Origin of the sequence: Pseudomonas sp. B21-017 (assembly GCF_024749245.1) — a bacterium.
In the GTDB taxonomy this organism is placed as follows: domain Bacteria; phylum Pseudomonadota; class Gammaproteobacteria; order Pseudomonadales; family Pseudomonadaceae; genus Aquipseudomonas.
Genome location: NZ_CP087194.1, coordinates 765001 through 880343 on the forward strand (window position 1 = coordinate 765001; position 115343 = coordinate 880343).

Below are 115343 nucleotides of genomic sequence, written 5' to 3' on the forward strand. Positions count from 1 at the left end.
CGACAATGGGTGTGAAAAACACCCACGCCGAAAGACCAAGGTTTCCTGCGCAACGTTAATCGACGCAGGGTTAGTCGGTCCCTAAGGCGAGGCTGAAAAGCGTAGTCGATGGAAAACAGGTTAATATTCCTGTACTTCTGGTTATTGCGATGGAGGGACGGAGAAGGCTAGGCCAGCTTGGCGTTGGTTGTCCAAGTTTAAGGTGGTAGGCTGGAATCTTAGGTAAATCCGGGATTCTAAGGCCGAGAGCTGATGACGAGTGTTCTTTTAGAACACGAAGTGGTTGATGCCATGCTTCCAAGAAAAGCTTCTAAGCTTCAGGTAACCAGGAACCGTACCCCAAACCGACACAGGTGGTTGGGTAGAGAATACCAAGGCGCTTGAGAGAACTCGGGTGAAGGAACTAGGCAAAATGGCACCGTAACTTCGGGAGAAGGTGCGCCGGTGAGGGTGAAGCACTTGCTGCGTAAGCCCACGCCGGTCGAAGATACCAGGCCGCTGCGACTGTTTATTAAAAACACAGCACTCTGCAAACACGAAAGTGGACGTATAGGGTGTGACGCCTGCCCGGTGCCGGAAGGTTAATTGATGGGGTTAGCTAACGCGAAGCTCTTGATCGAAGCCCCGGTAAACGGCGGCCGTAACTATAACGGTCCTAAGGTAGCGAAATTCCTTGTCGGGTAAGTTCCGACCTGCACGAATGGCGTAACGATGGCGGCGCTGTCTCCACCCGAGACTCAGTGAAATTGAAATCGCTGTGAAGATGCAGTGTATCCGCGGCTAGACGGAAAGACCCCGTGAACCTTTACTATAGCTTTGCACTGGACTTTGAATTTGCTTGTGTAGGATAGGTGGGAGGCTTTGAAGCGTGGACGCCAGTTCGCGTGGAGCCATCCTTGAAATACCACCCTGGCAACTTTGAGGTTCTAACTCAGGTCCGTTATCCGGATCGAGGACAGTGTATGGTGGGTAGTTTGACTGGGGCGGTCTCCTCCTAAAGAGTAACGGAGGAGTACGAAGGTGCGCTCAGACCGGTCGGAAATCGGTCGTAGAGTATAAAGGCAAAAGCGCGCTTGACTGCGAGACAGACACGTCGAGCAGGTACGAAAGTAGGTCTTAGTGATCCGGTGGTTCTGTATGGAAGGGCCATCGCTCAACGGATAAAAGGTACTCCGGGGATAACAGGCTGATACCGCCCAAGAGTTCATATCGACGGCTGTGTTTGGCACCTCGATGTCGGCTCATCACATCCTGGGGCTGAAGCCGGTCCCAAGGGTATGGCTGTTCGCCATTTAAAGTGGTACGCGAGCTGGGTTTAGAACGTCGTGAGACAGTTCGGTCCCTATCTGCCGTGGACGTTTGAGATTTGAGAGGGGCTGCTCCTAGTACGAGAGGACCGGAGTGGACGAACCTCTGGTGTTCCGGTTGTCACGCCAGTGGCATTGCCGGGTAGCTATGTTCGGAATAGATAACCGCTGAAAGCATCTAAGCGGGAAACTAGCCTCAAGATGAGATCTCACTGGAGCCTTGAGCTCCCTGAAGGGCCGTCGAAGACTACGACGTTGATAGGTTGGGTGTGTAAGCGCTGTGAGGCGTTGAGCTAACCAATACTAATTGCCCGTGAGGCTTGACCATATAACACCCAAGCAATTTGTATGCTTCGAGCTGAAAAGCGAAAGGGCACCAGATTGCGGTGTGTGAAGACGCAATGAACCGAAAGTTCGCAAGCATTCACAAAAACCGCACAAACTATCGCATACCCAATTTGCTGAAGCGTCGAAAGACGGTTCGGTACCCGAATTTCTTGACGACCATAGAGCATTGGAACCACCTGATCCCATCCCGAACTCAGAAGTGAAACGATGCATCGCCGATGGTAGTGTGGGGTTTCCCCATGTGAGAGTAGGTCATCGTCAAGATTAAATTCCGAAACCCCTATCTGCGTATGCAGGTAGGGGTTTTGTTTTGCCCGCAGGAAAGTTCGTACAGCAACATCGGAACGGTCCCGGCTGTCACGGTCTGCCGACAGTGCTAAGGTTCGGCCCTAGCTTTTGTATTTTCCCAAGGAAGCCTTTATGCCGGACGCTACGTCCCTCAGTGCTGGTTTTATGGTGGTTCACGGCAACCGCCTGGACGAGCTGCGCAGCCTGGTGGTCAGTTGGATGCGGCGCTACCCGCTGGCTCCCTTGGAAAATGAAATCGCCCTGGTGCAGAGCAACGGCATCGCCCAATGGCTGAAGCTGGCACTGGCCGAGGACCCAGAAGATGACGACATGGGCGGCTGCGGAATCGCTGCCGCCATCGATGTGCAGTTGCCAGGCAGCTTCATGTGGCAGCTCTATCGCATGGTGCTGGGACGTGACGAAATCCCGGCCAAGTCCCTGCTCGATAAAGCCCCGCTGACCTGGCGCCTGATGCGTCTGCTGCCACAGTTGATCAACCAACCGCACTTCGAACCCCTGCAGCGCTTCCTTACGAATGACACCGACTTACGCAAACGCTATCAATTGGCGGAGCGGCTGGCCGATCTATTCGACCAATATCAGGTGTACAGGGCGGACTGGCTCGAAGACTGGGCAGAAGGCCGTCACCAATTACGAAATGGCAGAGGCGAAGCCAAAGCCCTGACTCCGGCCAACTGCTGGCAAGCAGAGCTGTGGCGTGCGCTGTTGCTGGATGTCGGTGCACAAGGCATGGCGCAAAGCCGCGCGGGTGTCCATCAACGCTTTATCGAGCGTATCAATAGTCTCGACAGCGCGCCCAGTGGATTGCCTTCCAGGGTGATTGTTTTCGGGATTTCTTCACTGCCAGCTCAAGCCTTGGAAGCACTTGCCGGGCTGGCTCGATTCAGTCAGGTCTTGCTGTGCGTACACAACCCATGTCGCCACCATTGGGCGGACATCGTCGCCGATAAAGACCTGTTGCGGCATCAATACAAGCGCCAGGCTCGCAAGCGCGGCATGCCGGTTGTGCTTGATCCGCAAACGCTCCATCAGCATGCCCACCCGCTATTGGCGGCGTGGGGCAAGCAGGGGCGGGACTACATCAATCTGCTCGACAGTTACGACGATCCCAACAGCTATCGCTCGGCATTTCGCGATGGGCGCATCGACCTTTTCAGCGATAACCAGCCTCAGAGCATGCTCAATCAGTTGCAGGACGACATCCTGGAATTGCGCCCCCTGAACGAAACTCGCGAGAGTTGGCCTGCAGTCGATCTGACAAAGGACGAATCGATCCGTTTTCACATCGCCCATAGTGCTCAACGCGAAGTGGAGATTCTCCACGATCAGTTGCTCGCACGATTCAGTGCTGATCCAGACTTAAGGCCTCGCGACGTGATCGTGATGGTTCCAGACATCGACAGTTACGCCCCCCACATCCGCGCTGTCTTTGGTCAGCTTGATCGCCACGATCCACGCTTCATTCCCTTCACGCTCGCGGATCAAGGCCAGCGCGGCAGGGACCCGCTACTGATCGCTGTCGAGCATCTGCTCAAGCTGCCCGACAGTCGTTTCCCCGTCAGCGAAATTCTCGATCTGCTGGACGTTCCGGCATTACGCGCTCGCTTTGGCGTAGAGGAGCGTGACCTGCCGACTTTGCACCGCTGGATCGAAGGCGCAGGTATCCGTTGGGGGATGAATGCCGAGCAGCGTGCGGGTCTGGGCCTGCCGGAAGAACTGGAGCAAAACAGTTGGCGTTTCGGCTTGCGACGGATGTTGCTTGGTTATGCCGTGGGCAGCGCCAGTGCCTGCGAGGGTATTGAACCCTACGACGAGATCGGTGGCCTGGATGCTGCGCTCATAGGTCCTTTGGTCGCACTGCTGGATGCACTGGAGATTGCCCACCAGGAGCTCACCCAACCTGCGTCGCCCAAACTCTGGGGCATCCGCTTGCAAGCACTGGTGCAGTTGTTCTTCCAGGCCAGTAACGAACATGACGACTATTTATTGGCTCAACTCGAAGAGTTGCGCGAGACCTGGCTTGAGACCTGCGAGTCAGTAGGCTTGCAGGACGAGTTACCACTGACCGTAGTCCGTGAAGCCTGGCTGGCTGGCCTCGACCAAGGTCGCTTGTCTCAGCGCTTTCTCGCCGGTGCCGTCAACTTCTGTACCCTGATGCCCATGCGAGCGATCCCGTTCAAACTGGTCTGCCTTTTGGGCATGAATGACGGCGATTACCCTCGCGCGCAGCCGCCACTGGACTTCGACCTGATGGGCAGCGACTACCGGCCCGGCGATCGTTCCCGGCGTGAAGATGACCGCTATCTGTTACTGGAAGCTTTGTTGTCGGCGCGGGACCAACTCTATATCAGCTGGGTCGGCCGCAGTATTCGGGACAACAGTGAGCGCCCGGCTTCGGTATTGATAGGGCAGCTACGTGATCATCTCGCCAGCGGTTGGCGATTGCACGATGACAAGGCTGATCTGCTTGAGTCCATGACTCAGGAACATCCGCTGCAACCCTTCAGTGCACGCTACTTCCATGAAGGCGATGATTTGTTCAGCTACGCCAGCGAGTGGCAGGTACTTCATCAGTCCAGCGGTTTGACGCCTGCCATCGAGGTTCTTGAGCCCTATATTCAGGACGAGCCGCTGAGCCTGGGTCAGTTGCAGGATTTTCTGCGCAATCCGGTACGGCATTTCTTCAGTCAGCGACTCAAAGTGTTCTTCGAGGCTGCCGAAGCGCCTTTGGCGGATGAAGAGCCATTTGTACTCGACGCGCTGCAACGCTATAGCCTCAGCGACAGCTTGCTCGAAGCAGCGCTCGGGCAATTGGACCAAATCGATCAGGTACTGGAAGCACAGGCGAAACGCCTGCAAAACAGCGGGCTCTTGCCCATGGCCGGTTTTGGCGAATGTTTGCAGCGAGAGTTGATCGAGCCGTTGCCGGATCTGTTGCAGCGCTATCAGCAGCTCCTGGCGTTATGGCCGACCCCGCTCACCAGCGCGTTGCCGGTGAGTCTGGAACTGCATGGGCTGCGCCTGGAGGGCTGGCTCAGTGGCCTGCATCAACGTGCGGACGGTGGTTTGCTATCGGTCACCACGATTCCCAACAGCATCGGCTCGCTCAAGACACGCAAATGGCATCGTCTGACACGACCATGGATCAATCACCTGGTTGCCTGTGCCAGCGGGATGTCGATGACCACCGCGTTGGTGGCGAGCGACGACAGTCTGTTACTGGCTCCCTTGGCGAAGGATGCAGCACTTGATGCCTTGGGTAATCTGTTGCTGGCCTGGCAAACGGGCATGCGCCAGCCGTTGCCGATTGCCGTAAAAACAGCCTTCGCCTGGCTGGCTCAAACCGATCCGGTCAAGGCTGACGCCGCCGCCCGCAAGGCCTATGAAGGCGATGGCCAGACCACTGATGGTGAGCGCCGCGAAAGCCCGGCACTCGCTCGGCAATACGCCGACTACGATGTTTTGATTGCCGACGAGACCTTCCCCGATTGGTGCGACGCTTTGTATCGGCCGCTGCTTGAGGCTCCCTGGCGTTCATTGACCAGCGAGGAGGCGCGCTCATGACCACGAAAACACCGCTGGCCCTGGCATTCCCCCTGCGTGGAAGCCAACTGATCGAAGCCAGCGCCGGGACGGGCAAGACCTTCACCATTTCTGCGCTGTACTTGCGTCTGGTCCTTGGTCATGGCGACGAGTCGAGTGGTTTTGGTCGTGAATTGCTGCCGCCGCAAATCCTCGTGGTGACCTTCACCGATGCCGCGACCAAAGAACTGCGCGAACGTATTCGTACGCGACTGGCTGAAGCTGCGCGTTTTTTCCGCGATGAGACACCGGCACCGGATGGCCTGATTGCCGAGTTGCGCCAGCAATACCTCCCTGAGCAGTGGCCCGGCTGTGCAAATCGCCTGGACATCGCCGCCCAGTGGATGGATGAAGCGGCGGTATCGACCATCCACAGTTGGTGCCAGCGCATGCTGCGCGAACATGCATTCGACAGTGGCAGCCTGTTCACCCAGACCCTGGAAACCGATCACAGTGATTTGCTTGGCGAAGTCCTGCGCGACTACTGGCGACTGTTCTGCTATCCGATGCAAGGCGATGCGCTGAATTGGGTTCGCGGCAACTGGGGTGGCCCGGCAGCGTTGTTGCCGCGAGTGCGTGGGTTGTTCGCCAGCGAGCGTGACAGCGTTGAAGGTAAAGAACCTGCCGAGTTGATCGCCGAGTGCCTGGAGGAACGACGGGCCGCGTTGCTCGAGCTCAAGATGCCCTGGCGCCAATGGGCCGATGAGCTGCTTGCCATCTGTCATCAGGGCGTCGCGAGCAAAAGCGTCGATGGTCGCAAGATGCAGGCGCGCTACTTCGAACCCTGGTTCGAAAAGCTCCGGGCCTGGGCCGAAGACGAATCTCTGGAGCAACTGGACATTGGCACCGGCTTCACTCGCCTGACTCCCGATGGCATGGCTGAAGCCTGGAAAGGTGAAGCTCCCCGTCATCCCGGTCTCGATGCGATGCCCGGCCTCAAGGCCAGTCTCGATGGCTTGCCGACCCCCGATGCCGCCGTGCTGCAACATGCCGCCCACTGGGTCGGTGCTCGGTTCGAGGAAGAAAAGCGTCGTCGCGCGGAAATGGGTTTCGATGACATGCTGCTGCGTCTCGATGCAGCGTTGCAGTCCGATGGCGGTGAGCGTCTGGCGACCTTGATCCGCGAACAGTTCCCGGTTGCGCTGATCGACGAGTTTCAGGACACCGACCCGGTGCAGTACCGAATCTTCGAGAGCATTTATCGCATCGAAGACAACAACCCTGAATCCGGCCTGTTCCTGATCGGCGACCCGAAGCAGGCGATCTATGCCTTTCGCGGTGCCGATATCTATACCTATCTGCGCGCCCGGCAAGCCACCACTGGCCGCCTGCATACCCTGGGCACAAATTTCCGTTCCAGTCATGGCATGGTCAACGCGGTGAACCATGTGTTCCAGCGCGCAGAATCTCGCGAGCAGGGGCGCGGCGCGTTCCTGTTCCGGGAGAAGAGTGGCGAGAACCCGGTACCGTTTCTGCCCGTGGAGTCCCAAGGGCGCAAAGAAGTCCTGCACATTGAGGGGCAGGTTGTGCCTGCCCTGAACATCTGGCATTTGTCCTCTGACCAGCCACTGTCTGGCGTGGTGTATCGACAACAATTGGCCGCCGCCTGCGCCAGTGAGATCACTGCGTTGCTCAATGGCGGTCAGCAGGGGCGTGCGGGCTTCATACAGGATGGTAAGGGTCTCAGAGGCCTGCTGCCGGCGGATATCGCGATTCTGGTGCGCGACGGCAAAGAGGCTCAGGCCGTGCGCGGCGAACTTTCCGCTCGCGGTGTGCGCAGTGTTTACCTGTCAGACAAGGACTCGGTATTCGCCGCGCAGGAGGCCCATGATCTGCTGACGTGGCTCAAGGCCTGTGCCGAGCCGGATGTCGAACGTCCCCTGCGTGCCGCGCTGGCCTGCATCACGCTGAACCTTTCACTGGCTGAACTGGAGCGACTGAATCAGGACGAACTGGCCTGGGAAGCACGGGTCATGCAGTTCCGCGGTTATCGCGAGCTCTGGCGCAAACAGGGCGTGCTGCCCATGTTGCGGCGATTGCTACATGATTTTCAGCTGCCCCAGGCGTTGATCGCGCGCAGCGATGGTGAGCGGATATTGACCAACCTGCTGCACTTGTCCGAGTTGCTGCAGCAGGCCGCCGCCGAACTCGATGGCGAGCAAGCACTGATCCGTCATTTGTCCGAGCATCTGGCATTGTCCGGTCAGGCTGGCGAAGAACAGATCCTGCGCCTGGAAAGCGACGAGCAACTGGTCAAGGTCGTGACCATCCACAAATCCAAAGGGCTTGAATATCCGTTGGTGTTTCTGCCGTTCATCTGCTCGGCAAAACCGGTGGATGGCAGTCGTCTGCCGTTGTATTACCACGATGCCGCGGGCAAGGCACAGGTGAGCTTGAAGCCGACGGCCGAGTTGATAGCCCAAGCCGATGATGAACGTTTGGCTGAAGACCTTCGTTTGCTCTATGTGGCCCTGACCCGGGCACAACATGCGTGCTGGCTGGGTGTGACTGATCTCAAACGCGGCAATAACAACGGCTCGGTCCTGCACCTTTCGGCGTTGGGTTATCTGCTGGGCGGTGGCGCGCCATTGGCTGAGTCGGCAGGGCTGCGTCGTTGGCTGGAAGACCTGCAGCAAGACTGTGCGGCGCTGAACTACGGTGAAATGCCTGACGCGACCGCCGAGCATTACCATCCGCCACGCAATGAAGCGACGTTGTTGGCCCCGCTGATACCCCGGCGCAAGGCCAGTGAAAACTGGTGGATCGCTTCTTACAGCGCCCTACGCATTGGTGACAGTCTGAGCGTGGGCAGTGACGAGGCACCGGAGAGCGCGCAAGCACAAAAGCTCTTTGATGACGAATGCCTTGATCCCGAAGCACCACGAGAAGTCGCCGCTGGTGGTGCTGATATTCATCGATTCCCTCGTGGTCCGAACCCCGGCACTTTTCTCCATGGATTGCTCGAATGGGCCGGTGACGAAGGTTTTGCCGCTGCACCACAAACCGTGGAAGACGCCATCGCCCGTCGCTGCAACCGCCGAGGCTGGGAAGGCTGGATCACCACGCTGAGCGGCTGGCTGCAGCACTTGCTCAAATCCCCATTGCACATCGGTGGCGGGCAGGCGCCGGTGGTGTTCGAGCAACTGACTCAATACCGGGTCGAGATGGAGTTCTGGTTCGCCAGTCATAAAGTCGATGTACTCAAACTTGATGAACTGGTGCGTCAATACACCCATCACGGCGTGGCCCGGGTGGCCGCCGAACCGGTGCTGCTCAATGGCATGTTCAAAGGCTTCATCGACCTGACGTTCGAGCATGAAGGCCGTTACTACGTCGCTGACTACAAATCCAACTGGCTGGGCGTCGATGACGCGGCCTATACCGAGCAGGCCATGGAGCAGTCGATTCTCGATAACCGTTACGACCTGCAATACGTACTGTACCTGCTCGCCCTGCATCGCCAGCTTAAGGCTCGGCTGGTCGATTACGATTACGATCGGCATGTCGGTGGAGCGTTGTATCTGTTTCTTCGCGGTACTCGAGCGGCCAGCCAGGGTGTGTATTTTGCCCGTCCGCCACGGGAGCTGATCGAGCGCCTGGACCGGTTGTTCCAGGGCAAGCCAGAGCCCAAGGCCGAACCCGCCTGGGAACAGGGAGTATTGCTATGAGTCGCACTTTTGCCGATTTGCTGCCTACGCCGTTGGCGGCCGAAAGTCTGGCGGACCTGGCCCCGTTGAGCCGCGCAGATGACTTGTTGCTGCTGCTCACGCGCTGGGTCGAACGCGGCTGGCTGCGGGCGCTGGACAAGGCCTTCGTCGCGTTTCTCCACGAGCTCGCTCCCGACGATGATCCGCTGGTGCTGCTGGCCGCCGCGTTGATCAGTCACCAACTGGGCCACGGTCATGTCTGCCTGGATCTGTTCGAGACACTGAAAGAGCCGGATTTTGCCTTGTCGCTGCCGCCGGAAGGTGATGTGCAAAGCGGGGCGATGTTGCTGCCGTCGCAATTGCTTGAGGCGCTGGACGGTGCCCATTGGTGCAAGGTCCTGGCGTCCAGTCGTCTGGTGGCTCTGGCCGTCGATGGGCGTGAGGCTGCGCAACACCGGCCGTTGGTGCTGTCGGGCAAGCGCCTGTACCTGCGCCGCTACTGGGCTTACGAACGGCGCATCGACCACGCGCTGCGCCAGCGTCTGGCGGCACACGAAGCAACGCCGGATGATTTGCCTCAACGCCTGACCGGGCTGTTCGGTCCAGCCAGGCTTGATGACGTGATCGACTGGCAGAAGCTCGCGTGTGCCCTGGCTACCCGAAGTGCATTCAGTATCGTCACCGGTGGCCCGGGAACCGGCAAGACCACCACGGTTGTGCGCTTGCTTGCATTGCTCCAGGCACCCGCAGTGGAGGCCGGTAAACCGTTGCGTATTCGTCTCGCGGCACCCACCGGCAAAGCTGCCGCACGATTGACCGAGTCCATCAGCCAGCAGGTTCAAACCCTGAAAGTGCCTGAAACGGTGCGCGAGAAGATCCCGTCGGATGTGACCACCGTGCACCGTTTGCTCGGCAGTCGTCCCGGTACCCGGCATTTCCGTCACCACGCGGGTAATCGCTTGCCGCTGGATGTATTGGTGGTGGACGAAGCCTCGATGATCGACCTGGAAATGATGGCCAACCTGCTCGATGCGTTGCCGCCCCATGCCCGTCTGGTGCTGCTCGGTGACAAGGACCAACTGGCGTCGGTAGAGGCCGGTGCCGTACTGGGCGATCTGTGTCGTGATGCCGAAGCCGGTTGGTACAGCCCGCAGACCCGCCAGTGGCTGGAGGCGGTCAGCGGTGAGCGCCTCGATGCCAGCGGTTTGCGGGAAGACACCCAAGGCGCGCATCCACTGGCCCAGCAAGTCGTGATGCTGCGCCACTCACGGCGCTTCGGCGAGGGTAGCGGCATTGGTCAGTTGGCCCGTTGGGTCAACCAACAGCATCCCGAGGACGCGCGCAAGTTATTGGCCGCTGCAAGTCATGACGACGTATTTTCCCTGCCCCTCAAGGGTGAGCAGGACCGGGCGCTGGAGCGCTTGTTGCTCGAAGGCCATGGCGGGGGGCCGCAAGGCTATCGGCATTACCTGAGTCTTTTGCGCAGTCAGCGACCACCGCTCGACCGCCCGCTCGACGATCCATGCTGGGCTGATTGGGCTCGCGTGGTGCTACAAGCTTTCGACGCTTTCCAGCTGTTGTGTGCCGTACGCAAAGGGCCTTGGGGCGTGGAAGGTTTGAATCAGCGCGTGACCGACGCACTGCTCAAGGCACGGCTGATCGACAGCGATCATCAGTGGTACGAAGGTCGGCCCGTGCTGATGACCCGCAACGACTATGGCCTCGGTTTGATGAACGGCGACATTGGCATTGCCCTCAAGCTGCCGGAGCGTGAAGGCCCGGAGGCCGGGCGGCACGTGCTGCGTGTGGCCTTCCCGCGTAATGACGGGCAGGGCGGTGTGCGCTTTGTCCTGCCAAGCCGACTCAACGATGTCGACACGGTGTATGCCATGACCGTGCACAAATCCCAAGGCTCGGAATTTGCCCATACGGCGTTGATTCTGCCGGATGCTTTGAATCCTGTGCTTACCAAGGAACTGATCTATACCGGGATAACCCGGGCCAAGGACTGGTTCACCCTGATTGAGCCTCGAGCCGGCGTATTCGAAGAGGCCGTGCGGCGCAAGGTCAAGCGCTTGAGCGGGTTAATGCTGGAGCTGGAAGAGGGTGCCTGGCCGAGCCATTGAGGGGCGGTGCCAGCCGCCGGAATCTGTCCGATGCGCCGTGGTGCGTCGCCTCGCTGGTGTTTCGGTGCTGTGCTATCGTTGCGGCATCATTTTGTTGCGATCGTAGAGAATTCTTGCATGAAGTTGGCTGTCTGGGCGACAGGGCGCGTCGTTGGCTGCAAACAAGTGCTGCTTGCCGGCCTCCTCTGTTTGTTGACGGGCGTTGCCTGTGCTGAGTCGGAAACTATCGTGAGCAAAGCCGACCAACGTGCCAGGTCGGTCACTCAGGTGGTGCTCGGGATCCTCAGTTATGCCCGATGGCCTGTTGAGCCCCAACAACTGCGCCTGTGCGTGGTCGGCCCCACTGAATACACCGACGACCTGGTCAAAGGCACCACACAAGCCACGGGTCGACCGGTTACTGTACGACGGTTGCTGGCCGATAATCCGGTCATCGCCAGTGAATGCGATGCGGTGTACATCGGCAAGCTGACCGGCGATGAACGCAGTCGGCTATTCGCCTCGTTGACGGGACGCCCGGTGGTGAGCATCAGCGAAGGCGGCGATCAATGCACTGTCGGCAGTCTGTTCTGTCTGCGGGTCGGTGATGAGCAGGTGTCCTTCGAGGTCAACCTCGACTCGGTCGCCCGCAGCGGTGTGCGCATTCATCCCAGTGTGCTGCAACTGTCGCGCCGCAAGCCGGCGGCGCCATGAATCTATTCAAACCTCGCATACGTCCGACCCTGGGATCGGTTATCGGCCGTGGGCATTTGATCGTCGCCCTGGTGGGCGTGGCCATGGCCAGTGTTTCATTGACCCTGCTGGGTGTTCTGGCTTTGCGGGTCTATGCCGATCACAACCTGAATCTGATTGCCCGTTCGATCAACTACACCGTGGAAGCCGCGGTGGTGTTCAACGACAAGGCCGCCGCCACCGAAGCGCTGGCATTGATCGCGTCCACTGAAGAAGTGGCTGATGCACAAGTGATGGACGAGCAAGGCGAGTTGCTCGCACGTTGGCAACGACCGGAAACGGGGTGGCTTTCCGATCTTGAAATGCAGATCGCCCGAACGATTCTGGAAAAACCCATCAGCATGCCGATCACTCATCAAGGTCGGGAAATCGGCAGCATCTTGCTCATCGGTCACGGCGGCAGCCTGATGCGCTTTTTGCTCAGCGGTCTGGTGGGAATCGTCTTGTGTACCGCTGTCAGTGCCTGGGTAGCGCTTTATCTGGCGCGTCGGCAATTGCGAGGAATCACCGGCCCGTTGCGCAGCCTGGCTGCCGTGGCTCACGCCGCCCGTAGCGAACGAGCCTTCGACCGGCGCGTACCGCCCGCCGACATTGCCGAACTCGACAACCTGGGCAACGACTTCAATGCTTTGCTCGACGAGCTCGAGTCCTGGCAGACCCATCTGCAAAGTGAAAACGAAACCCTGGCCCACCAGGCCAGCCATGACAGCCTTACCGGGTTGCCGAATCGGGCGTTTTTCGAAGGCCGCCTGATGCGCGCCTTGCGCAATGCGGGCAAGCTGGATGAGGGAGTGGCCGTACTGTTTCTCGACAGCGACCGGTTCAAGGAGATCAACGACAACTTCGGTCACGCTGCCGGTGATGCGGTGCTGATCGCCGTGGCGACCCGGGTTCGTGCGCAGTTGCGTGAAGAGGATCTGGTTGCGCGTCTGGGCGGCGATGAGTTTGCCGTGCTGTTGACGCCGCTGCACAAGATAGAAGACGCCGAACGGATTGCCGACAAAATCATTGCCAGTATGGACGCGCCAATCCTGTTGCCGGGCGGTACCCAGGTGTTGACTTCACTCAGCATCGGCATCGCCATGTACCCGGATCATGGGCTTACGCCCGGTGCGCTGCTCGATGCTGCAGATGCCGCGATGTATCAGGCCAAACGCCTTTCCCGAGGCGCTCACCACACGGCAGAGTCGGAGCACTCTGTCGTCCATCTTCAAACCAGGAGCTAATTTTTGTGTTCACATTCACTCAGCGTTCTCTGCGATTTTTTACGATTAGCTTATTCATGACCTTGCTGGCATTGACCGGTTGCCAGACGACACCGCAGAAAGGACTGACCCCGGCGCAGATCGCTGTACTCAAGCAGCAAGGTTTCGAGATGACGGATGAGGGCTGGGCCTTCGGCCTGTCCGGCAAAGTGCTGTTCGGTAGCGATGTCGAACACCTCAACCCTGCCAGTACCCAGATCGTCGAACGCATTGGCAAGGCGTTGTTGGGCGTGGGAATCGAGCGGGTGAGGATTGACGGCCATACCGATGCCTCGGGCGAGGAATCCTATAACGAACAACTTTCCCTGCGTCGCGCGAAAAGCGTTGAAGCGGTATTGGCCGCTGTCGGCATGAAAGAACAAAACATCCAGCTACGCGGCCTGGGCAGCAGCAAGCCCGTCGCCTCCAACGCCACCGCGGCCGGGCGCACCGAGAACCGCCGGGTGTCGATCGTGGTGAGTGCCGATTAATCGGCGAACACCATCTCCCGACTTTCCCCCATCAACAGCGCATGATTCTGCTCGGTGACGGTACGGATGTAATCCCACAACAAGGTAATCCGCTTGAGCTTGCGCAGGTCCTCCCGGCAGTACATCCAGAACTGCCGGGTGATGGTGATCTCTTGTGGTAACACCGGCAGCAATCGCGGATCCTGAGCCGCTAAAAAGCACGGCAGAATCGCCAGTGACCGTCCTTGCTGCGCCGCCACGAACTGCGCGATCACACTGGTGCTGCGCAGATTGGCACTGGCACCGGGCAGCACATTCGCCAGGTACAGCAGCTCCGAGCTGAACGCCAGATCGTCCACATAACTGATGAATTGATGCTTGCTCAAATCTGCCGGGCGGCGGATCGGTGGGTGCTTGTCCAGATAATCCTGGGTCGCGTACAGCTGCAATCGATAGTCACAGAGTTTGCAGCAGACATAAGGGCCGTGTTCCGGCCGCTCCAGCGCAATGACGATGTCTGCCTCGCGCTTGGACAGGCTGATGAAGTGCGGCAGCGGCAGGATGTCCACCGAGATCGCCGGGTAGGCGTCGACGAAATGGCTCAGCTGCGGGGTGATGAAAAAGCTGCCGAACCCTTCGGTACAGCCCATGCGCACATGCCCGGACAACGCGACGCCTGAGCCCGAGACCTGCTCGCAAGCCATGTGCAGAGTGCTTTCGATCGATTCGGCGTAACCCAGCAGGCGCTGGCCTTCAGTGGTCAGGACGAAGCCGTTGGTGCGGGACTTCTCGAACAACAGCGTACCCAACGAGGCCTCCAGCGAACTGATGCGTCGCGACACGGTGGTGTAGTCCACCGCCAGGCGCTTGGCTGCGGTGCTGGCCTTGCGAGTACGGGCAACTTCAAGGAAAAACTTGAGGTCATCCCAGTTCAACGAGCCTAAAGACGTGATGTTTTTTTGCATGATGGACCGGCTTTTATGTGCGTTCTTATTAGAAGTTTGCACATCTATACTCCAAAAACAGTCCGACAACCAAATCGCGACACACGCCTCATCTCAAGGCGACTTTCTCGCCTTGGCTCCCAAGATAGCTCTCTAAATAAGAACAACGTCCCGGAGACCCGACATGAACGCATCGCTAGAAACCACCGTACAAAAGGTCAAGTTATTGATCGATGGCGAGTGGGTCGAATCCCAGACCACCGAATGGCACGACATCGTCAATCCGGCGACCCAGCAAGTGCTGGCCAAAGTCCCCTTTGCGACCGCTGCTGAAGTCGATGCCGCCATCAGCGCCGCTCATCGCGCCTTTCAGACCTGGAAGCTGACGCCAGTCGGCGCGCGGATGCGCATCATGCTCAAGCTTCAGGCGCTGATTCGCGAGCACTCCAAGCGTATTGCCGTAGTGCTCAGCAATGAGCAGGGTAAAACCATCGCCGACGCTGAGGGCGATATCTTCCGTGGCCTGGAAGTGGTCGAACACGCCTGTTCCATTGGCAGCCTGCAAATGGGCGAGTTCGCCGAGAACGTCGCAGGCGGTGTTGACACCTACACCCTGCGTCAGCCGATCGGCGTCTGCGCCGGCATTACCCCGTTCAACTTCCCGGCGATGATTCCGCTGTGGATGTTCCCGATGGCCATCGCCTGCGGCAACACCTTCGTGCTCAAGCCTTCCGAGCAGGATCCGATGTCGACCATGCTGTTGGTGGAGCTGGCGATTGAAGCCGGCATTCCGCCGGGTGTGCTCAACGTCGTTCATGGTGGCAAGGATGTGGTCGATGCGCTTTGCACCCATAAGGACATCAAGGCTGTTTCGTTCGTCGGTTCGACCGCGGTCGGCACGCATGTCTACGAGCTGGCCGGTAAACACGGCAAGCGCGTGCAATCGATGATGGGGGCCAAGAACCACGCCGTTGTGCTGCCCGATGCCAACCGCGAGCAAGCGCTCAATGCACTGGTCGGCGCCGGTTTCGGTGCGGCCGGGCAACGCTGCATGGCCACCTCGGTGGTGGTGCTGGTGGGCGCGGCCAAACAATGGCTGCCGGATCTCAAGGCGCTGGCGCAGAAACTCAAGGTCAATGCCGGCAGCGAGCCAGGCACCGATGTTGGTCCGGTGATTTCCAAGCGGGCCAAGGCACGGATTCTCGAGCTGATCGAAAGCGGGATCAAGGAAGGCGCCAAGCTGGAACTGGACGGTCGCGACATCACTGTTCCGGGCTACGAACAGGGCAACTTTGTCGGCCCGACCCTGTTCTCTGGCGTAACCCCTGAGATGCAGATCTACACCCAGGAAATCTTTGGCCCGGTGCTGGTGGTGCTGGAAGTCGATACCCTCGATGAGGCCATCGCCTTGGTCAACGCCAACCCGTTCGGCAACGGCACGGGTCTGTTCACCCAGAGCGGTGCGGCGGCGCGTAAATTCCAGTCGGAAATCGACGTTGGCCAGGTCGGCATCAACATCCCGATCCCGGTGCCGGTACCGTTCTTCAGCTTCACCGGTTCCCGTGGTTCGAAGCTCGGCGACCTCGGTCCGTATGGCAAGCAAGTGGTGCAGTTCTACACTCAAACCAAGACCGTCACTGCACGTTGGTTCGATGACGACAGCATCAACCACGGTGTGAACACCACCATCCACTTGCGCTAAGGAGCCGGACATGAAAATCGCTTTTATCGGTCTCGGCAACATGGGCGCGCCGATGGCGCGCAACCTGATCAAGGCCGGCCATTCGCTGAACCTGTTTGACCTCAATCAAACCGTGCTGGCCGAACTGGCTCAACTCGGCGGCACCATCAGCACTTCACCGAAGGAAGCGTCGAAAGACGCGCAACTGGTGATCACCATGTTGCCGGCAGCGGCCCATGTGCGCAGTGTCTGGCTGGGTGAAGACGGTGTGCTGGCGGGAATCGCCAAAGGCGTGCCAGCGGTGGATTGCAGCACCATCGATCCGCAGACGGCGCGAGATGTTGCCGCGGCGGCCGCAAAGCAGGACGTGGCCATGGCCGATGCCCCGGTTTCCGGTGGCACTGGCGGTGCAGCGGCCGGGACGCTGACCTTCATGGTCGGCGCCACGCCTGAACTGTTCGCCACTCTGCAACCGGTGCTGGCGCAGATGGGCCGCAACATCGTCCACTGCGGCGAAGTCGGCACCGGGCAAATCGCCAAGATCTGCAACAACCTGCTGTTGGGGATTTCCATGGTTGGTGTCAGCGAAGCCATGGCGCTGGGCAGCGCCCTGGGTATCGACACAAACGTGCTGGCGGGCGTCATCAACAGTTCAACCGGGCGTTGCTGGAGTTCGGAGATGTACAACCCGTGGCCGGGCATCGTCGAAACGGCGCCGGCCTCGCGCGGTTATACCGGCGGTTTCGGTGCTGAACTGATGCTCAAGGATCTGGGGCTGGCCACTGAGGCGGCACGTCAGGCGCACCAACCGGTTGTGCTCGGCGCGGTGGCCCAGCAGTTGTATCAGGCGATGAGCCTGCGTGGGGAAGGGGGCAAGGACTTCTCGGCGATCATCAACAGCTATCGCAAACCCCAATAAGGGGATTGTGGTGAGGGAGCAAGCTCCCTCGCCACAGGATTCATGCATGCCTTTTTACCGAGAGACCACGTCGGGTGGTCTCTCGGTTTTTTGCATCAGGCAAACACGAAATACTTGCGCACGGTTTCAACCACTTCCCATGTGCCTTTCATCCCCGGTTCGATGACGAAGATATCACCGGCGCGCAGGTGGATCGGCGCCATGCCTTCCGGGGTGATGATGCAGTAGCCTTCCTGGAAGTGGCAGTATTCCCACTTCACATATTCCACATACCACTTGCCCGGCGTGCAGATCCAGGTGCCCATGATCTTGCTGCCATCTTCGCTGGTGTACGCGTTGAGGTTGACGGTGTGCGGATCGCCTTCGAGCTTTTCCCATTTGCAGGCGTCGAGTACGGGCAACGGGTGAGTGTCGCGAAGAACGGTAATCGGTGCGGTCATGTGGACTCCGGGCCTTGGAATATAGAAAGTGGTACTGAAGAACTGAAGTCGCACCCTATAGCGCCCATGCTCCGCTCAGTTGTCTGTATTCGACATCGAGCTGTCCAGAAACGCGCAAACGCTCAAAGATTTTCCGGCGGGCAAAAACCTGCCCCTCAGGGCAGAGTCAAGACGCTCAGCAAGGCCTGGGCATAACGGGGCAACACGGTGAAGTCCCGGGCGCACAGCAACAGTTTGCGGCGAGCCCACGGCTCTTCCAGTGCGACGCTTTTGAACGGCGTTTCAGCCGGCCAGCGTTCGACCGCCGCCAAGGGCACGATCGCCAGCCCGGCTCCCCGGGCGACCATGCGCATCACGCCCTCGAAACCATCGGCGCGGATGCGGACCTGCATCCGCAAGCCGCTGTGCAGGGCCTGTTCTTCCAGGTAAATGGCCAAGGCGCTGTTGGCGTTCAGGCCGACGTAGTCGTGGTGCAAAGTGGCGCTGAAATTTAGCGGTCCGGTGTCGGCCAAGGGGTGATCACGCGGCAGGATCAGCACCAGCGGATCGTCGCGGAAATAGCGGGTTTGCAGGCCGTCGGTATCCACGGCGTCGGACACGATCCCCAGGTCTGCTGCGCCCTGGCGCAAGGCGTGGGTGATGCGTGTGCTGGGCAGCTCCTGCAGGTCGATGTCGAGGTTCGGATGGTCGCGCAGAAAGTCCGCCAGCAATTCCGGCAGGTACTCGGTGATCGCAGTGGTATTGCACAGCAACCGCACCTGGCCTTTGACGCCTTTGGCGTATTCGACCAGCTCCTGCTGCATGCGCTCGGCCTGTTGCAACAGGACTCGGGCGTGCTGCGCCAGTGCCTTGCCGGCCGGAGTGGGGCTGACACCGCGGCGACCTCGCTCCAGAAACTCGATGCCCAGTGACGCTTCCATCGCGCGGATTCGTGCACTCGCCGCCGCCAGTGATAAATGGCTGCGGACGGCACCGGCGGTGATGTTGCCGGTGTCGAGGATGTTCAGGTAGAGGCGCAGGTCGGTGAGGTCGAAGTGCATACAGAATCCCGGATCGTTTTTAGCCTCTACCGATTCAAGAGGCAGCCTCAGTATATGGCAGATTTTCAAGGCACCCTTCAGGGCCCACGATAGCCCCATGAATACACTTGCCGCGTTCTATCAACATCTGGGCTTGGCCCTGTCCTTATTGATTGTCGCCACTTTCCTGCTGGCTGGGATGATCAAAGGTGTGATCGGCCTTGGTCTGCCAACCATTGCCATGGGCCTGCTCGGCCTGGCTATGGCACCGTCGCAGGCTGCGGCGTTGTTGATCATTCCCGCGACGCTGACCAACGTCTGGCAACTGGCCTTCGGCGGTCATTTGCGCGGGTTGCTCAACCGGTTATGGCCGATGCTGCTGGCGATTTTCATCGGCACTGGTGCTGGCACAGTGTGGATCGGCATGGCCGGTGGACATTGGGTGGTACGGGGGCTGGGGGCGGCGCTGTTGATCTACGCCTTGAGCGGGTTGTTCCTGCCGACCTTGCGCGTCGGCGGTCGCACCGAGCGTTGGCTCGGTCCGCTCTGCGGTGTGCTGACGGGCGTCATCACCTCGGCCACCGGTGTCTTCGTGATTCCGGCGGTGCCTTATTTGCAAGCGCTGGGCTTGAACAAGGATGAACTGGTACAGGCGCTAGGCCTGTCGTTCACTGTCTCGACTCTCGCGTTGGCCGCCGGCCTGTTATGGCGCGGCGCCCTCGGCGGTGGCGAGTTGAGCGCGTCGCTGCTGGCGCTGATCCCGGCGGTGCTCGGCATGTTGCTGGGGCAATGGCTGCGCCAGCGGATCAGCGCCGTGTTGTTCAAGCGCGTGTTCTTCATCGGCCTCGGCGTGCTCGGCGGCCACTTGCTGATCAGCGGCTAGCGGACGATGTGCTGAGCATCTCGATCGGTCGGATATCGAAATCCTGCTCCAGATATTCCATGCGCATGTCGAGGAACTGCTTCATATGGGGCAGGTTCGAGTGCACGTCCAGATGGGCCTGGGATTGCCAGATCTCGTAGAAGATAAACAGCGTCGGGTCCTGCTTGTCGCGCAGCATGTGGTACTCGATGCAACCGGGTTCGGCGCGACTCGATTCGACATAGGCACGGAAGAACGCTTCGAAGGCCTCGGCTTTTTCCGGGCGGGTCTTGGCGTGCAGGATGAAGCCTTGCAGTTCGCTCATCAGAATCTCCTAAACAGTCAGAATCGGCGCAAGTTTATGGCAACAATCGCTTGTTGATTCGTGCGTATAGGTCAAATGAATTTTGCGGATGGAGCGCTTATTCCGCGCGAGGCTGATCGTTAGGCTGCCGCCATCGATTCCAACCTTGCGAGATTTCTCATGAAAAGAGTCCTGTTGCTCAATGGCGGCAAAAAATTTGCCCACTCCGATGGTCGCTACAACACGACGCTGCACGAAGCAGCGTTGAGCGTGCTGGATCGCGGTGGTGTGGATGTGAAAACCACGTTCATCGACGAGGGCTACGACGTCGCCGAGGAAGTCGCCAAATTCCTCTGGGCCGATGTGATCATTTATCAGATGCCCGGCTGGTGGATGGGCGCGCCCTGGACGGTCAAGAAGTACGTCGATGAAGTCTTCACTGCAGGCCACGGCAGCCTCTACGCCAGCGACGGTCGCACGCGCTCCGACGCGTCGCAGAAGTACGGCAGCGGCGGCTTGTTGCACGGTAAAAAGTACATGCTGTCGGTGACCTGGAACGCCCCGCAGCAAGCCTTCGACGACTCGACCGACTTCTTCGAAGCCAAGGGCGTGGACGCGGTGTACCTGCCGTTCCACAAGGCCAATACCTTCCTCGGCATGACCGGTCTGCCGACCTTTTTGTGCGTCGATGTGATGAGGCGCCCGAATATCGAAGCGGATGTGGCGCGTTATGAGCAGCACTTGACCGAGGTGTTTGGCCTTAAGGCATGACGCTCGGCTACTATCGATATCTGAAGCAGTACAGGACTATCGATAAGGGACACACGTGAAAGCCAGATCCGATGAGTTGCAGATTTTCGTCTGCGTGATTGAGTGCGGGTCGATTTCGGCTGCGGCTGAGCAAGTCGGGCAAACGCCGTCGGCGGTCAGCCGCACGCTGTCGCGGCTGGAGGCCAAGCTCGATACCACGCTGATCAATCGCACCACGCGGCGCATGGACCTGACCGAGGAGGGCAAATATTTCTTCGAGCACGCCAAGCTGATTCTCGATCAGATGGACGAGCTCGAAGAGCGTCTGTCCTCTCGCCAGCAAACCCCGTCCGGGCGACTGCGGATCAACGCCGCGTCGCCGTTCATGCTGCACGCCATCGTGCCGTACATCGATGAGTTCCGCCGTCTCTACCCGGACATCCAGCTCGAACTCAACAGCAACGATTTGATCATCGACCTGCTCGAACAAAGCACCGACATCGCCATCCGCATCGGCACGCTGGCCGACTCGACCCTGCACGCCCGCTCCCTGGGTTGCAGCCCGCTGCACATCGTCGCAAGCACAGCGTACCTGGAACAACACGGCGTACCGAGCGCTGTCGAGGATTTGAGCGAGCACACGCTGCTGGGTTTTACCCATAACGAAGGTCTCAACCAATGGCCACTGCGCTATGTCCATGGTGACCGCTGGCCGATTCAAGCGTCGATCAGTGCGTCGAGTGGCGAGACGATCAGGCACCTGGCGCTGGCCGGTCAAGGCATTGCCTGCCTGTCGCACTTCATGACCATCGACGACATCCGCGCCGGTCGCTTGCAGGTGCTGCTGGCGGAGTTCAACAGCGGTTATCGCCAACCCATCAACGCGGTGTACTACCGCAACTCGCAACTGGCCCTACGGATCCAGTGCTTTCTGGACTTCATCCAGGGCAAATTGGCGGCTTATGCGATTGCCGATTTCAGGGGCTGATTCGCAGACCGCGTGATCGTTCATTGCGAGCAGGCCACCCATTCACTGGCCCGCCCGCCGTCAATTCCGTAACATCCGCGTCCCTCTTTTCCCGCCTGTATTTTTAGGTAAGCCATGAAGCCCAAACGTCTGCGCGCCGATGTCCTGGCCGGACTCACCACCTCTTTCGCCCTGCTCCCCGAATGTATCGCTTTCGCGCTGGTGGCCCACCTCAATCCATTGATGGGGCTTTACGGCGCTTTCATCATCTGCACCCTGACTGCGCTCTTCGGCGGACGGCCGGGGATGGTGTCTGGTGCCGCTGGCTCGATGGCGGTGGTGATCGTCGCGCTGGTGGTGCAGCACGGTGTCCAGTACTTGCTGGCGACGGTGTTGCTGGGCGGGCTGATCATGTTGGCGTTTGGTCTGTTGAGGCTGGGCAAGCTGGTGCGCATGGTGCCGCATCCGGTGATGCTCGGCTTCGTCAACGGCCTGGCGATTGTCATTGCGCTGGCCCAGTTGGAGCACTTCAAGAGCGGTGAGGCCTGGTTGAGTGGGGCGCCGCTGTACATGATGATCGGGCTGGTGGCGCTGACGATGGCCATCGTTTACCTGATGCCGCGCCTGACGCGTGCCGTGCCGCCGGCGCTGGTGGCGATTCTGGGCGTTGGGCTGGCGGTTTACCTGCTCGGCCTGCCGACCCGTACCCTGGGCGACATGGCGCACATTGCCGGTGGCTTGCCGGGTTTTGCGCTGCCAGACATCCCCTGGAGCCCGGAAACCCTGCGCATCATCGTCCCTTACGCGATATTGATGGCGGTGGTCGGCTTGCTGGAAACCCTGCTGACCCTGAACCTCACCGACGAGATCACCGAGAGCCGCGGCTATCCGGATCGCGAGTGCGTGGCCTTGGGCGCTGCCAACATGGTTTCTGGTGTGTTCGGCGGCATGGGTGGCTGCGCGATGATCGGGCAAACCGTGATCAACCTCAGCTCCGGCGGTCGCGGTCGGCTGTCCGGTGCGGTGGCCGGGGGGATGATCCTGCTGTTTGTGCTGTTCCTTTCGCCGCTGATCGAGCGCATTCCGCTGGCCGCATTGGTTGGGGTGATGTTTGTGGTGTCGCAGCAGACGTTCGCCTGGGCTTCATTGCGGGTACTGAACAAGGTGCCGCTGAACGATGTCTTGGTGATCATCGCGGTCACGGTGATTACCGTGTTCACCGATCTGGCCATCGCTGTGTTGTGCGGGATCATCATTGCGGCGCTCAACTTTGCCTGGCAACACGCTCGCGAGCTGTATGCCGACAGTCACGTTGAAGCCGACGGCAGCAAGCTCTACCTCCTGCACGGCACGTTGTTCTTCGCCTCGACGACGCCTTTTCTCAACCAGTTCGATCCCGCCAATGATCCGTCTGTGGTCACTGTCGACTGTCGCCACTTGAGCTTCGTTGATTACTCGGCCATCGCCGCGTTGAAGACATTGCGCGAGCGCTACACCAAGGCTGGCAAGCAGCTACGCGTGCTGCACTTGTCCGATCGCTGCAAGAAACTGCTCAAACGCGCCAGCGAGCATCACGACTGACATCGATGGGGGTTGTTCCTGTGCTCTGTGTCACGAGTGGTGGCGAATTATGGACAGTGTGATGGCTACTTAGTAGCATCCGCTGCATACGGATCTTTCTCCTGCGCGTCGATCGACGTGGGTCTATCAAGGAATCGAAATGCACAACTTTACCCATGGCGATAAAACCGTTTCTTTCACTGTCTTGAGCGGTGAAGTGGTGAGCAGCGAAAAAATCAGCGAGACCCGTGTGACATCCACGGGCGGCGTTCAGGTGAACGGTAACGACGGTGATGTGACGCCTGTGCGCATCAGTTCTGTTTCAATTATCAATCATGAGATCTGGGTCAAAACCCCGGACGGTATCGAGCACGATGTAAAGCTGCGCGGCATGGACATTCCTTTGCGCACAGGTCAGGAAATCTCTTTGATCAGTGCCTTGAAAAAGGATGGTTCGCCTCTGCACACCATTTTGCAGAACCACACAGCGTCCAAGCGATGGGTGCTGCGTGACGCGAGTGCACTGAATACCGAACTGGAGCTGTCGCCCTTTAACTGGAAGACAGTGCTGATCGTGCTTGGATTGTGCATCGCCGGTCTTGCTACGGCCGGGCTAGGCTTCCTGGCGGCGGCGGGCTATTTTTTCTACGCGTGGTATCGGGGCGCCCAGCGCAAGAAACTGCTGATTAGAGATTTGAACGCCTACATCGAGACCCTGGACAATCGAGTCGCCAGTCGCGAACAGGCGCCAAGCCCTGTTCAAGCCGAAAGCTCGGACCAGGCTGAAATCTCTTTCCAGGCCGAAAGTCCTGCACCGACGCAATCCCCTGCCGAGACTGAAAGCCCTGCGCTGAACAGTGATAGCGTACGCAGGGCGCTATCGCGCAATCTCTGATGACTTGATCTCGATACAGCAGAGTCAAGCCTGCCTCGATAGTGGAACTATCATCCCTCTACGCTGACTGTTCTCACGCAGAGGGATGAAAATTCCGCTATCCGATTTTCATAACCCGCGATCTCCCATACCTCTGCACGACATCCCTTACCCCTCCACGAAAATTACTTTCACTTCGTTTGAAAGTAGCTCGTCGAAATGATTTATGAGTTTCACAACCCATTCGACGTGACCCTTTCGAGGAGTACCGCATGACGCTTTCCTTCGGCTATTGGCTGTTGGTTTACGCCGCCATCGCCATCATTGCGCTGATCGTTCTGATCGCCCGTTACCGGATCAATCCCTTCATTGTGATCACCCTGGTGTCTATCGGCCTGGCGCTGTTGGCGGGAATGCCGCCGTCGGGTGTGGTGGGGGCGTATGAAGCCGGGGTTGGCAAGACGCTGGGGCATATTGCGCTGGTGGTGGCGCTGGGCACGATGCTCGGCAAGATGATGGCCGAGTCCGGCGGTGCGGAGCAGGTGGCGCGCACCTTGATCGACCGTTTCGGCGAGAAAAATGCCCACTGGGCGATGGTGTGTATCGCCTTTCTTGTAGGGCTGCCGCTGTTCTTCGAGGTCGGTTTTGTCTTGCTGGTGCCGATCGCGTTTACCGTGGCGCGGCGGGTGGGCGTGTCCATTCTGATGGTCGGTTTGCCGATGGTTGCGGGGCTTTCGGTGGTCCACGCGCTGGTACCGCCGCACCCGGCGGCGATGCTGGCGGTGCAGGTCTATCAGGCGTCGGTGGGGCAGACCTTGCTCTACGCGATTCTGATCGGTATTCCGACCGCGATTATCGCCGGTCCCCTGTACGCCAAATTCATCGTGCCGCGCATTCAACTGCCGGCCGATAACCCCCTGGAACGCCAGTTCCTGGAGCGTGAACCGCGCGATAGCCTGCCGGGTTTTGGTGTCACCATGGCCACGATTCTGTTGCCGGTAGTGCTGATGTTGATCGGCGGCTGGGCCAACCTGATCTCCACGCCGGGTAGCGGTTTCAATCAGTTCCTGCTGTTCATCGGCAACTCGGTGATTGCCTTGCTGCTGGCGACCTTGCTGAGTTTCTGGACCCTCGGCCTGGCCCAGGGCTTCAATCGCGAGTCGATCCTCAAGTTCACCAATGAATGCCTGGCGCCGACCGCCAGCATCACCTTGCTGGTCGGTGCCGGTGGTGGCTTGAACCGAATTCTGGTGGACGCTGGCGTCACCAATCAGATCGTCAGCCTGGCCGATGAATTCCAGTTGTCGCCGCTGTTGATGGGTTGGCTGTTCGCCGCGTTGATGCGCATCGCCACTGGTTCTGCCACTGTGGCCATGACCACAGCGTCAGGGATTGTCGCGCCGGTGGCCGTTGGTCTGGGTTATCCCCAGCCGGAGCTGTTGGTGCTGGCGACGGGGGCGGGGTCGGTTATCTTTTCCCACGTCAACGACGGCGGCTTCTGGTTGATCAAGGAATACTTCAACATGACCGTCACCCAGACCTTCAAGACCTGGACAGTGCTCGAGACGCTGATCTCGGTGGTCGCCTTCGGCCTGACCGTTGGCCTTTCTCACCTGCTTTAGTCGGAGCCATCCGCCATGGACATCCTCTATCAGATCCGCGCTCGTCAGGAATCCTTCAGCGCCGGCGAAGGACGTATCGCTCGGCTGATGCTCGACGATGTAGGATTTGCCGCATCCGCCAGCCTCGATGAGCTGGCGCAGCGGGCGGAAGTCAGCACTGCCACGCTGTCGCGATTCGCCCGCACAGTCGGTTGCCGCGACCTGCGGGATTTGCGCCTGCAACTGGCCCAGGCCAGCGGCGTCGGTAGCCGCTTTCTGGACCCGGCGGGCATGCCTGAACAGTCGGCGTTCTACGGGCAGATCGTCGGCGATATCGAGTCGACCTTGCGCCAGCACCTGGCGGCGTTCGATGAGTCGCGCTTCGCCGATGCGGTGAAACTGTTGGGCAAGGCACGGATGATTCACGCCTTCGGCATGGGCGGCTGCTCGACCCTGTGCAGCGATGAACTGCAAGTGCGGCTGGTGCGCCTCGGCTACCCGATTGCGGTGGGTCACGACCCGGTGATGATGCGCGTCACCGCCGCCAGCCTTGGCGCCGAACACGCGGTCATCGCCTGCTCGCTGACCGGCATCACGCCCGAACTGCTCGAAGCGGTGGAGCTGGCGCGCAGCTACGGCGCACGAATTCTCGCCATCACCCGCGCCGACTCGCCGCTGGCGCAATTGGCCGATGTGCTGTTGCCGCTGCAAAGCGCCGAGACTTCCTTCATCTACAAACCCACGGCGGCGCGCTACGGCATGTTGTTGGCCATCGATGTGCTCGCCACCGAGCTGGCGCTGGCCAGTCCTGAAGACAATCAAGAACGTCTGCGGCGGATCAAACTGGCCCTGGACGACTACCGCGGCGGCGACGATCACTTGCCGCTGGGAGACTGACATGATGTACGACACGCTGATCCGCAATGCGCTGATTATCGACGGCAGCAACACCCCCGGTTACCCCGCTGACGTGGCGATTCTGAATGGCCGCATCGAGCGAATCGGCGATTTGCACGACGCTCGCGCCATCGAAGAAATCGAGGCCGCTGGCCGAGTGTTGGCGCCGGGTTTCATCGATGTGCATACCCACGACGATACGGTGGTGATTCGCCAACCGCAGATGCTGCCCAAACTCAGCCAGGGTGTGACCACGGTGATTGTCGGCAACTGCGGGATCAGCGCGTCGCCGGTGAGTTTGCGCGGTGATCCGCCGGACCCGATGAACCTGCTCGGTACCGCCGCGGCGTTCGTGTATCCGCGCTTCAGCGACTATCGCGCGGCCGTCGAAGCGGCCAATACCACGCTGAACGTAGCTGCGCTGGTGGGGCACACCGCGTTGCGCAGCAATCACCTGGACGATCTGTATCGCACCGCGACCGACGCTGAAATCAGCGCGATGCGCGAGCAACTGCGCGATAGCCTTGAGGCCGGTGCCTTGGGTTTATCCACAGGCTTGGCCTACGCCAGCGCCTTCTCGGCATCCACTGATGAGGTGATGCAGTTGACCGAAGAGTTGACGGCATTCGGCGCGGTCTACACCACCCATTTACGCAGTGAGTTCGAGCCGGTGCTGGAGGCCATGGACGAGGCGTTCCGCATCGGACGCCACGCACAGTCGCCGGTGATCATTTCCCACCTCAAATGTGCCGGCGCCGGTAACTGGGGACGTAGTCCGCAATTGCTGGCGTCCCTCGAACACGCCGCGAAAACCCACCCGGTGGCTTGCGATTGTTATCCCTACGCGGCGAGTTCTTCGACGCTGGACCTCAAGCAAGTCACCGACGCCCATCGCATCACCATCACCTGGTCCACGCCGCACCCGGAAATGGGGGGGCGGGATCTGATGGACATTGCTGCCGAGTGGGGCACTGCGCTGCTCGAAGCCGCCCGCCGACTGCAACCGGCGGGGGCGGTGTATTACGGCATGGACGAGGCTGATGTACGAAGCATCCTCGCGCATCCGCTGTCGATGATCGGCTCCGACGGTTTGCCGGAAGACCCGTTTCCGCATCCACGCTTGTGGGGCGCATTCCCACGAGTGCTCGGACATTTCAGTCGCGACGTCGGCCTGTTTCCGCTGCATACCGCCGTGCACAAGATGACCGGGTTGTCGGCGGCACGCTTTGGCTTGAAGGAACGTGGCGAGATTCGTGAAGGGTATTGGGCGGATCTGGTGTTGTTCGATCCGGCGACGATTCGCGATGTGGCCGACTTCAACGATCCGCAACGGGCGGCGCAAGGGATTGATGGGGTATGGATCAATGGTGCCTTGAGTTATCGCGACGGGCAGGCGAACGGCAGAAGGGAAGGGCGATTTCTGGCGCGGGAGGGGGATTTGCGTAGAGGGTTTCATTGATCGCGCCTTCGTAGAAGCTGCCGAAGGTTCGGGCCGCGTTCGGACGATCTTTTGATCCAGGTCTCATGGTGGCACATTGCAGTTAAAGAAAGCCGTCACCAAGCCGAAGCGCTGACATCCAGCCCAGTCACACTGGGCTCATTCAGTCAGGGAGTTACCCCATGAGTTTCGGCAAAACCACCCCGATCCTGCGGATTTTCGATGAAACCAAGGCTTTGGAGTTCTACGTCGAGTTTCTGGGGTTCAAGATTGATTGGCAGCACCGCTTCGAGGCGAACCTCCCGCTGTACCTGCAAATCTCCCGTGGCGAGTGCGTGCTGCACCTCTCCGAACATCATGGCGACGCGACACCGGGCTCGGCCCTGCGCATCGAGACCGATGAGCTGGAGGCGTTCCAGCAGCAATTGCTGGCCAAGGAATATAAGTTTGCGCACCCACAAATCCAGGCGATGCCGTGGGGCAGTCAGGACATGACCGTGGCCGATCCGTTTGGCAATCGGTTGGTGTTTACCAATGCGATTAGTGTCTAAGCGTTAGATAGCCTTCGCGGGCAAGCCTCGCTCCTTGTACCGGTTACTCACTGAACCTGTAGAAGCGAGGCTTGCCCGAGAAGGCGATTTATCATTCACCGCAAAGTGAATATCAAACCCGGAAGTGACTCACCATCATCTGCAACTGATTGCCCAACCGCGCCAGCTCGACACTGGACGCAGCGGTTTCGTCGCTGGCGGTGGCGGTCTGTTCGGACACGTCGCGTACGTTGATGATGCTGCGGCTGATCTCTTCGGCCACGGCGCTTTGTTGCTCGGCGGCGGCAGCGATCTGCTGGTTCATTGACTGAATGTTGGACACCGTGCGGGTGATGTTTTCCAGTGATACGCCGGCCTTGCGAGTCAGCGCCACGCTGCTGTCGGTCAGGGTACGGCTGTTGTTCATCACCGCCGCCACTTGTTGAGTGCCGTTCTGCAAGCCGGCCACCAGGCCTTCGATTTCCTCGGTGGATTTTTGCGTGCGCTGGGCCAGGCCACGAACTTCGTCAGCCACCACCGCAAAACCACGACCAGCCTCACCGGCACGGGCCGCTTCGATGGCAGCGTTGAGGGCCAGCAGGTTGGTCTGTTCGGCCACGGCTTTGATCACATCCATGACGCTGCCGATTTTGTCGCTTTCCTGCTGCAGTACGCTCATCGCTTCAGTGGAGCGCACCACTTCGCTGGCCAGGCGCTCGATCTGGGCGATGGCTTCGTTGACCACTTTGTCACCTTCGCGAGCTTCACCGTCAGCGGCGGCTGCGGCCTGGGAGGCTTCTTCGGCGTTGCGCGCGACTTCCTGCACGGTGGCCGTCATTTCGTGCATGGCGGTGGCGACCTGATCGGTTTCCACTTTCTGGCTGTTCACACCGGCGCTGGTCTGTTCGGTCACGGCCGACAGCTCTTCGGCGGCGCTGGCGATCTGGGTGACGCCATCGCGGATGCCGCTGATCAAGTCCCGCAGGGTCACGCCCATGCGCGCAATGCCTTGCTGCAACACGCCGAGTTCGTCGCGGCGGGTGACCTTGATGTCCTGAGACAAGTCACCACCGGCGATGCGCTCGACCACTTTAAGGGTATCGCGCAACGGACCGGTGATCTGACGGGTGATGACCACGGCGGCGATGATGCCCACCAGCAACGCCAGCAAGGTGCTGATCAATTGAAGTGTGCGGGCCTGGGCGCTTTCGGCATCACGGCGGTCGAGCTGGAATTGATACAGCTGATCGCTCAGGGTCACGATGGCGGCGCCCTGATCGGTCATTTCCTTACGCGCCTGCACCGCATCGCTGTTGGCGGCTTTATAGGCTTGCAAGGCACTGCGGTAGTTGCTCAGGGCGGTTTCCAACTGACGCAGCGCGTCTTGTTGTGTGTCGGCGAAATGCGCGTTCAGCGACTTCAGGCTGGCGATGGCCGCATCCAATTGGGAAACGGCCTTTTGCTCGGTCTCGGCATTGGTGTTGGCGGTGTAGCCGCGCACTTCATAGCGGGCAAGAATGAACGCTTCCTTGGCGGCAGTGATGGCCAGGAACTGTTCGAAGCGCTGATCGCTCAGGGGCATTTGCTGTACGCGGATGTTGATTGCGTCGATCAGCTTGCTGGCGGTTTCGGCGTTGGCGCCCATGGCGTCGCGGGCGCTGTTGCCGGTGCGGTAGGCGCTGCGCATTTTGTTCAGCGACGTCTGATAAGCGGCGATGGTCGCGGCCTGCTCTTTGAGCATTTTGACGTTTTCAGGGTTTTTGAAGCTGCCCAGCAGGGCGGTTTGCTGAGCAACAAAACTGTCCAGGGTGGTTTGCACATTCTGTGCGGCGGTTTCGTCGCCGTTGGTCAGCATGTATTGCAGGCGAACCACGCGCAGCTTGGTCAGGCCGGCATTGAGCTGAGTGATGTCGCTCATCCAGTTGCTGCGGTCAATCAACCCGCCCAGGCTGGTCCAGCCGGTCAGGGCGAGAATGCAGGTCAGTGCCAGGACCAGGCCGAATCCCAGGCCCAGTTTCAAGTTCACGCTGATGTTGCCGAACCAGCTATTCATCAAATTCCTCCAGGAACGTTGCGCTTTCGATCGTCGGTTGGCTGGAAGATTTTTGTTTTTGGGAGCCAGCAAGGTGTGTAGCAGGTATGTATCGGCCGCAATCCCGGGAGCTGAAAGGATTTTGTCGGATGGATTCTGTAACAAGATTTTTACGCAGTTCTTAAGCTTTTTTTCACATGGGTTTCACCAGCAGCCAACGCGAGACTCGCTACCCTTGCGGTTTTGTATGATTGTGATGCATGCCGGCGAGGCGGCTGAACGTGGAATTGAGACTGAGTCTGTTCGGGATAAAACGCTCGATCGATCTGAGCCGTTTGGCCCGTTATCGAAACGCAATGGTCATCGTGGCCTCACTGCTGCTGGTGATTCCGCTGACCGTGTGGCTGTTGCGACCTGCGGCTGTGCCCGATCTGTCCCATGGCAATGTGGCGGGTGCCCGTGCGCTGGCTGCGGGGTGGGCCAAGGGCGACATGATCGTGCTGGTGCGTCACGTTGAGCGTTGCGATCACTCCACCGCCCCCTGTCTGATTGGCAATGATGGCATTACAGATCGCTCGCGCAGTGTGGCAGTGGGGGTCGGTGCGCAGTTTGAACGTCTGGGCCTGAACAAGACCGATATCTATAACAGTCCGATCATCCGTGCGGCACAGACCTCCAGTTATATGTTCAACAAGGTTGGCGTCGGCGAAGACTGGTTGATCAACTGCCGGGGCAGTATGTTACGTGATGCTCTGGCGCACAAAGTGGCGGGGCGCAACCTGATTCTGGTGACCCACAGTGAGTGCATGGCGGAACTCGAAAAAGAGCTCAAGCTGCCGACTGCTACTCTAGGCTACGGCGCTTCTCTGTTTATCTCCGCTGAAAAACCTCAGGAACCTCGTATGCTTGGTTCCATCGAGGCCTCTGACTGGCACTCGGTGACCACCGAATGAGCTTCTTCTTCATCACTCTGGATCTGGACGTACGATGCTGACTTCTTCCCGTTACCGCTTTTACTGGGTGAACTTTGGTATTCCGCTGGCCTGCGCGGTCGCGGTGTTCCTGATGTTTGACATGACCAAAATCGACATCGCTTTCAGCGATCTTTTTTATGACCCGGTTACCCAGGTGTTTCCGTTGGAGCATGTCCGTCTGTTCGAGCAGATCACCCATAAATGGGCGCGGATCATCCCGAACTGGACGGGTGAGATTGCGATCATCGGCGCCTTGCTGTCATTTCTCTGGCCGCGACTGAAGGCTGAAAAACATTCGAAGATCATCGCCTTCCTGGAAAAAATCAAAGTCGCGCCTGTGCTTCGGTTCGCCAGTAAACACCGCCGGGACTTCCTGTATGTGGTGTTCGCGTTTTCCATCAGCACCGGCGTTATCCACTATCTCAAGAGCCACACCAGTGTGTATTGCCCGGTTGAAACCACTCAGTACGCCGGGAAAATCGAGCACAAGGAGTGGTACCAGAATTTTGACCTGCTGAAAGAAGCCGGTGACGGTCGCTGCTGGCCGGGTGGGCATGCGTCGGGCGGTTTCACCATGCTCGCGCTGTACTTCGTGGCTCGCCGCTACCGCTGGCGGCACGCCAAAGCGGTGATGTACGGCTCGCTGCTGCTCGGTTTCGTCTATGGCACGACACGAGTCCTGCAAGGCTGGCACTACATGTCCCACACCTTTTGGGCCGGGATCTTCGTGTGGCTGACGTGTTTACTGACGGCATTGGCGTTCTATGGGCGGGCGCGACTGGAGCTGCCGGTGCTGCAAAAGGCTGAGCTACCCGTCGCTGAGCCGTTTACAGGGTTACAAAGTAGTAAGCCTGACGCCCCACCATCATTGTCTTGATCACCTTTAAGGGGGCGGCGGGTTCATTTACACCAGACATGAGTGCCACATTAGCCGGTGAGGCGCTCAGAAACTCATGCAATTGCGCCTCGGTATCCAGGCCTTTGAGTACGCGTCGGGTGTAGAACACGCTGGCGCCGCCCACCCGCTCGTTGGCTTGAAACAATGCGACCTGCTGCCCGCTGGCCTGGAATGCCTGAATCTGTTCAGTCAGCGGCAGGAAGGACAGTGTGCGATCAGCGTGAGGCAATACCCATTGTGCGGCAGCGAGGTAGCTGCCAATCACCACGGCCAGTACGCCAACCCCTATACCGCGACGATGCCGGACAATCAGCCCCGGCAAGGTCGATGCACCGGAGTAGGCCTGAAGTCGCTCGAACAGCACGCTCGCATATTCCGCGGCAATCACCGCCGCTGCAGGCGTCATGGACATCAGGTACACCGTGCGTTTGCTCGACGCCAGGGTCAGCATGACGAACTGCGCCAGCAGCCACACCGTGAAGAACAACAGGTAACGATTGGCCATCAGGCTTTTGCGAAAGTGCCACAGCCCCAGGTACACCAGAATGTTCCAGGGCGCGAAGGTCTCCGGCAGCTTGGCCAGGTAGTAGTAGAACGGTTCGTAATGCCCGGCCTCGACGAAGGAGCCGCTGAAGCGCCCGACGCTATTGGTCAGCAACACTTCCCCCACGGCATGCACACCATCGCGCTGATACAGCACCGCGAGCCAGATCATCAGCGGCACCAATCCCAACAGTGTCAACAGGCCGGGGCGCAGCCAGTCCGAGGGCTTCAGGCGCTTGTCCATCAAGGTTTCGGTCAGCAGATACGCGAAGATTACCACCCCCGGCATCGCCAGCCCCAGTACGCCTTTGCTCAAGGTCGCGATGGCGATCCCTGATGCAAAAAGCAGGGCGTTGCCGACAGTCGAATACCGTGTCCCCTGAAAAAATGCCAGCAGCGCCATGCTCACGCCGAAGGCCAGCAACGCGTCTTCGCCGACGCTGCGCGTATTACTCCAATAACTGGCCATGGTCGCCAGCAAAATCCCCGCCGTCCAGGCAACAACCTTGGGCCGGTTGAATCGCCGCAGCATCGTGTACAACAGCATCACACTGAACAGCCCGGCAAACGCGGACGTCAGTCGCACCGCCCACGGCGTACCGCCGAATGCGCGAATCGCCCCGGCGTCGAGCCACAAGCTCAAGGGCGGTTTCTCAAGAAATGGCTCGCCGAACAAATGCGGGGTCACCCAGTCGTTATCCAGGTGCATCTCCATGGCAATTCCGGCGACCCGGGCCTCCGTGGAACCTTGTAATTGGTGATTGCTTAGCGCGAAGAAAAACAGCAGAGCGGCGAGTAGAAACAGTGAAGAGACGGGGCGTGACATGAGTTTCTGGCTAACCGAGCAGGGGACCGGGAACCCCAAGCATACGAGTTGAATGCTTAACGAAACATGAACGGCCAGCGAGAGGTGACGGGTGACGTTGGGGCAGCACTAACGGGGGCGATCTGAGTAGCAGCGTCCTTCCAGGCGCTGTTATTGTCTGACGTCATGGAGTTGGTAGTTAAGGATGATGCAATGGAGCTTGCGCTGACCGTTGGTACTCACACATTGAGATTGAGCGCCCCCGACCCCGAATGGTGTAAAGCGTTGCAGCATGCGCTGAACGCCAGTTTTACAGTCCACTGCGAATTTCTGCCCTGGGCCAAACCCTACACCACCGAGGACGAGGCCCGATCGTTCCTCGCGCGGGCAGTCGATGAATTCAAAAGCGAAACCGGTGAGCGGCGGCTGTTTATCGTCGACGATACCGCGCGCGCGATCATCGGCTGCATTGGCTTGAAGCCCCGGCGCCGTAACCGGTATGTGGTCGGCTACTGGGTCAATACCGAGTATTCGGGCAAAGGCTATATGCGCACGGCGCTTGAAGCGTTGATCAAAAGCATGCCCGGTTTCACGTTTTACCTGACCATCGCATCGGCCAATGTGGCGAGCCAGCGGCTGGCCGAAGCGGCCGGGTTTGGTTTGATCAGACGGTGTTATCAGAGGCCTTGTTTGCAGCCGCATGAGGCGCAGGTTACGTATCTGTATCGGTTGAAATGATGGTGGGAGCAGTCACTGGAACCGACCGCTAACCAGATCGCAGGCAAAAAAAAAGCCCGCGGGAGGGCGGGCAAACCGTAGTTTCTTGAATGAGCGAGGGGGAATGTACAGGTTGGAGGGAGGCGGTGGGGTGAAGAAAAATTCATGTGGATGGATGGCTTCAGTCGCTCGTAGCTTCACCAAAGGTATGAATGAAAAGAAGCCCTGTCACGGTTCGGGGTTTATATTTTTATTTGATCAAATTTTCCGTGCGCCGGACATTTCCACGGTACGCGGAACGCAGCGCCACCTCCATTCAGATGTGCCTGACTCATGATCGACGGCCACCATCGCACTAGGTTATGCGCTTTGTTCCAATAAGACTCGTTTCCCCAATGCTTGGCCAAACAGAAGACCGGCAGTCCGCACTCGCGGAACGCTCTCTTTTCAATATCACCTTTTGTGAATTTGTCTTGAGAGATGACAGCCCATCCACCTTCTTCTCTCAGCACTGATATCCATGCCACATCAGCGGTGCTTGGCGGAAATTTATCCCTTAAAGACAGTACCGAATGGCCCTCAGCTTTAGTCAGTTCGTTCAAGGCTCGGGCCAACGCAGGGGGAAGATTGTTATCCAATAGGAACTTCAAGCCGCATTCCTTTGCTCAAAACTGACCGCTGCCTCAACTGCAGCAATAGGTATTTCATAGAGGCGGGCTACACGTTTGACGTCTCTGCCTTCAGCTCTGTAGGCGCTAAAAATGGCTGCTGTGTCAATTCCCGTACCTGACAGGACAGGTTTTCCAAAGTTTCGAGAGGGGTCGAGAACGATGGCTTTGCTGCGTTTGACCGGATACCAGCGCTGCGCTGAGCCTGATCCTGTGTAGTCGATACCTTCATAGAGCGAAGGTTTGATGACTTGTTCGAATGCATACTGTCGCTTGATCAAGTCCAGAAGTGCCTCATCCCCTGTTTCACCCATCACCGTGGCGAAGATGCTTCGTCCGTCGGTTTGAAAGCGTTTGCAGGTGAATGGGTACGCTTGGTTAAACAACTCTTTTGCTTGCTGCGAGGCACTACGGATGGCTTGCAGGCTTACGCCGTGTTGGCGAAAAGCATGAACGAAACGAATTTCCAGTAAGTCATGAAAACCTAGAACGCACTCGTTCACATCAGACAGCTCTGAGTCCCAAAGCCCCGGATGCTGAACACCGTGGGCGGTGTATCCGAATAACCAGCGGCGTATATCGGTAGCTGAAATCCCGGTGTAAAGCGAAGCTTCTGCTGGGGTGTACAAGCCAATGCCGACAAGGCGGCTAGGTAGCTTAATGTTTTGCATGTTGGCCTCCTTGTCAGCAGGTGATCCGATGGATGGATTCTGGTCGTAAGGGTGAACTCAAGCAACTGGTCGGGGACGAACCGCTGTTTTGTTTGGGCAGAGTAGGTTTGAAGCGTGAGCTACACAATCAGCTCGGAGTCGTCACGGCTTGCAGGAAATTTCTGAAAACCCTGTCCTGTAAGTCGCTTGGGCGAAAACGTGGCTACTCTGTCGTCTATTGAGTCGACAGTAAGTTGCAGATTATGAAACCTAGTGTTGAGTCGTCTGACACTGCATTGTCTCGTATAAGTAACATTCAGCTTCAATTGTCACGCATACAGAACATCTCTACCCATTCAAAGCCCAAAAAGGCACCTGCGATATTCTCGTCAGGTGCCTTTTTGTGTTGGGGGAGCGGTAAAGACTCCATTCGATCAACGAGCGCGATCACTCAGTGAAGAACGGGAGGCTCTCCCGCGGCCACCGACGCGTTCGGATCAAGGTTATCCTTCGCTCGGTTGACCAAAAGCTCAGTCAGCATCGTCAACTGCTGAAGCGCCAGTGCCACATTGCGCTGCGGGCCTTCGAGTCGGTCGGCAAAGTCCAGCGTCATGACGTTGAGGGACGCCAGGGTTTCGCTGGCGTGAGCGAGCAGGGTGGGCATGTCGACGTCGGGGCGGACGCTGAAGATGTTCCTGTTCAGGTTGCGCCGGCGGGCGCTGACGGAGCGTTCGGTGGTTTTGGGCTGTTGGGTCGGGTCGAGGGTTTCAGGTTGTGAAGTGGCCGGATTTTTCAGTGGGATTCGGGTGATCTTTTTCATAAGGGCGTTCCATTGGTTTAGGGATCCTTACGTAATTTCGGCTTGTTAAAACCATCCGCAGGGTCGCAGCGAAGGGTGAAGACTATCTTTCAGAAATGTTGTTCACCAGTTCATGGCAGTCGCTACGGGTTGCAGGAAAATTCCCAGGATGACGTGGTTCTAATCTGTCAGAGAAATCCTTTTCCACTACTGTTGACCCTGAGCAACTGCCGCGCCGTCTCAGTCGCTCAGTGTTGGTGCCTGTGATGGATATCGGGAAAGTGCGGATGACTGTGCTTAATGGGAGCGTGGTCGTGTAAATGGCTATGAGGTTCAGTGCCGTCCCATTCAAAGGCATGTTCATGTTGATGGTGCTCGTCATGAATATGCGGATGGTCATGTGTTTGCGGATCGTGTTGGTGTTCGTGAGAGTGGCTCTCGGTCAGGTGTATCCAGACGCCAACCCCCATCAGGCCTGCGGCCACCCAAAACACCCACGTCACCGCTTCGCCTAACAACAGGATCGAAATAGCGGCCCCCAGGAACGGTGCAGTAGAGAAGTACGCACCTGTGCGCGCGGTGCCAAGCCCCCGCAAAGCCAAAACGAATAGCACCAGGCTAACGCCGTAGCCCAAAAAGCCTACCAGTAGCGTTGGCCCCAATAGAGACAATTCAGGGAGATGCATGCCAAGAGCAATCCCCAAAGCGCAGTTGACGACCCCGGCGACCAATCCTTTGATGCCAGCGATAAACAATGCATCCGATGCGGAAACCTTCCGGGTAAGGTTGTTATCGATGGCCCAACAAAAACAGGCAATCACCACGGCGACCGGGCCAACCCAGCCGTGGATCCCTGCGGAAGTCTGAGGCCAACCCAAGAGCACGCCACCGGCAACGATTGCGATCATTCCAGCGACGATCCGCCGGTCGGCGTTCTCCTTGAACACCATCCAGGCAAGCAGGGCGGTCAATACCGCCTCAAGGTTTAGCAACAGCGAAGCAGTGGTAGCTGATGTGAGGGTAAGGCCAAACATTAAAGACACCGGCCCCAACACGCCGCCGAACGCGATAGCACCAATGAGCCATGGCCATTCTGAAATGGTTAAACCGACAGGCTGCCAGCCGCGATCGCGGATCAGCCGGGTAACCGTGAGACCCAAGCCACTTCCCAGGTAAAGCAAACCGGCGAGCAAGACGGGTGAAACGTTCAGCCCCAGGACCTTGGCAAGCGGCGTGCTGGCACCAAACAGCGCTGCAGCACCCAAGGCGTATATAACGCTTTTGTTCATCATCTGTTCCGTAGCAAAAGGCATGATTGAGAAACACGATACTCGTCATGCATCGATAGCGCATTGAATCGAATCCACAAAAAAGGCACCTGCGATATTCTCGTCAGGTGTCTTTTTGCGTTGGGGCGCGGCAACGATGCCCTATGCCGGATACGTTAAGACGCTGAAACCTGCCGCTGCAACCGCCGCCCCACCACATCCAGCAAATCGCAACCATCACGCAACGAAGTCACCAACACCCGCGCCAGCTCACTGTGAACGCCTTCGTTCACAGCGAAACTCTCCAGCAATTGAGTCGCCGTGCGGATGCGGTAAGCCGCCGTTTCATGCAGCACATCCAGCGGCGCTTCAGTGTCGATCAGCAGCGACGCGATAGTGCAGTCGATGCCGGTGATCGGCATGTATCGATCCATGACAAAACCTCCATTCGATCAACGAGCGCGATCACTCAGTGGCAGACGGGCTCGACCACCGGCAGGGGCGATTCGAGGTTATCCAGCACTCGATTGATCAACATCTCGGCCAGCACGGCCAGTTGCTGCATCGCCAACGCCACGTTGCGATGCGAGCCTTCGAGATGGTCGGCCAGGTCGGTGGTCATGACGTTCAGGGAGGCCAGGGTTTCGCTGGCGTGACCGAGCAGGGTGGGGGTGTCGACGTCGGGGAGGATGGTGAACACATGGCTCACGGGGTCGGGGTGTTTCGGGTTGCGCAAGCGGGCGCTGACGGCGCGTTGGGTGGCTTGGGAGAGTTGGGTCAGGTCGAGGTCTTCCGACTCTGAAAGGGTTGGGTTTTCAAGTGGGTTGGTCTTTTTCATGGAGGAACTCCGAAAGGTTAGGGATCCCTACGCTTTTCGGCCTGTCAAAACCGTCCGCCGGGTTGCAGCGAAGAGGGAAGACTATCTTCCAGAAATGTTGTTCGCCAGTTCATGGAAGCCGCTACGGGTTGCGGGAAATTTCCTAGGATGGTGTGTACGAGCCTGTCAGGCAGGTGTGGACCGACGCTGCGGGCGAGTGAGATCGAAGAGCTTCTATCTCATAAATGGAGCTAGTTACAGTCGGACTGGATTGGTGAGCGCTCCGTCCCGAATAGGGCCATTCCAAGCGATGGGTGAGAGTAGGAATACTGTGGCAAGGAAAGCTACCTGGGACAGGTAAAACGGCTCCAGCCATTGTTGATTCAACGCGACGTATAAAGTGTTATGGGTCACGTCGACCAAAATAATCGCTAACGTAAGCACGATTCCGGCTCTTGGCTTGATGAAAAGTAGCAGTGCTGCAAGCGGGTCAAAAAACGTAAGCGCCCCCCAGAAAATGCGGCTGGCCAAGTAAGCGCTATCCCCGTATCCGTAGTCCCAGAGCAATCCATGCGAAACGTCTGCACGGATGTGATTAGCAGTTGCGATGAAAAGGCAGCATGCGAACAAAATTCTGATGGCGAATGACAATCTTGGCATGGCGTTATCTACATTCGTGATCTATGCCCTGCATGATAGCGGGACCGACCAACGACGCTAACAGTTGCAAACTGGGAATGCGTAATCGCTGAACGCTTGCGTTAAATGGACGAGCTGAAGATGAGCCTGTTGCCAGAACAAATCTGCTAAGGTCGACCATCGTTGATACCGCTGACAGGGAGTCATGCATGGCAAAGCCAGCCGCACGTATCACCGATCCGACCAGTTGCCCAATACTTGGACATGGCACCAAAGCCATCGCCTCCGGATGCTCAAAAATAGAGTCATCCCGGTAGGAAGAGAAAAGGGCCTTTAACCCGATCCACTCCCAGGCTTTTCAAATACTCGATGGTCTCAGACGAGGGTGCGTAACCGTGCTTGATAAAGACGCGGTCGGTCTGGATCAGGTTGTCGTCGTCTGGAGCGGGGTGCAGCTTCTGGAAGGGCGTTTTGGATCCGTCGTGGCGTTCGATGGTGGCGACGCAGGGCAGGGTGCCGATGAGTGTCTGGATACCGTCGATGAGCCCAAGGCAGCTTCATCCGAAGCCTATACATCCAGCGCACGGACAAAGACATTCACGTCATTACCGTAGTACACGGAAGAGCCTTCATACTGAAACCGCAACTTAGATAAAACATGAGTAGAAGCATTGTTATCGGGCCAGACGAGAGCAACACACTCTGAAAGACCTAGCACGTCACGCGCATAATCGAGAATTGCCGCACCAGCCTCTGTAGCGTATCCGTTACCCCAAAAGACTTTAGCGAAACGGTATGCCAGTTGAAATCGATCAGTGGATTCTAGGGGGGTGAGGCTTATCCAGCCAATTGGTTTCCCCTGTAACTCCACACGCCAATGCCCTGGCCCCTCATGCGGTGCAGAATTTACATAGGCGAGAACTTCTTTCCGTCGAGAAGGGGTAGGGGCAACTACTCCGGTCGTGTAGCGCATGACCTCTGGGTCGGCCTCCATCGTCATCACAAAACCGACATCATCCGGCGACAGGCGCGTTATCAAAAGTCTGCGGGTCTTAAAAGTAGCCATTGCGCAACTCCAATGCTGATTACTCGCCGCAGGCAGTCTACTGACGCGGCCGCCGATTGGGACAATAACCGATACCCTAACCAGTTCACGAGCGCAGATGGTTATTGAACGCGCGGTCCACATGTGTTTGCCAGCCGCTTACATTTCAAGAACCGTTCAGCAGAATCAAAGCAAAGGAGCCCGCTTGTATGCTGGGGCTTGGAGGGAGGAGGAGGGACAAACCCCAGATGCGACAAAGCCCGCACTTGGCGGGCTTTGTCGTTTTCGGATTGGTGGGCCGGGGGAAGTTGAATTTGAGCAGCAAAATATTGATTAATAATATAAATATCGGTTCGAATTTTCAGTTGGAATACCAAATGGAATGCCGTGGCACATCGCATTCCCCGTGGCCACCGGTTCACCTCGATCACACCACCGATTGCAGGGCAGTTTGCCAGCGTGCTTGATAACGATGATTAGCAGAGAGCTTTAAGAAACGTACCTGTCCATTACGCCTCCCGGACAGCGGATATGTGCTTGATGTAACCTTCTTCTAACTCAAAGGTCTTGTAGGTTTTTCCCTTGGCTTCAAACAGTTGACAGTGATAGTGGCGAAATGCAATTTTCAGCCAGATTGGATCCGGCCGATTTCGAGGATGGTTATGAGTCAGGGGCAGATGGTTGTTAGAGGTGCCTGGTTGTGCTGCTGAATGCGTTTCTGACCGAGTACGACGAGAGCCTCGGCAATGAGCTGAATATCGATCCCTTGGGGCTGCAGGTAATCTGGTCAGGGTTCGGCCAGCAGATTTTTCAGAACCGGATCAGCTCAATCTCCAACGACATCCGTAACTTCACCCTGAATCTGTTCAATCACTACCTGATCAAGAGCCTGATTGACGACGACTCGGTCACGTTAGGCGCCGGGTTGAGAAGGATCTACGCCGGCAAACATGATCTCAACTTCAAGCATGCCTGCCTGGTGTACCTGGAAAATCTCTACGTCTATAGCGTCATCGCTCATCAAGACACCGCGGGCTTGGAAAGTACCGGCGTGCTGGGCATCAGTAAGGCGCGACGTCGGTGGTATGAGGCGGGGGGGAACCCTTCGCTTTCGTTCAACCATGGCAGCAAAGCGCAGGTACTGGTTCGGCAAACCCTGCTTGGCGTAAGCGGCCGTTACAAGACGCCGCTGGTGGAGATGGGTTTTTTCGATCGCCACTATCGCTACAACCTGCCCACGGCCGCACCGTTGTGGAAAAGCGCAGACGTATTGATCAGTAATACTCCGACGCTGTCCCGTCTTTATCGCCTCCTGCACTTTCACATGAGGGAACTGCTCGCAAGCAACGGCGGCGAGCCGAAGCGGAATTTTTGCGATGTGCCGGCAACGCTCACTCGGGCTCAGGTTGCCGCCTTTCCATCTTCGGCGCAGGTTGGTGCCAAGACATGCGACTTCTGGCTTTCCGTTACCGAACTGGATCAGGGCGCCCCGGGGGCATTGTACAAAGTATTGGGTGAGGGGCTCAGCAGCGCATCCGCTGCCGCCGTATTCGAGAAGGCGGTGAAGCAACCGCTGTCGCAAGATGCGCAGCAAAAGCTTGAGCACGTGCGCATGCTGGAACCGTTGCTCAGCGAGCTGGACTTGTTGTTCCACCTGATGCTGGTCGAGAAATCCCAAGCCGTGGAGAAGGTCCAGCAACGCTGGGAGGCCCTGGGCCGTAATACCGCCACCTTGATGGCCTGCGCCGCTCCCATTGAAGCTAACACCGGGATGGCTACGGTGCTGTCGGCAACCGGCCAATCACGACTGAACGGCTTGCTTAGCGTGGCGGGGCAGGGTGACGTCCCGGCCCAGATGGACGCACTGCTGAACTACCATGCGTACATCATGGAAAGCCGCGGACAGTCACCGTGGCTGACAAAGGGCAGCGGTACTCAGCTCAAGATCCATGTGCGGCCTCGGGACGAGCCGACCCTCGACGACAGGCCGCTGGGGGGGTGGGTGCATCAGTACTACATTCCCCAGTTTCGCCATTTGCTCGCCGGCTTGCACGGGGAGGCCGCATGAAGTTGCTCGATGCCTTCAAGCAGCAGTTGGAGGGGCTGGACGAAGTACACCGGGTCTGGTTGACCACTTTCAACCTGAATCTCGCTTTCGTCGAAACCTATCTGCTTCCGACAGTGCTGGGCATGGAGCCGCCACGCAATCGCATGGACTACGAAAGCTTCCAGTCGTACTTGGTGGAGAAGGGCATCGACTTCCGGGTTTTCTGCGACAAACGTATGCTGGAAGCCGATCAGTACAAGCGGACGGCCATACACGTTCACTGTGTGTCCACGCGCGCCTTCAGTGCCTACGATGGCTTTACCGAGCAGACGCTGTTTCATCCCAAGGTCATCTACCTGGAGAGCAAGTCGGGGCAGATGGTATTGGGCGCGGGCAGCGCGAACTTAACCGTTGGTGGCTGGGGGCGCAATCAGGAAGTGTTCACTTTCCAACGCGTCTGCAATAACGGCCAATACAAGCAGATCCAAAGTTTTTTCAACGTTTTGGTCGAGCCGTTCGAACTGGAGCTCAATTGGACAGCCAGGCGTTTTGCGGCCAGCAATTCCGATTGGCAGTTCGTGCACAGCTTTGACAAACAGACGTTTCTCCAGCACCTCATGGCGCAGGACCGGATCACGTCGTTGCAGGTCTGGTCACCCTACCTGGCGGCCGACCTGCCCAACTTGCTGGAGAGGCTTCAGGCTGCGTCAGGTAATCTCCGTTTGAAGGTGGCAGTGGTCGCGGACCGGCTCGAAGGCCGCTATTTCCGAACCCCTTGGAGTGAAGCACTGGCGACCTGCATCGACACTGGCGCCCTGGCTTTTCATCATAATCCTTCCTCGCGCCACCACCTAGCCGAAATGACCCACGCTAAGGCATGGCTGTGTCGCTCGCCCCAGGGGAGCCACCTGGCGATCGGCTCGTGGAATTTCACCCATGCCGGTACCAGCAGTTTCGAGCAGCGCAATATCGAGGCCGGCATCGTACTGAACTGCAAACGCAATGCAGACATGCTGGGAGAGCGCATCGATGTCACCGAGGCTGAATTTGCCAGCGAGCAGTTGTTGTCTGAGGACTGCTTGAATGTCCCGGAAGAGCTGCCATTCGACTTACAGGTGCTCTACGACTGGAAGCGCGCCTGCTTTACGGTGTCAGGCAACTGGTGGGCCGATAAGCCTTGCAATGATTATTGGCTGAAGTTGCCCGGTGTGAGCGAGCCGATAGCCCTGCAGTGGAAGGCTCGGCGCCAGGGTGGAAGGTATTGGCTGATACCGATCGAGCAGGTTACTCCGGACAACGAGGCAATGCTGGCGGATCACAGCTACAGCATTCTCCTGCAGAACCAGGCCCCGCCGGTGTATAGAGGTATTATCGTTGAAAGCGGTCAGTCTTTTCGGCGTGCGCAAGGTTTCGAGTCGCTCAAGGATCTGCTCGACAGCCTGGTCGCTGGAATCGATCCGCACAGCAATACCAACACTGTGCTGCGCCCCTGCCTGCGTACCGGTGCCGGGGCGGATGAAGACCCGCCGTTGCCTTCAGCCGCGATCGAACAGGATGCGTTGTCTTATTTCCGGCTGTTCCAGGCAATCGAACAGTTTCGCGAGCGACTGGGCGTAGTAACCGATACGGCACAACTAGAACATTGGGTTTTCGGCTACCCGGGCTGTCTACAGGAACTGGTGGCCAAGACCCGCCAGCAGCTTCAAGGCAGCGAGCCCAGCGTATTCAACTGGTTCCTCGCTCAGGAAGTCAATTCGCTTTACAACCAGGCAGTAAGGTCATACCAGGGCTTCGAGCACCGTGCGCCCGCAGAGGTGTTGTGGTCGACATTGCAGGTGGTGCCACCACGGTTGCCGCGGGAATTGCAAAAGCGTCTGGGGTATCTTCGTCGCGTCAAGAAGGAATGTGATTATGCGTCGAAGTGAGTGGGGGGGCTTGAAGCCGGAGCAGGTTGCGGACTGGATCAACTTCGATGCAACCGATAGCGAATGGCATTATGCAACTTGCGAGCGTATCTCCATGCCGGCGCGCCAGGCTGAGGGCGTTGCCGGTTTGTGGAACAAGCTGTCCATGCACAATGTGGCACTGCTGGCCGATGAAGTCGGCATGGGCAAGACGTTCCAGGCATTGGGCATCATGGCGTTACTATGGAAGCTGAAGCCCTCCGCCCGGGTGCTGGTCATGGCACCCAACCGGGACATTTGCCATCATTGGGCACGTGAGTATGCGGTCTTCCTACGCGACCACTACCGGGGCGGCGAGCATCTGATCAGCGATGGGCCTGCGCGCAGGCCGCGGCACGAGACGCAGATTCACAAAGGGCTTAAGGAGCTGGTCGAGGCGGTCGGCGAGGGCGGTGGGCAGCTCCATTTCACCACTATCCATTCGCTCAGCAACCTTGTGAGCCATGACGAGAAGGAAACGGGCGATGTCTTGTTGAAAGCCCAGCAAGCGGCTGCCAGCATTCACCGAACCCTCAAGTCATCGCTGGGAGACAAGGGGTTCGATCTGGTTGTCGTGGATGAAGCCCACTATTTTCGCAACGCCGATGGAGAGTCGCAGCGCGCCAAGGCAGCGCGGAAATTCTTCGGAGAAAAGGGCGATCGGCTCGGGCAGAAAGTCTTACTGCTCACCGCGACGCCCAGCCATTCCTCGCCCAGGGATATAGCGTCCATTCTCGGGTATTTCATCGACACACCGGCGGACGGTCAGCAACCCGACCCAGATGAGCTTCTCGCCAAATATGCATTGCGGCGTTTGCGTCTGATGCAAGGCGCGCAGGGCTATCGCAATAAATACAACTATCGCCATGAAAAATCGTTACCGGCAAGCTTCCATGGCAATCCCGAAGCCGAGATGTTCTTCGCGCTGTACCAGAAAAAACTGGTGCAACAACAAGGGCAGAATGGCAATGGGCGCAGGTTCTTGTACGGCTACCTTGAGGGTTTCGAATCCATTGGCACCCAGCTGGATGTCGATGTCATCGATGCTGCTCAGGCGCAACAGGACCACTCTACGCAGGCGTTTACCGGCGCCCCGGATACGAGGATTCTTACTCATCTGACCCAGCTGCACCGTGAGTATTTCCACAGTCATCCCGAGCATCCCAAGTACGACACGCTGATGCTCGAGTGTCAGCCTGAAAATGTTTTTGACACGCGCACAGCCTTGCACGACCACAAGCACCTGGTGTTTGTGCGGCGGATCGCTTCGGTCCGGGAAATTACCCAGCGCATGAATGCCGCCAGTGACCAGATGCTGGCGCGACGAATCGTCCAGGCCTGGCAGCCGGAAGATCAGGAGTGGTTGTTGGAGCGGTGGCGGAAGGCAGGTTGGTCGCGCAGGTTTTTCAACCAGTATGTCAGCCAGCAGGCGTCTGTAGATCTGGGCGATCAGGATTTTCTTGATGATGAGGAGCAAACAGAAGTTGCCGATGCCCAGGGCGGCGATGAAAAGCTGGCCTCACATATTGCTGATCTGTTTGTGGTCAAGAAACACCTGAAGGACCGCAGTACGGACTGCTCGAATTTCAGCTTGCGCTTGCGCAAGCCTGAGAGCCTGTTTTCTTTGTTGTTGGAGCCGGCAAGTGACTACCGCCAGGACCCATATGCCGGGTATGACCGTAAACGTGTTGGTGAGCGTGATCGAGACGACTATGGAGCGGCGGCACTGCGGGCGCGTCTAGCTTTACACGGGGGGAGCGCGGGCAGCAGTGGATCGGCGGAGGGGACTGGCTGCACACAGATCGAATACGACCAGCCAATGCCGTGCTTGTGGGGCCTGATGTATGAAGGGCTACCCAAAGCTACGCGCCAGCGGCTGGATACCTGGCTGGACTCCGGGCCGCGAGGCCGAGGTATCGCCGAGAATTTCGGCAATTATGTGAAAACCGGCTTTCTGTTCGCCAGCCCGGTTATCATCGAGCTCTATAGTTGGTTCACGGAGTTTCGTCACGTCACTCAGCGCGGCGATGCTCAAAGTCGTTACCTTGCCTTTGTCGATTGGCTGAAACCGCGCCTTCCCGACTCGCTGATCCGACAGTACTTCATCGCGGCCCTGGATTCCTTCGAGCAAATCTGTGAAAAAATTACCGACCATGCGCTGGTAGACTGGCGAAAGGATTGGCGCGTTCTTACCAGCCTGCAAAGCCCCGCCTGGTATGCCAGTGGCCAGTCAGGCAACCGGCAGCGGCTGATTCTTGGCTTCAATAGTCCTTTTTATCCCAATGTGCTGGTGGCCACCTCGGTATTCCAGGAAGGGGTAAATCTGCATCTTCAGTGCAGCAAGGTGCACCACTACGGGATCGCCTGGACCCCGGGTGACAACGAGCAGCGAGTAGGGCGTGTGGACAGGTTGTTCGGTCAGGTGAACCGGCAGTTGCAAGAGCAGGGAGAAACTGAGCTGGTGATCCACTATCCCTACCTCACGCGTTCGTTCGACCAGGAGCAACTAGCCTCTTTCGTATTGCTCAAGCATGCGGTCGAGACACGTATGGATGCCTGCCGCCATACGTCGTTCAACGACGAGATCGACCTGCGTAATGTGACGGATGACTGGGAACAGTACCTGCGGAAACCGGTTGAGGGCATGCACACCGATGATCCGTTTCCCGCGTGTTTTGAAGATAGGTTTGTTCCCAAAAAAGCCTATGTTCCGCGTGTTTGATTTTTCGCGGTAATCCTCTCGCCGCAGAACTTCTGCTCTTTACCGTTGAGACCGTCCAGCGGCCCATCGCCAGCAGCTTTACCTACTTGTAGGTCGGGCCACGCGATACTTGGGCTGTGGCCTGAAGCTTTGCCGGCAATACCGGCTACCACATGGATATCGCAAGACGCCTCTCGCGAGGCTGCACCTTGCATGCGTTTGCCCAGTGACCCGCATCGATACGATCTTGCAGGTCACTGAACTGATGGATAGGCCGATTATCGTAATTTTACCCTTCGATTCGTTTGAACTCGGCCTCAATCAATTCCCCGTTGTGGCGCCATTCCTGGAACTGCTCACGCAACTGGTTTTGAGTCTGGATAGCGTTTTGAACATCCGCTGCATTGGTCTGCAGCGATGCATAGTCGGGGAAGAACTGTTGCTCGAAGCTCTGATCGTTGATCATGGCCAGCAACTCTTCACGCTGTGTGTTGAAGTTGTCCACCATCTCGGCGATGGCCAGCCTAAACTGATCTTCGCGTTTCTTGCGTTCATAACTATCCCAGGCTTCCAGAACCAAGCCTGCAACTGACAAGATTCCGTTGAGGTTCTTGGCTAGGTTCACGGCCCCCCAAGGCTTGAACTTCAGTACTTTGCCCAGATCCACGCCGAGAGTCTTGGCCACACTGACAATACCGTCGCGGGCCGCCAGGATGCTGCCGTTGTTGATCAAATTGCCTTTGACCACATAGTTCACGCCTTGCTTGCCCAGATTGATCACGGTGCTGTTGAAGTGATCGATCTCTGAGTCGAAGCTCAGGCGCATGCGGCTGAGCTCCTGGCTGACACTGTTGAGCTGACGATCAAATTCGTTCTGCAGGCGTGTAGTTACCATGATGCCGTCGCGCCCTATCTCGCGCTCGAAGAACTCTCTGAAGGTTTCCTGCGTCAAGCCTTCTGAGCGCATGATCAGGCCGGCGAAGTAACGCGAGACAAACTCGCGCAGGCCAACCCGCACCTCGGCGATTTGGCCCTTGGCGCCGTCCAGCTGGCGGCTGAGTGTGCGGTTGACCCCCGTTAGGCGCTCCACTTCATCACCAAGGCGCTGGTCGTTCGCCACCGCCACCGGCAACTCCTTGTGTAGTACATCAAGGATGACGCTCTTGCGTGCCTGCTCGACAATCTTCGCAGGGCCTCCGCTGGACTGGATTTTGCCTGCTGTTGCCAGTTGCAGGTTGGCGATATGCGACAGTGCTTTGAACTTGTTCAAGCGCTCGAGCCAGTAGTCGGTCCCCATGTCGAACGGGTTTGCCGCCACCGCAACAACGCTCAGTGCTGCCACCTCCGCATTGCTGGCGCCTATGGACTCGCGCAGTCGACTTTCGACGTTGCTGCGCTTGACCTGCAAGTGCTGCACATAGCTGGCTTCGTCTTCGACATCCGCTACTTCGTCGAAGCGGCTCAAGACGAATACGGTGCGTGGTAGTAGGTCGAGGGTGCGGAACAACCAGTTTAAGTCATCTTTGTGGCTGTCCTTGACCGGGTTGGTCGAGTTCATCACATAGAGCACAAGGTGTGCTTCGCTGACGTATTTGCGTGTGATGTCCTTGTACTTCTCCATGGCATCGATGTCGGCGTTGTATTGCTCTTTGAAGCCAAACAGCCCGGGGGTGTCGATCAGTACGAAGTTGTTGTCTACGTCGTAGATTTTTACCTCGTTCGACGACTCTTGCTGACTGATGTTCATGCTGGACTTGTCCAGGCGCTCCATCCAGGCTGCGACGATGGATGTTTTGCCTTCAGAGAAGCCGCCAATCAAGGCAATTTTGAGCTTGTCATTGGCCAGATTCTGGCTGGAGTGGGCGAGCTTGCTCAGCAGAGTAGGGTCGATGTTGACGCCCAGTGCCGCACCTTGCTTGAGGAATGCCAGCAATTTGTCCAGCAGGGCCAGCGCCTTGTTGTTTTGATTCTGAAAGAGTTCAAGGGTCGAATTCATGCTGCAGTTCCTTATGCTTTGAGGTCGCTGGCGAGTTTCTTCAGGCCAAGATGGGCCGCGTCGAGCTTCTGACTGATGTGCCGTGCTTGCAGGGCGGGTTGCTTCAAGGCGGTGCGGATCTGTTCGATTTTCTCTTCCAGCGGCGGCAACGATTCCGCCAAAGTGTTCTGGAAGCCCTCGCGGATGGCATCGCATGCGTTATCGAGGTTGTCGTCGGTCGCTTTGCGTTGTTGGCCTTTTTTGTAGTCGCTGTCAAAGAAGCCCCATACCGACTTGGCGAAGCCGATCAGTAGTGTAGCTACACCGATGGTCATAAGCACCCAGCCGACTGGGTTCCAGAACAACGCTACGCCGCCGACCAGGCTGGCTAACAGGCCTACCACATTGATGCCGTTATCGATGTTCACATTGAGGTTGAAATCACTCGCCAGACGAGCTTTGCCTATTTGTGAGTAGCCATTGATCAAGTCTTTGGCATGCGCTTCGAAACGCTGGACGATGTCGCTGACCTGGTTCTGGAATTGCTCAACCTGCGTATGTAGCGCTGCTGGCAGTTTCTCTTGCAGGGTGGCTTGCTCGCTCTCGAACACCCGTTCGAGGGCAGCTTTGAACTCATCATTGCTCAAGTCATGTTCAATACGGCCATACACGCGCTTGCGCACGGCTTCTTCGAACTCGCCGATAGCCCGTTCACCCACATTGCTCAAGCGGCTGTTGAGGGACTTGAATGCAATCTGTAACTGATCGCAGGCGTCCTCTGCTTCCTCGTTGAGCTTTTTGGCCAATGGAGAGAATTGCGAGACCTGAATCGTTTTGATCTCCTTGCAAACGTCAGTTACCGCGAGCTGAACCTTGTTCATGTTCGAACGACGGATTTTCGCCTTTACATCCGTAACCAGATCACGGGTTAGGTGACGGTAGAACTGCTTGATGCCGGACTTTTCCAGCAACTCATCTGACGACATGGTGTCGAGGAATTTCTTGCGGCTGGACGCTGCCGTGGAGCGGGGGACTAGGCATTCGGCAGCCGCATAAAATGCTGGCAGAGCACAAAGGGTCATGCTGCGTCGGTAATGCTCGCTGAGCTGTTTGCGCATGACCTGGTCTAGGTCATCCAGGCTAGCCTGCTCGTCGGTGCTGATCAGGGTTGGCTTTTGCAGGGCCATCGGGTTGGTGATGCGCTTGTTGTAAAGCGTCCACACTTCCGTCTGGGCATCCAGCTGAGCCTTGATTTTTTCTAGTGTTCCAGGGCGGCCAGTATCACCTGTCTGTGGAGGTGCAGCTTTGGGCGTGACGTAGAACACGGCGTGGGCACACTGGACTGCTTTATTGATCTGCTCGCTGACCTTACTCTCGTCACCCTCGATGCCGGGTACATCGAGCAATTGGAACTGCTGCCCCTCTGACTTGAAGGTATATGCCTGGGTTTCACGCGTGAAGTCGGCACGGCCATCACCGATGATGCCGCCGTCTTCGAAGGCAGCCAGTTGCTTCAAATTCTCGATAGCCGTTGCATGACGCTGGCGGTTTTCGCTGAGTTGGCTCTGCAGAAGCTCACTCTGCTCGCGCAACTTTGTCAGTTCGGTTTCTCGCTGCACGGGCAGTACCGAGGCGCCGGAGAGCAACTGCGCAAGGGCGATTTCCTCGGGAAGTTTTCGTAGCAGGTTGAGAATACGTTGGATCAGGTCAGCATTGCGTTTCTGCTCTTCGATACGCACGCGGAGGGTATCTTCCTGCAACTGTTGCTCGACCTGGCGCTGGTCGTGGCGACCATCAGCGGCGACTATTTCAGCTTCAATTTGGGCCAGACGAGTGCCCAACGATTCGACTTCGCTTTCCAGTGCCTGCAGCGCGGCTTCACTCAGGCCCGACTGCTGTTGTAAAGCTAGGAAGCGTTGACGCTGTTCTTGCTTGGTGTTTTCCCTGAGAAGAATCCGCAAGGTTTCGATCAACGTCGACTTGCCAGCGTTGGTTTCGCCATAAAAGGCAACTGTGAAAGTTTTGTGTTCGGCGTTTTCCTTAAGCTCGATGATGGCTTTGGTCAGTGCCTGCTCAATCTCTTTGAGCCTGCTCTGCGCTTCTGCCTGAGCCGAGACAAGGCCGGGATCATCGGCGCTGCAGGCCAACGCGTTGAGCAAGGTGCTGACGTGCTCGATGAGTTTAAGGTAGAGACCTTCGGAGAGGTCTTCAGCTGCAGTCATGGTGTCTTCCTATCTGACCTTATGTGCTCTGATCGTCGACGCGAGCTAGTGATTGTCCAAAGTGCATGAGAAGGTTAAGAACAGATCGATGAATGCCATTTCACTGTTTCGCTAGCCTGTGGGACATCGAATACCTTGGGCAATCGTAAGGGCATTCAGCATGTCAGGTGATCTGGCAAACTGCTAGTATTTGCCGGGAGATTTAGCCAGGGGAACAGGGAAAGTGTCGAATAAGCAGCGTGCCTTGATTTGCTGGGCGGGCGGCAACGATCTGAAAGCTGTAAACGGTGGCGAGATCGGACCGATCATGTCGACGTTAATGGCGGAAAAGTTTGATCGAGTTGATCTGCTTTGTTCGTATCCACCGGATCGTGTTGAGCCCTATCTTGCGTGGCTCCGCAAGCGTGTTGATCTTCCCGTCCAGGCATACCACGAGACTTTGAGCTCTCCAGTTCATTTTGGAGACATCTATCAGTCCGCGAGCAAGCATTTGCAGCGTTTGTCTGCTGCTCGCATGGATCTGTCAATTTTGCTCAGTCCAGGCACACCTGCCATGCAGGCAGTGTGGATACTGCTGGGCAAAACCAGCTATCCCGCCACCTTTTACCAATCCTCGCTTGAGCAAGGTGTGCAGCAGGTAGATGTGCCGTTTGAAATCGCGGCCGAGTACTTGCCTGCCGCCAGCGGCATGACGAGTAATAAGCTGCTGCGACTGGCAGACCACGATGCCCCAGGCAACGCGGCGTTCGATAGCATTGTCACCCAAAGTGCGCGTATGTCGATGCTCAAGGCACAAGCGAATGTGCTGGCGCAAAAGCAGGTTCCAGTCTTGATCTACGGTGAAACCGGTACAGGTAAGGAGCTATTTGCCAGAGCTATCCACAATGCTGGCCCTCGTTCCGCTGCCCCCTTCATCGCCGTTAACTGCGGAGCAATAGTCCCAGAACTCATCGATGCTACCTTGTTTGGTCATCGCAAAGGGGCGTTCACTGGCGCGGTCGAGAGTCGAGACGGCGTGTTCCAGCAGGCCCACGGTGGCACATTGTTCTTGGACGAGTTCGGTGAGCTGAAGCCAGATGTGCAGGTTCGGCTGTTACGGGTGCTGCAGAGCGGGACCTTTGTTCCGGTTGGCGCAAGCCAAGAGCAGAAGGTGGATGTGCGATTGATTACGGCGACTCATCGAAACCTCATGCAGGAAGTGGCGCATGGGCGATTCCGTGAGGATCTGTTCTACCGGATAGCCGTTGGAGTTATTCACTTGCCACCGCTGCGAGAGCGTGAAGGAGATCTGTTCCTGTTGGCCGACACGCTGCTTGCCAGTTTGGCCGAGCAAGACTCCTCGATGGCAGGTAAGAAAATTTCCGCTGAAGCAAAGAAACTTATCTTGAGCCACCCTTGGCGTGGCAACGTTCGCGAGCTGCAATCTGTGCTGCTTCGTGCCGCCTTGTGGAGTCAGGGCGATGTCATTGACGGGGCGGATATCGACCAAGCGCTGTTCCAGTTTCCTCAGGAACATGTGGACATTTGTTCTCTGGATTTTTCTCAAGGTGTTGATTTACAAGGGATAATTTCAGAACTTGCCAGTGGCTACCTGCGCAAGGCGCTGGCGCTGACGGGCCGTAACAAGACGCGAGCCGCCAGTTTGCTGGGCTTGAAAAGCCAGCAGACATTGAGCAACTGGATGGAAAAGTACGACGTCGAATAAACATTGGCATGGTCTTCGCTATAAGACCGACATGGATAAGATCGCTTATATGAAATCAGTCAATTTCGAATTCCTCCGGTCTGGCAACGAGTTGCTGGCAAATCTCGCTGGTTTGGCGGAGGCCGTACTTCACGTCGACCCGGGCAGTGCGCTCACGCGACTTCGTAGCTTTGCCGAAGAGATGACCAAGGCCATCTACAAGCATGAAACACTGCCCCGTGTGCCGCAGGCCACCTTTTACGAGCTAGTTAAGGATCCGGTCTTTGTCGACTGTGTAAGCAAGCCGCTGGTTTACCAGCTCAATTTCCTGCGAATTCAGGGGAACGACACCGCGCATGGAGGCGAAGGCGATCTGCGTAATGCGCAACAGGCCCTGAAGACGGCTTACCAACTGGCCATGTATATGGCCATGAAATATCAGGGCACCGCTCAGGCGGACATTCCTGAGTTTGCTGAGGTGCAGGATCCGACGGCGACTTTGGCCACGTTGCAAAAGACCGTTGCCACCTATCAAAAAGAGCTGAATCAGCAGCAGGAAGAGCTCCAGCGCGTGATGGACAAGCTGGAGCAAGAGCGGACCCGTAACATCGACAAGCTGGAGCGCCCAGCAGATGCCGAGCTGCACGTGCGTCAGCAGCAGAGCCAGCAGGTTGCCGACAGCCTGCAATGGGACGAGGCGAAGACGCGGGCTTTGCTCATTGACGCCATGTTGCTTCAGGCTGGCTGGGACATCAGTAACCCTGAACAGGTCGGCCGCGAGGTGGAGGTCGACTTCCCAGGTAATACCTCCGGGAAGGGACGTGCCGATTACGTGCTTTGGGGTGACGACGGTCAGCCGTTGGCGGTAATCGAAGCCAAGCGGTCTGGCAACGTCAGCCTGCAGGCTGGGCGTGAGCAGGCACGCATGTATGCCGACGGATTCGTGAGCATGGGAATGCAGCGCCCGGTAATCTTCTACAGTAACGGCTACGAAACTTTCGTCTGGGACGACAAGCAGTACAACACCTATCGCCCGGTTTATGGTCTCTACAGCAAGAGCAGCCTCGAATACTTGGCCTACCAGCGCCAGTACCGTATTGCCGAACTTGAACAGCACAACCCTGATTTGAAAATTGCCGATCGCCCCTACCAGATTGAGGCAATCAAGACTGTTGCTGCGCAATTTCAGAAGCAACGTCGCAAGGCTTTGATCATTCAAGCCACCGGTACAGGCAAAACTCGTGTTGCCATTGCCCTTGCTGAACTGCTGCTACGCACCAGCTGGGCTAAGCGTGTGCTGTTTCTCTGTGACCGAAAGGAGCTGCGAGTTCAGGCTGACGATGCCTTCAAGCAAAATCTGCCCAGCGAGCCGCGCTGCGTTATCGGCGAAACCAACAAAGTGGATCAGACCGCGCGCATCTACATCGCTACCTACCCTGGGATGATGAATCGCTTTGCCCAGCTCGATGTAGGTTTTTTCGATCTGATCATCGCCGACGAGAGTCACCGCAGTATTTACAACAAGTACCGCGATCTATTCGACTACTTTGATGCTCTCCAAGTTGGCCTCACCGCTACGCCGGTGAAGTTCATCAGCCGTAACACCTTCGACATCTTCGACTGCGAAACCACCGACCCCACCTTCGAGTTCGGGCTGGACGCAGCCATCAACAACGATCCACCTTATCTGGTACCGTTTCGCGTCAAGGATTTAACCACCGATTTTCTGCGTGATGGCATCCATTACAGGGATCTGAGTGACGAGCAGAAGCGCCAGCTAGAAGAGGACCTTGGCGAAGAGGAAGCCAAGCGCACTACCGTTGCAGGCAAGGATATTGGCCGCAAGATTTTCAGTGAGGATACGGATCGAATCATCCTGGAAAATCTGATCAACAACGGCATCAAGGATGAAACTGGCTCACTGGTTGGTAAGACCATCGTATTCGCCCAGCGGCAGGACCATGCTGATCACCTGGAGAAGCTCTTCTGTAAGCTCTATCCGCAATATGGCGCTAAGGTCTGCAAGGTCATCCACAACGGCATTGCACATGTCGACACACTCATCAAGGAATTCAAGAAACCGGACAACGACTTCCGAATTGCCATCTCGGTGGACATGTTGGACACCGGTATCGACGTGCCAGAAGTGGTCAATCTCGTGTTCGCCAAACCGGTAAAGTCTTGGGTCAAGTTTTGGCAGATGATTGGTCGCGGTACACGTCTGCGGCCCAACCTGTTCGGCCGTGGCAAGGACAAGGAAGAGTTCCTGATCTTCGATCACTACGGAAACTTCGACTTCTTCGAGCAGGAGTATCAGGAGCCGGAAGACACAGGCGGAAAGTCCCTACTGCAGACTACCTTCGAGGCTCGCTTTGAACTGGCCCAGGCTGCGCTCAGGCTCAACCATGCTGCGGCTTTTGATACCGCCATTGAGTTGATGCGCGCGGATATCAATGATTTGCCAGAGGCCAGTGTGGCGGTAAGGCGTGAGTTGCGCAACGTCCACCAATTGCAGCAGAGCGATCTGCTGAAGCGTTTCGACGGTAAGACCCAGCACCTGCTCAGTGACACCATTGCGCCGCTGATGGCTGCTCGGGTGTTGAGTGACAAGCACGCCACTGCGTTGGACAAGCTTGTTGCCGGTATTCAGCGTTGCCTGGTGGAGCAGGCCAGTTGCTTCGAGGACGGAAAAATTGTGCTGCTGGCCGAGCTGGATAAGCTGGCTGTGAACATCCAAGCCGTGCGCCAGAAAGATACGATCCTTGCCGAGGTACGCAGTGCCTATTTTTGGCAGCAGCCGAGCATCGACAAGCTGGAAAACGCCCGTAAGGAGCTGCGCGGCATTATGAAATATCGGCAGACGGGAAGCTCAGCAAGCTACGGAACCGCGATTACCAAGGCCAAGGACGACAACGTACTAGCTGAAGAGCGTCGGGTTTACATCACTGGCGCCAATGAGGCAATGCTTTATCGTCGTCGACTCAAGGGCATTCTTGACGGCATGCTCGCAGCTAACCCAATTTTGCAGAAAATTCATAAAGGTGAGCCGATTGCCGAGGCGGACCTGAAGACCCTGACCTCGACCATTCTGACCAGCCATCCGGGTGTAAGTCTGGATGTATTGAATGAGTTCTATGGCCGTACTGCAGCACAGCTGCACGTGACTGTGCGCGAGATCATCGGTCTGGATTCTCAGGCTATTGAAGAGCACTTCAAGAGCTTCCTGCACGCCCATCCAACCCTGACAGCTCAGCAGGTGCAATTCATGAACCTGTTGAAGAACTACATCGCCCAACACGGCAGCATCGTGATCGAAACACTCTACGACGCACCGTTCAACCGCATTTGGCATGACGGAATCGACGGTGTGTTCAAGCCGACAGATGTTGATCAATTGGTTGCGGTGCTTGAACCATTTCTTCGCGAGACAATTTCTCCGCCTGGCCCTCAGGAGTGACTATGCAAGCCAGCCAATGGACGACGGATATCATTGTTTTAACCGCAGTGCTCGCACTAGGCTCGGCGCTGCTGGGTTACTTCGCTGCGGCGTTGCGCCAGGGCAAGCAAGCCGGCCAATTGGCAGCCCAGCTTGAACAGGCTCTTCAGGCCCAAGCATCTGCAATCGCTGACCAGGCTTCTTTGGCGGAGCAGCTTAAATCAGCACAGACAAGTAGCAATGAGTTGCAAGTTGCAGAAAGCGGACTGAGCGCGCGTTTGCAGTCAACCATCGAAAACATGGAGCGACTACGCGCAGAGCAACAGGAGAACAAGGACGTCTCTGCTACGTTGCAGTTGAAGCTGGAGGATGCGAGTCGGCAGCATTATGAAACCGCCAAGCGCCTGGAAACCGCGCAAGCTGAAAGGCGGGCGCTACTGGAACAGGTCACCGATCTGCGTGACCGTCTAGCTGCTGCGCAAACATCGATGCACTCGCTAAATGGCGAGCGCGATGCTCTCAAGGCCGAGTTGGCTAACGTGGATGCCAGCGCCAAGGTGGCAGCAACGGGCGAGCGGGAGGCGCGTGAGCTGCTCGCCGAGCTCCGGCAGAAATTGGCCGATCAGGTTCAGCAATACAACGAACTGCTGGGGCGATATCAGCCGCTTAGTAATCAACATGCGGAGCTCAATACATCCCTGCAAAAGCGAGAGGAGCTGGTAGCTGAACTACGTGATCGCTTAGGCCAGACTCAGGCTACCAATGAACAGCTGCACGCAGATCGAGACCGCCTCAAGGATGAGCTTGCCATTGAGGGCAAGCGAGCCCAGTCTTTGGAAACCTCTGAGCGTGATGTGCGTGAGCAGTTAAGCGAAGCAAAGTTGGCATTGACTGAGCGAGCGCAGGCTAACAATGCGCTTCAGGAGCGTCTTAGTGCGTTGTCCTCCGAGTATACCGAGCTCAAGACCACACTGCAGAAGCGTGAAGAGCACTTCCAGGAGCAGATGCTTCAGCTCGCCGATACGCGCAAGTCGTTGACCCAAGAGTTTGAAAACCTGGCCAATAAAATCTTCGAGGAGAAGGGCAAGACCTTCACCCAGACGAGCCAGACTAGTATCGATGGCATGCTCAAGCCGTTCCGCGATCAGATCGAAGGGTTCCAAAAGCGCATCAATGATGTTCACGATGCGTCTCTGCAAGGCAACACCAGCCTCAATGCAGAGATTAAGAAGGTGCTGGATATTGGTTTGAAGATGAGCAAGGAAGCCAACAACCTGACTTCGGCGCTCAAAGGCGACTCCCAGCAACGTGGCGCCTGGGGTGAAGCACAACTGCGACGCACACTGGAGATGAGCGGACTGATTGAGGAGGCGCACTATGAGGTACAGAGTGCGTTCAAGGATGCCGAGGGTAAGAGCAAGCAGACCGACTACTTGATCAAAATCCCGGACGGCAAGCACATCATCATTGACAGTAAGGTTTCGCTGGTCGCCTATGATCGTGCGGTCTCGGCCAGCACGCCGGAAGAATACCAGCTAGCGATGGTCGAGCACGTGAAGTCTGTGCGCAGGCACATTGATGATCTGGCCTCGAAGGATTACACCAACCTGGTCGGTATGCGCAGCCCCGGTTTCGTGCTGATGTTTATGCCCATCGAGCCAGCCTATATCGAGGCCCTGAAGCACAACAAGGATCTGTTCGAGTACGGCTACAAGAAGGGCATCGTACTGGTTTCACACACCACGCTGATTCCCATTCTGCGTACCGTCTCCAATCTGTGGATGATCGAACGAAGCAACGCAGAAGCCCGTGAAATCAGCGAGAAGGCCGGCGAGATCTACAACCAGGTTTGCATTGTCGCTGAGCGACTCAGCAAACTTGGCGGTACCCTAAACACTGTCAGCAACCACTACAATGACACCGTTAAGGCCCTGGCTGGCAAGCAAGGCCTTTATGGCAAGGTTGAACGCTTCAACAAGCTGTCGGCCAAGGTCAGCAAAACACTGCCGCAGCTTGACCCTACCCATATGGACTTCGAAGGTGATCGACTGTCGCTCATCGTTGAAGCTATTGAGGAAGCTCCTGCGTCAAACGAGTCTCTGCTCGCCGGCGCATACGATCCTTTTGCTGGCGAAGTGACCGCGCAGCAATAACCCCGAATTCTGATCAAGAGAAGTATTTGAAATGCTTACCGGCAAAATCCGCAACGATATCGACAAGCTCTGGGAAAAGTTCTGGACTGGCGGTATCACCAACCCGCTGACCGTGATTGAGCAGATCAGCTACCTGATGTTCGCCCGCATGCTCGACATGCAGGAAGACGTGGCCGAGCGCAAGGCCAATCGTACAGGCAAGTCCTTCGATCGCCTGTTCCCCAATACGCCGGAAGGCCAGCTGCTGCGTTGGAAGAATTTCTATCACAAGAGCGGCAAGGAGTTGCACGCCCACATCAAACAGAACGTCTACCCGTATTTCGCCAAGCTGGGTAAGCAGTCAGATGCGGCAGAGGGCCTGGGTGAGGAAGGCAGCGCCCTGGAAGGCCTAGGTCATATCGGTGAGTATATGCAGGACGCCGACCTTGAGATCAAGAACGAGTCGGTGCTGGCATCTGCAGTGGAGATGGTCAATGCGCTGCCGCTGACCCAGAGCGACGTAAAAGGCGATATCTACGAATACCTGCTGAGCAAGCTCACCACCGCCGGCATCAACGGCCAGTTCCGCACGCCGCGCCATATTATCGACGCGATGATCGAGCTGATCGCCCCGCAGCCCACCGATGTGATCTGCGACCCGTCCTGCGGCACCGCCGGCTTCCTCGCCCGCAGTATGGAATACCTCAACCGCGTGTACTCCAGCGCAGACGGCACCTTCAGCGATGAAGACGGCAACCTGCATTACTCCGGCGACCTGCTTGAACCCTACCGCCAGCACATCAACAGCGAGATGTTCTGGGGCTTCGACTTCGACACCACCATGCTGCGTGTCTCCAGCATGAACATGATGCTCCACGGCGTGAACGGCGCGAACATTCGCTATCAGGACTCGCTGAGCAAATCCATCAAGGAGCACTACCCGCGTCAGGAGCAGGACTTCTTCGACGTGGTGCTGGCCAACCCGCCGTTCAAAGGCAGCTTGGACGAAACCAACACCAACCCCGACGTGCTCGGCATGGTGAAAACCAAAAAGACCGAGCTGCTGTTCGTTGCCCATATCCTCCGCTCGCTCAAGCTCGGTGGCCGCGCCGCCGTGATTGTGCCGGACGGCGTGCTGTTCGGCTCATCCAAGGCCCACCAGCAACTGCGTCAGGAGCTGCTCGACAACAACCAGCTTGAAGGCATTGTCAGCTTGCCCAGCGGTGTGTTCAAACCCTACGCCGGCGTCAGCACTGCCATCCTGATTTTCACCAAGGGCGGCACCACCGAGTGCGTGTGGTTCTACGACCTGAAGGCTGACGGCTACTCGCTGGATGACAAGCGCACCGAGCTGAGGGGCGACGGCAGCAACGACCTGCCCGATGCCATTGCCCAATGGCACAAATACCGGCAGATGGTCGAGAGCAATATCAGCGCCAGCACCATCAACATCCTGTTTGGCGACAAGCGCAAAAAGGCTTTTGTCGTCCAGGCCAAGGATATCGCTGCCAACAAGTACGACCTCTCCATCAACCGCTACAAGGAAGTGGAGTACCAGCAGGAGCAGTACGAAGACCCGAAGGTGATACTGCAGCGGCTAAAAGGGCTGGAGCAGGAAATTCTGGCGGATCTGGATAAGCTGGAGGGGATGCTGTGAGTTGGCCTATGGTGAAGCTTGGAAAGGTCTGCAAGCTGGTAAATGGCGATAGAGGAACGAACTACCCTTCCAAAGACAGTATTTTGTCGAGTGGTATACCGTTCATAAATGCTGGAAACCTTACGGAAGGTCACTCGATAGTTTGTTCTGGGGCAAATTTTATTTCAGAAGAAAGATACGACTTGTTGAGCAATGGAAAGGTTCAGTATGGGGATATACTGTTCTGTCTTCGAGGATCCCTTGGGAAATTTGCCGTAGTTGACTCATCTGTCCCTAAAGGAGCTATAGCTTCTTCGCTCGTAATTATTAGGCCGGATAAATCAATCTGTGAGGATTATTTAAAAAACTACTTGCGAAGCACGTTGTGTGCTCGTGAGATATCCCGCTTTGGAAATGGTGCAGCCCAGCCAAACCTGTCAGCTAAGGATTTAAGGGAATTTGAAATCCCCCTCCCACCCCTGCCCGAACAAAAGCGCATCGCCGCCATCCTCGACAAGGCCGACGCCATCCGCCGCAAACGCCAGCAAGCCATCCAGCTCGTCGACGACTTCCTCCACGCCGTGTTTCTGGACATGTTCGGCGACCCGGTGACCAACCCAAAAGGCTGGGAGGTCAAGCCTTTGGGGCATCTGGTCGTCAATAAGGATGGAAAAAGAGTACCTATAAAGGCTTCAGATCGTACTGATATGGCAGGGGAGTATCCTTATTACGGTGCGAGCGGCGTAATTGACTATGTGAATGATTTTATTTTTGAGGGGCAGCATCTTCTTATCGGTGAGGATGGTGCAAATCTTCTGGCAAGATCCACGCCTATCGCTTTTATTGCTGATGGTCGGTACTGGGTTAATAATCACGCTCATGTGCTGGGTGTAAAGAATGGGTTCTCGTTAGACTACCTCGCGTTTTCGATAAATATGCGGGGGCTTGAGTCTTTTGTGAGTGGTAGCGCTCAGCCAAAGTTGAATCAAGAAAATCTTAATAAAATTCCGATTCAAGTGCCGCCTTTGGGCTTGGTAGATAAATTTTCAGCTGTTCTGAAAAAACACCAGGCATATATGGGGAAAATGAGTATCGCAGAGTCTGAGGACCTGTTTAGTTCGCTGAGCCAAAGGGCCTTTTCAGGGCAGTTATAGGTAAGAAAATTTCAATGCGCCTAGACAATCTGTCCGAGGTGCTGGTGCTGGTGCTGGCCGCGGCTGTTTGGGCGCCATCAGGCTGCTGGCCAAAAGCGGCCTAAACATCAATCGACGTCATTCACCGGCCACCAGACGGCCTTGTGGGCATCACTAGAGCAGATAAGCCATGCGCATAACGGAAATATCCCTGACCAACTTTCGCTCCTTTCAGGCCACCCAATCTATCCCGCTGGCACCTGTGACGTTCCTGCTTGGGCCGAACAGCGTGGGCAAAAGTTCGGTGCTAATGGCACTGTTCTATGTACAGCAGATGCTGGAGAAGGGGCAATGCGACCCCCAACGCATTGATGCCTTGGGTGAAAAGCACGTAGGCGGGTTTAAGAGACTTGTCAACAATCGGGATATAACAAAGCGAATGGTCATCAAGTTGACCCTCGATAAATCCGACTCAATTGGTTCTAGTTACAACCAGATCGTGGATCTGGTAGGGGACGATTTTGCGCTGCCCGTCGATAGCTCCACGGCCGACGCCGAGCGGTTGGCCGTGGAATTTCATATCGCTTGGTCAAAGGCCGAAGATACTGCTTATGTGGCTTGCTACAAGGTGTGGCTGGATGACAGCCTGATTGCCGAGCTTGCTAGTGATGCTGGCCTTAAACAACCCGTTATTACTTGGCTCAACTATCGACATCCGGCTTTGTTGGCGGAGGCTGATCAGGACAACTACGAGGACGCGGCCTTTGTCAGCCTCCTCCATGAGTTGCTTAATGCCAATCGCAGGACGGAAAAAGTTTCCAGAATGGGTGTAGGGCAAAGCGCTGAGGTTTCCTTCGAGCATGCGGTCATTGGCTTCAAGGGTTTTGCGGGAGCGTTGCCCATACTGGGCAAGCGGCTTGAGACGGTGATCGATACGGATAAAACGATTCTCACTGCGCGTCTGCACGAAATTTTGTCGGATGTGGTGGTTGCCCCCTTGGACAATGTGCTGGCCTTGCTGAACCAGAGCTTATGCATTGGCCCGTTGCGCCTAATCCCCGACGCCTTGCATCAGTCCAATCCCTACCCACAGCAAAAAGACTGGTATTCAGGTGCCGCTGCCTGGGATGTAACGGCACGGCTGAGTGCTGCCAACATGGCAGAGATGAATCACTGGCTGAATAAGCCAGGCACCTTGAGTCTCGGATACTCCCTGCGTTCGAAAGCCGTGGTCAGTCAGGTCATTTACTCGGGAGGCAGCGATACGCTCAGTGAGTTGAGGGCATTTGTTGATACATTAGGGGATGAGCTTTTCCTAACTGTCACCGATGCTGAGGCAGACGGTAATCCACAGCCCGAGGAGCGCTCTGTTGACCTTGGTGTGCTGAAGAAAACTCTGGAGTCAGTTGCGAAGCCTGCTGAAGCTAAAGCTCGAAAGTTGGTTGGTAAGGAACACTACAACAAATGGGTGCTGTGGGATGACTTCAACAACATTGAAGTGGCCTTTTCGGAGGTGGGCGTCGGGATCTCACAGCTGTTCCCGCTTGTGGTCGCAGCGGTGCAATCCAGACAGGGCATCATCGCCTGCGAGCAGCCAGAGCTGCATGTCCACCCGAGGATTCAGGTTGGTATCGGCGATTTGCTGACGCAAGCCAGGGACAAAGGCACTTTCCTGATCGAAACCCACAGCGAGCATCTCATCCTGCGGATCTTGCGCCGAATCCGTGAAACCTCAGAAGGTGAGTTACCGGGGGGGTTGCAACCCGTTTCTCCGGCCGATGTCTCAATCGTCTATATGGAGCCAGGAGAAGCAGGCGTCAGAACCCGGCGTATCGAAATTGATAGCTCTGGCGAGTTCACCACCCGTTGGCCCAATGGCTTCTTCGCTGAGCGTGGAGAGGAACTGTTCTGATGCACACCATATTCGCCATAGAACCGGATGCCGTCAATAATTGGAAAGATCTGCGCTATGCCTTGGAGAAGTTCGGCTATAGCAAGGGGCTGCTAATTGCGCGCTATCCGAAAAGCTGGATGAAGATGGTAATGGACGCTTGCCAGTCAAATGGGGTCGGCGATATTGAGTTGGCGCGAGTTGAGGAAAAATTGCGAATAGTCAAGGATGATCGCCTTGTGCGGATGGGGCTGCCCTACGAGGGGGCTAATTGGCTGGAGAGTGTCAAGGCTGAATCTGTTTTAAATCAGCTATCTGCGGTATTGATAAAAGGTCAGCCTACTTCAGATAAGCTTCATAGCATTGATGATGCTCACGAAAATCTTTTTGAAGATCGACGGGAAGTTCATGTTAAGCGTAATGCGAATGCGCTAGCAGAGGCGGCTAAGTATGTACTTACAGCCTCGGATCAAATCGTGCTTGTGGATCCCTATTTTCAGTCTAGGCGCAAATGTACAAAAGTTCTTGATTCTATGCTCCGTATTTGCGAGGTAAATGGAGCAGTACCGAGTCAGGTGATTGTATTTTCAGATTACGGTACTGATTCCCGCAGCTCGGCTGTGGTAAGGCTGGAGTATGAGGGGCTGCTTAACACATGGATCGAGCACGGCGTCAGATTCACCGTTTGCCGGGTGGCAGGCGATCAGTTGGATCAAGACTTTCATGCACGCTACCTATTTAATCAAAAGGCAGGCCTGCGATTTGATCGAGGTTTTGTTGAGCCCGAACCTCATGGTGAGCGAGAGCATGACACTGACGTGATTTGCATAGATACGGCAGTTGTCAATGAACTATCTTCTCGCTTCATTGAGAAACGGGAGTGCTTGAAGATTATTGATGAGATCACGTTTTGAGGCGCAGAGGCTTGGCGGTCTTGTGCTGGGGCAGGAAATGCATCGCCAGGTAAGGTGTTGTGTCTCTCAAGCCATCGCCGACGTTGAAAAAGCCCAGCTCGCGGAGCAGCCTCCGACCGAGGGTGACGTAAGTAAATATTTAGCGCGGGGGGCTTTCTGTAACCTATGTGGTTATGTTCATCGACTCTTGGGACGTACCCCAAAAGGTTTCTACTCCGCTAGCACTGGGCGGTTCGGAGAGGCATAGAGGTTGGCTAAATGGCGTTTGATTTAAGTAACACCTTGGTCGTCGGCATCTCCGCCACTGCTCTGTTCGACATGAGCGAGTCCGACCAGATGTTCAAGGCCGCACTGGAGGCTAACCCGGAAAGCGTGATCGACAACTATCGCCGCTACATGCAGGAACATGAGGACGAGCCGTTAGCGCCAGGTACCGGTTACCATTTGGTGAAGGCGCTGCTCGCGCTCAACCGGCATATGCAAAGTGAAGACCAGTCTCCGCTGGTCGAAGTGGTGGTGATGTCGCGCAACAGTCCGGATACCGGGATCCGCGTGCTCAAGACCATTCGCCGCGACCAGTTGGCGATCACCCGTTCGGCGTTTACCGGCGGCGAGTCGGTGGCCGATTACATGGATGCCTTCGATGTAGATCTGTTCCTGACCACCAACGTGGAGGATGCGCAAAAAGTTATCGACTCCAGGCAATGCGCTGCAGCGATCCTCAAGGCGCCGCCAGCCAACGCTCCACAAATCCCCGAAGGCCAGGTGCGCATCGCCTTCGACGGTGACGCCGTGCTGTTCTCCGACGCCAGCGAGCTGGTCTACAAAACCCAGGGCCTGGATGCCTTTCAGGCTCAGGAAGATGCGCTGCAACACACGCCTATGGAAGAGGGACCCTATGCTAGCCTCCTGATAAAGCTGGCCATGTTGCAGGAGCGTCTGCCCACCGGCGGTAAGGATTCACCAATTAGAATCGCCATCGTTACCGCACGGAACTCTCCGTCGGAGATGCGCGTAATCAACACCCTACGCGCCTGGGGCGTGTATGTCGACGAAGCCTTCTTCCTCGGTGGCGTTGGCAAACCCAAAGTGCTCCGAGCCTTCAACCCGCACATCTTCTTCGATGATCAGGATGTGCACTTGGAAGCAGCTGCCAATTTGGTTCCATCTGGCAAAGTGCCGTATCTGACCAAGTCGGGCCTGGCAGGCCTGCTACCTGCTTCGGCTGACTAGGTTCGTCTATACGCATGCAAAGGAATGTCCACGTCAGCGCAGAAGTACTCGGTTAACCAGCACCTGATCGAAACCCTGTTGAGCTGGGTCAAGTACGGCGAGATTGCCATTCCGGAAATTCAGCGCCCCTTCGTCTGGGGACCCACTAAGGTGCGTGACCTGATAGACAGCCTGCATCAGGGGGGTGTGGGATTACATCATTGCCTGGTGCAGCCCGACGAGGAGGCTGAAGGATGGTTCCCAGGCCGAGGGCAAAAAGGTACTGATCGACGGGCAACAGCGGGTACGGCACTTACGGCTGCCATCGCCGGCCAGCAGGTGATCAACCAGGACTACCAGTAGGAGTGTATTCGCATTACTGCTACCACGTCACCGAGGTCGAGAATGCGGGGCTGACCGCCATGCTTAAAAAGTCTCTGACAACTGATAGCCCCACGCGGGAGCTCCATGTGGTGTCCAGTTTTTGTTTGTTCGTATGTGTTCCATAAACCCCACCTATCCCAACATGGGTCAACGGTTTACTGTGGAACTGCTCGCCTGAGACGCCGCAGTAAAAGGTTGCCTTATCTTGAGGTAGGTATAGTTCGTGGCTCGGTTACGTTCATTTTTTTGCGATTTTGTTTACACAGCCTGTACTGCGACTTCCTGTGTGAGGTTGCCACACTCAGAAATTATGAAACCGCGTACTGAATCTTCCGTAATTACCGCCTGAACTTGACTTGACTTTGGTTGAGTTCCTGTGAGGTGTACTAATAGCATACCGGAGTCCAGCTTCGGAGTGCTGGCGTAAAGATTTCTTAACGTCTCAATCCGATTTTGTACATGATCTATCTCGTCAGCATATGGTAAGGACGTGAAAATCATCACCCTATAGCTACAGCGAACCAACAGCAACTTGATATAGTCTTCAACAACATTTTTCATTACTCCGTACGCTGATGATGCACCGACGCCGCCTAGTTCAGACTCTGCTGCCAAATGCACGCTCAAAGCCGAACTTGCCATGGATAGAGTTCGTGGTTGAACAATTTTTTTTGGGTCAAAATTTGTAACTAAAATATCCGTGAGATACTCGCTGCCTTCTGCATGACTACATAAAACTGTGTGGTTGGTGCTGAAATAATGTCGGAAGAATACTTTAATGCATTCCGTTATGTCCTTCGTCAAGCGTGGTGAGTGTGAAATAAGATGATCACGCAGGCTTTTAAATAATTTTTCGTAGTCAGTGGTGATGATCATAACGCTAAACTGCCTATGGCGGGATTGCATTGTACATGACTTTCTCTGTGTTCAATGCGGGGCTCTTTATGGATAATGTAATTTTATTATTCTTTAATGAGCTCAGAGAGCAAAGTTAACTTGATGCTACCCGAGCAGTGGCTGGATGGTGAGGAAATTGAGCTTTTCTGGCCGGTTTTGCCTGTCACGACTAGCCGATTTGGGTTGTTTTTTTGCCATTGCGCCGGTGTTTTTCGAGCAGGTTTATCCACAATAGGATATCCACGCTGAGATAGATGAAGTCGGGCAGGTGAAATTGGAAGGGGTGCCTATCCACGATTCGAGCGGCTGATCAGCATTTCTCGGTCATTCCCTAATCGTTTCCAGATCAACAGAGCGGTGAGCCGATAGTAATACCGGGTGGCGTCGGAGTGATCTTTCAGGCGCTGAGTGAGAAACCAGCGCACATGCTTGAGCTGCCAGGTCCAGGGATTGTCTCGTTGCCATCGTTGTTGAATGGCCGCTTGCATGATTCGGGCTTGCCGTAGGTGTCGTCGCTGCGTGACCTTCGAACCGGTCAGTACGCCGCTCAGGAACAGCGCCATATCGAAGGGCTTGGTCACGCTCGACCTCCAATGTAGGCCGAAATCACATCGATCCGGTTATGCCCGAGTTCAACGCTGATTTGTTGTCGCGCCTGCTGATCAAGGTTGCGGTCAATGCGATAGCAGTGACCACCATTGACCGGTGCGGCGTGGCCAGTGAGCTGCTCGTAACGTTCGCAGGCGTAGGCCGCTCGCAGTTCATGGAAACCCTTCAGCCCGTGTTCATGCAGCGTTTCGCGGGCGGGGAGTACGGTCTGTTGCAGGAACACGGAGTAGCTTTCGTCTCGGGCCAGCAAGTTGCGGCTGCGGGGCGGCGACGCATGACGGGCCAACTGCAGCGCCACCTTCACCTTTTCATTAGCATCGACCCATCGCGGTGCTGAAGCCCCTGAGCGGCCACCTTTGGTGCCGTCCTGGATGTTGATACGGCCAAAGTGTTCGGCTTCGCATTGCAGTTGTGGCAGGTCAGCCAGGATCGCTTCGCGCAGGCGCATACCGGTTGTTCGGGCCAACAGAACAATCGCGGCCACGCGCTCGTGTTGCTGTTCGCCAAGTGCCTCGAGTACTCGCCGCACTTGTTGGTGGTCTTGGCCATCCGGCGCGCGGGTGCGCACGTTCGAGCGCTGCTGTCCCAACGCCTGACTCGGGCTGGCGATCCTCACGTCCTGATCACCGCGCAGCGCAGCGAGGGTGCGGTTGACGCTGCTTAGGCGGTTCTGCGCGGTAGCGATGCAGAGTTCACCTTGCTGGATCTGCTGGCGCAGATACGCGGCGTAGTCTTGCAGCGTCCGTCGATCGATCTGACGTGCATCGTTGTAACCGGGGCCGTCCACTGATCGACACCAACGCACGAACGCTTGCCAGCGATCGCTATGTGCTCTGACCGTGGCGAAGTGGCCGCCGGCAAACAGATCCTCTAGCGCTTGTGGGCCGGCGTAGCTCAGCTGGCGGCCATAGCCAAAGTTGCGACCATCACGCCGACCGACCAGAGCCATCGTCATCACCGTTTTCATTTGTTTGCAGAAAGAGCAGCAGGGCTTTCCAATGAGGACTGAGCCTGTCCACCTGCTTCCAGTCTGTCGGGCGGATCAGTAGGGAGTTCTCCTGGTGTTTCAGCAGTGCGCCTTCCTCACGCAGTTGTTCGATCAGCAGGGCGATGTTGGCGGGGTCAAGAGGTGGTGTGGCGACAGCGGCGACAGTGGCGACAACCCGTGACATTTCTGGCCTGGCGCGTGGCGACAAGGTGGCGATAGAAGTGGCGACACGCCGTGACTCTGGTTGCGATTGATGTTGCGCCTGGTAGCAGCGCACAGCGTCATTGAGGCGAAACATGGCGGACCTCGAAAGTTTTGGCATCGCGACTGTTCAGCCAGTTATGCGTGATCAGCTCGACGAGCAGTGTGGCAGTGTGATGGCTGCTCTTGCGTGCAAAGCGAGGGCCGTTGCGATTGAGATCGCGGATAGTGAATTGGGTCCAGCCTTTTTGCGTCAGCCAGCGCAGCAGTCGATCCGCTTCCTCACGTAAAGTGTTGATTGGCTCTTGTTCGGTCAGGCGTTGGATCTCCGCCAGGTAGTAATCCATCAGCGTTGAGGCGCGTTGAATATGGGCTTCACTCACTACATTCGCATCTTCTATTACCGCGAGCACACCGGCGATGCGCAGCACATTGGCTGCCGCTTTTCCTGCGACGGATTGGACGCCCGCCAGCTCACCGAACTCGCCAGACTGGCATTCGATGGTGTCGTGAATATCAATCCAGGCAGTGCGAGCGCTGGGCGTCAGTTCCAGCCTGGCGGGGTTAAGTGAGCCGTCTTTGTGCAGCGACAATGGCGTTTCCAGCAGGGCGGTGATGCGCGTTTGGTAGCGCTGGACCTTGGTATCTCGCGTCAGGTCGACTGCTTTGTACAAGCGCCGACCGACCAGACGTTCGGGCCAGCTGATCAGGCAGCGGCCCAGGATGCCTTGGCCTCTGATCACCGGGTCTTTGAGAAGCTGGTTGGCCAAGTAAGGCTGCAGCATTAAGTGCAGACTGAGGCGGCGGTCATAGGCGCGCAGGCTTTCTCCGGCCATGGAGCGCGCCCGGTCGATCGGACTGCCATCCCACAGTGTCGACAAGGTGGTGATCGCCTTAAGCAGGTTTTCTTTGCTCATGGTGCTGCCGCCCAAGAACTGGCCACCTTCATCATTGAACAAGCCCATGCTGGGCAAGCCATGGCACAGACTTTTGACCAGGGCTTCAATAGTGGGTTCGGCAATGATCAGCCTTGGTGGCACCGGCTCGGATCGCTCACTGTCTTCCACTTCCGCGGGTTTCTTTGAGTTTTTGGGTTTGGCCATGATGCTGCTGGCTGCGCGATAGGCTTTGAGCTTTTCCGCATACAGGGTCCATTGTTGTCGTTCCCAGTCGCGCGCCGCCTTCAATGCCAGGTGATCCACCGAACTTTTGCGATCACCCGAGGACGCCACCGTCATTAGGTAGAGTGACAACGGATAGGTTCGGCCATCGAGTTGGACATTGGCATGACCCTGGCTCACCAGAGCAGCGCTGGCCAGAACCGATTGTGCAGCCATGGCACGGGGCACGCCGATCACGTCGGCCAGTCGCTCGACCGCAGGGCCCAACAGTTTCCCGAGTGCTTCGACCGGGTAGGGCAATGGTGCCTGCTGGTATTCCAGCAAGGGTTGTGGTGGCTCGAACGCTTCGCATAGTTGCATCGGTATTCTCCTGGGATAATCGACTTCGCCCTCACGCATCCCGCCACGGTTGTTGAGTGTTATCAGGGATCAAGGCCCCTGCAGCCTGTGAGGGTTGTCCACTCACGCGGGACTGACGGCTCCTTACGACCGGGAGCTTGGGCATCTCATGATCTGGCCTCCTGAGCACCGATAACGGTGGGCGGGTGGAGGCTGCACTGGCTGACGAGTCCGGTGCCGCGAGATCCTGAGTCGGGTAAGGGCTGCGAGGTGATGACCGGGGCATGCCTGACTGTCAGTCAGGGGCAGTCCATTCCTTGGACTGCGGCACCATCATCTGCATCGCTGTTGCGAGTGAGCATTCGGTGTTTGTCACGCCGATTGTCACGAGGGGGAGAGCTGCAAAGGCCCGTGCGAGCAGGGCTGCAGCAGTGTGAGATGCGCCCGTCTCTTTTCTGGAGAAAGAGACGGGCGAAGGGTTGGCGCAAAAAGCTGGCCGAGCAGGTTCGTTGCTGCAGGGCTTGAGGGTTAGCGGGTTGCCGCACTAGGCGGATCTTTAAGTAGGCGTCCATCACTCTGGCGAATGACTGTGCGAGCCTCCGGGCGCGAATCGCACTTTGGGATGAACCACCGCGTCAGCGGCATGACCTTGAAGGTTCTGGCCATCGTGGGTGCTGCCGATGGCAGCGCTTTGAAGCTTCGTTCTATCGGTCGCAGGGGCATGGGTCAATCGGGGGAGGGCGTCTAGAAGTTTGCCAGGCACATGGTCTGACCTGCCTTGGAGGCCGGTGGTAGTCAGTAGCAAAGTTGCCGTTTGTCGCTTTTATAGTGTTAGCCCCTGATCATGGGGATGCGAAGCCTCCCCATGATCAGGGGCTTAGCCGGAGAGGCTAAGAGCAAGGGGAGTTGGCGACTGTTGCCATCAACTCCGACGGCAGGGATGTAGACGCCGCGCTGTCTGTCGCCAGTGTCGCCGCTGTCGCCGCCCTAACGGATCGGTACTACGTTCCGATCTCTGATTACATTGATCGCGCTGGCCGAGAGATAACCCGTCGACGCCTTTTGAATGTATTCGCTCCACCAAGCCATCATCGGCCGCCGGCGCTCGATGTAGTCAGCTCGGTTGTAGGCGCTCCGCACCTCATCCTTGTCGACGTGCGCCAGCGCGACCTCGATGAGTTCCGGGTCCCAACCATGTTCATTCAAGATGGTACTAGCCATCGACCGCATGCCATGGCTGACCAAGCGGTCCTGGAAGCCCATGCGTTTCAACGCCATGTTTGCGGTCTGGCTGTTGGCATGAGTGCGTGGGTTTCGGTCTGCCGGGAAAACATATTCCCGATGACCGCTGTGGGATTTGAGTATTTCCAGTAATGCCATTGCTTGACCACTCAACGGGATGCTGTGAGGGCGGCGCTTCTTCATACGCTCAGGTGGGATCGTCCAGATTCGTTTTTCGAAGTCGATGTCCGCCCAGCGAGTGGTTGCCGCCTCGGCAGGGCGAGTCATGGTGTGCAACTGCCATTCGATCAGGCAGCGGGTCGTGCGTTTGATACTGGCATTCGCGATTTCCAGCATGAGCTCGGGGAGCTCTTCGGGCGGAAGCGCGGCCATGTTTTCTTTCTTGGGCTTCTTGAAAACCGCCCGGATGCCGCTGAGTGGGTTGGCGAAGATCAGGCCGGCGTTGACGCCGTAAGTCATGATCTCGTTAAGTCGCTGACTAAGGCGCTTGACCGTCTCCAGGCTGCCTTTCGCTTCAATCGGACGAAGCAATTCGATCACCATCGGCGCAGTGATTTTCGCGAGTGGCGTCGTCTTCAAGTCGGGGAACACATGCAGCGTGAGCGACCGCCAAATGTCCTCGGCGTAGGCCGGGGTGACCCAGTCTTTCTTGAGCTCGAACCAGGCGGTGGCAACGTTCTCGAAGGTGTGTTCCGTTTCGGCGCGCTTGGCCTCATTCAGCGTATCGCGCTGCACCTTCGGATCGATGCCTTGGGCGAGCAGCTCGCGTGCTTCAACCACCATCTTTCGGGCGTTCGCCAGCGAGAGCTCTGGGTAGGTACCCAAGCCCATGTTGATTCGGTTCTTGGTCACAGGTTCACGGTAATTGAAATTCCACAGCAATGAGCCGTTGCTGCGTACACGGAGCTGCAAACCGCCACCGTCGGTGAGGACGTAATCCTTGGACGCGGGTTTGACTCCCTTGAGCTGTCGATCGGAGAGACGGAGGGCTGGAGCAGGCATGAGATTTTCCTCAGGCACTGATTTGGTATTCCAAAGATTAGCACCGGATGGCCTGGAATACCGTTTGGAATACCCGAATGGCTGGAACTCAAAAAATCTCAGAAGATCGCAAAAGCGCTGGATGCCGCATATTTACTGGATCGCAGGCACAAAAAAAGACGTCCGTGGACGTCTTTAGATGATGAAATGGTGGAGCCGGGGGGAATTGAACCCCCGTCCGCCAGTACTCCGCTGTCGGTACTACATGCGTAGCCGTGTCTATTAAGTTAACCCTCAGCGACCCGACGGGCAGGGTGCTTTGGGCGAGTTGTGTAAGTTTTAGCCGCTTCGTCCACAACGTACTGCACGGCGATTCTGTTCTATATGACAATCACTTTGGGTTTACAGACATCCCCTGATGATTGCTGGACCCGAAGGTACCAGAAGCTCAGGATCTAAGGCTGCTTACGCAGCGAGAGAGAATTCCTGGCCGTAGGTTTCGTCATTGGCAACTATAAGTAGTTGCAACAGTGGATTTACGACTTCTGTTACCAAGTCGGCATGCACCTAAAGTTTCGCAACCGGCGTCGAATCCAAAGCGGCCCCGAACCTGCTGTGTGTAACCAGCAGGTAAGCGAAGTGTACGCCAATACGCGCGGCGAGTCGACCTTCTGTCCTTACCTGCATGTTATCTGGCCCGGCCCTAATGGCTATTCATGTGGCTTTGAATGTCCTGAAGCGCTTGCTGCGCCAGGGAAACACACTCTCTGTCGTTGTTGGAGGCGTGGGCGGCCTTGGCTTGTTCGGCTTTGGTGACGACGACACCTTTGGTGGCGGCGTCCAGCGTGGCTGCGCTGGACAGCTTGCTATTGACCTCCTGGAGCTTCATTACGCATTGATCGCTATCGTTTGAGGCGTATGCGGAGGAGGCCAGCATTGTTGCAGTGAGGAGCAGTCCAGCCAGGGCGGAACGCTTCATGGGTATCTCCTGGAACGGGGGTGGGGATTGGGCCACGCTGATTGGGGCTTAACAAATGGACTGTGACGGCGTGCAAGGGTTCTGTTTTCGCTTGCGAGGGAGTGAAAGATTTTCCGGGAGGAGGGTGCGAAAAAGGGGCAATGACGCCTAACGCACAATCTCTGTGGGAACGGGTTTTTGCATTATGCGTTATTGCCCCTTCTTTTTGTGCTTCGGTGTCAGACCGCTCTGGCCTGGGTCACCCGATCCACCAGATAGACCAGCCCGTGGTAGTCAATTCCACCGTGTTGTGTCAGACCAATCTCACAGGTGCGGCTGGTGGAAATCCCTTCGCTGCATTGCTGTACCGCGTCCTTCAGCGTGCGTAACGAATGGGCGTTTAATTCCGGCGTGGTGAAGCCTTTGTCGCCAGCAAAACCACAGCAGTGAATGCCTTCCGGAATGACCACGTTTTTACTGCATTTGCGCGCCAGATCGATCAACGCCTGGCTCTCGCCTAGATGCTGCGTGCTGCACGTGACGTGCACCGCGATCGGTGCTTCCTGCGGGGTGAAGTCCAGTCGGTCCATCAAATGCGTACGGATGAAACGCACCGGGTCGTACAGGTCCAGTCGTACGTCGCCGAGGTCCTGAACCAGCCGCAGCGTGCAGGGGCTGGTGTCGCAGTAGATCGGGTCGAGCCCGCCGCGGCTGGCGTGCAGCAGTGCGCCGATCAGCTCCTGACGTTTGTGTTCGGCCTGTTCGGCATAGCCCTTGGACGCGAATGGCTGGCCGCAGCAGAGGTTGTCCTGATTGTCTGGAAAGACTACCTGGTAACCGGCCTTTTCCAGCAGGCCACGGGTTTTGTCGTACAGCGACATTTGCTCTTTATCACCCGCCGCCGGGCCCATGACCCGCGACACGCAGGCCGCGAGATACACCACCCGAGGGCGTTCGTCCGATACGCTCGGGCTGAAGCGAATGGCCTTTTCCGGCTGTGGCATGGCGTTGGTCCATTGCGGGACCTGGCCTTTGGACAAGCGGGTCAATGTTGCCGAAAGCTTCGCCAAGCGTGGCGCCCCCAACAGCATCCGCGCACCGTTGGCGACATGCAGGGTGAAGCGCGCGCCTTGTAACGCAGTGGCGAAATTGCCTTCAATCCAGTTGGCGGTTTTCGTATGGGTCGCGTTACGGCCACGGAGCTTTTTCACCAGCTCGCCGGTGTTGATGCCTACAGGGCAACGTTGTGCACACAGGCCTGTGGCGGCGCAGGTATCGATGCCCTGGTATTCGTAGGCTTGCTCCAGTTCGGCGGTGTCTATGCCGGCGCGTTTCTTCGCCTGGATGTCACGCCAGATCACGATGCGCTGGCGTGGGCTCAAGGTCAGGCCTTTCGACGGGCACACCGGTTCGCAGAAACCGCATTCGATGCACTTATCCACAATCTCGTCGGCGGCCGGCAACGGTTTCAAGTGCTTGAGGTGAATCTGTGGATCGTCGCTGAGCACCACGTCCGGGTTGAGAATGCCGTTGGGGTCGAGCAGGCGTTTGAGCTGCCACATCAACTGGTAGGCGTCGCTGCCCCATTCCAGTTCGACGAAGGGCGCCATGTTGCGACCGGTGCCGTGTTCGGCCTTCAGCGAGCCGCCGAACTCCACGGCCACCAACTGCGCCACGTCGTCCATGAACGCCTGGTAGCGTGCGACTTCTTCCGCGCTGTTGAAGCCTTGGGTGAAGACGAAGTGCAGATTGCCTTCCAGGGCGTGTCCGAAAAGGATCGCTTCGTCGTAGTGATGTTTGTCGAACAGCTCGATCAGGCGATTCACGCCGATGGCCAGTTGTTCCACCGGGAAGGTCACGTCTTCGATGATCACCGTGGTGCCGGTTTTGCGCACCGCGCCGACGGCGGGGAAGGTGTCCTTGCGGATCGCCCAGAGCCGGGCGTTTTCCACCGGGTCTTCGGTGAAGTCGACTTGTTTTTCCACTGGGAAGTCGGTCAGCGACGCCATGATCTGCGCCAGTTGTTCCTGCAGCAAAGTGGAGGAGGCCGCGCGGGATTCGATCAACAGAGCGCAGGCATTAGGTGACAGTTGTTGTACGAAAGCCGGCATGCCGGGCTTGTCCTGCACTGAGCGCAGGCTGCGACGGTCCAGCAGTTCCACGGCCGACACTGGTTGGCTTTTCAGGACGGAAACCGCGTTGCAGCAGGTTTCCACGTCCGGGAACACAATCAGCGCCGATGCCTTGTTCGGGTGATCGATCACCGTGTCGTAGGTCACCGCGCTGATGAACCCCAGCGTGCCTTCGGAACCCACCAGCAAGTGGCTCAAGATATCCACAGGCTCGTCGAAATCCACCAGGGCATTGAGTGACAGCCCGGTGGTATTTTTCAGACGGTATTTGTGGCGAATTTTCGCAGCCAGTTCGGCATTGGCGCGGGTCTCGCGGCCCAGTGTCGCCAGACGCTCCAGCAATTCGGCGTGGCTCTTTCGGAACGCCGCAACACTGCTGGGGTCTTCGGTATCGAGTCGGCTGCCATCGGCCAACACCAGACGAATCCCGGCCAGGGTGTGATAGGTATTTTGCGCTGTGCCGCAGCACATGCCGCTGGCATTGTTGGCGACGATGCCGCCGATTTTGCAGGCATTGATCGACGCCGGATCCGGACCGATCTTGCGTCCGAACGGTGCCAGCCACGCATTGGCCTGGGCGCCGATCACGCCCGGTTGCAGACGGATTTGCGTACCCTGGCCACGGATCTCGCGACCGTTCCAGTTATCCCCCAGCACAATCAGCACCGAATCGCTGATGGCCTGGCCAGACAGGCTGGTGCCGGCGGCGCGGAAGGTCACCGGGATGTGGTCCCGTTGCGCCAGTTTGAGCAGCGCCACTACTTCGTCTTCGGACTCGACGCGGATCACCAGTTTTGGAATCAGCCGATAGAAACTGGCGTCGGTGCCGAAGGCCAGGGTTGATAGCGGGTCGTCGAAACGTCGTGCTTCAGGAATCAGTTGCTGCGCATCGCGCAGAAAAGCCGCCGGTAGACTCATTGGTCCTCCAGGATCAACACCACCAGGTCTTTCGGGCCGTGGGCACCGTAAGCCAGCACTTGCTCGATGTCGGCAGTCTTCGACGGGCCGGACACCAGCAAGGCGTTGGTCGGCATGCCTTGGGCCCATTCGAATTCCTGCTGTACCTGATAGAAGTTGTCGCGGATTTCACTGGCCTTGAGCAGGGCAAAATGCACTGGCGGCACCAGGCTCATCAAGCGCGGTTCTTCCCGCGTCGGCCAGAGAATCAGGCTACCGGTCGCGGCGATCGCGCCGAGGGTGGTAGTCAGGCTGGCCGGGGTGTCGTTGAACAACTCGGCTTTCCATTCCTCGACCGGGCGGTTGTAGGCTTTGAGCGCTGGCAGGCCAGGATTTTTCGCCCAATGCTCGGTGATGCGTTGCCCGTGGGGCGTCGTCGGCGCAATCAGCAGGCTCGGCAACTGGCGGTCCCGCAGCAGTTGCGCGAGCAATTCGGGCCAGCCTTCCCTGGACGTCAGATGGATTTCGGTATGCACCGCTTCCATCAGTTTGCGCAGTTGCGAAATGCGTTGTTCCGGCGTGTAGGTGTAAGGCTCGGTCACCAGTTCGACATCGAAGTTGTCAGCCACCGGCGTGGTGCCCGTCAGACTGTTGCGCAATTTGGCGAGGATATTTTGCTTGGCGCTCATCAACGGTCCCCCTGTTTGGCCAGATGCTCGCGGGCCATGTCATGCAGTGAGCGGGCCGCGGGTTTCGGTGCGCTGTGGTTCTGGGTCCATGGGCCGACGTTGCTCGGCGTCAGCGCTCGCAGGCGAGTGGCGAAGAAGCCGAACAGGCGATAAAGCGTTGGCGAACTGTTGAGCCTGGCCCAGGCGTTCCAGATAAATCGTTCTTTGCGCGAATACTTGCTGCCCTGACCGCGCATCACTTGATGTGGGCTGTCCGGCGCTTTGACGTTTTCTTCCCGCAGGCGACGCAGCAATGCAGGAATCGGAATTTTTACCGGGCAGACCTCACCGCAGGCGCCGCATAACGACGAGGCGCTCGGGTGGTCGGGGACTTTCGCCAGGCCGACCATGTGCGGGGTGATGATTTTTCCGATAGGCCCAGGGTAAACCTCGCCGTAGGCATGGCCGCCGATTCGGGTGTAGACCGGGCAATGATTCATACAGGCGCCGCAGCGGATGCAGTTCAGGGTCTGGCGCAATTCGCTGTCGGCAAACGCCTGGCTGCGACCGTTGTCGAGCAGCACCAGGTGCACTTCCTGTGGGCCGTCGAGTTCATGTTCCTTGCGCGGGCCGGAGATCATGTTGACGTAGGTGGTGATCGGAATGCCCAGTGCCGAGCGGGTCAGCAGCGACAGGAGCGGCACCACGTCGCGCAGGTTTTCCACGACTTTTTCTATGCCGGTTACGGCGATGTGCACTGGCGGCACCGTGGTGGTCATCCGCCCGTTGCCTTCGTTTTCCACCAGCAGCAAGGTGCCGGTTTCGGCCACCGCGAAGTTGACGCCGGAGACGCCAATGTCGGCTTCGAAGAATTTCTGCCGCAAGACTTTGCGACCGATCTGAATGAGTTGGTCAACGTCCTTGGTGTACTCCACGCCAAGTTTGTCGTGGAACAAGGACGCGACCTGACCGGCATTCTTGTGGATCGCCGGCATAATGATGTGTGAAGGCTTCTCGTGGTCGAGCTGGACGATGTATTCCCCCATGTCCGACTCCAGGCATTCAATGCCTTGAGCTTCGAGGACATGGTTCATCTCCATCTCTTCGCTGACCATCGATTTGCCCTTGATCACTTGCCGCGCCTCGTGAGCGCGGATGATCGACAAGACGATGCCATTGGCTTCGTCCACCGTTTCCGCCCAGTGCACTGTCACACCGTTGCGGGTCAGGTTCTGTTCAAGCTGCTCGAGCAGGTCGGGCAACTTGGATAACGCGCGGGCGCGGACGGCATTGCCCAGCGCTCGCAAATGTTCTCTTTCATGGGCATCGCTGAAGGACGCTGCCCGTTTGCTCATCAGTGAATCCATCGCCGTGCGAAAGTTATTTCGCAGTTGCGTGTCAGCCAAGGCCTTGTGAGCCCGGCTGCGAAAATCTTCTTCTACGGCGACCGTAGGAATAATCGTGGAGCTGCTCATCGGGCACCTCCGGTTCGCTGCCAAAGGAAGCTGGCCAGATGCTGACCGCGCAACGCCTCCTGCTGTTTCTCCAACGAACCGTTGATGTTCATCAGGCAACCGCAATCGGCACTGAGTACCTTGTGCGCGCCGGATTCCTTCAACGCACGGGTCTTGTCAGCCACCATCGCACCGGAAATATCCGGCATACGGACGCTGAAAGTCCCACCAAAGCCACAGCATTCACTTTCGTGGCTGTGGTCGACTCGCTCCACGTTGCTCAGCTGCGCCAACAGCTCACGGCCATGCAGGTGGGTGTTCATTTCACGGCGTGCCGAGCACGACGTGTGCAACGCCACTTTCACCGGTTCGCCGCTGTCCTTGAGCTGCACCTTGCAGACAAACAGCAAGAACTCGGCAAGCTCGTAAGTCCGTGCCGCGAGGGCCTGAACCTGTTTCAGCGTTTGCGGCTCGTCCTTGAACAGGTCGGCATAGTGTTCGCGCAACATGCCCGCGCAAGAACCCGACGGCACCACCACCGGATAATCCCCGGCAAACAACGCCAGTTGCGAGCGCGCCACGGTCCGGGCCTGTTCGGTGTAACCCGAGGTGTAGGCCGGTTGCCCGCAGCAGCTTTGCCCTTGCGGGTATTCGACACGAATGCCCTCGCGTTCCAGCAGGTGGATCGCGTCCATCCCGGCTTCGGGGTAGAACAGATCCACCACGCAGGTCCCGAACAGGTACACCCGTGACGGTTTTTCGCTGGGGTATTGCCGAGGTTCAGGCAGTGGCGGGGCGACGCGGGTCGCGTTCGGCACAGCGTTGTAAAAAAGCTCGCTCATCAGGCGTGTCTCCGGGTGGTCCCGGTTATCCGTCCGCTGAGGCTGCTGAATATAGAGAGAGAAGCTTTCAGCAGCCTTGCAGACCCGGTTGTGAATAGCTGACGCCGGGGGCGTAACCCTGCGTCGGTTTTTTCCGTGTGGCGTGTAGTGCTTAGTGCACCAGCATGCCGGTGAACCAGTAAGCCTGAGCCAAGGTGATCAGGCCGACGATCGTTGCAAAGAATAGGCTGTGCTTGAGGGTGAAGCGGAACAGATCCGATTCTTTGCCCACCAGCCCGGTCGCGGCGCAGGCCACGGCGATCGATTGCGGCGAGATCATTTTGCCGGTCACCCCGCCGCTGGTGTTAGCCGCCACCAACAGGGTGTCGTTGACGCCGATCTGGTGCGCGGTGGTCGCTTGCAGCGAACTGAACAGCGCATTGGATGAGGTATCGGAGCCGGTCAGGAACACGCCGAGCCAGCCGAGGAATGGCGAGAAGAATGGGAACGCCGCACCGGTGGCAGCCAATACCAGAGCCATGGTCGACGACATGCCCGAGTAGTTGGTGACGAAGGCGAACGCCAGCACCATGCCGATGGACAAAATCGGCCAGCGCAGTTCGTAGAATGTCTCTTTTAAAGTGGTCAGACCAGTTTTAATGTTGACCTTGAGCACCAGCATCGAGATCAGTGCGGAGAAGAAAATCGCCGTGCCGGTCGCGGAAACCGGATCGAGTTTGAACACTGCCGGAATCGCTGTCGGGTTGGTTACGATCGGCGCGACCTTGATCACCATTTGATCCAGGTGCGGGATCGCGAAGTTGAACACCCAGCCATACATCGAGCCGCCGGCGGCAAACATCGCCTTGAACGGTTTCAGCGTCCAGATGGTGACCAATACGGTGAGGATCAGGAACGGCGACCAGGCTTTGAAAATTTCTCCCAGGCTGTAGGGCGAAGCCACGGTGGTGCGCGGTTGGCCGAAACCACCGGTGCTGGCCACTACGGAAGCCGAGACTGCGCCGACGATGTGCGCGCCTGCAGCGCGTTTTGGCTGCCAGATTTTCAGGAACAGCGTCAGGGAAATCAGGCTGACCAGCGCCGAGGTGATGTCCGGCAGTTCCGGGCCAATGAAGTTCGAGGTGAAGTATTGGGTGATGGCAAAACTCAAGCCGGCCACCAGCGCAGCTGGCCAGGTTTCCCGAACGCCGCGCAGGCCGTCCATCATGAACACCAGCCAGAACGGCACGAACAGCGACAGCAACGGCAGCTGGCGACCGGTCATGGCGCCGATCTTGAATGCGTCGATGCCGGTGACTTGCCCGGCGACGATGATCGGAATCCCCAAGGCGCCGAAGGCCACCGGCGCGGTGTTGGCGATCAGGCACAGGCCGGCGGCGTACAGCGGGTTGAAGCCCAGCCCTACCAGCAGTGCGGCGGTAATCGCTACCGGTGCGCCGAAACCGGCGGCACCTTCCAGGAACGCGCCGAAGCAGAAGCCGATCAGCAGCACTTGCAGGCGCTGGTCATCGGTAATCGACAGCACCGAGCTGCGGATCACTTCGAACTGGCCACTCTTGACCGTCAGTTTGTAGAGGAACACCGCTGCCACGATGATCCACGCAATCGGCCACAGCCCGTAGGCGAAGCCATATCCGGCGGCGGCGAAAGCCATATCGACCGGCATCTGGAAAGCGAAGATTGCCACGGCAATGGACAACGCCAGGGTGATGCTGCCGGCCACATGGCCTTTGAGGCGGAACACGGCCAAAGCCAGGAAGAAAAATACGATGGGAATGACGGCCGCGAGTGCGGACACGCCGAGACTGCCGAGCGGGCTGTAGAGCTGTTGCCAGGTTTGCATATGGGGTGGCCCCTAATTGTTGTTGGTCAGGCACTGGTCAGCGTTCTTGGATAATTGGTAAGACCAATTTACAATCGCTGCTGGCTAGGGTAAAAGCCTTGGAGGCGGTGTGTCAATTTGCCGCCCTAAAACTTTTGTCGAATGAGCGGTGCAGAACGCATCTGATCTGTTCGATCAAGCGTCGTCTGGTAGGTGCTGGCGCAGCGCCGATAGGCCAGAATAGAGAGCCCGGCGAGCCGCCGGGATCGTGGAGAATTGAGTGATGGGGTTTGATCAGATTCGGCAACGCCGTTTGTCTGACGATATTGTCGAGCAACTCGAGGGGATGATTCTCGAGGGCACCTTGAAGGCTGGCGAACGCCTGCCGGCAGAGCGTGCGTTGGCCGAGCAGTTCGGCGTGTCACGACCTTCGTTGCGTGAGGCGATTCAGAAACTGGTGGCCAAAGGGCTGCTGGTCAGTCGTCAGGGCGGCGGCAACTATGTGGTGGAATCCCTGGGCTCGACGTTCAGCGATCCATTGCTGCACCTGCTGGAGAGCAACCCCGAGGCCCAGCGCGATTTGCTGGAGTTTCGCCATACCCTGGAAGCGTCCTGCGCTTACTACGCGGCACTGCGCGCCACCGATGTGGATCGTGAGCGGCTGACGGCGGCGTTTGACGAATTGCAGGACTGCTATTCGCGTCACGATGAAGTGAGTCGGGCGGAAGAGGGCGCGGCGGATGCGAATTTCCACTTGGCGATCGCCGAGGCCAGCCATAACGCAGTGTTGCTGCACACCATTCGCGGGCTGTTTGACCTGCTCAAGCGCAACGTGGTGACCAACATTGGCGGCATGTACAAACAGCGCGTCGAAACCCGTGACATGCTGATTGCGCAGCACCGGGAGTTGTACCAGGCGATTATTGAGGGGCGGGCGGAAGAGGCACGAGAAGTGTCCAGTCGGCACATTTTGTATGTGCAGGAAGTGCTGGAAGAGGTGCGTCAGGAAGTGCAGCGCATGGCTCGGGCGGAGCGACGCAAGGGGATGTAGTGTGTGGCGAGGGAGCTTGCTCCCGCTGGGGCGCGAAGCGGCCCCCTGGCCAGCATTGTGGACGGATTGTTTACGACTGCTTCGCAGCCGAGCGGGAGCAAGCTCCCTCGCCACAAAAGCCGCGATCAGGCAGGAAAATTAATCTTCCTTGCCCTTGTTCCGCACCGCACGCTGCAATTCACGGCCGGCATCGCGTTCGCGTTCGGTATCACGCTTGTCGTATTCCTTCTTGCCCTTGCCCAGAGCGATCTCGCACTTGACCATGTGCTTGCTCCAGTACCAGGACAGGCATACGCAGGCGTAACCTTTTTGCTGCACGGCAGCGGCCAGCTTCTCCAGCTCGCGCCGATTGAGCAGCAATTTTCGGGTGCGGGTCGGATCAGCGATAACGTGGGTGCTGGCCGTCGTCAGAGGCGTAATGTGGCTGCCGAGCAGCCAGGCTTCGCCATCTTTGAGCAGTACGTAACTGTCAACCAGTTGCAGTTTGCTTGCCCGCAGACTTTTTACTTCCCAGCCGGCCAGGACCAGACCAGCCTCGAACCGATGTTCGATGAAGTAATCGTGTCGCGCCTTTTTATTTTGCGCGATGGTCCCTGTTGGGTGTTTCTTCTGTTTAGCCATAGGGGCGGCATTATAGGGAGTTGCGCGCGAGTCGGCTACGGTGACGCTACGTGCTTGAGCAGGTTGATTGAATCCCGGACAATGCGGCCTCTTTTTTGAACGCTTGGGCGTGATAACGATGTCGACAGACAAGGTTTCTGTCCACGGCAGTTGGGCTAGCCGCTGGGTCTTCATACTCGCCGCGACCGGTTCGGCCGTGGGTTTGGGGAGTATCTGGAAATTCCCTTATATGGTTGGCGTCTATGGCGGCGGGGCCTTCGTGCTGATGTTCCTGGCCTGCATCGCGCTGATCGGTATGCCCGTCATGCTGGCCGAAACCCTGATCGGCCGGCGCGCGCGGCAGAGCCCGGCCAATGCCTTGAAGGTCCTGGCGCTGGAAGCGGGGCATTCGGCGAAGTGGTCCTGGGGCGCCTTTGCCGGGATGATCACGGCGTTGCTGATTCTGTCTTTCTATAGTGTGGTTGGCGGTTGGTCGCTGGATTACATCATCGACATGGGTCGTGGCGACTTTCGGGGCGTGACGGCTGATCAGGTCGGCGCATACTTCGGTAATGTGATCGCTGACCCATGGCGCCTGACACTTTGGCACACGATTTTCATGCTGTTGTCGGCAGTGGTGATCGCCAAGGGTGTGGTCGCCGGGCTGGAGCGCAGCCTGCGGATCATGATGCCGTTGCTGTTCGTGATGGTGATTGTCCTGCTGGGTTACAGCATGACCACCGGCCACTTCATGGAGGGCGTGCATTTCATGTTCGACTTCCATCCGGACAAGGTGCTTGATGGCTTGTTGCCGGCCATGGGGCACGCGTTCTTCTCCCTGAGCGTGGGTGTCGGCTCGATCATGATCTACGGCGCCTACATGCCGAAGCACTCGTCGATTTCCGGAACCGTCGTCGGTGTGGCGTTGCTCGACACCTTCGTTTCGCTGTTGGCCGGTCTGGCATTGTTTCCGATTGTGTTCGCTGCCGGCCTGAACCCGAGCGAAGGCCCAGGCCTGATGTTCGTCAGCCTGCCATTCGCCTTCGGTAACGTAGCGTTCGGCCAGTTGATGGGCGTAGTGTTCTTCGTACTGGTGGCGATTGCGGCCTGGAGTTCGGCGATTTCCCTGCTTGAGCCGATGGTGGCTTACCTGGTTGAACGCACGAAAATCAGCCGCGCCTGGGTCACCTTCTGGCTGGCATTCACCTGCTGGTTCGTCGGCCTGGGTACCGTGTTTTCTTTCAATATCTGGAAGGAAGCCAAGTTTTTCGTGAACGAAGGCGGGATGTTCCATCTCTACCAATGGGGGGCGGCCGGAGGCCTGGACTTCTTTGGTGTGATCGACTTCTTCACCTCGCGGATCATGCTGCCACTCGGTGGTTTGTGTTTCGTGGTGTTTGCGGGCTGGGTGATGGGGCGTGAAGCGGTGCGCGACGAGTTGTCGATCCGCAGCCCAGTACTGTTCGCCCTGTCCCTGTTTTTGATGCGCTATGTGGCGCCCATCGGCATTCTTGTAGTGTTTGCCGCCCAGCTGTGGAAGTAACGCTGACATGACGACACACATTCAACGTTCGGCCCTGCTGCCGTATCCGGCGCAAGCGCTTTACGACCTGGTCAACGACGTGGCCCGCTATCCGGAATTCCTGCCGTGGTGCTCATCGACCGAAATTCTGGAAAGCTCTCCCGAGTTCATGCGCGCCAGCGTCGGTGTGGCCAAGGGGGGGCTTAGTCAGCATTTCGTAACGCGTAATACCCTGGTGCCTGGGCGTTCGATCGAAATGAACCTCGAGGAAGGTCCGTTCAGCCAGTTGCACGGCGTTTGGGTGTTCAAACCGTTGGGCGAGAAGGCCTGCAAGATCAGTCTGGACCTGTCGTTCGACTACTCGGGGCCGCTGGTGCGTGCGACGTTGGGGCCTTTGTTTAATCAGGCGGCGAATACGTTGATGGACGCGTTCTGCCAGCGCGCGAAGCAAATGCATGGTTGAGGCCGTGATCAAGGTCGAGGTGGTGTATGCCGCCGTTGATCGTCAGGTGCTGCTGAGCGTAACGGTGCCGGTGGGCGCGACGGTGCGGGATGCGTTGTTCAAATCGGGCCTGAATGGCGAATTCCCGGAGCTGGATCTGGGCAGTTGTCCGGTCGGGATCTTTGGCAAAGTGATCGCTGATCCGGCCACTCGCCAGGTTCAGGAAGGGGATCGCATCGAGGTTTACCGGCCGTTGCTCGCCGATCCAAAAGAAGTTCGGCGGTTGCGTGCAGCCAAAGCGGCCGAGGCCAAAGCCCGGAATCAGTGATTCGATTAAACGCCAGACAATAAAAACCCCGGACATGCCGGGGTTTTTATTGCGTCGCAAATTATTGCGGCGAGGTTTCCAGCGGTTCTGGAGTCGGGACCGGGACAGTTTCTACGTTGTCCACGTCCTTCTGGATCTGGTCCAGCAGCGAGCCTGGCTTGACCGGTTTTTCTGGCTTCGGCTTCTCGGCGTTTCCTGCCGGCGCGGTCACGGTAGTGCCGCTGTCCTTGCCGAGAATGGCCTCGTCGCGGCTCACGCCTGGCATGAAATCGCCAGAGAGGCTGACAAGTTGGTCATTTGGGTTGAAGATAACGCTAATGCGTTCCTGTTGGCGTTCACCGCCACCGGGTTGCAGGCTATACAGGTAATCCCAGCGATCGGCATGGAACGTGTCGGTCAACAGAGGGTTGCCCATGATAAACCGTACTTGCCGACGGGTCATTCCCGGGCGCAACTGGTCTATCATGTCCTGCGTGACGACATTGCCCTGCTGGATGTCGATTTTGTAAACCCCGGGGAATGAACAACCGGCGAGTGCGAGCAGTCCCACAAAGGTGAAACTGGTTAGCAAGAGCTTGGTGTTTTGCATCGGTGGGCGACTTCCACTATCTTGGCTGGGACAACGTAAACGCCGATCATACCCGCATTAAGAGAAGCTGCGAAGCAGCATCGCGAGAAAGCTGACCATGGTTGAAAATAGCGAACTACGCAAAGCCGGCCTCAAAGTGACCCTTCCACGGGTCAAAATTCTGCAAATGCTCGATTCCGCCGAGCAACGCCACATGAGTGCCGAGGACGTCTACAAAGCACTGATGGAGGCTGGTGAGGACGTCGGTCTGGCCACGGTTTACCGTGTTCTGACCCAGTTCGAGGCAGCTGGCCTTGTGGTGCGGCACAACTTCGACGGAGGCCATGCGGTCTTCGAACTGGACGACGGCAAGCATCACGACCATATGGTCAACGTCGAGACCAGTGAAGTGATCGAATTCTTCGACGAAGAAATCGAGCGGCTGCAGAAAGCAATCGTCGACAAGTATGGCTTCGAGATGGTCGATCACAATCTTGTACTGTACGTGCGCAAGAAAAAGTAAGCATGTCGCGCGAACTTCAGGTTCGCGAAACGAACGAAGGCGACCTCAGGGTCGCCTTCGTGCTTTCTGCCCTTCTTAGATTTTCGCGGTAACAACCATTTTCTTCGCGTGAGCCAGGGACTCCTTGGTGAGGTCGATGCCGCCGAGCATCCGTGCCACTTCTTCGACACGATCATTCTTGCTCAGCTTGGAGACGGCTGTGTGCGTGGCATCTTCACCGCGGACCTTGTGCACAAATAGATGTTGATGCCCCTGCGCCGCCACTTGCGGCAAGTGCGTCACGGTCAGAACCTGCCCGCGCTCCCCGAGGCGTCGCAGCAACTGGCCGACAATCTCGGCGGTCGGGCCGCCAATACCTACGTCCACTTCGTCGAACACCAGCGTCGGTACGCGGGAGGTCTGTGCGGTGATCACCTGAATCGCCAGGCTTATACGCGACAGCTCGCCCCCCGATGCCACTTTTGCCAGGGCTTTCAGCGGTTGCCCTGGGTTGGCGCTCACCAGCAGTTCCACTTGTTCTAGCCCGTTGGGCAGCAGTTCATCGCTGCTGTTGGGGCGCAGTTCGATGGTGAAGCGGCCGCCGGGCATGCCCAGGCGCTGGATTTCCTGCTCCACGGCGCTGGCCAGGCTGCTCGATGCTTGATGGCGCAGGTCGCTCAATTCCCGAGCCTTCTCCTGATAATGACGGGCGTAGGAGGCCAGCTCATCGCCCAGGCGTTCGATGGATTCATCGTTGGCATTCAGGGTTTCGATTTCGTCGAGTAGCTTCTGTTGCATCTCGGCGACCTCGGTCGGCTGGATGCGGTGTTTGCGAGCCAGGGTGTAGATCGCATCGAGGCGCTCTTCCAGGTATTGAAGGCGTGCCGGGTCTGCGTCGAAATTGTCGAGAAAACGGTTCAATTCGCCCACCGCTTCTTCAACCTGAATCTGCGCGCTGGTCAGCAGGTTGCTGGCTTCACCCAGGGCGCCGATCGAATTGTTCACGCTCGATAGGCGATTGAGGCTGGCGGTCAGTGCGTTCAATACATTGCCGGAATCACTTTCGCTGCATTGTTCGACCACTTGCCGACAAATGCCCAGCAAGGTTTCGGCGTTGGTCAGGTTCTTGTGTTCCTGCTCCAGTTGCTCCAGCTCGCTTTCGCCGAGGCCGAGGTTTTCCAGTTCTTCGAGTTGATAGCTGAGCAACTGATGACGAGCGCGCTGTTCGTCGCCGGAGTTGGAGAGGCGTTCCAGCTCCTGACGGGTCTGGCGCCAGCGTTGGGCGGCCAGTTGCACCTGACGGGCAAGGTCCGTGGCGCCGGCGTACTCGTCGAGCAGGCGGCGATGGGTATCGGTTTTGAGCAGGGATTGGTGTTCGTGCTGGCTGTGGATATCGATCAGCAACTCGCCCAGGGCCTTCAGGTCGCCGAGAGGGCAGGGGGTGCCATTGATATAGCCGCGCGAACGCCCTTCAGCAGTGATCACGCGGCGCAGAATGCACGGGCCGTCGTTCTCGAGGTCGCGTTCGGCCAGCCAGGCGCTGGCTTCAGGGATGTCGATCAGGTCGAAGGTGGCCAGGATGTCGGCCTTGTCGGCCCCCGGGCGGACTACGCCGCTGTCGGCGCGATCACCCAGGGTCAGGCCGAGGGCGTCGAGCATGATCGACTTGCCGGCGCCGGTTTCCCCTGTGATCACGCTCATCCCGCGATCGAGTTCGAGATCGAGATGTTCAACGATGGCGTAGTTGTGTACGGACAGGTGCACCAGCATGAAGGCCGCTCCCAGGCTTTAGGTCTGGTTATTTATACAGTGTTTTGTTTCTGGCTGACAATGCCCCCGCTTAGGTCGATTTGCTTGATTGAAAGAAATCCTTAGCGCGCCTGGGAATGACAAAGCAGTTGTTTTTTGTAGGGTTAATCATCGGATAGCCCTTGAAGCTGAATTTTGCGACCCCATATACCGGGGCAGAAGCGTGAGTTGAGCTCGCGGACGATATTGGAAGGAGAAATCTATGGCTGACGAACAGACAGTGGATACGCAAAATCTAGACGCCAACCAGACCCCCGAGGCTTCGGGTGAAGACCTGGCGGCTCGTGTACAAGTGCTCGAAGAGCAATTGGCTGGTGCGCAGGATCAGGCTTTGCGTGTAGCCGCCGATCTGCAGAACGTCCGCCGTCGTGCCGATCAGGACGTTGAAAAGGCTCACAAGTTCGCCCTGGAAAAATTCGCAGGCGACCTGCTGCCGATCATTGACAGCCTGGAGCGCGGCCTGGAGCTGTCCAGCCCTGACGACGAAAACATTCGTTCGATGCGCGAAGGGATCGAGCTGACCCTGAAAATGTTCCAGGACACCCTGAAGCGCTATCACCTGGAAGCCATCGATCCTGAAGGCGAACCTTTCAATGCCTCGCATCATCAGGCGATGGCCATGCAGGAAAGCGCCGACGTCGAGCCAAACAGCGTGCTCAAGGTGTTTCAGAAGGGCTATCAGCTCCACGGTCGCCTGCTGCGCCCGGCCATGGTCGTGGTCAGCAAGGCACCTGCACCGGTTTCGCCTTCGATTGACGAGCAGGCTTGAAATTAGCCGCAAGGCCCCCATTTAGAAGTCAAGCGTTTAAGTGCTACCGCAGTCAGCCACCACTACTGCGGCATCCAAATCCAAAGTTTCGGGAGAGTGAACATGGGCAAAATTATCGGTATCGACCTGGGGACTACCAACTCCTGCGTCTCCGTGCTGGAAAACGGCAAGGCCAAAGTTATTGAAAACGCTGAAGGCGCGCGTACCACGCCGTCGATCATCGCTTATGCCAACGATGGCGAAATCCTGGTTGGCCAGTCGGCCAAGCGTCAGGCAGTGACCAATCCGCATAACACCCTGTACGCGGTGAAGCGTCTGATCGGTCGTCGTTTCGACGAAGAAGTCGTACAGAAAGACATCCAGATGGTCCCTTACAAGATCGTCAAGGCTGACAACAGCGACGCCTGGGTTGAAGTGAACGGCCAGAAAATGGCACCGCCACAAATCTCGGCTGAAATTCTGAAGAAAATGAAGAAGACCGCCGAAGACTACCTCGGCGAGCCTGTGACCGAAGCGGTGATCACCGTTCCGGCCTACTTCAACGACAGCCAGCGTCAAGCCACCAAAGACGCCGGCCGCATCGCGGGCCTGGACGTAAAACGCATCATCAACGAACCAACCGCAGCCGCACTGGCCTACGGTATGGACAAGGCCAAGGGCGATCACACTGTGATCGTTTACGACCTGGGTGGCGGTACTTTCGACGTTTCCGTTATCGAGATCGCTGAAGTCGATGGCGAGCACCAGTTCGAAGTGTTGGCCACCAACGGCGACACCTTCCTGGGCGGTGAAGACTTTGACATTCGCCTGATCGACTACCTCGTCGACGAATTCAAGAAAGAAAGCGGCATGAACCTCAAGGGTGATCCGCTGGCCATGCAACGCCTGAAAGAAGCTGCCGAGAAAGCCAAGATCGAACTGTCCTCGAGCCAGTCGACCGACGTGAACCTGCCGTACATCACTGCAGACGCTACCGGTCCTAAGCACTTGAACGTGAAAATCTCCCGCGCCAAGCTCGAAGCGCTGGTGGAAGACCTGGTTCAGCGCACCATCGAACCTTGCCGCATCGCGATGAAAGACGCCGGTATCGATGTCAGCAAGATCGACGACGTGATTCTGGTCGGCGGTCAGACCCGTATGCCAATGGTGCAGAAAGCTGTTTCCGACTTCTTCGGTAAAGAAGCTCGTAAAGACGTTAACCCGGACGAAGCTGTTGCCATGGGTGCTGCCATCCAGGGCGCTGTATTGGCCGGCGACGTGAAAGACGTTCTGCTGCTCGACGTCAGCCCGCTGACCCTGGGTATCGAAACCATGGGTGGCGTGATGACTGCGCTGATCGAGAAAAACACCACGATTCCTACCAAGAAATCGCAAGTGTTCTCGACTGCTGACGACAACCAGAGCGCCGTGACCATTCACGTGCTGCAAGGTGAGCGTAAGCAAGCCGCACAGAACAAGTCCTTGGGCAAGTTCGACCTGGCCGAGATTCCACCGGCTCCACGTGGCGTGCCACAAATCGAAGTGACCTTCGACATCGACGCCAACGGCATTCTGCACGTAGGCGCCAAAGACAAGGCTACCGGCAAGACTCAGTCGATCGTGATCAAGGCCAACTCCGGTCTGTCCGAGGACGAAATTCAGCAGATGGTTCGCGACGCTGAACTGAATGCCGAGGAAGACCGCAAGTTCGAAGAGCTGGCGAGCGCTCGTAACCAGGGCGACGCACTGGTTCACTCGACTCGCAAAATGGTCGCTGATGCTGGCGACAAGGTGAGCGCTGAAGAGAAGACTGCAATCGAAGCGGCAGTCGTTGCCCTGGAAGCCGCTGTTAAAGGCGACGACAAGGCTGCGATCGAAGCCAAGGTTGAAGAGCTGTCCAAGGTCTCCGCGCCAGTGGCTCAGAAAATGTATGCCGAGCAGGCTCAGCCAGCTGAAGGCGCGGCACCGAAAGGCGAAGCGGCTGAAAAAGCTGACGACGTCGTCGACGCTGAGTTTGAAGAAGTTAAAGACCACAAGTAAGTTGTTGGTCGCCCGGTTGACTGCCTTCAGGCGGTGACTGGTAGGATGTCGCCGCGCGGGAGCTTGCTCCCGCGTTGGCGTGTCTGGAGTTAGCGAATTTTTACAGCATGCGACAACGCTCGCGTGTTGGTGGCATGGCCGGGGATGCTCCTGCTTTCCGCGCCGAAAGTGCCGCATCGAATCAAAGACCAGGATCGTTGAATTGACGTGAGTTGGGTCCGGGCCTGTATTGGGGCTCAACGAGTTTGACGAGGCTCAGGAGAGGTTTGTCGAACGTCCTTAAGAGTGCAAAGACTTATGGCAAAGCGTGACTATTACGAAGTATTGGGTGTTGAGCGTGGCTCAAGCGAAGCAGACCTGAAAAAGGCCTACCGCCGCCTGGCGATGAAGCACCACCCGGACCGTAATCCCGATGACAAAGCGTCGGAAGATATGTTCAAGGAGGCCAACGAGGCCTACGAAGTGCTGTCCGATTCCAGCAAGCGCGCGGCCTATGACCAATACGGTCATGCCGGTGTCGACCCGAGCATGGGTGGCGGCGGTGCCGGTTTTGGTGGCCAGAACTTCTCCGATATCTTTGGCGATGTCTTCAGTGACTTCTTCGGTGGCGGTCGCGGCGGCTCCCGTGGCGGCGCGCAGCGTGGCAGCGACCTGCGTTACACGCTGGAGTTGAACCTGGAAGAAGCGGTGCGCGGCACAACCGTGAATATCCGTGTTCCGACACTGGTCAACTGCAAGCCGTGTGATGGCTCGGGCGCCAAGAAAGGCTCTTCGCCGGTCACCTGCCCGACGTGTGGCGGTATCGGTCAGGTACGCATGCAGCAAGGCTTCTTCTCGGTGCAGCAGACCTGCCCGCGTTGCCATGGCCAGGGCAAGATCATTTCCGATCCGTGCGATTCCTGCCACGGCGAAGGTCGTGTCGAAGAGTACAAGACGCTTTCCGTCAAAGTGCCGGCCGGTGTCGATACCGGTGACCGTATTCGTCTGTCCGGCGAAGGCGAAGCGGGCGCGCAGGGTGGTCCGACCGGCGATCTGTACGTGGTGATCAATGTGCGTGAGCACGCGATCTTCCAGCGTGATGGCAAGCACCTGTTCTGCGAAGTGCCGATCAGCTTCGTCGACGCAGCGTTGGGCGGCGAGCTGGAGATTCCGACCCTTGATGGTCGGGTCAAGCTGAAGATCCCTGAGGGGACTCAGACCGGCAAGCAGTTCCGTGTTCGCGGCAAAGGCGTTGCGCCGGTACGTGGCGGCGGCGCTGGCGACCTGATGTGCCGTGTGGCGGTCGAAACCCCGGTCAACCTGGGTCGTCGCCAGCGCGAATTGCTGGAAGAGTTCCGCAGCTCCCTGGCGGACGACAACAGTCATTCGCCGAAAACCACTGGTTGGTTCGAAGGCGTGAAGCGCTTCTTCGGCGATTTGTAAGGAGTGAGCATGCGACGTATAGCTGTGATGGGTGCCGCCGGCCGCATGGGCAAGATCCTGGTCGAGGCGGTGCAGCAGCGCGCGCCGCTGACCGGTCTGACCGCCGCCATCGTGCGTCCCGGCAGTACGCTGATTGGCGTGGATGCCGGTGAGCTGGCCTCGTTGGGGCGTATTGGTGTGCCGCTGTCCGGTAGTCTGGATTCGGTGGCTGATGAGTTCGACGTGCTGATCGACTTCACGCTCCCGGAAGTCATGCTGAAAAACCTGGCTTTCTGCCGTAAGGCGGGCAAGGCCATGGTGATCGGCACGACGGGACTGGACGCCGCGCAGAAGCAGTTGCTGGCCGAGGCGGGCAAGGATATTCCTATCGTGTTCGCGGCCAATTTCAGCGTCGGTGTAAACCTGTCGCTGAAGCTGCTCGACATGGCTGCGCGCGTGCTGGGTGATGATGCGGATATCGAAATCATCGAGGCTCACCATCGGCACAAGATCGATGCGCCTTCGGGCACGGCGCTGCGCATGGGTGAAGTAATCGCCAATGCGCTGGATCGTGATCTGCAGAAGGTTGCGGTCTATGGGCGTGAAGGTCACACCGGTGCGCGTGAGCGTGAAACGATCGGCTTTGCCACTGTTCGCGGTGGTGATGTGGTCGGTGATCATACGGTGCTGTTCGCCTGCGAGGGCGAGCGACTGGAAATCACGCACAAGGCATCCAGTCGCATGACCTTCGCCAAGGGCGCGGTACGTGCAGCTTTGTGGCTGGACGGTCGTGAGCCAGGCCTCTACGACATGCAAGACGTGCTCGACCTGCGTTAAGATGCAGCCGAAACCGGGTTCAAACATAGCCTTTGAGCCCGGTTTTAAACCGCCAAGCGACGTCCTGTCGCATTCTCCGGCCTTTAGGGCTCATTGGCGGTAGACCAAAAATGCCTTTTTCTGTAAGCTACAGCTTTAGTGTGTCCACTAAAAGCGCGCAGAATAATTCGATGAAGAAGCGGGGTGACGTGTCCATACGTCACTCCGCTTTTTTACAACCTGCGATCGCCCTTTCAGGCTTTATTTACGGGAGGTCTTCTTGACTAAGCCAGCCATACTCGCCCTTGCTGATGGCAGCATTTTTCGCGGCGAAGCCATTGGAGCCGACGGACAAACCGTTGGTGAGGTGGTGTTCAACACCGCAATGACCGGCTATCAGGAAATCCTTACCGATCCTTCCTACGCCCAACAGATCGTTACCCTGACTTACCCGCACATCGGCAACACCGGCACCACGCCGGAAGACGCCGAGTCCGATCGCGTCTGGTCCGCTGGCCTGGTCATCCGTGACCTGCCACTGGTTGCGAGCAACTGGCGCAACACGATGTCTCTGTCCGACTACCTGAAAGCCAATAATGTCGTGGCTATCGCCGGTATCGACACTCGCCGCCTGACACGCATCCTGCGTGAGAAAGGCGCGCAGAACGGCTGCATTATGGCCGGTGACAACATTTCCGAAGAAGCCGCCATCGCCGCTGCCCAGGGCTTCCCTGGCCTCAAGGGCATGGACCTGGCGAAAGTCGTCAGCACCAAAGAGAAGTACGAGTGGCGCTCGACTGTCTGGGACTTGAAGACCGACAGCCACGCGACCATCGACGCTTCCGATCTGCCATACCACGTGGTTGCCTACGACTACGGCGTCAAGCTGAACATCCTGCGCATGCTGGTCGAGCGCGGTTGCCGCGTGACCGTGGTGCCAGCTCAAACGCCCGCGGCTGACGTTCTGGCTCTGAAGCCGGACGGCGTGTTCCTGTCCAACGGCCCGGGTGACCCTGAGCCATGCGACTACGCGATCCAGGCTATTAAAGACGTGCTGGAAACCGAGATCCCGGTATTCGGTATCTGCCTCGGCCACCAACTGCTGGCTCTGGCCTCCGGTGCCAAAACCCTGAAAATGGGCCACGGTCACCACGGTGCCAACCACCCGGTTCAGGATCTGGACAGCGGTGTGGTGATGATCACCAGCCAGAACCACGGTTTTGCGGTAGACGAAGCGACCCTGCCAGGCAACGTTCGTGCGATCCACAAATCGCTGTTCGACGGCACCCTGCAAGGTATCGAGCGTACCGACAAGAGCGCCTTCAGCTTCCAGGGTCACCCTGAAGCCAGCCCTGGCCCGAACGACGTAGCGCCACTGTTTGATCGCTTCATCAACGAAATGGCCAAGCGACGCTAATCGCTCGCCCTGATGTAGCGAAGCCTGGGGGCGGTCCCGAAACCGGCGGCCCCCTCAAGGCTTCAGAGATTGAACAAGACGGCTTGCCGACTGACCTGCGGATTTGAGTGACAACCCATGCCAAAACGTACAGACATTAAAAGCATCCTGATTCTCGGCGCTGGCCCGATCGTGATCGGCCAGGCCTGCGAATTCGACTACTCCGGCGCCCAGGCCTGTAAAGCCCTGCGCGAGGAGGGTTACCGCGTCATCCTGGTGAACTCCAACCCGGCGACCATCATGACCGACCCGGCCATGGCCGACGCCACCTACATCGAACCGATCAAGTGGCAGACCGTTGCCAAGATCATCGAGAAAGAGCGTCCGGACGCGCTGCTGCCGACCATGGGTGGCCAGACCGCCCTGAACTGCGCCCTGGACCTGGAGCGCGAAGGCGTTCTGGAGAAGTTCGGCGTAGAGATGATCGGCGCCAACGCTGACACCATCGACAAGGCTGAAGACCGTTCGCGCTTTGATAAGGCGATGAAATCCATCGGTCTGGACTGCCCGCGTTCGGGTATCGCCCATAGCATGGAAGAGGCCAATGCGGTTCTCGATCGTCTGGGCTTCCCGTGCATCATTCGTCCGTCCTTCACCATGGGCGGCACCGGTGGCGGTATCGCTTACAACCGTGAAGAGTTCGAAGAAATCTGCGCCCGCGGTCTGGATCTGTCGCCGACCAAAGAGCTGCTGATTGACGAATCGCTGATTGGCTGGAAAGAATACGAGATGGAAGTTGTCCGCGATAAAAAGGACAACTGCATCATCGTCTGCTCCATCGAAAACTTCGACCCGATGGGCGTGCACACCGGTGACTCGATCACGGTTGCACCCGCACAGACCCTGACCGACAAGGAATACCAGATCCTGCGTAACGCCTCCCTGGCGGTACTGCGCGAGATCGGCGTGGAAACCGGCGGCTCCAACGTCCAGTTCGGCATCTGCCCGAACACTGGTCGCATGGTGGTCATCGAGATGAACCCGCGGGTATCCCGTTCCTCGGCCCTGGCATCGAAAGCCACCGGTTTCCCGATCGCCAAGGTCGCGGCGAAACTGGCCGTCGGTTACACCCTCGACGAACTGTCGAACGACATCACCGGCGGCAAGACTCCGGCGTCCTTCGAACCGTCCATCGACTACGTCGTCACCAAACTGCCACGCTTTGCCTTCGAGAAATTCCCGAAAGCCGACGCTCGCCTGACCACTCAAATGAAGTCGGTCGGTGAAGTCATGGCCATCGGCCGGACCTTCCAGGAATCCCTGCAGAAAGCTCTGCGCGGGCTGGAAGTGGGTGTTTGCGGCCTGGACGAGAAGCTCGACCTGAGCAACCCGGAAAGCATGAGCATCCTCAAGCGCGAACTGACCGTGCCGGGTGCCGAGCGTATCTGGTACGTGGCTGACGCGTTCCGCGCGGGCCTGTCGGTCGAAGACATCTTCGGCATGAACATGATCGACCCGTGGTTCCTGGTGCAGATCGAAGATCTGATCAAGGAAGAAGAGAAGGTCAAGACTCTGGGTCTGTCCGCTATCGACCGCGACCTGATGTTCCGCCTCAAGCGTAAAGGCTTCTCCGATCAACGTCTGGCCAAGCTGCTGGGCGTCACCGAGAAGAACCTGCGTACCCATCGTCACAAGCTGGAAGTGTTCCCGGTCTACAAGCGCGTCGACACCTGCGCCGCCGAGTTCGCCACCGACACCGCGTACCTGTACTCGACTTACGAGGAAGAGTGCGAAGCTGCGCCGTCGGGCCGTGACAAGATCATGATCCTGGGTGGCGGTCCAAACCGCATCGGCCAGGGCATCGAGTTCGACTATTGCTGCGTACACGCAGCACTGGCCCTGCGCGATGACGGGTACGAGACCATCATGGTCAACTGCAACCCGGAAACCGTTTCCACCGACTACGACACCTCCGATCGTCTGTACTTCGAACCAGTGACCCTGGAAGACGTGCTGGAAATCGTCCGCGTCGAGAAGCCAAAAGGCGTGATCGTTCAGTACGGCGGTCAGACCCCGCTGAAACTGGCCCGTGCCCTGGAAGCCGCCGGCGTGCCGATCATCGGCACCAGCCCTGACGCCATCGACCGCGCCGAAGACCGTGAGCGCTTCCAGCAGATGGTTGAGCGTCTGAACCTGCGTCAACCGCCTAACGCCACCGTGCGCAGCGAAGATGAAGCGATTCGTGCCGCCGCCAAAATCGGTTACCCGCTGGTGGTTCGTCCGTCCTATGTACTGGGCGGCCGTGCGATGGAAATCGTTTACGAAGAGGAAGAACTCAAGCGCTACCTGCGTGAAGCGGTTCAAGTGTCCAACGACAGCCCGGTGCTGCTGGACCACTTCCTCAACTGCGCGATCGAAATGGACGTGGATGCGGTCTGCGACGGCACCGACGTGGTGATCGGCGCGATCATGCAGCACATTGAGCAGGCCGGCGTTCACTCCGGTGACTCCGCGTGCTCCCTGCCGCCGTATTCGCTGCCTGCACATATCCAGGACGAGATGCGCGAACAGGTCAAGAAAATGGCCCTGGAACTGGGCGTGGTCGGCCTGATGAACGTTCAGTTGGCGCTGCAAGGCGAAGACATCTACGTCATCGAAGTCAACCCGCGCGCATCCCGTACCGTACCGTTCGTCTCCAAGTGCATCGGTGTGTCCCTGGCGATGGTCGCGGCTCGCGTGATGGCCGGTAAAACCCTGAAGGAAATCGGCTTCACCAAAGAAATTATTCCGAACTTCTACAGCGTGAAAGAGGCAGTGTTCCCATTCGCCAAATTCCCTGGCGTGGACCCGATCCTGGGCCCAGAGATGAAGTCCACCGGTGAAGTGATGGGCGTGGGCGACACCTTCGGCGAAGCCTTTGCCAAGGCTCAGATGGGCGCCAGTGAAGTGCTGCCAACCGGTGGTACCGCGTTCATCAGCGTGCGCGACGATGACAAGCCGCTGGTTGCAGGCGTGGCCCGTGATCTGATCAACTTGGGCTTCGAAGTGGTCGCCACTGCCGGTACTGCCAAGCTGATCGAAGCAGCAGGCCTGAAAGTGCGTCGTGTGAACAAGGTGACCGAGGGTCGTCCGCACGTGGTCGACATGATCAAGAATGACGAAGTCACTCTGATCATCAACACCACCGAAGGTCGTCAGTCGATCGCTGATTCCTACTCCATTCGTCGTAATGCCTTGCAGCACAAGATCTACTGCACCACTACTATTGCTGCTGGCGAAGCTATCTGCGAAGCGTTGAAGTTCGGTCCTGAGAAGACCGTGCGCCGCTTGCAGGATCTACACGCAGGATTGAAGGCATGATCAAATACCCAATGACCGTCAAGGGCGCTAAAGCCCTGGAAGAAGAACACGCTCATCTGACCAAGGTCGTTCGTCCGAAACTCAGTCAGGACATCGGTACGGCCCGCGAGTTGGGTGACTTGAAGGAAAACGCCGAATACCACGCTGCTCGCGAGCAGCAGGGGATGGTCGAGGCGCGGATTCGTGACATTGAAGGCCGCATGCAAAACGCTGTGGTCATCGACGTAACGACCATCGAGCACACCGGCAAGGTGATTTTCGGCACCACCGTCGAAATCGCCAATGTCGAGACCGATGAAAGCGTGACTTACCAGATCGTTGGTGAGGATGAAGCAGACATCAAGCTCGGCAAGATCTCCGTCGGTTCGCCGATCGCCCGTGCCTTGATCGCCAAGGAAGAGGGTGATGTGGTGGCGGTCAAAACGCCGGGTGGCGTTATCGAGTATGAGATTGTCGAAGTTCGCCACATCTGAAAGAAGGCGCCCGCTACGTGCGGGTGCCATGCTTTGGCAGCTGACCCAGATGCTCTGGGTTGGCGGCTTGTGGTTGTTGCACATCGGTCTGCTGCCGGTGCTGGGGCAAATAGGCCTGGCGCCGCTGCTGATCGACGAAATTGCAGGTGCGCTGAATACGCTGATGGTGGGATTCGCCACAGCGAGTGTGATTTTTCAGGCTTTGGTGCTGGTACAGGCCGAGGGTCTTGCCAGTCTATGGCGGGATATTCGCGGGCAACTGCTGCTGATGGCGCTGTATGGGTGCGCGATGTATTTCGCAGTACGCTTCGGTTGGCCGCAGGCGCTGCATTGGCAGTTGTTCAGCTATCTTGTCCTGGGGTTTTCCGGGCTGGTGCTGGTGATGCAGCCGGTGCCTGGATGGAGTGTCAGGGTGCGCGAAGCACACCCTTGACCCTTGCCATCACTTGAAGCGATGGACGTTCGACAACTGCTTGTTGACGCTGAAGTTCTTGCGATAAATCAGTGCCATCTTGCCGATGACCTGAACCAGATCGGCTTTGCCGGCCTTGCAGAGTTCTGCAATGGCTGCCAGGCGCGATTCGCGATCGAGGATGTTGAGCTTGATTTTGATCAGCTCGTGATCCGCCAAAGCGCGTTCAAGTTCGGCTAACACACCTTCAGTCAAGCCGTTGTCAGCCACAATCAAAACTGGTTTCAGATGGTGGCCAATGGACTTGTACTGTTTCTTCTGCTCTTGAGTGAGCGGCATAATCTGACCCTTTCGTCTGGATTCTGTAAAATGGCGGCCATTTTACCCGAGGGCTCGTGGATCCGCCCAATTAATCACGACCCTTATCATCGAGGTGCCCAATGGCGCGTTCCAAGACAAGCCTTGGTTGGCTGAAAAGACATGTCAACGATCCCTATGTGAAGCAGGCGCAAAAGGATGGCTACCGCTCGCGTGCGAGTTACAAACTTCTGGAGGTCCAGGAGAAATACAAGCTGATCCGTCCCGGCATGAGCGTTGTCGACCTGGGTGCGGCGCCCGGCGGATGGTCGCAGGTGACTAGTCGTCTGATTGGTGGTCAGGGGCGACTGATTGCCTCGGACATTCTGGAAATGGACAGCATTCCGGACGTGACTTTCATTCAGGGGGACTTCACCGAGGACGAAGTGCTCACGCGGATCCTTGAAGCTGTGGGTAATTCGCAGGTGGACCTTGTGATTTCCGATATGGCCCCCAATATGAGTGGTACGCCTGAAGTGGACATGCCAAAAGCCATGTTTCTTTGCGAGCTGGCGCTTGATTTGGCGGAACGGATACTCAAGCCGGGTGGTAATTTTGTGATCAAGATTTTTCAGGGCGAAGGGTTTGATGTTTACCTGAAGGATGCTCGTCGGAAATTCGACAAGATCCAGATGATCAAGCCAGACTCTTCCCGTGACAGTTCCCGCGAGCAATACATGTTGGCTTGGGGTTACCGCGGGCGTAGTGAGTAAAACGAGGTTTTTTGGCGGGGTGATAGGTTTTTCATATTTCGCCCCGCGTGCATTAGCGAATATTGTGTAGAAAGTGTTTCACAAAGGGTTACAGACGGCGCCTGCCAGAGCCGTAGGTAATGTAGTAAGTTAGGCCGGTGAATATCATGCGAAGCGCGCGCCATTAGCGGAGCTTGCTTCAGAGGGTAGTTAATTGAACGATATGGCAAAGAATCTGATCCTGTGGTTGATCATCGCAGCTGTCCTGGTGACGGTGATGAACAACTTCTCCAGCCCTAACGAGCCGCAGACCCTCAACTATTCCGACTTCATCCAGCAGGTCAAGGATGGCAAGGTCGAGCGCGTAGCGGTTGATGGCTACGTGATTACAGGCAAGCGCAACGATGGCGACAGCTTCAAGACCATCCGTCCGGCAATCCAGGACAACGGTCTGATCGGCGACCTCGTGGATAACCACGTTGTGGTCGAAGGCAAGCAACCTGAGCAGCAAAGTATCTGGACTCAACTCCTGGTCGCAAGCTTCCCGATCCTGGTGATCATCGCCGTCTTCATGTTCTTCATGCGGCAGATGCAGGGCGGTGCCGGTGGCAAGGGTGGGCCGATGAGTTTCGGCAAGAGCAAGGCGCGCCTGCTCTCCGAAGATCAGGTGAAAACCACCCTGGCTGACGTTGCAGGTTGTGACGAAGCCAAGGAAGAAGTCGGCGAGCTGGTCGAGTTCCTGCGTGATCCGGGCAAGTTCCAGCGCCTGGGCGGTCGCATTCCTCGCGGCGTGCTGATGGTTGGTCCTCCGGGTACAGGTAAAACCTTGCTGGCCAAGGCGATTGCCGGCGAAGCCAAAGTACCGTTCTTTACTATTTCCGGTTCCGATTTCGTCGAAATGTTCGTCGGCGTCGGTGCCAGCCGTGTCCGTGACATGTTCGAGCAGGCGAAGAAGCATGCGCCATGCATCATCTTCATCGATGAAATCGACGCCGTCGGTCGCCACCGTGGTGCCGGCATGGGTGGTGGTCACGATGAGCGCGAGCAGACCCTCAACCAGTTGCTGGTAGAGATGGACGGCTTCGAAATGAATGACGGCATCATCGTCATCGCCGCGACCAACCGTCCGGACGTACTGGACCCTGCGTTGCTGCGTCCGGGCCGCTTCGACCGTCAGGTCGTGGTTGGCCTGCCGGACATCCGTGGTCGCGAGCAGATTCTCAAAGTCCACATGCGCAAAGTGCCGATGGGTGACGACGTCGCTCCGGCCGTGATCGCTCGTGGTACTCCTGGTTTCTCCGGTGCCGACCTGGCCAACCTGGTGAACGAGGCTTCGTTGTTTGCGGCTCGTGCCGGCAAGCGCATCGTCGAGATGAAAGAGTTCGAACTGGCCAAAGACAAGATCATGATGGGTGCCGAGCGCAAATCCATGGTCATGTCCGAGAAAGAAAAGCAGAACACTGCTTATCACGAAGCCGGCCACGCTATCGTCGGTCGCGTCGTGCCTGAGCATGATCCGGTCTACAAGGTGTCGATCATTCCGCGCGGTCGCGCACTTGGTGTGACCATGTTCCTGCCGGAAGAAGATCGCTACAGTCTGTCCAAGCGTGCACTGATCAGCCAGATCTGCTCGCTGTACGGCGGTCGTATCGCTGAAGAGATGACCCTGGGCTTCGATGGCGTCACCACCGGTGCGTCCAACGACATCATGCGTGCCAGCCAGATAGCACGAAATATGGTGACCAAGTGGGGGTTGTCGGAAAAACTCGGTCCATTGATGTACGCCGAAGAAGAGGGCGAAGTGTTCCTCGGTCGTGGCGGCGGTGGTCAGCATGCCAGTTTCTCTGGCGAGACGGCCAAGCTGATCGACTCCGAAGTGCGCAGCATCATTGACCAGTGCTACGGCACGGCCAAGCAGATCCTCACGGATAACCGTGACAAGCTTGATGCGATGGCGGATGCCTTGATGAAGTACGAGACGATCGATGCCGATCAGATCGATGACATCATGGCGGGTCGTACGCCTCGCGAACCTCGCGACTGGTCTGGCGGCAACGACACTTCCGGCACACCTCCGGTGGTGCAGGATGGGCGTCCGGAAACACCTATCGGCGGCCCGGCTGCTGACGTTTAAGGTTTGAAATGACTTCTGTTCAGTCCTCGACCCGGTTGTCTTGCGGCAACCGGGTTCTTGATTTGGCCCAGACGCATGTCATGGGCATTCTCAATGTCACTCCCGATTCCTTTTCCGATGGCGGCCGATACAGCCAGCTGGACGCGGCCCTGCGCCACGCCGAGGCGATGGTGGCGGCCGGTGCGACGCTGATCGACGTCGGTGGTGAATCGACCCGGCCCGGTGCCAGGGCCGTTTCGCCGCTTGAAGAGCTCGAGCGCGTAGCGCCTATCGTTGAGCGCATCAGTCGCGAACTGGATGTGATTATCTCGGTCGATACTTCCACGCCTGCCGTCATGCGTGAAACCGCAAGGCTGGGGGCGGGGTTGATCAATGACGTACGCTCGTTGCGTCGAGATGGTGCTCTGGATGCAGCGGCGGCCACCGGTTTGCCGGTGTGCCTGATGCATATGCTCGGCGAGCCGGGCGACATGCAGGACAACCCTCAGTACCAGGATGTTACGAAAGAGGTCGGCGAGTTTCTTGCCGAGCGCATGGTTCAGTGTGCCTCGGTAGGTATCCCTGCTGAGCGGATCATTCTTGATCCGGGCTTCGGCTTCGCGAAAACCCTGCAGCACAATCTAAGTTTGTTTAAGCATATGGAGGCCCTGCATGCTTTGGGGCGGCCTCTGTTGGTCGGTGTTTCGCGAAAGAGCATGATCGGCCAGGCCTTGAATCGACCTGTGGGAGAGCGTCTGCATGGTGGTCTGGCACTTGCGGCGCTGGCTTCGGTCAAAGGTGCGCGTATATTGCGCGTCCATGATGTAGCGGAAACGGTCGACGTGGTGCGGATGATTGCCGCCGTAGAATCAGCTGAATAAGAAAGATGGAGTACTTATGAGTAAGAAATACTTTGGCACCGACGGCATTCGTGGTCGGGTCGGTCAATACCCTATCACTCCTGATTTCATGCTCAAGCTTGGCTGGGCGGCAGGCATGGCATTTCGCAGCATGGGCGCCTGCAAGGTGCTCGTGGGCAAGGACACCCGTATCTCCGGTTACATGTTCGAGTCGGCGCTTGAGGCTGGGCTGACCTCGGCCGGTGCTGATGTGATGCTGTTGGGGCCAATGCCGACTCCGGCCATCGCCTATTTGACGCGGACCTTTCACGCCGAAGCCGGCATCGTGATCAGCGCTTCGCATAACCCTCATGACGACAACGGTATCAAGTTTTTCTCTGGTAAGGGCACCAAGCTCCCGGATGAAGTCGAGCTGATGATCGAAGAGCTGCTAGACACCCCGATGACCGTGGTTGAGTCGAGCAAGATCGGCAAAGTGTCGCGAATCAACGATGCCTCGGGCCGTTATATCGAATTCTGCAAGAGTAGCGTTCCCACCGGCACCAGTTTTGCCGGCCTGAAGATCGTGCTCGATTGTGCTCACGGCGCGACTTATAAAGTGGCGCCTAGCGTGTTCCGTGAGTTGGGGGCTGATGTCGTTGTGCTTTCTGCTCATCCCAACGGCCTGAACATCAATGATAATTGCGGTTCGACCCATATGGCGCCGCTGCAAGCGGCCGTGCTGGCCGAGCGCGCCGATTTGGGTATCGCCTTCGACGGTGACGGTGATCGGGTGCAGATGGTTGATCACACCGGTGCTGTCGTCGATGGTGACGAGCTGCTGTTCATCATCGCTCGCGATCTGCAAGAACGTGGCAAGTTGCAGGGCGGTGTGGTCGGTACGCTGATGAGTAACCTGGGGCTGGAGTTGGCCCTGGCGGATCTGGCGATTCCTTTTGTGCGGGCCAACGTTGGTGACCGTTACGTCATCTCCGAGTTGCTGGAGCGCGATTGGCTGGTGGGCGGTGAAAACTCGGGGCACATTGTCTGCTTCGGTCACACCACTACCGGGGATGCGATCATTGCTGCGTTGCAGGTCTTGATGGCGCTGAAACGGCGCGCAGAAGGCCTGGCTCAGTCGCGTCAGGCGTTGCGCAAGTGCCCTCAGGTGTTGATCAATGTGCGGTTTGGCGGTGGTGTGAGCCCGCTCGAGCATCCGACCGTCAAGGAGGCCAGTGATCGTGTCACTCAAGCGATGGCGGGCCGCGGGCGCGTGTTGTTGCGCAAGTCCGGGACAGAGCCGCTGGTGCGTGTCATGGTCGAAGGCGAGGACGAAGCGCAGGTTCGCGATTACGCCGAAGAGCTGGCAAAACTGGTAACTGAAGTTTCTGCCTGATTTCGGCTTGCCAGCCATGATTGTGTTGGGTAACATCTGCGCCCACTTTGACCGACGAGGTACAGCATGCGTCGCCCTATGGTAGCTGGTAACTGGAAGATGCACGGTACCCGCGCCAGCGTCGCTGAGCTGATCGACGGCCTTCGTCATCTGGCCTTGCCGAGCGGTGTTGATGTCGCGGTGTTCCCGCCTTGCTTGTATATCAATCAAGTGATTGATGGTTTGCAAGGGAAGTCGATTTCGGTCGGCGCGCAGAACTCTGCGATTGAATCCGGGCAGGGTGCGTTGACAGGTGAAATTTCACCGAGTCAGTTGGTGGATGCAGGTTGTTCCCTGGTGCTTGTCGGGCACTCTGAGCGCCGCCAGATAATGGGCGAGCTCGACGGGACGCTGAATCGCAAATTTGCGGCAGCACAGGCATGTGGCTTGATTCCGGTGTTGTGTGTAGGGGAGACCCTCGAGCAGCGCGAAGCTGGAAAAACTCTTGAGGTTGTCGGGCGTCAGCTGGGCAGCATCATCGAGGAGCTGGGTGTTGGTGCTTTTGCAAAGGCAGTAATCGCTTACGAGCCGGTCTGGGCCATTGGTACCGGGCTGACTGCTTCGCCGCAACAGGCGCAGGATGTGCATGCAGCCATTCGCGCCCAGTTGGCGGCAGAGAATTCTGAAGTCGCGCAAGGTGTGCGGCTTCTATACGGCGGCAGCGTGAAGGCGGCCAATGCGGCCGAACTGTTCGGCATGCCGGATATCGATGGGGGGCTCATTGGTGGGGCTTCCCTGAATGCAGATGAGTTCGGTGCGATTTGTCGCGCCGCGGGAAACTGAAAAAATGCTGGAAACAGTCGTAGTCGTTTTTCATCTGCTGGGTGCGTTGGGCGTAGTTGCTCTGGTATTGCTGCAGCAGGGTAAAGGTGCGGACGCTGGTGCATCTTTCGGAGCAGGTGCTTCAAATACTGTGTTCGGAAGCCAAGGTACCTCTACCTTTCTTAGTAAGTTTACTGCTATACTTGCCGCCGGTTTCTTCATGACCAGCTTGGGGTTAGGTTACTTTGCTAAAGAGAAAGCTCACCAGCTGACTCAGGTAGGTTTGCCAAACCCAGCAGTGTTGGAAGTTCCAAAGCAAAAACCGGCTTCTGATGATGTCCCGGTGCTTCAAGAGCAAAAGTCGGCTACTCCAGCGACTGACGTGCCTCCAGCTCAAGAGCAGAAGTAAGAAGAGTTTCAAACGTAGTATTGCCGAGGTGGTGGAATTGGTAGACACGCAACCTTGAGGTGGTTGTGCCCATAGGGTGTAGGGGTTCGAGTCCCCTTCTCGGTACCAATTATCAGGAGAGCCCGCTGTTGCGGGCTTTCTTGTAGGTGGAAGGTTACATTGACCCTGTTAGGGATCGGTCGTATACTTCCGCCCCAGCTTTGTCGCGGGGTGGAGCAGTCTGGTAGCTCGTCGGGCTCATAACCCGAAGGTCGTCGGTTCAAATCCGGCCCCCGCAACCAGTTTAAGGAGCCCCTTTTCAGGGGCTTTTTGTTAGCTGGACACTTTCAACGCCGCTATTCGGCGGCGTTTCAAGGATGGGCGTTTCGCCCATTTTTTTATTTTGCATAGCATGCACATACATGCACGAGGGGGTTCAGGTGTCGAGCAAGCTAGAAGAGTTGCAGGCCTTGCTGGCCCCGGTGGTCGTGGCCCTAGGCTATGAATGCTGGGGTATTGAGTTTTCGGCTCAAGGTCGCCACTCAATGTTGCGCGTTTATATCGATAAAGAAGGCGGCGTGCTGGTGGACGATTGTGCCATCGTCAGTCGCCAGATCAGCGGTGTGCTGGATGTTGAAGATCCAATCTCCGTTGAATACACCCTTGAAGTTTCCTCGCCTGGCATGGAACGCCCACTGTTCACTCTTGAGCAGTTTGCAAAATTTGCCGGTGAACAAGTGAAGATCAAGCTGCGCTCGCCTTTTGAAGGTCGACGCAACTTTCAGGGCCTTCTGCGCGGTGTAGAAGAGCAGGACGTCGTGGTGCAGGTTGAAGACCATGAGTTCCTGTTGCCGATCGATATGATCGACAAGGCCAACATTATTCCCAGTTTTGACTGAGACGCGGATCCCGCGGATCCAATGGCTTGCGAAAGGCGAGGCGTACGATGAGCAAAGAAGTACTGCTGGTTGTTGAGTCGGTATCCAATGAAAAGGGCGTACCGGCAAACGTAATTTTTGAAGCGCTGGAGCTGGCTCTGGCCACTGCTACCAAAAAGCGTTTCGAGGACGAAGTCGATCTGCGTGTGGAAATCAATCGCCACACCGGTGCTTATGAGACATTCCGTCGCTGGACGGTCGTCGAAGAAGCAGACCTGGACGATCCGGCGATCGAAACCTGGCCGAGCAAGGTTGCGCAAACGCATCCTGGCGCCAAGGTCGGTGACGTTGTCGAAGAAAAAATCGAATCCATCGAGTTCGGCCGCATTGCTGCACAGACTGCCAAGCAAGTCATCGTGCAGAAAGTTCGCGAAGCCGAGCGTGCTCAAGTCGTTGATGCCTATCGCGAGCGTCTGGGGGAAATCATCTCCGGCACCGTGAAGAAAGTCACCCGCGACAATGTGATCGTCGACCTGGGCAATAACGCAGAAGCGTTGCTGGCCCGTGAAGACATCATCTCTCGCGAAACCTTCCGGGTTGGCGTGCGTCTGCGTGCGCTGCTCAAGGAAATCCGCACCGAGAACCGCGGCCCGCAGCTGATCCTGTCGCGTACCGCGCCGGAAATGCTGATCGAGTTGTTCCGCATCGAAGTGCCGGAAATCGCTGAAGGCCTGATCGAAGTAATGGCTGCATCCCGTGACCCGGGTTCGCGTGCCAAGATCGCGGTCCGCTCCAAAGACAAACGCATCGATCCGCAAGGCGCTTGCATCGGTATGCGCGGTTCGCGCGTCCAGGCAGTGTCCGGCGAGTTGGGCGGTGAGCGTGTGGACATCGTCCTGTGGGACGATAACCCTGCTCAGTTCGTGATCAATGCAATGTCGCCGGCTGAAGTGGCGGCAATTATCGTTGACGAAGATGCCCACGCAATGGACATCGCCGTTGGCGCAGACAATCTGGCTCAGGCCATCGGTCGCGGTGGTCAGAACGTGCGTCTGGCTAGCCAGTTGACTGGCTGGACCCTGAACGTGATGACCGAATCGGACATCCAGGCTAAGCAACAAGCAGAAACCGGCGACATCCTGCGCAACTTTATCGACGAGCTGGAAGTCGACGAAGACCTGGCACAGGTGCTGGTAGATGAAGGTTTCACCAGCCTGGAAGAGATTGCCTACGTACCGTTGGAAGAAATGCTCAACATCGACGGCTTTGACGAAGAAACCGTCAACGAGCTTCGCGCTCGCGCCAAGGATCGTTTGTTGACCAAAGCCATCGCTACTGAGGAAAAGCTGGCAGACGCCCATCCGGCCGAAGACCTGCTCTCGCTTGAGGGCATGGACAAGGATTTGGCGATGGAACTGGCGGTGCGCGGCGTAATTACCCGCGAAGACCTGGCCGAGCAGTCTATTGACGACCTGCTCGACATCGACGGCATTGACGATGATCGTGCCGGCAAGTTGATCATGGCCGCCCGAGCCCACTGGTTCGAGTAATTAGGCGCGGCCTGAGGAGAGAAGTGCATGACGCAAGTCACGGTGAAACAACTGGCCGATGAGGTCAAAACACCGGTAGAGCGCCTGTTGCAGCAGATGCGTGAGGCAGGTCTGCCGCACACCGCCGCCGAAGAACATGTGACTGACAGTGAGAAGCAATCTTTGCTGACTCACTTGAAAAGCAGCCACAAGGCGAAAGTGGAAGAACCACGCAAGATCACGCTGCAGCGTAAAACCACCAGCACCCTGCGTGTTGCTGGCAGCAAAAGCATCAGCGTTGAAGTACGCAAGAAGAAAGTCTTCGTGCAGCGCAGCCCGGAAGAAATCGAAGCCGAGCGCAAACGCGAACTGGAAGAACGTCGCGCAGTAGAAAATGCTGCACGTCAGAAGGCTGAAGAAGAAGCCAAGCGTCGCGCCGAAGAAGAAGCGCGTCGCCAGCCTGCTGCTGCGCAAACCGCTCCTGTCGAAGCTGTCGCAGCGCCTGTTGCAGTTGCCGAACCTGTGCGTGAAAGCGCCCCGGTCGTGGCCGCTGCACCTGCACCGGCAGCCGACACTCGCAAGCGCGACGAGCAGCGTCGTCCGGACAAACCACGTGCCGACGATAGCAATCGTCGTGGCAGTGGTGATGGCGAGCGCAAAAACGCTCCACATCGTGCTTCGGTCAAGGAAAAAGCGCCTGCTCCACGCGTTGCCCCACGTACTACCGACGAAGAAAGCGATGGCTTCCGTCGTGGTGGTCGCGGCAAGGCCAAGCTGAAGAAACGCAACGCCCACGGTTTCCAGAGCCCAACCGGCCCTGTTGTGCGCGAAGTGAAGATCGGCGAGACCATCACTGTTGGCGATCTCGCTCAGCAGATGTCGGTCAAGGCTGCTGAAATCATCAAGTTCATGTTCAAACTGGGTACCCCAGCGACCATCAACCAGGTACTGGATCAGGAAACTGCCCAACTGGTTGCCGAAGAGCTGGGCCACAAAGTGACCCTGGTCAGCGACACCGCCCTGGAAGATTCCCTGGCCGAGTCCCTGAAGTTTGAAGGTGAGACGTTCTCCCGTGCACCGGTTGTGACCGTAATGGGTCACGTTGACCACGGTAAGACCTCGCTGCTCGACTACATCCGTCGTGCCAAGGTAGCTGCTGGCGAAGCCGGTGGTATCACCCAGCACATCGGTGCGTACCACGTTGAAACCGAACGCGGCATGGTCACCTTCCTCGACACCCCTGGTCACGCCGCGTTTACCGCCATGCGTGCCCGTGGTGCCAAGGCGACCGACATCGTGATCCTGGTGGTTGCAGCGGACGACGGCGTAATGCCGCAGACCGTTGAAGCTGTTCAGCACGCTCAGGCGGCTGGCGTACCTCTGGTTGTTGCAGTGAACAAAATCGATAAGCCGGGCGCCGATCTCGATCGCATCCGTAGCGAATTGTCGGTTCACGGCGTGACTTCGGAAGAGTGGGGCGGCGACACCCCGTTCGTATCGGTTTCGGCGAAAGTCGGTACCGGCGTGGACGAGTTGCTCGAAGCTGTTCTGCTGCAAGCTGAAGTTCTCGAACTGAAAGCAACCCCATCGGCCCCTGGTCGTGGTGTTGTGGTTGAATCGCGTCTCGACAAAGGTCGTGGCCCGGTTGCAACCGTTCTGGTTCAAGACGGTACCCTGCGCCAGGGCGACATGGTGCTGGTCGGTTCGAACTATGGCCGCGTTCGCGCCATGCTCGACGAGAACGGCAAGCCAATCAAGGAAGCCGGTCCTTCCATCCCTGTCGAGATCCTCGGCCTGGACGGTACTCCGGACGCTGGCGACGAGATGAGCGTAGTTGCTGACGAGAAGAAAGCCCGTGAAGTGGCTCTGTTCCGTCAAGGCAAGTTCCGCGAAGTCAAACTGGCCCGTGCTCACGCCGGCAAGCTTGAAAACATCTTCGAGAACATGGGTCAGGAAGAGAAGAAGACGCTCAACATCGTCCTCAAATCCGACGTCCGTGGTTCGCTGGAAGCGTTGAACGGTGCCTTGAATGGCCTGGGTAACGACGAAGTGCAAGTGCGTGTGGTCGGTGGCGGTGTCGGTGGTATCACCGAATCCGACGCCAACCTGGCACTGGCCTCCAACGCTGTACTGTTCGGCTTCAACGTGCGTGCCGATGCCGGCGCTCGCAAGATCGTCGAGCAGGAAGGTCTGGATATGCGTTACTACAACGTGATCTACGACATCATCGAAGACGTCAAGAAAGCCCTTACCGGTATGCTGGGCAGCGATGTTCGCGAGAACATCCTGGGTACCGCTGAAGTGCGTGACGTGTTCCGTTCGCCGAAGTTTGGCGCGATCGCCGGTTGCATGGTTATCGAAGGTGTTGTTCACCGTAACCGTCCAATCCGTGTACTGCGTGAAGACATCGTTATCTTCGAAGGCGAGCTGGAATCCCTGCGCCGCTTCAAGGATGACGCTTCCGAAGTACGTGCCGGCATGGAATGCGGTATCGGCGTGAAGAGCTACAACGACGTCAAAGTCGGTGACAAGATCGAAGTCTTCGAGAAGGTTCAGGTTGCTCGCAGCCTCTAACTCGCGCACTTCAAGAGCCGTGATGGCCAGCCGCATGCAATTGCGCGGCGCATCAGTCGGACTCTAAACGCAACGCCCGGTCTGGCTTTTGTCAGGCCGGGCGTTTGCCGCTTTCAGACCCTTCGGGTTTCACCGTGGGGCAGTAACAGGTAACAAGACATGGCAAAAGAATATAGCCGTACCCAACGTATCGGCGATCAGATGCAGCGTGAGCTGGCACAGCTGATCCGTCGTGAAGTCAAAGACCCGCGCGTCGGGCTGGTCACCATTACCGCTGTTGAAGTCAGCCGTGATGTCGGTCACGCCAAGATCTTCATCACCGTGATGGGGCAGGACAGCCGCGACGATATCGCGCAAAGCATCAAGGTGCTCAACTCCGCCGCCGGTTTCCTGCGCATGCAGTTGGCTCGCGAGATGAAATTGCGCAGCGTTCCACAGTTGCACTTCCATTACGACGAAAGTGTCGTGCGTGGTGCGCACCTGTCGGCCCTGATCGAACGCGCGGTGGCTGAAGACAATCAGCACCCGGTAGCGGCTGAACCCGAAGACGCCAAGGAGTAATCGGTGGCTCAGGTCAAACGTATCCGTCGTAACGTCAGCGGTATCATCCTGCTCGACAAGCCGTTGGGGTTCACTTCCAACGCGGCGTTGCAGAAGGTCCGCTGGTTGCTCAATGCCGAGAAGGCCGGGCACACCGGCAGTCTCGATCCGCTGGCCACTGGCGTGTTGCCGTTGTGCTTCGGCGAGGCCACCAAGTTCTCGCAATACCTGCTCGATTCCGACAAAGGTTATGAAACCCTGGCGCAACTGGGCAAGACCACCACCACGGCGGATGCCGAAGGTGAGGTTTTGCTGGAACGTCCGGTGACCGTTGGTCGTGCCGATATCGAAGCTGTGTTGCCGAAATTTCGTGGGCAAATCAGTCAGATACCGCCGATGTACTCGGCACTCAAGCGCGATGGGCAGCCGCTGTACAAGCTGGCCCGTGCAGGTGAAGTAGTGGAGCGCGAACCGCGTTCTGTTACTATTGCGCGCTTGGAATTACTGGCCTTTGAGGGTGATACTGCGCGGCTTGCGGTGGATTGCAGCAAAGGCACCTATATCCGTACCCTGGTGGAGGATATCGGTGAGCAACTCGGTTGTGGCGCTTACGTGGCTGAATTGCGACGTACCCAGGCCGGGCCTTTCACGCTTGCACAGACCGTCACTCTGGAAGAGCTGGAAGCGGTACATGCCGAAGGCGGCAACGAAGCGGTCGACCGCTTCCTGATGCCATCGGACAGCGGCCTGCTGGATTGGCCACTGTTGCAGTTCTCGGAAGCGAGCGCGTTCTACTGGCTCAACGGCCAGCCGGTACGTGCCCCGGATGCACCGAAATTTGGCATGGTACGGGTACAGGATCACAATGGTCGCTTCATCGGTATCGGTGAAGTGAGCGAAGACGGGCGCATCGCGCCACGTCGACTGATTCGGTCAGAATGACCGAACGAGGGTGGCTGTTAACAGGCACGGTCACTACTCATTTTTAGATACAGGGATTTGTCCCTGGCCTGTTGAAACTGTTTTTCTGAAACAGTTTCCTGATAAAAGGATTGCCTCATGGCTCTCGACGTTCAAGAAAAAGCTCAAATCGTAGCTGACTACCAGCAAGCTGTTGGTGACACTGGTTCGCCAGAGGTGCAAGTTGCACTGCTGACCGCCAACATCAACAAACTGCAAGGTCACTTCAAGGCCAACGGTAAAGATCACCACTCCCGTCGTGGTCTGATCCGCATGGTTAACCAGCGTCGTAAGCTGCTGGACTACCTGAAAGGCAAGGACGTGAGCCGTTACAGCGCTCTGATCGCTCGCCTGGGTCTGCGTCGCTAATAAGCGATTGCGCTAGAGGTTGGTTGTTTGCTGTGTGCCAGCGGGTTTCCCGCAGGTACATGGCAGGCTCCCAGCCTCAAGTTTTATCTGGACAATAGTTTTACCCTGGACAATGACAGTCGGGCCGATTCCCGGCGTTGCCCAAGAATTTCGCAAGAAACCAGTTCCCCCAAGAGCCACAAAGAAGGTAGGACACCGTGAACCCGGTAATCAAAAAATTCCAGTTCGGTCAGTCGACCGTTACCCTCGAGACTGGCCGTATCGCCCGTCAGGCCTCCGGCGCAGTATTGGTCACCGTTGACGACGACGTCAGCGTATTGGTGACCGTAGTCGGTGCCAAACAAGCTGATCCAGGTAAGGGCTTCTTCCCTCTGTCTGTTCACTACCAGGAAAAGACTTACGCCGCCGGCAAGATCCCTGGCGGTTTCTTCAAGCGTGAAGGCCGTCCTTCCGAGAAAGAAACCCTGACTTCCCGACTGATCGACCGTCCGATCCGTCCGCTGTTCCCTGAAGGTTTCATGAACGAAGTGCAGGTTGTCTGCACCGTCGTTTCCACCAGCAAGAAGACCGATCCGGACATCGCAGCGATGATCGGTACCTCGGCTGCGCTGGCTATCTCCGGCATTCCTTTCGATGGCCCGATCGGCGCTGCCCGCGTTGCATTCCACGAAAGCACCGGTTACCTGCTGAACCCGACTTACGAACAACTGAAAGCTTCGAGCCTGGACATGGTCGTTGCCGGTACTTCGGAAGCCGTGTTGATGGTTGAATCGGAAGCCAAAGAGCTGACCGAAGACCAGATGCTGGGCGCGGTACTGTTTGCTCACGACGAGTTCCAGGTGGTGATCAACGCCGTTAAAGAACTGGCCGCTGAAGCTGCCAAGCCGACCTGGGCCTGGGCTCCTCAGCCAGAAGCCACTGCTCTGCTGGGTGCTATCCGTGCCGAGTTCGGCGAAGCGATCTCCCAGGCTTACACCATCACCATCAAGGCCGACCGTTACGCTCGCCTGGGCGAACTGAAAGACCAAGTGGTTGCCAAGCTGTCCGGTGAAGAAGACCAGCCTTCCGCTGCTGACGTCAAAGCTGCTTTCGGCGAAATCGAATACCGCACCGTTCGCGAAAACATCGTTAACGGCAAGCCACGTATCGACGGCCGCGACACCCGCACCGTACGTCCGCTGAACATCGAAGTGGGTGTTCTGCCGAAGACCCACGGTTCGGCACTGTTCACCCGTGGCGAAACCCAGGCTCTGGTCGTCGCGACACTGGGCACCGCCCGTGACGCACAGCTGCTGGACACCCTGGAAGGCGAGAAAAAAGACCCGTTCATGCTGCACTACAACTTCCCTCCGTTCTCGGTGGGCGAGTGTGGTCGCATGGGTGGCGCTGGTCGTCGTGAAATCGGTCACGGCCGTCTGGCTCGTCGTTCGGTTCAGGCCATGCTGCCTGCTGCCGACGTGTTCCCGTACACCATCCGTGTCGTGTCGGAAATCACCGAGTCCAACGGTTCGAGCTCCATGGCTTCGGTCTGCGGCGCTTCCCTGGCGCTGATGGACGCTGGTGTACCGATGAAGGCACCGGTTGCCGGTATCGCCATGGGTCTGGTTAAAGAAGGCGAGAAATTCGCCGTCCTGACTGACATCCTGGGTGACGAAGACCACCTGGGCGACATGGACTTCAAAGTAGCCGGTACCGCCAAAGGTGTTACCGCGCTGCAGATGGACATCAAGATCAAGGGCATCACCGAAGAAATCATGGAAATCGCTCTGGGCCAAGCCCTGGAAGCGCGCCTGAATATCCTCGGTCAGATGAACCAGATCATTGGCCAGTCGCGTACCGAACTGTCGGAAAACGCTCCGACCATGATCGCGATGAAAATCGACACCGACAAAATCCGTGATGTCATCGGTAAAGGCGGCGCGACCATTCGTGCGATCTGTGAAGAGACCAAGGCTTCGATCGACATCGAAGACGACGGCTCGATCAAGATCTTCGGCGAAACCAAGGAAGCGGCTGAAGCTGCACGCCAGCGCGTTCTGGGCATCACCGCTGAAGCTGAAATCGGCAAGATCTACGTCGGTAAGGTTGAGCGCATCGTCGACTTCGGCGCATTCGTCAACATCCTGCCGGGCAAGGACGGTCTGGTTCACATCTCGATGCTGAGCGACGCTCGCGTTGAGAAAGTGACCGACATCCTGAAAGAAGGCCAGGAAGTGGAAGTTCTGGTACTGGACGTGGACAACCGCGGCCGTATCAAGCTGTCCATCAAAGACGTAGCAGCGGCCAAGGCTTCGGGCGTTTAATTACCCCCGCGCCTGACCGTTGAACAGCAAAACGCCCCGACTGGTTCGGGGCGTTTTGCTGTGTGCAGGAAAAAGCTGAGCGTGGAATTTGGTGTGGCGAGGGAGCTTGCTCCCTCGCCACAAGTTGCCGGACCTCGAGACCGGTGCTAGGTTTAGCCCACAGCCCGTGTAGCTCAGCCGGTAGAGCAGCGCACTCGTAACGCGAAGGTCGCAGGTTCGATTCCTGTCTCGGGCACCATTTTCCCCGCTTACTTCACCTTTCTGCTCAGCTCCTCGACGGTGCGCTTGAGCTGATCCATCGCGCGATCCTGATCGCTGATTTCCCGTTTAAGACTGGAGATCTCGCTGTTGTTCGAGCTGGAGCTGGAACCGCTGTTGCGCTTGAGTTCTTCCACTTGTTTGGTGAGAGTGTTCAGGTCGCGTTCCTGTTCATTGACCGTGCGCTTGAGATCATCAATCTCCTTGCTGCTGGAGCTGGTGCTGGAACCACTGTTGCGTTTGAGTTCTTCGATCTGACGGGCCTGTTCGCTGATAGTGCGCTTCTGGCTTTCGAGATCGCTGGCATTGGCCTTCACGGTTTTTTGCAGGTTTTCCAGATCATCGATGCTGACACTGGTTCTGACGAGCGTGTCCTTGCCGTATGAATTGTGGAGGGCAGAGATTTTGTCGGAGTACAGCGAAGGGTCAGAGGCGACTTCGACAGCCGCTTGAGCTGCACTGGCCAATGTCAGGCTGCCGAGCAGCAGGGTAGCAGCGGCAAGACGGGTAGACGAAAGCTTCGAAAAACTGCGCATCACTGGGGTTCCTTGTGAAGTGCCGATATGGCACATCGCTATGACTTGGGATTTGAATTTATGTTCCCCGAGGTCTCCAGCATCTCTTGCACACAGCTTTTTGCGGGATAGATGTAAAGAGCCGTGTAAATCGTCGGCAAAACGTCCTATATTCGTTGCCTGCATGAGCATCGCCCAGCAGTTTTCAGATGATCCCGAATGGTTCTGAAGGCCAGACAAACCGGGCTTCAAACGGTTTTTTTGCGTCAGAGAGATCCTTGATGATCCAGATCCATCTTCCATTCCCCAGATCAGCGAGAACGCCATGACCGTTAAAGAATTGACCCAAGAAGCCAGACACGAAGAAGCCCTGAAAAAGTACGTACTGGATGCACCCCAGTTACTGGAAGAGATCAAGGACTTGCCTGCCGACGATCAGAAGGACCAGATCCAGTGGGCGTTCGAGGATGAGGCAGAAGCCCAGGGCTTGCAGCCG

91 protein-coding genes, 3 tRNA genes, 2 rRNA genes, 1 other RNA gene and 2 pseudogenes (2 of these 99 only partly in view) are annotated in these 115343 nt (G+C 57.6%); 64 read left to right on the plus strand and 35 right to left on the minus strand.

From position 1 onward, the window contains the following. The 8 genes from LOY28_RS03345 to LOY28_RS03380 form a co-directional block, all read left to right on the plus strand. Positions 1 to 1635, plus strand: a 23S ribosomal RNA gene (locus LOY28_RS03345) (it extends 1257 nt beyond the left edge of the window). A 168-nt stretch (positions 1636 to 1803) separates the two neighbouring features. After that, positions 1804 to 1919, plus strand: a 5S ribosomal RNA gene (rrf, locus tag LOY28_RS03350). Between the two features lie 156 nt (positions 1920 to 2075). Continuing rightward, a complete protein-coding gene (gene recC, locus LOY28_RS03355; protein WP_064616094.1) occupies positions 2076 to 5528 on the plus strand; it encodes an exodeoxyribonuclease V subunit gamma in 3453 nt (1150 codons plus the stop codon). Next, a complete protein-coding gene (gene recB / locus LOY28_RS03360) occupies positions 5525 to 9214 on the plus strand; it encodes an exodeoxyribonuclease V subunit beta (protein WP_258613063.1) in 3690 nt (1229 codons plus the stop codon). The genes recC and recB overlap by 4 nt, the downstream gene beginning before the upstream one ends. Then, positions 9211 to 11319 (plus strand): exodeoxyribonuclease V subunit alpha, encoded by a 2109-nt coding sequence (gene recD / locus LOY28_RS03365; RefSeq protein WP_258613064.1) that lies wholly within the window; start codon positions 9211 to 9213, stop codon positions 11317 to 11319. Before recB ends, recD begins: the two co-directional genes overlap by 4 nt. A gap of 117 nt (positions 11320 to 11436) precedes the next feature. Next, positions 11437 to 12012, plus strand: a complete 576-nt coding sequence (locus LOY28_RS03370) for a YfiR family protein (protein WP_018929415.1) — start codon at positions 11437 to 11439, stop codon at positions 12010 to 12012. After that, a complete protein-coding gene (locus LOY28_RS03375) occupies positions 12009 to 13277 on the plus strand; it encodes a diguanylate cyclase domain-containing protein (RefSeq protein WP_258613065.1) in 1269 nt (422 codons plus the stop codon). The genes LOY28_RS03370 and LOY28_RS03375 overlap by 4 nt, the downstream gene beginning before the upstream one ends. Before the next feature lie 56 nt (positions 13278 to 13333). Beyond that, complete coding sequence (locus LOY28_RS03380) at positions 13334 to 13786, plus strand: OmpA family protein (RefSeq protein ID WP_018929417.1); 453 nt, start codon at positions 13334 to 13336, stop codon at positions 13784 to 13786. Here the strand turns inward: LOY28_RS03380 and LOY28_RS03385 are convergent. Beyond that, the gene (locus LOY28_RS03385) at positions 13783 to 14730 is read right to left on the minus strand and encodes a LysR family transcriptional regulator (RefSeq protein ID WP_258613066.1); all 948 of its coding nucleotides are present in this window, start codon (positions 14728 to 14730) and stop codon (positions 13783 to 13785) included. The two genes, LOY28_RS03380 and LOY28_RS03385, sit on opposite strands and share 4 nt — an antisense overlap. Positions 14731 to 14893: 163 nt before the next feature. Between LOY28_RS03385 and LOY28_RS03390 the strand changes: the two genes are divergently transcribed. Beyond that, positions 14894 to 16411 carry a CoA-acylating methylmalonate-semialdehyde dehydrogenase gene (locus LOY28_RS03390; RefSeq protein ID WP_018929419.1) on the plus strand — a complete coding sequence of 506 codons (1518 nt, stop codon included), beginning with the start codon at positions 14894 to 14896 and terminating at the stop codon, positions 16409 to 16411. A gap of 10 nt (positions 16412 to 16421) precedes the next feature. Then, positions 16422 to 17309 (plus strand): 3-hydroxyisobutyrate dehydrogenase, encoded by an 888-nt coding sequence (gene mmsB, locus LOY28_RS03395; protein WP_111454445.1) that lies wholly within the window; start codon positions 16422 to 16424, stop codon positions 17307 to 17309. A gap of 95 nt (positions 17310 to 17404) precedes the next feature. Here the strand turns inward: mmsB and LOY28_RS03400 are convergent, their stop codons facing one another. Both LOY28_RS03400 and LOY28_RS03405 read right to left on the minus strand, forming a co-directional pair. Then, on the minus strand, positions 17405 to 17749 hold the full coding sequence (locus LOY28_RS03400; protein ID WP_007900627.1) for a cupin domain-containing protein: 345 nt from the start codon (positions 17747 to 17749) through the stop codon (positions 17405 to 17407). Positions 17750 to 17904: 155 nt separating this feature from the next. Then, positions 17905 to 18789: a LysR substrate-binding domain-containing protein gene (locus tag LOY28_RS03405; protein WP_258613067.1), complete on the minus strand. Its 885-nt coding sequence runs from the start codon at positions 18787 to 18789 to the stop codon at positions 17905 to 17907. A 97-nt stretch (positions 18790 to 18886) separates the two neighbouring features. Here LOY28_RS03405 and LOY28_RS03410 point away from each other — a divergent pair, with 97 nt between their 5' ends. Beyond that, positions 18887 to 19651, plus strand: a complete 765-nt coding sequence (locus tag LOY28_RS03410) for a sulfite exporter TauE/SafE family protein (protein WP_018929422.1) — start codon at positions 18887 to 18889, stop codon at positions 19649 to 19651. Here the strand turns inward: LOY28_RS03410 and LOY28_RS03415 are convergent. Then, positions 19641 to 19955: a putative quinol monooxygenase gene (locus LOY28_RS03415; protein ID WP_258613068.1), complete on the minus strand. Its 315-nt coding sequence runs from the start codon at positions 19953 to 19955 to the stop codon at positions 19641 to 19643. The genes LOY28_RS03410 and LOY28_RS03415 overlap by 11 nt on opposite strands. Before the next feature lie 159 nt (positions 19956 to 20114). Here LOY28_RS03415 and LOY28_RS03420 point away from each other — a divergent pair, with 159 nt between their 5' ends. The 8 genes from LOY28_RS03420 to LOY28_RS03455 all read left to right on the plus strand — a co-directional run bounded on the left by LOY28_RS03420 (position 20115) and on the right by LOY28_RS03455 (position 28572). Continuing rightward, a complete protein-coding gene (locus LOY28_RS03420) occupies positions 20115 to 20705 on the plus strand; it encodes an NAD(P)H-dependent oxidoreductase (protein WP_258613069.1) in 591 nt (196 codons plus the stop codon). Between the two features lie 55 nt (positions 20706 to 20760). Then, the gene (locus tag LOY28_RS03425; protein ID WP_018929425.1) at positions 20761 to 21672 is read left to right on the plus strand and encodes a LysR family transcriptional regulator; all 912 of its coding nucleotides are present in this window, start codon (positions 20761 to 20763) and stop codon (positions 21670 to 21672) included. A gap of 114 nt (positions 21673 to 21786) precedes the next feature. Further along, a complete protein-coding gene (locus LOY28_RS03430) occupies positions 21787 to 23232 on the plus strand; it encodes a SulP family inorganic anion transporter (protein WP_086946398.1) in 1446 nt (481 codons plus the stop codon). Positions 23233 to 23371: 139 nt separating this feature from the next. After that, complete coding sequence (locus tag LOY28_RS03435; RefSeq protein ID WP_258613070.1) at positions 23372 to 24106, plus strand: hypothetical protein; 735 nt, start codon at positions 23372 to 23374, stop codon at positions 24104 to 24106. 251 nt (positions 24107 to 24357) lie between these two features. Further along, complete coding sequence (locus LOY28_RS03440; RefSeq protein ID WP_258613071.1) at positions 24358 to 25707, plus strand: GntP family permease; 1350 nt, start codon at positions 24358 to 24360, stop codon at positions 25705 to 25707. A gap of 15 nt (positions 25708 to 25722) precedes the next feature. After that, the gene (locus LOY28_RS03445; protein ID WP_258613072.1) at positions 25723 to 26583 is read left to right on the plus strand and encodes a MurR/RpiR family transcriptional regulator; all 861 of its coding nucleotides are present in this window, start codon (positions 25723 to 25725) and stop codon (positions 26581 to 26583) included. A gap of 1 nt (position 26584) precedes the next feature. After that, the gene (locus LOY28_RS03450; RefSeq protein WP_258613073.1) at positions 26585 to 28042 is read left to right on the plus strand and encodes an amidohydrolase family protein; all 1458 of its coding nucleotides are present in this window, start codon (positions 26585 to 26587) and stop codon (positions 28040 to 28042) included. Between the two features lie 161 nt (positions 28043 to 28203). Continuing rightward, positions 28204 to 28572, plus strand: coding sequence for a glyoxalase superfamily protein (locus tag LOY28_RS03455; protein ID WP_018929431.1), 369 nt, complete (start codon positions 28204 to 28206; stop codon positions 28570 to 28572). Between the two features lie 112 nt (positions 28573 to 28684). Here the strand turns inward: LOY28_RS03455 and LOY28_RS30010 are convergent, their stop codons facing one another. Beyond that, positions 28685 to 29548 (minus strand): methyl-accepting chemotaxis protein, encoded by an 864-nt coding sequence (locus LOY28_RS30010; RefSeq protein ID WP_404942596.1) that lies wholly within the window; start codon positions 29546 to 29548, stop codon positions 28685 to 28687. 42 nt (positions 29549 to 29590) lie between these two features. Further along, positions 29591 to 30604 (minus strand): annotated as a pseudogene (locus tag LOY28_RS30015) (methyl-accepting chemotaxis protein); the annotation flags it as partial. A 260-nt stretch (positions 30605 to 30864) separates the two neighbouring features. Between LOY28_RS30015 and LOY28_RS03465 the strand changes: the two are divergent. Both LOY28_RS03465 and LOY28_RS03470 read left to right on the plus strand, forming a co-directional pair. Beyond that, a complete protein-coding gene (locus tag LOY28_RS03465; protein ID WP_026286668.1) occupies positions 30865 to 31536 on the plus strand; it encodes a phosphoglycerate kinase in 672 nt (223 codons plus the stop codon). A 34-nt stretch (positions 31537 to 31570) separates the two neighbouring features. Further along, on the plus strand, positions 31571 to 32434 hold the full coding sequence (locus tag LOY28_RS03470) for a phosphatase PAP2 family protein (protein ID WP_258613074.1): 864 nt from the start codon (positions 31571 to 31573) through the stop codon (positions 32432 to 32434). On the opposite strand, the gene LOY28_RS03475 is transcribed toward LOY28_RS03470, so the two are convergent. Further along, complete coding sequence (locus tag LOY28_RS03475) at positions 32385 to 33824, minus strand: glycosyltransferase family 39 protein (protein ID WP_258613075.1); 1440 nt, start codon at positions 33822 to 33824, stop codon at positions 32385 to 32387. The two genes, LOY28_RS03470 and LOY28_RS03475, sit on opposite strands and share 50 nt — an antisense overlap. A gap of 192 nt (positions 33825 to 34016) precedes the next feature. On the opposite strand from LOY28_RS03475, the gene LOY28_RS03480 reads away from it, so the two are divergent. After that, positions 34017 to 34541, plus strand: a complete 525-nt coding sequence (locus LOY28_RS03480; protein WP_258613076.1) for a GNAT family N-acetyltransferase — start codon at positions 34017 to 34019, stop codon at positions 34539 to 34541. A gap of 221 nt (positions 34542 to 34762) precedes the next feature. On the opposite strand, the gene LOY28_RS03485 is transcribed toward LOY28_RS03480, so the two are convergent. From LOY28_RS03485 to LOY28_RS03520, 8 genes and pseudogenes are all read right to left on the minus strand, one after another. Then, positions 34763 to 35170 carry a hypothetical protein gene (locus LOY28_RS03485; RefSeq protein ID WP_258613077.1) on the minus strand — a complete coding sequence of 136 codons (408 nt, stop codon included), beginning with the start codon at positions 35168 to 35170 and terminating at the stop codon, positions 34763 to 34765. Beyond that, positions 35167 to 35859, minus strand: a complete 693-nt coding sequence (locus LOY28_RS03490) for a DUF433 domain-containing protein (RefSeq protein WP_018929438.1) — start codon at positions 35857 to 35859, stop codon at positions 35167 to 35169. Before LOY28_RS03490 ends, LOY28_RS03485 begins: the two co-directional genes overlap by 4 nt. Before the next feature lie 430 nt (positions 35860 to 36289). Then, positions 36290 to 36658: a DUF6124 family protein gene (locus tag LOY28_RS03495; protein ID WP_018929439.1), complete on the minus strand. Its 369-nt coding sequence runs from the start codon at positions 36656 to 36658 to the stop codon at positions 36290 to 36292. A 227-nt stretch (positions 36659 to 36885) separates the two neighbouring features. Next, positions 36886 to 37926 (minus strand): EamA family transporter, encoded by a 1041-nt coding sequence (locus LOY28_RS03500; protein ID WP_309475747.1) that lies wholly within the window; start codon positions 37924 to 37926, stop codon positions 36886 to 36888. 155 nt (positions 37927 to 38081) lie between these two features. Further along, positions 38082 to 38339 carry a hypothetical protein gene (locus LOY28_RS03505; RefSeq protein ID WP_028939924.1) on the minus strand — a complete coding sequence of 86 codons (258 nt, stop codon included), beginning with the start codon at positions 38337 to 38339 and terminating at the stop codon, positions 38082 to 38084. 35 nt (positions 38340 to 38374) lie between these two features. Then, entirely contained in the window at positions 38375 to 38743 is a 369-nt protein-coding gene (locus tag LOY28_RS03510) for a DUF6124 family protein (RefSeq protein WP_258613078.1), read from the minus strand. A 953-nt stretch (positions 38744 to 39696) separates the two neighbouring features. Continuing rightward, a pseudogene (locus tag LOY28_RS03515) lies at positions 39697 to 39903 on the minus strand (hydrolase); the annotation flags it as partial. A gap of 26 nt (positions 39904 to 39929) precedes the next feature. Beyond that, positions 39930 to 40427: a GNAT family N-acetyltransferase gene (locus LOY28_RS03520; RefSeq protein ID WP_258613079.1), complete on the minus strand. Its 498-nt coding sequence runs from the start codon at positions 40425 to 40427 to the stop codon at positions 39930 to 39932. Between the two features lie 679 nt (positions 40428 to 41106). Here LOY28_RS03520 and LOY28_RS03525 point away from each other — a divergent pair. From LOY28_RS03525 to LOY28_RS03535, 3 genes are read left to right on the plus strand one after another with little or no spacing between them, the layout of a single operon-like run. Further along, on the plus strand, positions 41107 to 42474 hold the full coding sequence (locus tag LOY28_RS03525) for a hypothetical protein (RefSeq protein WP_258613080.1): 1368 nt from the start codon (positions 41107 to 41109) through the stop codon (positions 42472 to 42474). Continuing rightward, positions 42471 to 44378 (plus strand): hypothetical protein, encoded by a 1908-nt coding sequence (locus LOY28_RS03530; RefSeq protein ID WP_258613081.1) that lies wholly within the window; start codon positions 42471 to 42473, stop codon positions 44376 to 44378. The genes LOY28_RS03525 and LOY28_RS03530 overlap by 4 nt, the downstream gene beginning before the upstream one ends. After that, positions 44365 to 47118, plus strand: a complete 2754-nt coding sequence (locus LOY28_RS03535; RefSeq protein ID WP_258613082.1) for a DEAD/DEAH box helicase family protein — start codon at positions 44365 to 44367, stop codon at positions 47116 to 47118. The genes LOY28_RS03530 and LOY28_RS03535 overlap by 14 nt, the downstream gene beginning before the upstream one ends. A gap of 268 nt (positions 47119 to 47386) precedes the next feature. Here LOY28_RS03535 and LOY28_RS03540 read toward each other — a convergent pair whose 3' ends face one another. Then, positions 47387 to 49093 (minus strand): LeoA/HP0731 family dynamin-like GTPase, encoded by a 1707-nt coding sequence (locus LOY28_RS03540; protein ID WP_258613083.1) that lies wholly within the window; start codon positions 49091 to 49093, stop codon positions 47387 to 47389. Between the two features lie 11 nt (positions 49094 to 49104). Continuing rightward, complete coding sequence (locus LOY28_RS03545) at positions 49105 to 51294, minus strand: hypothetical protein (RefSeq protein ID WP_258613084.1); 2190 nt, start codon at positions 51292 to 51294, stop codon at positions 49105 to 49107. 223 nt (positions 51295 to 51517) lie between these two features. Here LOY28_RS03545 and LOY28_RS03550 point away from each other — a divergent pair, with 223 nt between their 5' ends. The 9 genes from LOY28_RS03550 (at position 51518) to LOY28_RS03590 (ending at position 65695) form a co-directional block, all read left to right on the plus strand. Continuing rightward, positions 51518 to 52999: a sigma-54-dependent Fis family transcriptional regulator gene (locus LOY28_RS03550; protein ID WP_258613085.1), complete on the plus strand. Its 1482-nt coding sequence runs from the start codon at positions 51518 to 51520 to the stop codon at positions 52997 to 52999. 31 nt (positions 53000 to 53030) lie between these two features. Then, on the plus strand, positions 53031 to 56435 hold the full coding sequence (locus LOY28_RS03555) for a DEAD/DEAH box helicase family protein (RefSeq protein ID WP_258613086.1): 3405 nt from the start codon (positions 53031 to 53033) through the stop codon (positions 56433 to 56435). Between the two features lie 2 nt (positions 56436 to 56437). Next, positions 56438 to 58567 carry a DNA recombination protein RmuC gene (gene rmuC / locus LOY28_RS03560; RefSeq protein ID WP_258613087.1) on the plus strand — a complete coding sequence of 710 codons (2130 nt, stop codon included), beginning with the start codon at positions 56438 to 56440 and terminating at the stop codon, positions 58565 to 58567. Between the two features lie 31 nt (positions 58568 to 58598). Beyond that, positions 58599 to 60203: a class I SAM-dependent DNA methyltransferase gene (locus LOY28_RS03565; RefSeq protein ID WP_258613088.1), complete on the plus strand. Its 1605-nt coding sequence runs from the start codon at positions 58599 to 58601 to the stop codon at positions 60201 to 60203. Continuing rightward, positions 60200 to 61336 carry a restriction endonuclease subunit S gene (locus tag LOY28_RS03570; protein ID WP_258613089.1) on the plus strand — a complete coding sequence of 379 codons (1137 nt, stop codon included), beginning with the start codon at positions 60200 to 60202 and terminating at the stop codon, positions 61334 to 61336. Before LOY28_RS03565 ends, LOY28_RS03570 begins: the two co-directional genes overlap by 4 nt. A 169-nt stretch (positions 61337 to 61505) precedes the next feature. Next, entirely contained in the window at positions 61506 to 63227 is a 1722-nt protein-coding gene (locus LOY28_RS03575; protein WP_258613090.1) for an AAA family ATPase, read from the plus strand. Then, entirely contained in the window at positions 63227 to 64120 is an 894-nt protein-coding gene (locus LOY28_RS03580; RefSeq protein ID WP_258613091.1) for a hypothetical protein, read from the plus strand. Before LOY28_RS03575 ends, LOY28_RS03580 begins: the two co-directional genes overlap by 1 nt. Before the next feature lie 258 nt (positions 64121 to 64378). Further along, positions 64379 to 65353, plus strand: coding sequence for a 5'-nucleotidase (locus tag LOY28_RS03585; protein ID WP_258613092.1), 975 nt, complete (start codon positions 64379 to 64381; stop codon positions 65351 to 65353). 24 nt (positions 65354 to 65377) lie between these two features. Then, entirely contained in the window at positions 65378 to 65695 is a 318-nt protein-coding gene (locus tag LOY28_RS03590) for a DUF262 domain-containing protein (protein ID WP_258613093.1), read from the plus strand. Between the two features lie 279 nt (positions 65696 to 65974). Here the strand turns inward: LOY28_RS03590 and LOY28_RS03595 are convergent, their stop codons facing one another. The 13 genes from LOY28_RS03595 to LOY28_RS03655 all read right to left on the minus strand — a co-directional run bounded on the left by LOY28_RS03595 (position 65975) and on the right by LOY28_RS03655 (position 80888). After that, positions 65975 to 66592 carry a hypothetical protein gene (locus LOY28_RS03595; protein ID WP_258613094.1) on the minus strand — a complete coding sequence of 206 codons (618 nt, stop codon included), beginning with the start codon at positions 66590 to 66592 and terminating at the stop codon, positions 65975 to 65977. 308 nt (positions 66593 to 66900) lie between these two features. Next, positions 66901 to 67194, minus strand: a complete 294-nt coding sequence (locus tag LOY28_RS03600) for a hypothetical protein (RefSeq protein WP_258613095.1) — start codon at positions 67192 to 67194, stop codon at positions 66901 to 66903. After that, positions 67191 to 68171 carry an integrase domain-containing protein gene (locus LOY28_RS03605; RefSeq protein WP_258614409.1) on the minus strand — a complete coding sequence of 327 codons (981 nt, stop codon included), beginning with the start codon at positions 68169 to 68171 and terminating at the stop codon, positions 67191 to 67193. The genes LOY28_RS03600 and LOY28_RS03605 overlap by 4 nt, the downstream gene beginning before the upstream one ends. Beyond that, positions 68149 to 68508, minus strand: coding sequence for a hypothetical protein (locus LOY28_RS03610; protein WP_258613096.1), 360 nt, complete (start codon positions 68506 to 68508; stop codon positions 68149 to 68151). Before LOY28_RS03610 ends, LOY28_RS03605 begins: the two co-directional genes overlap by 23 nt. Continuing rightward, entirely contained in the window at positions 68492 to 69892 is a 1401-nt protein-coding gene (locus tag LOY28_RS03615) for a YfjI family protein (protein WP_258613097.1), read from the minus strand. The genes LOY28_RS03610 and LOY28_RS03615 overlap by 17 nt, the downstream gene beginning before the upstream one ends. A gap of 966 nt (positions 69893 to 70858) precedes the next feature. Further along, complete coding sequence (locus LOY28_RS03620) at positions 70859 to 72115, minus strand: integrase domain-containing protein (RefSeq protein ID WP_258613098.1); 1257 nt, start codon at positions 72113 to 72115, stop codon at positions 70859 to 70861. A 187-nt stretch (positions 72116 to 72302) separates the two neighbouring features. Beyond that, positions 72303 to 72700: a transfer-messenger RNA gene (gene ssrA, locus LOY28_RS03625) on the minus strand. Positions 72701 to 72797: 97 nt separating this feature from the next. Continuing rightward, positions 72798 to 73073, minus strand: a complete 276-nt coding sequence (locus LOY28_RS03630; RefSeq protein WP_018929463.1) for a hypothetical protein — start codon at positions 73071 to 73073, stop codon at positions 72798 to 72800. A gap of 218 nt (positions 73074 to 73291) precedes the next feature. Then, positions 73292 to 76102 carry an FAD-binding and (Fe-S)-binding domain-containing protein gene (locus tag LOY28_RS03635; RefSeq protein WP_258613099.1) on the minus strand — a complete coding sequence of 937 codons (2811 nt, stop codon included), beginning with the start codon at positions 76100 to 76102 and terminating at the stop codon, positions 73292 to 73294. Then, a complete protein-coding gene (locus tag LOY28_RS03640) occupies positions 76099 to 76770 on the minus strand; it encodes a lactate utilization protein (protein ID WP_018929465.1) in 672 nt (223 codons plus the stop codon). The genes LOY28_RS03635 and LOY28_RS03640 overlap by 4 nt, the downstream gene beginning before the upstream one ends. After that, the gene (locus LOY28_RS03645; protein ID WP_111454480.1) at positions 76770 to 78224 is read right to left on the minus strand and encodes a LutB/LldF family L-lactate oxidation iron-sulfur protein; all 1455 of its coding nucleotides are present in this window, start codon (positions 78222 to 78224) and stop codon (positions 76770 to 76772) included. Before LOY28_RS03645 ends, LOY28_RS03640 begins: the two co-directional genes overlap by 1 nt. Further along, complete coding sequence (locus LOY28_RS03650) at positions 78221 to 79045, minus strand: (Fe-S)-binding protein (protein ID WP_018929467.1); 825 nt, start codon at positions 79043 to 79045, stop codon at positions 78221 to 78223. Before LOY28_RS03650 ends, LOY28_RS03645 begins: the two co-directional genes overlap by 4 nt. 151 nt (positions 79046 to 79196) lie before the next feature. Continuing rightward, the gene (locus LOY28_RS03655; protein WP_064616135.1) at positions 79197 to 80888 is read right to left on the minus strand and encodes a lactate permease LctP family transporter; all 1692 of its coding nucleotides are present in this window, start codon (positions 80886 to 80888) and stop codon (positions 79197 to 79199) included. A gap of 262 nt (positions 80889 to 81150) precedes the next feature. On the opposite strand from LOY28_RS03655, the gene LOY28_RS03660 reads away from it, so the two are divergent. Beyond that, positions 81151 to 81918, plus strand: a complete 768-nt coding sequence (locus LOY28_RS03660; protein WP_018929469.1) for an FCD domain-containing protein — start codon at positions 81151 to 81153, stop codon at positions 81916 to 81918. A 138-nt stretch (positions 81919 to 82056) separates the two neighbouring features. Here LOY28_RS03660 and smpB read toward each other — a convergent pair whose 3' ends face one another. Then, positions 82057 to 82539, minus strand: a complete 483-nt coding sequence (smpB, locus tag LOY28_RS03665) for an SsrA-binding protein SmpB (RefSeq protein WP_018929470.1) — start codon at positions 82537 to 82539, stop codon at positions 82057 to 82059. A 118-nt stretch (positions 82540 to 82657) separates the two neighbouring features. On the opposite strand from smpB, the gene LOY28_RS03670 reads away from it, so the two are divergent. The 3 genes from LOY28_RS03670 to LOY28_RS03680 are packed head-to-tail and all read left to right on the plus strand — an operon-like array spanning position 82658 to position 84810. Further along, positions 82658 to 84061, plus strand: a complete 1404-nt coding sequence (locus LOY28_RS03670) for a sodium-dependent transporter (RefSeq protein WP_026286670.1) — start codon at positions 82658 to 82660, stop codon at positions 84059 to 84061. A 7-nt stretch (positions 84062 to 84068) separates the two neighbouring features. Next, positions 84069 to 84503 carry a type II toxin-antitoxin system RatA family toxin gene (locus LOY28_RS03675; protein ID WP_007933502.1) on the plus strand — a complete coding sequence of 145 codons (435 nt, stop codon included), beginning with the start codon at positions 84069 to 84071 and terminating at the stop codon, positions 84501 to 84503. Then, positions 84496 to 84810: an RnfH family protein gene (locus LOY28_RS03680; protein WP_111454482.1), complete on the plus strand. Its 315-nt coding sequence runs from the start codon at positions 84496 to 84498 to the stop codon at positions 84808 to 84810. The genes LOY28_RS03675 and LOY28_RS03680 overlap by 8 nt, the downstream gene beginning before the upstream one ends. 61 nt (positions 84811 to 84871) lie before the next feature. Here the strand turns inward: LOY28_RS03680 and LOY28_RS03685 are convergent, their stop codons facing one another. Next, positions 84872 to 85399, minus strand: coding sequence for an outer membrane protein assembly factor BamE (locus LOY28_RS03685; protein ID WP_018929473.1), 528 nt, complete (start codon positions 85397 to 85399; stop codon positions 84872 to 84874). Between the two features lie 97 nt (positions 85400 to 85496). Between LOY28_RS03685 and fur the strand changes: the two genes are divergently transcribed. Then, on the plus strand, positions 85497 to 85901 hold the full coding sequence (gene fur, locus LOY28_RS03690) for a ferric iron uptake transcriptional regulator (protein WP_003197684.1): 405 nt from the start codon (positions 85497 to 85499) through the stop codon (positions 85899 to 85901). Positions 85902 to 85976: 75 nt separating this feature from the next. On the opposite strand, the gene recN is transcribed toward fur, so the two are convergent. After that, complete coding sequence (gene recN / locus LOY28_RS03695) at positions 85977 to 87650, minus strand: DNA repair protein RecN (protein ID WP_018929474.1); 1674 nt, start codon at positions 87648 to 87650, stop codon at positions 85977 to 85979. Between the two features lie 241 nt (positions 87651 to 87891). Between recN and grpE the strand changes: the two genes are divergently transcribed. From grpE to LOY28_RS03735, 8 genes are all read left to right on the plus strand, one after another. Continuing rightward, on the plus strand, positions 87892 to 88458 hold the full coding sequence (gene grpE / locus LOY28_RS03700) for a nucleotide exchange factor GrpE (RefSeq protein ID WP_018929475.1): 567 nt from the start codon (positions 87892 to 87894) through the stop codon (positions 88456 to 88458). A gap of 102 nt (positions 88459 to 88560) precedes the next feature. Further along, complete coding sequence (dnaK, locus tag LOY28_RS03705; protein ID WP_018929476.1) at positions 88561 to 90477, plus strand: molecular chaperone DnaK; 1917 nt, start codon at positions 88561 to 88563, stop codon at positions 90475 to 90477. A gap of 297 nt (positions 90478 to 90774) precedes the next feature. Further along, the gene (gene dnaJ / locus LOY28_RS03710) at positions 90775 to 91899 is read left to right on the plus strand and encodes a molecular chaperone DnaJ (protein ID WP_018929477.1); all 1125 of its coding nucleotides are present in this window, start codon (positions 90775 to 90777) and stop codon (positions 91897 to 91899) included. A 9-nt stretch (positions 91900 to 91908) separates the two neighbouring features. Further along, positions 91909 to 92715 (plus strand): 4-hydroxy-tetrahydrodipicolinate reductase, encoded by an 807-nt coding sequence (gene dapB, locus LOY28_RS03715; RefSeq protein WP_026286671.1) that lies wholly within the window; start codon positions 91909 to 91911, stop codon positions 92713 to 92715. A 259-nt stretch (positions 92716 to 92974) separates the two neighbouring features. After that, positions 92975 to 94111, plus strand: coding sequence for a glutamine-hydrolyzing carbamoyl-phosphate synthase small subunit (carA, locus tag LOY28_RS03720; RefSeq protein ID WP_018929479.1), 1137 nt, complete (start codon positions 92975 to 92977; stop codon positions 94109 to 94111). A gap of 117 nt (positions 94112 to 94228) precedes the next feature. Next, positions 94229 to 97450 (plus strand): carbamoyl-phosphate synthase large subunit, encoded by a 3222-nt coding sequence (carB, locus tag LOY28_RS03725; protein ID WP_018929480.1) that lies wholly within the window; start codon positions 94229 to 94231, stop codon positions 97448 to 97450. Then, on the plus strand, positions 97447 to 97923 hold the full coding sequence (gene greA, locus LOY28_RS03730; RefSeq protein ID WP_018929481.1) for a transcription elongation factor GreA: 477 nt from the start codon (positions 97447 to 97449) through the stop codon (positions 97921 to 97923). The genes carB and greA overlap by 4 nt, the downstream gene beginning before the upstream one ends. Positions 97924 to 97951: 28 nt before the next feature. Next, positions 97952 to 98356, plus strand: a complete 405-nt coding sequence (locus tag LOY28_RS03735) for a hypothetical protein (RefSeq protein ID WP_007933533.1) — start codon at positions 97952 to 97954, stop codon at positions 98354 to 98356. Between the two features lie 9 nt (positions 98357 to 98365). On the opposite strand, the gene LOY28_RS03740 is transcribed toward LOY28_RS03735, so the two are convergent. Then, positions 98366 to 98674: a YhbY family RNA-binding protein gene (locus LOY28_RS03740; protein ID WP_007900503.1), complete on the minus strand. Its 309-nt coding sequence runs from the start codon at positions 98672 to 98674 to the stop codon at positions 98366 to 98368. 101 nt (positions 98675 to 98775) lie between these two features. On the opposite strand from LOY28_RS03740, the gene rlmE reads away from it, so the two are divergent. The 16 genes from rlmE to LOY28_RS03820 all read left to right on the plus strand — a co-directional run bounded on the left by rlmE (position 98776) and on the right by LOY28_RS03820 (position 114312). After that, a complete protein-coding gene (rlmE, locus tag LOY28_RS03745) occupies positions 98776 to 99405 on the plus strand; it encodes a 23S rRNA (uridine(2552)-2'-O)-methyltransferase RlmE (RefSeq protein ID WP_007933535.1) in 630 nt (209 codons plus the stop codon). Between the two features lie 202 nt (positions 99406 to 99607). Beyond that, positions 99608 to 101518 carry an ATP-dependent zinc metalloprotease FtsH gene (ftsH, locus tag LOY28_RS03750; protein ID WP_018929483.1) on the plus strand — a complete coding sequence of 637 codons (1911 nt, stop codon included), beginning with the start codon at positions 99608 to 99610 and terminating at the stop codon, positions 101516 to 101518. 8 nt (positions 101519 to 101526) lie between these two features. Next, entirely contained in the window at positions 101527 to 102378 is an 852-nt protein-coding gene (gene folP / locus LOY28_RS03755) for a dihydropteroate synthase (protein WP_258613100.1), read from the plus strand. Between the two features lie 16 nt (positions 102379 to 102394). Next, positions 102395 to 103732, plus strand: a complete 1338-nt coding sequence (gene glmM / locus LOY28_RS03760; protein WP_258613101.1) for a phosphoglucosamine mutase — start codon at positions 102395 to 102397, stop codon at positions 103730 to 103732. A 66-nt stretch (positions 103733 to 103798) separates the two neighbouring features. Then, on the plus strand, positions 103799 to 104554 hold the full coding sequence (tpiA, locus tag LOY28_RS03765) for a triose-phosphate isomerase (RefSeq protein WP_007933541.1): 756 nt from the start codon (positions 103799 to 103801) through the stop codon (positions 104552 to 104554). 4 nt (positions 104555 to 104558) lie between these two features. Further along, complete coding sequence (gene secG / locus LOY28_RS03770; protein ID WP_018929487.1) at positions 104559 to 104942, plus strand: preprotein translocase subunit SecG; 384 nt, start codon at positions 104559 to 104561, stop codon at positions 104940 to 104942. A gap of 22 nt (positions 104943 to 104964) precedes the next feature. Next, positions 104965 to 105050, plus strand: a tRNA-Leu gene (locus LOY28_RS03775). Between the two features lie 96 nt (positions 105051 to 105146). Next, positions 105147 to 105223 (plus strand) — tRNA-Met (locus LOY28_RS03780). 138 nt (positions 105224 to 105361) lie between these two features. After that, positions 105362 to 105820 carry a ribosome maturation factor RimP gene (gene rimP, locus LOY28_RS03785; protein ID WP_007973115.1) on the plus strand — a complete coding sequence of 153 codons (459 nt, stop codon included), beginning with the start codon at positions 105362 to 105364 and terminating at the stop codon, positions 105818 to 105820. Between the two features lie 47 nt (positions 105821 to 105867). Continuing rightward, complete coding sequence (nusA, locus tag LOY28_RS03790) at positions 105868 to 107349, plus strand: transcription termination factor NusA (protein ID WP_007933547.1); 1482 nt, start codon at positions 105868 to 105870, stop codon at positions 107347 to 107349. 27 nt (positions 107350 to 107376) lie between these two features. Continuing rightward, positions 107377 to 109902, plus strand: a complete 2526-nt coding sequence (gene infB, locus LOY28_RS03795) for a translation initiation factor IF-2 (protein ID WP_086945987.1) — start codon at positions 107377 to 107379, stop codon at positions 109900 to 109902. 159 nt (positions 109903 to 110061) lie between these two features. Continuing rightward, on the plus strand, positions 110062 to 110463 hold the full coding sequence (gene rbfA / locus LOY28_RS03800) for a 30S ribosome-binding factor RbfA (RefSeq protein WP_007900467.1): 402 nt from the start codon (positions 110062 to 110064) through the stop codon (positions 110461 to 110463). A 3-nt stretch (positions 110464 to 110466) separates the two neighbouring features. Next, the gene (gene truB / locus LOY28_RS03805; RefSeq protein WP_007933551.1) at positions 110467 to 111384 is read left to right on the plus strand and encodes a tRNA pseudouridine(55) synthase TruB; all 918 of its coding nucleotides are present in this window, start codon (positions 110467 to 110469) and stop codon (positions 111382 to 111384) included. Positions 111385 to 111501: 117 nt separating this feature from the next. Next, positions 111502 to 111771: a 30S ribosomal protein S15 gene (gene rpsO, locus LOY28_RS03810; RefSeq protein WP_011332409.1), complete on the plus strand. Its 270-nt coding sequence runs from the start codon at positions 111502 to 111504 to the stop codon at positions 111769 to 111771. A 197-nt stretch (positions 111772 to 111968) separates the two neighbouring features. Beyond that, the gene (gene pnp, locus LOY28_RS03815) at positions 111969 to 114074 is read left to right on the plus strand and encodes a polyribonucleotide nucleotidyltransferase (RefSeq protein WP_258613102.1); all 2106 of its coding nucleotides are present in this window, start codon (positions 111969 to 111971) and stop codon (positions 114072 to 114074) included. 162 nt (positions 114075 to 114236) lie between these two features. Beyond that, positions 114237 to 114312: transfer RNA gene (locus tag LOY28_RS03820), tRNA-Thr, on the plus strand. Positions 114313 to 114322: 10 nt separating this feature from the next. Here the strand turns inward: LOY28_RS03820 and LOY28_RS03825 are convergent. Beyond that, positions 114323 to 114868: a hypothetical protein gene (locus tag LOY28_RS03825; protein ID WP_018929490.1), complete on the minus strand. Its 546-nt coding sequence runs from the start codon at positions 114866 to 114868 to the stop codon at positions 114323 to 114325. Positions 114869 to 115172: 304 nt separating this feature from the next. On the opposite strand from LOY28_RS03825, the gene LOY28_RS03830 reads away from it, so the two are divergent. Continuing rightward, a protein-coding gene (locus LOY28_RS03830) for a DUF6388 family protein (RefSeq protein WP_018929491.1) crosses the window boundary here: on the plus strand, positions 115173 to 115343 show its 5' portion. The gene runs 135 nt beyond the window's last position; the window shows 171 of its 306 coding nt (coding positions 1-171); its start codon is at positions 115173 to 115175; its stop codon lies off the right edge, out of view.

Bases quoted from the DNA above. Each gene is read 5' to 3' on its own strand.
- recC (WP_064616094.1), top strand. From the start codon at position 2,076: ATGCCGGACGCTACGTCCCTCAGTGCTGGTTTTATGGTGGTTCACGGC.
- recB (WP_258613063.1), top strand. From the start codon at position 5,525: ATGACCACGAAAACACCGCTGGCCCTGGCATTCCCCCTGCGTGGAAGC.
- recD (WP_258613064.1), top strand. From the start codon at position 9,211: ATGAGTCGCACTTTTGCCGATTTGCTGCCTACGCCGTTGGCGGCCGAA.
- LOY28_RS03370 (WP_018929415.1), top strand. From the start codon at position 11,437: ATGAAGTTGGCTGTCTGGGCGACAGGGCGCGTCGTTGGCTGCAAACAA.
- LOY28_RS03375 (WP_258613065.1), top strand. From the start codon at position 12,009: ATGAATCTATTCAAACCTCGCATACGTCCGACCCTGGGATCGGTTATC.
- LOY28_RS03380 (WP_018929417.1), top strand. From the start codon at position 13,334: ATGACCTTGCTGGCATTGACCGGTTGCCAGACGACACCGCAGAAAGGA.
- LOY28_RS03385 (WP_258613066.1), bottom strand. From the start codon at position 14,730: ATGCAAAAAAACATCACGTCTTTAGGCTCGTTGAACTGGGATGACCTC.
- LOY28_RS03390 (WP_018929419.1), top strand. From the start codon at position 14,894: ATGAACGCATCGCTAGAAACCACCGTACAAAAGGTCAAGTTATTGATC.
- mmsB (WP_111454445.1), top strand. From the start codon at position 16,422: ATGAAAATCGCTTTTATCGGTCTCGGCAACATGGGCGCGCCGATGGCG.
- LOY28_RS03400 (WP_007900627.1), bottom strand. From the start codon at position 17,749: ATGACCGCACCGATTACCGTTCTTCGCGACACTCACCCGTTGCCCGTA.
- LOY28_RS03405 (WP_258613067.1), bottom strand. From the start codon at position 18,789: ATGCACTTCGACCTCACCGACCTGCGCCTCTACCTGAACATCCTCGAC.
- LOY28_RS03410 (WP_018929422.1), top strand. From the start codon at position 18,887: ATGAATACACTTGCCGCGTTCTATCAACATCTGGGCTTGGCCCTGTCC.
- LOY28_RS03415 (WP_258613068.1), bottom strand. From the start codon at position 19,955: ATGAGCGAACTGCAAGGCTTCATCCTGCACGCCAAGACCCGCCCGGAA.
- LOY28_RS03420 (WP_258613069.1), top strand. From the start codon at position 20,115: ATGAAAAGAGTCCTGTTGCTCAATGGCGGCAAAAAATTTGCCCACTCC.
- LOY28_RS03430 (WP_086946398.1), top strand. From the start codon at position 21,787: ATGAAGCCCAAACGTCTGCGCGCCGATGTCCTGGCCGGACTCACCACC.
- LOY28_RS03435 (WP_258613070.1), top strand. From the start codon at position 23,372: ATGCACAACTTTACCCATGGCGATAAAACCGTTTCTTTCACTGTCTTG.
- LOY28_RS03440 (WP_258613071.1), top strand. From the start codon at position 24,358: ATGACGCTTTCCTTCGGCTATTGGCTGTTGGTTTACGCCGCCATCGCC.
- LOY28_RS03445 (WP_258613072.1), top strand. From the start codon at position 25,723: ATGGACATCCTCTATCAGATCCGCGCTCGTCAGGAATCCTTCAGCGCC.
- LOY28_RS03450 (WP_258613073.1), top strand. From the start codon at position 26,585: ATGATGTACGACACGCTGATCCGCAATGCGCTGATTATCGACGGCAGC.
- LOY28_RS03455 (WP_018929431.1), top strand. From the start codon at position 28,204: ATGAGTTTCGGCAAAACCACCCCGATCCTGCGGATTTTCGATGAAACC.
- LOY28_RS30010 (WP_404942596.1), bottom strand. From the start codon at position 29,548: ATGGGCGTGACCCTGCGGGACTTGATCAGCGGCATCCGCGATGGCGTC.
- LOY28_RS03470 (WP_258613074.1), top strand. From the start codon at position 31,571: ATGCTGACTTCTTCCCGTTACCGCTTTTACTGGGTGAACTTTGGTATT.
- LOY28_RS03475 (WP_258613075.1), bottom strand. From the start codon at position 33,824: ATGTCACGCCCCGTCTCTTCACTGTTTCTACTCGCCGCTCTGCTGTTT.
- LOY28_RS03480 (WP_258613076.1), top strand. From the start codon at position 34,017: ATGGAGCTTGCGCTGACCGTTGGTACTCACACATTGAGATTGAGCGCC.
- LOY28_RS03490 (WP_018929438.1), bottom strand. From the start codon at position 35,859: ATGCAAAACATTAAGCTACCTAGCCGCCTTGTCGGCATTGGCTTGTAC.
- LOY28_RS03495 (WP_018929439.1), bottom strand. From the start codon at position 36,658: ATGAAAAAGATCACCCGAATCCCACTGAAAAATCCGGCCACTTCACAA.
- LOY28_RS03500 (WP_309475747.1), bottom strand. From the start codon at position 37,926: ATGAACAAAAGCGTTATATACGCCTTGGGTGCTGCAGCGCTGTTTGGT.
- LOY28_RS03505 (WP_028939924.1), bottom strand. From the start codon at position 38,339: ATGGATCGATACATGCCGATCACCGGCATCGACTGCACTATCGCGTCG.
- LOY28_RS03510 (WP_258613078.1), bottom strand. From the start codon at position 38,743: ATGAAAAAGACCAACCCACTTGAAAACCCAACCCTTTCAGAGTCGGAA.
- LOY28_RS03520 (WP_258613079.1), bottom strand. From the start codon at position 40,427: ATGGCTACTTTTAAGACCCGCAGACTTTTGATAACGCGCCTGTCGCCG.
- LOY28_RS03530 (WP_258613081.1), top strand. From the start codon at position 42,471: ATGAAGTTGCTCGATGCCTTCAAGCAGCAGTTGGAGGGGCTGGACGAA.
- LOY28_RS03535 (WP_258613082.1), top strand. From the start codon at position 44,365: ATGCGTCGAAGTGAGTGGGGGGGCTTGAAGCCGGAGCAGGTTGCGGAC.
- LOY28_RS03540 (WP_258613083.1), bottom strand. From the start codon at position 49,093: ATGAATTCGACCCTTGAACTCTTTCAGAATCAAAACAACAAGGCGCTG.
- LOY28_RS03545 (WP_258613084.1), bottom strand. From the start codon at position 51,294: ATGACTGCAGCTGAAGACCTCTCCGAAGGTCTCTACCTTAAACTCATC.
- LOY28_RS03555 (WP_258613086.1), top strand. From the start codon at position 53,031: ATGGATAAGATCGCTTATATGAAATCAGTCAATTTCGAATTCCTCCGG.
- rmuC (WP_258613087.1), top strand. From the start codon at position 56,438: ATGCAAGCCAGCCAATGGACGACGGATATCATTGTTTTAACCGCAGTG.
- LOY28_RS03565 (WP_258613088.1), top strand. From the start codon at position 58,599: ATGCTTACCGGCAAAATCCGCAACGATATCGACAAGCTCTGGGAAAAG.
- LOY28_RS03575 (WP_258613090.1), top strand. From the start codon at position 61,506: ATGCGCATAACGGAAATATCCCTGACCAACTTTCGCTCCTTTCAGGCC.
- LOY28_RS03580 (WP_258613091.1), top strand. From the start codon at position 63,227: ATGCACACCATATTCGCCATAGAACCGGATGCCGTCAATAATTGGAAA.
- LOY28_RS03585 (WP_258613092.1), top strand. From the start codon at position 64,379: ATGGCGTTTGATTTAAGTAACACCTTGGTCGTCGGCATCTCCGCCACT.
- LOY28_RS03590 (WP_258613093.1), top strand. From the start codon at position 65,378: ATGTCCACGTCAGCGCAGAAGTACTCGGTTAACCAGCACCTGATCGAA.
- LOY28_RS03595 (WP_258613094.1), bottom strand. From the start codon at position 66,592: ATGATCATCACCACTGACTACGAAAAATTATTTAAAAGCCTGCGTGAT.
- LOY28_RS03605 (WP_258614409.1), bottom strand. From the start codon at position 68,171: ATGGCTCTGGTCGGTCGGCGTGATGGTCGCAACTTTGGCTATGGCCGC.
- LOY28_RS03610 (WP_258613096.1), bottom strand. From the start codon at position 68,508: ATGTTTCGCCTCAATGACGCTGTGCGCTGCTACCAGGCGCAACATCAA.
- LOY28_RS03615 (WP_258613097.1), bottom strand. From the start codon at position 69,892: ATGCAACTATGCGAAGCGTTCGAGCCACCACAACCCTTGCTGGAATAC.
- LOY28_RS03620 (WP_258613098.1), bottom strand. From the start codon at position 72,115: ATGCCTGCTCCAGCCCTCCGTCTCTCCGATCGACAGCTCAAGGGAGTC.
- LOY28_RS03630 (WP_018929463.1), bottom strand. From the start codon at position 73,073: ATGAAGCGTTCCGCCCTGGCTGGACTGCTCCTCACTGCAACAATGCTG.
- LOY28_RS03635 (WP_258613099.1), bottom strand. From the start codon at position 76,102: ATGAGTCTACCGGCGGCTTTTCTGCGCGATGCGCAGCAACTGATTCCT.
- LOY28_RS03640 (WP_018929465.1), bottom strand. From the start codon at position 76,770: ATGAGCGCCAAGCAAAATATCCTCGCCAAATTGCGCAACAGTCTGACG.
- LOY28_RS03645 (WP_111454480.1), bottom strand. From the start codon at position 78,224: ATGAGCAGCTCCACGATTATTCCTACGGTCGCCGTAGAAGAAGATTTT.
- LOY28_RS03650 (WP_018929467.1), bottom strand. From the start codon at position 79,045: ATGAGCGAGCTTTTTTACAACGCTGTGCCGAACGCGACCCGCGTCGCC.
- LOY28_RS03655 (WP_064616135.1), bottom strand. From the start codon at position 80,888: ATGCAAACCTGGCAACAGCTCTACAGCCCGCTCGGCAGTCTCGGCGTG.
- LOY28_RS03660 (WP_018929469.1), top strand. From the start codon at position 81,151: ATGGGGTTTGATCAGATTCGGCAACGCCGTTTGTCTGACGATATTGTC.
- smpB (WP_018929470.1), bottom strand. From the start codon at position 82,539: ATGGCTAAACAGAAGAAACACCCAACAGGGACCATCGCGCAAAATAAA.
- LOY28_RS03670 (WP_026286670.1), top strand. From the start codon at position 82,658: ATGTCGACAGACAAGGTTTCTGTCCACGGCAGTTGGGCTAGCCGCTGG.
- LOY28_RS03675 (WP_007933502.1), top strand. From the start codon at position 84,069: ATGACGACACACATTCAACGTTCGGCCCTGCTGCCGTATCCGGCGCAA.
- LOY28_RS03680 (WP_111454482.1), top strand. From the start codon at position 84,496: ATGGTTGAGGCCGTGATCAAGGTCGAGGTGGTGTATGCCGCCGTTGAT.
- LOY28_RS03685 (WP_018929473.1), bottom strand. From the start codon at position 85,399: ATGCAAAACACCAAGCTCTTGCTAACCAGTTTCACCTTTGTGGGACTG.
- fur (WP_003197684.1), top strand. From the start codon at position 85,497: ATGGTTGAAAATAGCGAACTACGCAAAGCCGGCCTCAAAGTGACCCTT.
- recN (WP_018929474.1), bottom strand. From the start codon at position 87,650: ATGCTGGTGCACCTGTCCGTACACAACTACGCCATCGTTGAACATCTC.
- grpE (WP_018929475.1), top strand. From the start codon at position 87,892: ATGGCTGACGAACAGACAGTGGATACGCAAAATCTAGACGCCAACCAG.
- dnaK (WP_018929476.1), top strand. From the start codon at position 88,561: ATGGGCAAAATTATCGGTATCGACCTGGGGACTACCAACTCCTGCGTC.
- dnaJ (WP_018929477.1), top strand. From the start codon at position 90,775: ATGGCAAAGCGTGACTATTACGAAGTATTGGGTGTTGAGCGTGGCTCA.
- dapB (WP_026286671.1), top strand. From the start codon at position 91,909: ATGCGACGTATAGCTGTGATGGGTGCCGCCGGCCGCATGGGCAAGATC.
- carB (WP_018929480.1), top strand. From the start codon at position 94,229: ATGCCAAAACGTACAGACATTAAAAGCATCCTGATTCTCGGCGCTGGC.
- greA (WP_018929481.1), top strand. From the start codon at position 97,447: ATGATCAAATACCCAATGACCGTCAAGGGCGCTAAAGCCCTGGAAGAA.
- LOY28_RS03735 (WP_007933533.1), top strand. From the start codon at position 97,952: ATGCTTTGGCAGCTGACCCAGATGCTCTGGGTTGGCGGCTTGTGGTTG.
- LOY28_RS03740 (WP_007900503.1), bottom strand. From the start codon at position 98,674: ATGCCGCTCACTCAAGAGCAGAAGAAACAGTACAAGTCCATTGGCCAC.
- rlmE (WP_007933535.1), top strand. From the start codon at position 98,776: ATGGCGCGTTCCAAGACAAGCCTTGGTTGGCTGAAAAGACATGTCAAC.
- ftsH (WP_018929483.1), top strand. From the start codon at position 99,608: ATGGCAAAGAATCTGATCCTGTGGTTGATCATCGCAGCTGTCCTGGTG.
- folP (WP_258613100.1), top strand. From the start codon at position 101,527: ATGACTTCTGTTCAGTCCTCGACCCGGTTGTCTTGCGGCAACCGGGTT.
- glmM (WP_258613101.1), top strand. From the start codon at position 102,395: ATGAGTAAGAAATACTTTGGCACCGACGGCATTCGTGGTCGGGTCGGT.
- tpiA (WP_007933541.1), top strand. From the start codon at position 103,799: ATGCGTCGCCCTATGGTAGCTGGTAACTGGAAGATGCACGGTACCCGC.
- secG (WP_018929487.1), top strand. From the start codon at position 104,559: ATGCTGGAAACAGTCGTAGTCGTTTTTCATCTGCTGGGTGCGTTGGGC.
- nusA (WP_007933547.1), top strand. From the start codon at position 105,868: ATGAGCAAAGAAGTACTGCTGGTTGTTGAGTCGGTATCCAATGAAAAG.
- infB (WP_086945987.1), top strand. From the start codon at position 107,377: ATGACGCAAGTCACGGTGAAACAACTGGCCGATGAGGTCAAAACACCG.
- rbfA (WP_007900467.1), top strand. From the start codon at position 110,062: ATGGCAAAAGAATATAGCCGTACCCAACGTATCGGCGATCAGATGCAG.
- rpsO (WP_011332409.1), top strand. From the start codon at position 111,502: ATGGCTCTCGACGTTCAAGAAAAAGCTCAAATCGTAGCTGACTACCAG.
- LOY28_RS03825 (WP_018929490.1), bottom strand. From the start codon at position 114,868: ATGCGCAGTTTTTCGAAGCTTTCGTCTACCCGTCTTGCCGCTGCTACC.